Below are 115,343 nucleotides of genomic sequence, written 5' to 3' on the forward strand. Positions count from 1 at the left end.
ACGCCCGGGCCACCTGCCGAGGCCTACAATTATGGGGTACAATGCCGCCTTTTGCGCCCTCACGGGCACCTTTAATGCAGTCAAGGAACCCCTATTACAATGTCCGCAACCATCCGAACCCCCGACGAAATTGCCAAAATGCGGATAGCCGGCCGCATGGCCGCCGAGTGTCTCGAAATGATTGAGCCGCACGTGGTGCCCGGTGTCACCACCGAAGCGCTGGACAAACTGATCCACGATCACATCGTCAACGTGCAAAAGGCCACCCCGGCCTGCCTTGGCTACAAGGGCTTCCCCAAATCTGTGTGCACCTCGGTCAATGAAGTGATCTGCCACGGCATCCCATCAGACAAAAAAGTGCTGAAAAAGGGCGACATCATCAATATTGACGTCACAGTAATCTACGACGGCTACTACGGCGACACCTCCAAAATGTATTTTGTGGGCGACGTGCCCTCCCATGCCCAGCGCCTGGTTCAAATTACCCAGGAATGCCTGTACAAGGCCATCGAGCTTGTAAAACCCGGCTGCCGCCTGGGCGACATTGGCGCCATTATCCAGCAGCACGCTGAGAGCAACTACTACTCGGTTGTGCGCGAATACTGTGGCCACGGCATTGGCGATGTCTTCCACGAAGACCCGCAAATACTGCACTACGGCACGGCTGGCACCGGCATGGAGCTCAAAGAAGGTATGTGCTTCACCATCGAGCCCATGGTGAACGCCGGGAAGCCCGGCACCAAGTTGCTGGGCGATGGCTGGACGGTGATCACCAAAGATCGCCGCCTCTCGGCCCAATGGGAACACACACTGGCAGTCACAAAAGACGGTGTGGAAGTGTTAACTGCGCGCAAGGAAGAGTCGTTCTAAGTGAAAAATACGCCCTACTTTGAGCGCACCCCCTTCTTTTTTGACCAAAGCCACTTTCGGGCCCGCCTGGCAGACGGCGCGCCCATCCCCATCTTTAAAGATGCCCTGCACGCCGCCAAGGTCAACTTTGATCGCCGCTTCCGCGAGGGCGAAGACATTCGCACACTGGTGTATGAGCAGGCCCACTTTGTGGACTTCATTCTGCATTACGCCTGGCACCAGTTTAACTGGCAAGGCGGCGTGTGCCTGGTTGCCGTGGGCGGCTATGGGCGCGGCGAGCTGCACCCGGCCTCAGACGTAGACCTGCTGCTATTGCACGAAGAGCAGGCGCGCGACCCGAATCTGGACGCCATCGAAGGCTTCTTCACCTTCCTGTGGGATATCGGGCTGGAGATCGGCCACAGCGTGCGCACCCTTGAGCAGTGCGTGGAAATCGCAGCCCAAGACATCACCGTGGCCACCAACATTATGGAAAGCCGCACACTCAGCGGCGATGCCGGCCTGCGCGAGGCGCTGATGGCGCGCACAGGGCCCGATAAAATCTGGGCGCCCGATGCGTTTTTTAAAGCCAAGTTCCAAGAGCAACAAGAGCGCCACGCCAAGTACGACAACTCCTCCAACAACCTTGAACCCAATGTAAAAAACGCCCCCGGCGGGCTGCGCGACATCCAGATGATTGGCTGGGTGGCCAAGCGCTTTTTTAACGTGCGCACTATTCGCCAGCTGGAGGGCCGCGGCTTTTTTACCGAGGAAGAGTTCGCCATTTTACTCACCGGCGAAGAGTTTTTGTGGCGCGTGCGCTATGGCCTGCACATGCTGGCCAAGCGCGGCGAAGAGCGGCTGCTGTTCGACCACCAACGCGAACTGGCCACGCTGTTTGGCTACCAAGACACCGCCGAGCGGCTGGCCATCGAGCAGTTTATGCACCGCTACTACCGCATTGTGCAGGCGCTGCAAGAGCTCAACGATGTGCTGCTGCAATTTTTGAGTGAAGCCATTTTACAAAGCGGCCAGCAACAAAATGTCGAGCCCATCAATGCGCGCTTTCAATTGCGCAACGGTTTTATTGAGGCGGCCTACACCAAAGTATTTGAGGAAGACCCAAGCGCGCTGCTGGAAATTTTTGTGCTCATGGGCCGCGACAAACGCATTCTCGGCGTGCGCGCATCCACCATCCGGCTGATCCGCGAGTGCCGCCACCTGGTAGACGAAGCCTTTCGCGCAGACCCAGACAACGCCGCGCTGTTCATGGAGCTGATGCGCTCGCCCTACAGCCTGGTGCGCCAACTGAAACGCATGAAGCGCTACGGCATTTTGGGCCGCTACCTGCCGGAGTTCGACAAAATCACAGGCCAAATGCAGCACGACCTCTTCCACATCTACACCGTAGATGAGCACACGCTGCTGGTCATGAAAAACATGCGCCGCTTCCGCCTGCCCCAGGCGCAGGAAAAGTTCCCGGTGGCGCACCACATCATGAAGCGGCTTGCCAAGCCCGAGCTGCTTTACATTGCCGGCCTCTACCACGACATCGCCAAGGGCCGCGGTGGCGATCACTCGATGTTAGGCAAAGTGGATGCCGAGGCCTTTTGCGAGCGCCACGGCCTAAGCGGGCGCGAAACGCGCCTGGTAAGTTGGCTTGTGGAGATGCACCTGTTGATGTCTGCTGTGTCTCAAAAGCAAGACATTTCAGACCCGGATGTCATCCATAAATTTGCGCTGCTTGTGGGCGACCAGTTGCGCCTTGATTACCTCTATTTGCTCACCGTGGCCGACATTAACGGCACCAACCCCGACCTTTGGAACACCTGGCGTGCAAGCCTGATGCGCCAGCTGTACCTGGAAACCAAGCGCGCGCTAAGGCGCGGGCTTGAAAACCCCATCGACCGCCAGGAAATGATTGTAGAAACCCAACAGGCGGCCATTAGAAAACTGGAAGACAAAAACTTTTCAGAGCCACAGGTGCGCGCACTCTGGGGCGACATGGGGGAAGATTATTTTCTGCGCGAAACGCATCTGGATATCGCCTGGCACACAGAGGCCATCGCCTGCCACAGCAGCGACGAACCGCTGGTACTGATTCGCCAAAGCCGCTTTAACGGCATGGAGGGCGCCACCCAGATTTTCGTGCGCACCAAAGACCGCGACAACGTGTTTGCCGCCGCCGCCAACGCGCTTTCGGGCTTGCATCTGGATATTCAGGACGCCCGCATTTACAGCTCAACCGACGGCTACACCATCGATACCTTCTTTGTGCTCGACGAAAACGGCGAGCCCACCCACCACGACAGGTTCGATACCATTCGCCGCGCACTGCACGACGAACTGGCGCTGGTAGACGAATACCCGGATATTATTCAGCGCCGCACGCCACGGGTGCTGAAGCATTTCGCCATGCCCTCACGCACCATGATCAGCAATGATCTACTGGCCGGCACCACGGTGCTGGAGGTCATCAGCCCCGATCGCCCGGGCCTGCTCGCCGCCATTGGGCGGGTATTTTTGGATTACGGCATTCAACTGCAAAACGCCAAAATTGCCACCCTGGGCGAGCGGGTTGAAGATATTTTCTTCATTACCGATCGCGATGGCCAACCACTGTCCGACCCAGCGCTGTGCGAAGCATTGCAAACGGGCATTTGCAAAGCGCTGGACGACATAGTAGGCCAGCAAAGCTAAGCGCACAGATAAAAACACACGCAAAGAGTCACACATGAACCCCGATTTACAACAGCTGCAGGCCTACCCCTTTGAGCGGTTGGCCCGCTTAAAGCAGGGCCTTACACCGCCCGATATCGCGCACATTGCCCTGAGCATTGGCGAGCCCAAGCACCTGCCACCGGCCTTTGCGCTAAAGGCACTCACCGACAACCTGGCGCGCCTGGGCAACTACCCCGCCACCAAGGGGCTGCCCGAATTGCGCCAGGCCATCGCCCGGTGGCTGACCTGCCGTTTTCAATTAAGCAATGTGGATGCTGAAACCCAGGTACTGCCGGTAAACGGTACGCGCGAGGCGCTCTTTGCTTTTGTGCAAGCCGTGATAGATCGCACCCGCGATGCGCTGGTAGTGAGCCCCAATCCCTTCTACCAAATTTACGAGGGCGCAGCGTTTCTGGCCGGTGCCGGCATTCACTTTTTAAATTGCGACAGCAACAATCAATACCTGCCCGATTACGACGCCGTACCGGCGGATGTATGGCGCAAGTGCCAGGTGCTGTTTGTGTGCAGCCCCGGCAACCCGACTGGCGCTGTCACCTCTATTGCCACCTTTAAAAAATTGATTGCGCTGGCCGACCAATACGATTTTGTTATCGCCAGCGACGAGTGCTATTCAGAGCTGTATTTCGATGCGCCTCCACCGGGCCTGCTGCAAGCCTGTGAAGCCATGGGCCGCACAGACTTCCGCCGCTGTGTGGTTTTTCACTCGCTGTCAAAGCGTTCGAATTTACCGGGGCTGCGCTCGGGGTTTGTGGCCGGTGATGCCGAAATTCTGAAACCGTTTTTGCTGTATCGCACCTACCATGGCTGCGCCATGCCGGTGCCCAACCAGCTGGCCTCCATTGCCGCCTGGCAAGATGAACAGCACGTGGCAGACAACCGGGCCCGCTACCGCGAAAAATTCGATGCAGTGCTGAGCGAGCTTGCCGGCTGCCTGGATGTTTCGCTGCCTGAGGCGAGCTTTTATTTGTGGCCGAAAGTTGAAGGCGAAGATACCCGCTTCGCCCGCGACCTGTTTGCCAGCCAACACGTTACGGTGTTACCGGGCAGCTTCATCGCCCGCGATACCGCCACCGGCAACCCGGGCGCCAGCCATGTGCGCATCGCCCTGGTTGCAGAGCTAGACCAATGCCTGGCCGCCGCGCGCCGCATTAAAACCTTTGTACAGGCAGGCAGTTAATGGCCGCCCCAACAGCTGCCCCCAAAAAAGCTGAACGGGTTGCAAAGGTACTGGATGAACTGGAGCGCCTCTACCCCACCACGCCCGTGCCACTGGATCACAAAGATCCTTACACTTTATTGGTGGCGGTGCTGCTTTCGGCCCAGTGCACAGACGAGCGCGTCAATCAGGTAACGCCGGGCCTCTGGGCCCTGGCAGACAACCCCTTCGACATGATGCACGTACCAGTTGAAGACATAAAAGCCGTGGTGCGCCCGTGCGGGCTTGCACCGCGCAAGTCGCAAGCCATTTCAGATTTATCGCGCATTCTGGTTGAAAAATACCATGGCGAAGTACCGCAAGATTTGGCACTGCTCGAAGAGCTACCGGGCGTTGGCCACAAAACCGCAAGCGTTGTGGTAAGCCAGGCCTTTGGGATTCCGGCCTTTCCGGTAGATACCCACATTCATCGCCTGGCCCAGCGCTGGGGCCTCACCTCGGGCAAGAATGTGGTGCAAACAGAAAAAGACCTGAAGCGCCTGTTCCCCGAAGAAAAGTGGAATAAATTGCACTTGCAGATCATTTTTTACGGCCGCGAATACTGCACGGCGCGCGGCTGCGATGGCACCGTTTGCCCGCTGTGCCGCTGGTGCTACCCCAACCGCAAGCGGGCTAAAAAAACACTGAAGGCCTAGCTTACAAATCGCGCGCCTCAAACGGGTTGCGGCGCGCAACGCCCGCTGCAGCTGTGGGTGCTTCCTGTACTTGCGGCGCCAGCGCCAGTTGGGATGGGTCGAAGTCTTTTTGCAAAAAAGACGGCGTTTGGCGGCGTGCCGGTTCGCCTTGCAGTTGCAGGCAGCCGCACTGTTCCATACGGCACTCGCCACCAAGTGATTTGATAAGTTCAACCAGCGCCCGCGCACGGGCTTCTGGCAGGCCGTCTTTCAGCACAACCAAGCGGCCGGTGAAATAGTGGCGCAACCTGTTAAGGCTTCGGATTTTGAACTGGCGCGCGAATGCCTTGGCCAGCGCATTGCGGCTCACACCCTCGCAGCCCTGCCCCCAAAACACCACTTTGTAGCGCAGGCCCTGGCCGGTTGAGGCGCCTTTGTGCGATAAAGAAACAGCAACCTGTTGCTTAAGTGTTGAATCAGTGCGGTTTAAATTGTGCATGGGCTGTGTCACGTCCTGTGTTACCTCTTGAGAATAGCTGCCACCTCTATGACCGGAAGAACTTGTACGCTGGTTACAATTTTAAGTAAAGAAATACCCGCGCTTTAGAACAAAGCTGTTTAAGGGGCTTTTACGCGGTTATTTGATTGGTTATTAAAGCCCGTAAATTATTCAGCCCCATCACTTGCTACCACATCACAAGCGCCCTGATCGGCCCCAATCCGCAGCCGGGCACCCTATGGCCAGGCCTTTGGCCATGCAGGATTGGGGCATCTCTGGTATCCTTGCGGCCCTTTATGAATCCACAACCCGTGTTAATTGCGATGAATACCCTCTACGGCATTAAAAATTGCGACACCGTAAAAAAAGCCCGCAAGTGGCTGGACGACCAAGGTATTAGCTACCAATTTCACGATTTCCGCGCAGACGGCCTCACCGAGACACAGGCACAAAGCTGGTTTGAGGAGCTGGGCTGCGCGCTGATCAACAAGCGCAGCACCACCTGGAAGCAACTGACTGCCGACCAGCAGGCACAGGCCCCGACCAATCCGGCGCCTTTGTTGGTGGAATTCCCCACATTGATCAAACGCCCGCTACTGGACACCGGCAGCAAGCGGCACCTGGGCTTTAAGGCCGACCACTACCAGGCCTTGTTCAACACCTGATTACCAGAAACACATAACTAGAAACACACAACACATTTACCAAGAACTCAACTCGGGATACCACATGTCTCTTTACGCACTTGGATTGGGTGTAGGCACCCACAATGCAAATGGCCAATGGCTGGAAGTTTTCTACCCGGCGCCCAGGCTCAACCCCTCGCCCGCGCTGGTAGAGGCCGTTAATAGCCTGTTCAGCACCCCCGGCAGCCACGCCATGAGCCAACAGCAAGCTGCAACCCTTGCCGATACACTGGCAACTGCCGATGCAGAACTGGCTCAGGCGCTGCAAACCCTCAGCCAATCAAACCAGTCACTGGTTGCCGTTTTGCTGAGTGAAGACGCAGCACCGGCCGATGTGCCAGCAGCCTATTTAAAGCTGCATTTGTTATCGCACCGATTGGTAAAACCCCACGGCACCAAGCTCGATGGCATGTTTGGCGTGCTGCCCAATGTGGCCTGGACCAACGAAGGCGCCATAGATCTGGCCGAGCTGCCCGCACGCCAGCTCAAGGCGCGCACCCAGGGCCGCGTGATTGACGTAGCCTGCGTAGACAAATTCCCGAAAATGACCAACTACGTAGTGCCCAAAGGTGTGCGCATTGCCCACACCGCGCGGGTGCGCCTGGGCGCCTACCTGGGCGAAGGCACCACCATCATGCACGAGGGTTTTGTGAACTTTAATGCCGGCACCGAAGGCCCGGGCATGATTGAGGGGCGCATTTCAGCAGGCGTTTACGTGGGCGCAGGTTCAGACCTTGGCGGCGGCTGTTCCACCATGGGCACCCTGTCTGGTGGCGGCAATATTGTGATTTCTGTGGGCGACAACTGCCTGTTGGGCGCCAACGCCGGCATTGGCATTCCACTGGGTGATCGCTGCATTGTAGAGGCCGGCCTCTACATTACCGCAGGCACCAAAGTGCGTTTACTGGACGATCAGGGCGAGCTGGTACAGGAAACCAAGGCCCGCGATCTGGCAGGCCAGAGCGATTTGCTGTTTCGCCGCAACTCGCTTACCGGCGCCATTGAATGCAAAACCAATAAAACCGCAATTGCCCTTAACGAGGCGCTGCACGCCAACAACTAAGGCCCGCGCGGTGAAAAATTCCCTGCGCCACTTGCTAGAGGCTCGCTGATCGGTCAGGCCATCCTTTCTTCCTTGCCGGGTTGCGCCATGATTGCGTCATTTGCGTGTCAATCCAGGGCTTGCCAGACGAAAGGTTGGCAAGCCCTGGCCACAGGCTCTGCTGGAATCTACTGCCGGGGTACGCCGTAAATGCGTCTATGCAGGCGCGGCGGCGTAGGCGCCGGCCACGAGCCCGATAGCAAAAGCAAATAGCAGGTACTCCCCAGCCACCTCGCAAGATTGAAATCTTGCGCGTTAAAATAAATCTGCTGTGCCGGCATTCGCCGCACAACCAAACTACGTCACAAGGATCGCCCATGAGCTCTCCCACAATCCAACTGGCCTGCGACTTGATTGCCCGCCCCTCTGTCACGCCTCGCGATGAGGGCTGCCAGGAGATGATGATCGCGCGCCTTGAAGCCATTGGCTTTCACGTTGAGCGCTTGCGTTTCGGTGAGGTAGATAACTTCTGGGCCGAGCGCGGTAGCGGCGGCACGCTGCTGGCCTTTGCCGGCCACACAGATGTGGTACCCACAGGCCCCGAGAGCCAGTGGCGCTTCCCTCCCTTCGAGCCCACATTGCACGAAGGCATGCTCTATGGCCGCGGCGCTGCCGACATGAAAGGCAGCCTGGCCGCCATGGTTACCGCCTGCGAAGATTTCGTAGCAAAGCACCCCAGTCACCCGGGGCGCATCGGCTTTCTGATTACCAGTGATGAAGAAGGCCCGGCGGTAGATGGCACGGTAAAAGTGGTGGAATGGCTGCAGGCCAACAACAAAAAGATCGACTGCTGCCTTGTGGGTGAGCCATCATCCACCCACAAGGTGGGCGATGTCATTAAAAATGGCCGGCGCGGCTCGCTGGGCGCCAAGCTCACCGTAAAAGGCATTCAAGGCCACGTGGCCTACCCGCACCTGGCCGATAACCCCATTCATGCCATGGCCCCGGCGCTTACTGAACTGGCAGCCGAAATGTGGGATGGCGGCAACGAATTCTTCCCCGCCACCAGCTTTCAGGTGTCTAATATCAACGGCGGCACCGGTGCCACCAACGTGATTCCCGGTGAAGTGGAAATCGTGTTTAACTTCCGCTTCTCTACGGAAGTCACCGAAGATATTTTGCGCACCCGCACCGAAGCCATTTTGAAAAAACACGGTTTGAATTACGCGGTAGAGTGGAACCTTTCAGGCCAGCCCTTTCTCACAAGCCAGGGCGAACTGGTGGATGCCATTGTGGGCGCCATTGAAGATGTGGAGGGCCGGAAAACCGAGCTTTCAACCGCCGGCGGCACCAGCGATGGCCGCTTCATTGCGCCTACGGGTTCGCAAGTAGTGGAGTTGGGGCCGGTGAACGCCACCATCCACAAAGTGGACGAGTGCGTCAGTGCGGCAGATCTCGACAAACTGCACTGCATCTACCTGCGCACCCTCGAGCGCTTGCTGCTCGGTTAATTCACCGCAAAACTCAGGAGGCCCAGTGGCAAAACTCACACATTTAAACGCCCAAGGCGAAGCACATATGGTGGATGTTGGCGCCAAGGCCAACAGCCAGCGTGAAGCGCGCGCCGAGGCCTATGTTTGCATGGCAGCGGCCACCCTCGCCCTCATTACCGGGGGCGGCCACAAAAAAGGCGACGTGCTGGCAGTGGCCCGCATCGCCGGTATTCAAGCCGCCAAAAAGTGCGCCGATCTCATTCCCCTGTGCCACCCGCTTATGCTCACCCACATTAAAGTGGCACTCACCCCCGAGCCCGAGCGCTCGCGCGTGCGCATTGAAAGCTGCTGCAAACTGGTGGGGCAAACAGGTGTGGAAATGGAAGCCCTCACGGCGGCCTCGGTGGCGGCACTGACGCTCTACGACATGTGCAAAGCGGTGGATAAAAACATGGTGATAACCGGCGCGCGGGTGCTGGAAAAAAGCGGCGGCAAAAGCGGCCACTATGTGGCAGACACAGAGGCCCACCATGATTGAAGTTAAATTTTTCGCAAGCCTGCGTGATCAATTGGGCACAGACGCCCTCAGCCTTGAGGCGCACAAGATCACCACCGCAGCCGAGGTGCGCGCGCAGCTCATCGCAAACCACCCCCACTGGCAAACACCGCTGAGTGCCGAAAATCTGCTGGTTGCCATCAACCAAACCATGGGCAATTTCTCGACATCTGTGCACGATGGCGACGAGGTGGCCTTCTTCCCCCCGGTAACTGGCGGATGAAAATACAGGTAAAGGTTCAAACCGAAGATTTCGACATTGCCGCGCTCTACCGGCAACTGCAGCAAGACTGCCCGGCGGTGGGCGCCATTGTCACCTTCACGGGCCTTGTGCGCGAGATAAACCTCAACAGCCAAGTGGGCGGATTGTTTTTAGAGCACTACCCGGGCATGACCGAGAAAACCCTGCACGCCATTGCCGAAGATGCTGGCAAGCGTTGGGCGTTGGCGCAGGTGATTATTGTGCACCGGGTAGGCCAGCTGCACCCGGCAGATCAAATTGTGTATGTGGGCGTGAATTCGGCGCACCGGGGCGACGCCTTTGCAGCCTGCGATTTCATTATGGATTTTCTGAAAACCCGCGCCCCCTTCTGGAAGCGTGAAACCACCCCCGAAGGTGAGCGCTGGGTAGACGCGCGCGCCTCAGATCAAGCCGCTGCCAAGCGCTGGCACACAGGCGACTAGCCAGCGCCACTACTTGAGCTTGAAGGCACCCAGCAACACGCACACGGCACCGACTATCATGCCGGCCCAGGCTTCAATGGGCGTATCGCCACTGAGCGCCCGGGTGATTTGCGAACTGGCGGCATCGTACACATCGTAACCCCACGCAGCCAGGGCCACACCCACCACCACCAACACAATACCTATCACTTTATTATTCATTTTCAATCCCGTTTCTAACCCATTGGATCGCAATACACGCAATTTCTCACAGCTCATGGATTTAACCATAGGGCGACAGTGATTGGCAGGCGCAATGTGCCAAACTGCCGCTCCCACTCTGTGCATGTAGAGAAGGCATAGTGTATGGCGTGCAAAAGTTCAGGCCAAATCCGTTTCGCCCCCCGGGCTTTGGCCGCGAACTGAGTGAACACAACCGATTCACGGGCGACTGAGTGACATGGCGCAGTTAACGCGCGAACAACACCGCGCCAACTCGCCAGCCATGGCACCTGTTGGCATACCGCCCACCCATGGGCATAAAAAAAGCCCGGCGGGTTAGCGCCGGGCTTGAAATCCCATACAAATTGCAAGGGAGAGTCACAGGAGGAAAAACATATAACGAGTGATCTTAACGCATCCCTCAGTGCTAATCTGACCTATCGGCCAAGATTGCAATTTATGCTTTTAAAAAGCGCTCTTCGGCAATTTTATTTGCCACAACACCGGTTGGCGTATGTGTTTGTGCCGCACGGTCAAAGATCTGCACAAGGGTATCGCCAATGGATTCCACGTGGGCCTTCAACGCCTCGGCACTGCCGCCGGTGCGCTGGTAATACACATCAATAATGCCGCCGGCATTAATTACATAGTCGGGCGCGTAGAGAATTTCCCGGCTCTGCAACATCTCGCCGTGGTGCTCTTCTGCCAGCTGATTGTTGGCGGCACCGGCAATCACCTTGGCCTTCAGCCGGCCGATGGTTTCATCGTTGATGATTGCGCCCAGTGCACAGGGGGCAAATACATCCACAGGCTGATCAAAAATGGCGTCGCCTTCCACCACTTGCGCACCCAGTTCGCGGGCCGCGCGGGCGGTGTTATCAGGGAAGATGTCTGATACAACCAATTGCGCGCCCGCCTCATGCAGGTACTTGGCCAGGCGAAAGCCCACATTGCCCACACCTTGAATAGCTACCTTCAGGCCTTGCAAATCCGAGCAGCCAAGGCGGTACTGGGCCGCCGCCTTCAGGCCCACAAAGGTACCGTAGGCCGTGGTGGGGCTTGGGTCGCCACCGTGTTCAGAGCCTTCAACCACGCCGCCTGCGTAGGCTGTGCGCTCGCCGATTTTTTTCATGTCGGCAACGCTTGTACCCGAATCTTCCGCGGTGATGTAACGGCCGCCCAGGCTTTCAACAAAATCGCCCATGGCATGCAGCAAAGCATCGGTTTTCTGGGTGCGGTGGTTGCCAATAATCACCGCTTTGCCACCGCCCAATTTCAAATTGGCCATGGCAGATTTATAGGTCATGCCGCGCGACAGGCGCAGCACATCGCGCAGGGCTTCTTCATCGCTGGCATAGGGCCACATGCGGCAGCCGCCCAGCGCAGGGCCAAGGTTGGTGTTGTGAATGGCGATAATCGCCTTCAAGCCGGATTTAGCATCGTGGTAAAAAGCGACATGCTCGTGGCCATCAAAGGCCGAATTGGAAAATACCGACATAACTGCAACCTTGTTTATTCTGCGCGCCGGGTAGGCGCTGGCTAATACTGTTTGGCCTTGTGGGCAGCCAAATTCTAGCGCTGTCAGAAAAAATTAAGGTTGCAAAGAGGGCCGCAAGCGCCCTCTTGCACAGCATAAGTCACCACTTAATATCCAATAATTAGCAAAACTCGCCAATGACTAAAGATTCACAAGCAGTTCTGTAAATTTCCACCTCATTTAAGCCGCGGGCCGCACCGGGGCTTAACTGTATTTCACACCCGGCAGTACGCACAGCATTTCATAGAGCAGGTTGGCACCCACCACCGAGGTGTTTTTGGTGGTATCAAACGGTGGCGATACCTCCACCAGATCGCAGCCGATGACATCGAGCCCCTTACAACCGCGCACAATTTCAAGGCCCTGGTGTACGGTGAGCCCACCCACTTCGGCGGTGCCGGTGCCGGGCGCGTAGGCCGGGTCCAGGCCGTCGATGTCGAAGCTGATGTATACAGGCCCGCCACTCACCTTCTCGCGCACTTCGGCCATCAGCGGGGCGAGGGATTTGTACCAGCACTCTTCTGCCTGCACCACCCGAAAGCCCTGATCGCGCGACCACTGATACTCATCGGGCGAATAGCCGGTACCGCGCAGGCCAATTTGCACCACGCGATTGCCATCTAGCAGGCCCTCTTCCATGGCGCGGCGAAAGGGGGTGCCGTGGGCAATGCGCTCGCCAAACATGTGGTCGTTCACATCTGCATGGGCATCAACGTGCACCACGCCAATGGGGCCGTATTTCTTTTTCAGGGCCCGCAAAATGGGCAGCACAATGGTGTGATCGCCGCCAATAGACACAGGCGTAATGCCCGCAGCCACTACCTGATCGTAGTGGGCCTCAATAATTTCAACGCTCTTTTGCAAGTTGAAGGTATTGATGGGCACATCGCCAATGTCGGCAATAGAGAGGCTGTTAAAGGGGTCGGCACCGGTAGATACATTAAACGGGCGCAGCATGCGCGATTCATCGCGAATTTCCCGCGGCCCGAAGCGGGCGCCGGGGCGGTTGGAGGCGCCGATATCTAGCGGTACGCCAATAATGCCCACATCCAGTGGGTCTGCCACGGTTTTGGCTGGCAGGCGCATAAAGGTGGCCGGGCCGCCAAAGCGCGGCATCTCATTACCGCCCAAGGGTTGGTGCAATTCTTTCTTAGCGTCGCTCATAGGTGCCTCCGGTACTGGCCGGCAAAGGCTGCCGGCACTTTAAAAGTACAGTATGGCTGAATACGGGCCACACTTGGCTGCAGGCGCACCGACACTTAGTTCGAGCGCGTCAAACAGAGGCCGCTAGAACCCCAGCGCCCGGGCTAACTCCGCCAGGATGGCGGCCTGATCTTTGCCATCGCACTCCACGGTGATATCGGCATACTGGCGGTACAATCGGTTGCGCTCTTCAAACACATCGTTAAACGACTGATCCGGCCGGCGTGCAATGCCCCGCGAGGCATAGTTGTGAATGCGGCGCTGCAGCTCATCAAGCGACACACTCAAAAACACCACCGGGCCATAGCCCTTGAGGTGCTGCATGCCGGCATCGCCATAAACGGCACTGCCGCCGGTGGCAATCACATGGTTTTTCAGGTCGGTTTCCAGAATCACCTCTTCTTCTATGCGGCGCAGATTGAGGTAGTCGCTGGCATCCATAATTTCCTGCAGGGTTTGGCCCTCGCGCACCTGAATCAACACATCGGTATCCACAAAATCTTTCGCCAGCTCTTTGGCCAGCATAACGCCGATGGTGCTTTTGCCCGCGCCGGGCATGCCGATGAGCGTAACGCTCTGTGATTTGTTCATTGTGACTTCCAGTGCATATCATTTTTGTGGCGGCATTAAACCGCAGCTGCCGGGCTGTCACAAGTTGGGCCAACTCAGGTAAGATTGCGCCAACCTTTAGCTTGTTAGGTCTACCTTTTGTGAAGCAACCTCTCGATCAAGATCCGCGCCTGCTGCGTCTGTTTATGGCGGTAGCCGAATGTGGCGGGCTGAGCGCTGCCGAGCAGCGGCTGGGGCTGTCGCGCTCTACCATCAGCACCCACCTCTCCGAGCTTGAAAGCCGACTGGGGTTCCGGCTGTGCCAGCGCGGCCGCGGCGGCTTTGCACTCACCCCCGAGGGCGAGGCTACCTACCAGGCCGCCAAGCACTGGATGGCCGCCGGCGAAGCCTTCCAGCAGCAGGTACTTGAGCTGCAACACCGCCAGCTGCAGGGCGAGCTGATCATTGCCATCAGCGACGACAGCCTCAACCACCCCAATTTCAGCTTTTCTGAAGTAGTGCAGCGCTTTCGGGCGCAGGCACCCGGTGCCCACCTGCGCGTCAGCTCGCTCAACCCCTCAGCCATTGCCGAGGCCATAGGTGCAGGCCAGGCGCACATCGGCTTGGCGCCACAGTCATCGCTCACCGAGCGGTTTTACAGCAAAGTGCTCTACCAGGAACAAAGCTTTCTGTATTGCGCCGCAAGCCACCCACTGTTTGATGCCCGCACTCACAACCGGCAGGCACTGCTCCAGCAGGATTTTGTAGGCGCAGGTTACAGCTGGCATGCGGCGCTGACCGAGCGCGAGGCACCCTTTAACACCTGCGCCATTGCCCCCGAACTTGAGGCGCGCCTGGCACTGATATTATCGGGCACCTACTTGGGCTTTTTGCCCGAGCATGTGGCCGCGCCCTGGGTTGCCAAAGGCAGCCTCACAGCCCTGCTTCCTGATGAGCTGCACTACACCACCAAGATGGCAGCCCACTGCCAAAGCCAGCAGCGCAGCAACAAACTCTTGCACCTGCTGTTTGCCCTTTTAAACGATGTTCACTATGTCAATGCAAAGAAAAATTAACGATATCGACCTGAAGCTGTTGCGGATTTTCCAGACGGTGGCCGACTGCGGCGGCTTCAGCGCCGCCGAGTCGCAGCTCAACATTGCCCGCTCTACCATTTCCACCCACATGGCAGATCTGGAAAGCCGCCTGGGCCTCACCCTTTGCCAGCGCGGGCGCGCGGGCTTTGCCCTCACCGAAGAAGGCAAAACCGTTTACGATGCGGTGCTCTCGCTGTTTGGCGCGCTCGACCAGTTCCGCCAACAGGTTAACGGCCTGCACGACCTGGTGACCGGCGAGCTGAACATCATCTGCTCTGATGCCATAGTGTCAGACCCGCGTTTCAAGCTCACTGAAACCCTGGCGCGCTTTTGCGAGCAGGCGCCGGAGGTGGTGATCAACATCTCCACTAACAGCCTGCCGGAAATGGAGCAGGCGCTCATTGATGGCCGCGCCGATATCTGCTTTGCGCCGCGCCACCGGGATTTGTCATCCCTTAAATACACGCCGCTCTACAGCGAAGACTACTTCCTCTACTGCCATCGCAAACACCCGCTTTTTGGTGCAGACGAAGCCCGCATCACCAATGAGCGGCTGGCCGCCTGCCCGTTCATTCACCCGGGCATCCAGACTGTAGGCCAGGCCTCTATCGCCATGGAAGGGCTTAAACGCAGCGCCAACGCCTATATTTACGAGGTGCGCATGGCGCTAATCGCCACCGGCCGTTATATCGGCTTCTTCCCCAGCCATTACGTGCAACCCTGGCTCAGCCGGGGCGAGATGCGCGCGCTGCGCCCGGCCGATCGCCACTACGCCGTAGACATAGCCGCTCTCACCCGCCGCGCCGGCAATCAGGATAAGGTGCTCAGCCTGTTTCAACGCCAGCTGGCCCATACCTACGGCCACTAACAGGCGACACCTGCAAAGCAGGCTTAACTGATTAGATGAACAAAAGAAAGCCAAGGCGAACCCCGGCTATAAAAGATACCTGCCAAACTGCAGGCCAATGAGGAATAGTGGGCGGTTAGGTGGGTAGCAAACCGTAAACGCTGAGCCCTATACCTGCGCGGGCCCGCGCTTTGTGCCTGGCGGGCTAGCGCGCAGCCACTACCGGCCGCGCCGGCGCACTGCCAAGGGCCTGTACCAGCTTGCCTACGCCTGCATCGGCCACAAGCTTGGCATAGGCCTTGCCCAAATCCCGGGAGGCACCCAGGGCCGCCTTTTCATGCAATTGCTCAAGAAAGTCTGGATCAGACATCTTCAGGGTCACATCAAAATCACGTTTGATGATCACAATGCACTCACGCGCGTGACGAATTGCAAGCGGATGTAACATCCAAGACTTATCGGCCATTTCCTACCTCAACCAAAGTAATACGAGTTACATTCAGACTAGTAGACACTCTTACCCCTTAGCAAAGCGATTTACCCCTTCGGAACCAAATGTTCCGAAAAGGGTGAACCAGTAACCAAAAGGGGTATTAAAAGTGCCACTATTGGCCGCAAAGCCCCCAAAGAATCTGGGGTTTTGGCCGTAGTTACCTACAGCTTGGGGCCCCACAGGCAGTTTTTTCACAAAAAATAGCCATCATGGGTAGAAAATTCGTTCTATTTAGCGCTCAATAGCGCCCGCGAACGGTTAAACCCCATGAATCGTTAAAAAATTCCTGAAAATCCACTAATAAACTGCCGCGAAATTCTGTAGACTATCGCGCAATTTTCGCCCTGGCTTATCGAGTATCGTAATGACAGACTTAGCTAAATATAGAAACATTGGTATTTTCGCGCACGTTGATGCCGGCAAGACCACTACCACTGAACGTATCCTGAAGCTCACCGGCAAGATCCACAAAACCGGTGAAGTACACGATGGTGCAGCCACCACCGACTTCATGGAACAGGAGCAAGAGCGCGGTATTACCATTCAGTCCGCTGCGACCACCTGTTTCTGGAACGATCACCGCTTCAACATCATCGATACCCCCGGACACGTTGACTTCACCGTTGAAGTGTACCGCTCGCTGAAAGTACTGGACGGCGGTATTGGCGTATTCTGTGGTTCAGGCGGTGTTGAGCCCCAGTCTGAAACCAACTGGCGCTACGCTAACGAATCTGAAGTTGCCCGCGTAATCTTCGTAAACAAGCTCGACCGCATGGGTGCCGACTTCTACCGCGTTGTGGGCCAGGTTAAGAAAGTACTGGGTGCACGTCCGCTGGTGATGGTGCTGCCTATCGGTATCGAAGACGAATTCAAAGGCGTTGTAGACCTGCTGAGCCGCAAGGCTTACATCTGGGATGACTCAGGCCTGCCAGAAAACTACACCGTTGAAGACGTGCCTGCCGACATGGCAGACGACGTTGAAACCTACCGTCAGGAGCTGATCGAGACTGCCCTTGAGCAAGACGACGACCTGCTGATGGCTTACATGGAAGGCGAAGAGCCCTCTGTTGACGACATCAAGCGTTGCATCCGTCAGGGCACCATCAAGCTGGACTGGTTCCCCACCTACTGTGGTTCTGCGTTCAAGAACAAAGGTATTCAGCTGGTATTGGACGCCGTTGTTGACTTCCTGCCAGACCCAACAGAGGCCACCAAGCAGCCACTGACTGACGAAGAAGGCAACGAGACTGGCGAATTCGCCACCGTGTCTATTGAAGAGCCGCTGAAAGCACTGGCGTTCAAGATCATGGACGACCGTTTCGGCGCCCTGACCTTTATCCGCATCTACTCCGGCGTGATGAAAAAAGGCGACACCATCCTGAACTCCGCCACCGGCAAAACCGAGCGTATCGGCCGTATGGTTGAGATGCACGCCAACGACCGTAACGAAATCGAATCGGCACAAGCCGGTGACATTCTGGCCGTTGTGGGCATGAAGAACGTGCAAACCGGTCACACCCTGTGTGATCCAAAGCACCCTTGCACCCTGGAAGCCATGGTGTTCCCAGACCCTGTAATCTCTATCGCCGTTGCGCCTAAAGACAAGGCCGGCATGGAGAAAATGGGCATCGCCATCGGTAAAATGGTTGCCGAAGATCCATCTTTCCGCGTAGAAACCGACGAAGATTCCGGTGAAACCATCCTGAAAGGTATGGGCGAACTGCACCTGGATATTAAAGTAGACATTCTGAAGCGTACCTACGGCATCGAGCTGGTAGTTGGTAAGCCACAGGTTGCCTACCGCGAAACCATCACGCGCGAAATCGACGACAGCTACACCCACAAGAAGCAGTCTGGTGGTTCTGGCCAGTACGGTAAAATCGATTACCGCATCCGCCCCGGCGAAGCCAACACCGGCTTCAAGTTCACCTCCTCTGTTGTGGGCGGTAACGTACCGAAGGAATTCTTCCCGGCTATCGAAAAGGGCTTCAAGTCTATGATGGGCACTGGCCCGTTGGCGGGCTTCCCGGTACTGGACGTTGAAGTTGAGCTGTACGACGGTGGCTTCCACGCCGTTGACTCCTCGGCTATCGCGTTTGAAATCGCCGCCAAAGGCGCTTTCCGTCAGTCTATGCCTAAAGCTGCACCACAGCTGCTGGAACCCATCATGAAGGTTGACGTGTTCACGCCCGATGATCACGTAGGTGATGTAATTGGCGACCTGAACCGTCGTCGCGGCATGATCAAAGACCAAGAGAAAGGCGTTACCGGTGTACGCGTTAAGGCAGATGTTCCGCTTTCAGAAATGTTCGGTTACATCGGCAACCTGCGCACCATGACCTCTGGTCGCGGCCAGTTCTCAATGGAATTCTCTCACTACTCAGCCTGCCCACAGAACGTGGCCGATGAAGTGATTGCCATTGAAAAGGCGAAGAAAGAGAAGAAGTAATTAACTGCTTCTAAGCAAAAGCCGGTGATGAAGATCACCGGCTTTTTTTTGCCTATAAAATCGGGGTCAGATAAGTATTTCCGTTTGAGCCTAGTTAACGTTTAACCCGCACGACCTGGAAATGCTTATTTGACCCCAAATTGCGGGCAAAAAAATACCCAGCCAAGCTGGGTATTTTTCATTGCAAGACCCTAGGCCTCGGGCAACTCTGCGCTGTGGTAGACGTTTTGCACATCGTCTAAATCGTTTAGCATGTCTAACAGCTTTTCAAACATTTCTACATCGTCGCCTTCAACGGGCGTGGTATCACGGGGCAGGAACTGGATTTCATCCAAGTCAAAATCCACCCCGTCAAATGCATCCTGCAAGGCGGTTTTGGCTTTAAAGTAATCTGTGTGGGGCGCGATCACGGTGACTTTATCGCCGTCGCTTTCGATGTCGATCACATCCACATCGGCTTCCATCAGCGCTTCGAGCACCGCCTCTTCATCACCCTTGAACACGAAAATGGCACCGTGATCAAACATGTGGCTCACGGCACCCTGGGTGCCCAGCTTGGATTTGGTTTTGTTAAAGCATTGGCGCACGTCGCCAAAGGTGCGGTTGGGGTTATCGGTTAAGCACTCAACAATCACCATGGCATTGCCCGGCCCAAAACCCTCATAGCGCGCAGGCGAGAAATCTTCACCGGCACCGCCCTTGGCCTTTTGCAGCGCCTTTTCAATAACGTGCGCAGGCACCTGGTCTTTCTTGGCCTTGTCTATGAGGTTGCGCAGGCTCAGGTTGCTCTCGGGCTCGTGGCCGCCGGCCTTTGCACACACGTAGAGCTCGCGGCCGTATTTGCTGTACACCTTAGATTTGGCATCGGCGGTTTTCGCCATGGATTCTTTACGGTTTTGATACGCTCTACCCATCAGATCGTCCTAGCATACTGTCAAAAAGCCGATTCTACCGCGCCCGCCGCCGCCGGCCAAGCCACAGGCCTATACATACTGGCCCGCGCAATAGCCACTGGCCCAGGCCCATTGAAAGTTGTAGCCGCCAAGCCAGCCGGTGACATCCAATACCTCGCCAATAAAATACAGGCCGGGTACTTTTTTTGCCTCAAAGGTTTTGGAAGAAACCTCCTGCGTATCTACGCCACCCATGGTGACTTCGGCGGTGCGGTAGCCTTCGGTGCCAGAGGGCACAATGCACCAGGCATTAAAGTGCGCACCCAATGCACCAAGCTCTGCATCACTTGCCTCGGCCAGAGGTTTATCAAACCCGTGACGAGCAAGCCAGGCCTGCACAAAGCGCTTGGGCATCCATTGCGACAAAAGGGTTTTTACTTCCTGGCGGCAGCCCTTGGTGCGCTGGTCTATCAGTGCGGCTTTAATGTCGTGCTCTGGGCAAAAATTTATTGTGAGCGTTTCACCCGGGCGCCAGTAATTTGAAATTTGGAGCATCGCCGGGCCACTTAGGCCACGATGGGTAAACAACAAGGCTTCACGAAACTGCTGGCCGCCTGCGCTTGCAATCACCTCAAGCGATACACCCGATAAATCAGCCACCAGCGGCGCCCATTGATCGGTGATGGTAAAAGGCACAAGCGAGGCCCATCGCGGCACGCAGGCAATACCAAATTGGCCTGCCACCTCGTAGCCAAAGCCCGTGGCCCCAAGCGTGGGAATAGACAAGCCGCCGGTGGCAATCACAAGCGACTGGCATTGCCACTCGCCGTGTGACGTTTGCAATGTAAAACCTGCCTCCGTGCGCGCAATGTTGGTTACGCTTACCTTGGCGTGCACGCTCACGCCGGCCCACTCACATTCGGTGAGCAGCAGCTGCAAAATATCCATGGATTTGTTGTCACAAAACAGCTGGCCTTTGGTTTTTTCGTGATAGGCCACACCGTGGCGCTCTACCAGCTCGATAAAATCTTGCGGCCGGAAGCGCGACAATGCCGATTTACAAAAATGCGGATTGCCCGATAAATAATTGGCAGGCTCTACGGTGAAGTTGGTGAAATTGCACCGGCCACCACCAGACATGAGAATTTTCTTGCCCACCTTGTTGGCGTGATCGAGCACCGCCACCGAGCGCCCGCGATAGCCGGCGGTGGCCGCGCACATCAGGCCCGCAGCCCCCCCGCCTATAACAATGCAATCTACTTTCATCGCGCACTTTCACCTGGGAAAAGCCGCACATTATGGCACAAGCTGAATGCCGGCACTCAGGCCACCTTGCCTGCCGGCACCACAAAGCCCTCCTCTGTGAGCTGCCCACGGCAACCCAGGGGCAAGAGGCCAGCGCCCGCCTCGGGCAGTGGGCGCCCGGCGGAGACTGCCGGCAAACCCAGCCCCAGGTACAGGTCGCCCTCTTGATTAAAGCCCGCCACCACCGCACCTTGGTCATCCAGCACCGCCACAGAAAGCCCCGGCAAGGGCATGCCCACCGAACTGCGATCACAGCCGCGCTGGATGCGCCAATAGGTGGTATCCAGCGCATCCGGCACATTGAGCGTTGCTACCGGCACCCAGGGCGCTCCGCCCAAGCCCAAATACACAGGCTGATTGAACCGGCTTTCAAATGCTTCGGCCTGCGCCATGGCCTCGCCCGTGTGTTCGCCCAACACCATGCGCAGGCTCGCAAGCATCAGCGGCTCTATGGTGTCATCACAGGCCATGGCCGCCAGCACACTGGGCGATAACACCATCAGGCTCACATTGCGGCGCGCCACCTGCTTGGCAATGGTAAGGCTGGCATCGGCCGCGTAGTGGTGCACAACGGGCAGGCCTTCCAGTAGCGGCATGATGGTGCAGCACATCAATTCAAAGGCATTCTGACGGCTTACAAAACCACCCACCACATCACTGGCGCTGGTATTTAATACATCGCTCAATTGGCGGCTGTTGAGCTGCAACTGGCGATGGGTAATGGGCTGGGTACCGGCTGCAAGTTGCAGGGCCGGCGCATCCAGCTCAAGGGGTTTACCGTACCAGCGCGCCAGCAGCGATGCCGGCAGCCAAGTAGCAAACCGGGTAAGCGGCGCGCCGGCAGTTGTATTGGGAATAACAAGTTGCCGGACGGCCCCGCTGCCTGCACCACTGGCGGCGTCAAGTGCTGGCGCGCGCGCGGGGCTTTCGCTCACAAGTGCTGTGGCGCCCTCGGGGCTAAGCTGCACCACCGCACCCGCAAGCCAGGCGCCCATGTGCGCCAAAATAAACGCTTTGCCCGGCCCCGTGGCCACGTAAACGGGGCGGCCATGCAAGCCTTGGCCTTTTAGAAACTTTGCCAGCTGCAGTGCCCCGGCAAGCAGCGCCCGGTAGCTGACAACCTCGCCGCGCTCGCCTAACACGGCCGCCGCCGCACCTTGGCGCTGCGCACTCTGAATAAGAGCAACTGCAGTGGATTTGTAGGCATCACTGTGGGCCTGCCAGGCGTGGGCCGCCAATTCAAACACTTTAAGCTTGAGGGTTTTGGCATCGGTATTGATGGGCAATGGTGCCCCGAAGGCCACAATTAAATCGCGGCGGCGCCCTTCGGGTGCGCGGGTTTCCCGCAGCCGCTCGCTTGAGCGGGAAAATTTACTGCCCCACAAACCGTGCAAATAAAAGGGCACAATCACACCCTCCTGCAAACCCTGCGTTGCACGCTGGTAGCCCGTGTGGAATTTACCCAGCTGGCCGTTGCGGCTGATGGCCCCCTCGGGGAACAAACACACCACTTCGCCCGCCTGCAAATGGGTGTGCACCTCAGCCAGGGCCTCCTCGCTGTGGCCTTTGGCAATGGGAATCACGCCAAATAATTTCACGAAGGGGCGAATAAAGGGGTTGTGGTAAATTTGCTTTTGCATCACAAAGCGCACGGGGCGCGGGCAGGCGATTTGCACCAGCGCCCAGTCTATCCAGCTGATGTGATTGCCCAGCAACAGCACTGCGCCCTCGGCCGGCAGGTTTTTAAAATCCACCACGTTGATGCGGTAGCGGCCCTTAAACAGAAAACTTACCAACAAACGCACAAAGGCGTGAGGTAATTTAAACAGCGTGTAACCTGCCCCCAGCAACGCCACCACACCCATGGCACCCAGCAGCCAACCGGCGCTGTAATTGAGGGTGGCCACCCACACAGTGAGCCCCAAAAAAGACAACATGGTGATGTTTTGCACCCAGTTGTTACCGGCCAATACCGTACCCAATTGTTTGGGCAATGCGTGAAATTGAATCAGCGCATTCAAGGGAACAATGAACAATCCACCCGCAGCGCCAATGGTCAAAAAACACAGCGCCAGTGCAAAGGGCGACGTAAGCCCCGGCATTAAAAACAATGCAACCGTCAAACCGAGTGCACCTACGGGAATCAACCCCGTTTCAATGTAATTGCGCGATAAACGCCCCGCCAGAATCGAGCCCAGTACTATACCGATGCCCGTGCAGGCGAGAATGCCCTGAATCACCAAGGTATTGGTTTCGCCCAGGGTATCTTTGGCAAAGGCGGGAAAGGCCGCCACCACCACTTGGGCGATGGCCCAGAAAGTGGCCAGGCCCACAATAGAGAGCCAAATAGCCGGGCGGCGCTGCAAAATCCCGAGGTTGCGGCGCAAATACTGCAGTTGCACATAGCGGGAAAACTCAAAGTGTTTGTCTGGCCGCCCCTGGCCTTTCGGGCTCAGGCGGTAGGCCAATACAAGCTCCACAATGGCCAGCGCCACCAGCAGCCAGCCGAGGGGGGCTAAGGTTGCAACAATGGTGTGACTTTCAACGGCCTGGGTATCCAGCAACAGCCACTCAAACAGGGCAGAAAACACAAAGGTGCCCAGTAAAATCCCAAGAATACTCACCGCATTTACCACCCCGTTGGCGCGCGCCAAGGGCTCGTTACCCACAAGCTCTTTGATGTAGCCATATTTTGCCGGGCTGTATATGGCACTTTGAATTGCCAGCAACAAGGTCAAACCGAACGCACCCCAAAACCAGCCCTGGTAGTAGCAAAAGGTGATCAACAAGGTGGCGCCCACCACGGCCCAGGCTCCCGCCCGCATAACCTGATGCTTGGGAAAGCGGTCTGACAAAAAGCCCGCGGGTGAAAACAGCAGGATAAACGGCAATAAAATCAGCGCGTTTACCACCGCGGTGAGCACCACCTGCTCGTTGCCGTCATAGGTTTTAAACACCGTGTTCTGAATAATGATTTTGTGGCCCAAATCCACAAAGGCGTTCAAGAACACCACGCTGAGGTAGGGGATAAATCCTTTAAAGCCTGTCAGTTTCTGCATACCCTGTTTCCTTATTGAACCCTTGGTCTACGCCCCTTTGCGTATTGGCGATTTGGCGCACGCGGCCTGCAAAGCAAGTGGCCGCAAAATAGCTCAAAAGTAGCTTAAATTGCCACCCTTTATTGAAATGTACTACTTAACACAACCAAAGGTATCACCATATAATCCTTTACACTTACCACAGCAGCTGCCGCGGCCTGCCCGATGCAACGTCAGCTGGCGCCCTACGCCCTGATTTTGGAGCCCTACCATGGCACAGGTTAACGCCATCATCGAAACATTAAAGCGCCGGTTAAAGGCGCACGGCTTGCGCTACGCGGATATCGCAGGCCCGCTGGGGCTTTCCGAGGCGAGCATCAAGCGATTGTTTCGCACCCAGGCCTTCGACCTGCCACAACTGCAAATTATTTGCCGCTGCATGGGTATGGAAATTTCTGATCTGATTCAGGCAATGCAGCATGCGCACCCGGGCGTTAGCCAACTGAGCCTCGAGCAAGAACAGCAAATCGCCAAAGACACCGCCACCCTTTTGATAACCGTGTGCGTGCTCAACCGCTGGTCGCTGGAAGACATCCGGCAGTTTTACCAATTTTCAGAGCAGGATATCATTCGCAAGCTGGCGCTGTTAGATCGGCTAAATATTATTGAATGCCTGCCAGGCAATCGGATTAAACTCAAAGTGGCTGCCAACTTTCACTGGCGCCCCGATGGCCCCATTGCACAGTTTTTCAGGCGCACCATCGAGCGTGAGCTGTTCAACGCAGACTTTAGCGCCACCGGCAATCACCTCGCCATTTTAAACGGTATGTTGTCTGAAGAATCTGGCCAACTTTTGCAGCGTAAACTCGCGCAGCTAGCCCGGGACTTCAATCAACTTAACGATGCCGATGCAAAACTGCCCCTAGACCAACGCCAAGGCACCACCCTGGTGCTGGCCATGCGCGATTGGCAATACCAGGCCTTCAAGCCCTATGTGCGTAAATAGCGCAGGCATGTAAATTCCTCCAGCGTTTTGCGCCACAGCCTGTCACGGGTGGATAGAACGCCTGCGATTATAAAAAGCCCAGCAAAAAAAGGCCGCATGAACACATGCGGCCAGGGCAGGCAGTGAATGCGCGCAAGAAGGTACCTTTAGCAGGTTTTTTAGCAGGTTTTTTTGCAGGCTTATTTGCCAAACTCTTTTTCCGAACGCCTTTTCCAAAAGCTGCGCTCTCAAAGCCCAGCTTTAAGTGTGGGCAATGTTCACCTATGGCGTGCCCTGAATAGTCAAGGTCACGCCCGAGGCTGCAGTGTAACCACGTACGTCAATATGCCAGGTGCCTGCCGCCGGCGCATTGAAGGTGCAGCTTTCATTGTTGCCGTTTTTATAGGGCCGGCAATCGTATTGGCTGGTGGTAGATTCAGCGCCCTGGCGCACATATAAATCCGCATCACCGGAGCCGCCGCTCATGGTGACCACAAGCTTGCTATAACCGGCCGCTAAACTTTGGGTATAGCGCGCCCACTGCCCGCGGCTTAAATTAATATTACTGTGGGTCTCATTAATGGGTTCATTAGTGTTGCCACCCTCTGTGTATTGCCCAACCAAACTGACACCACTGAAACTGCTGTAGGCTTTCACACGCAGGTGGTATGTGCCGCCACTTTGAGTAGCCGTGCAGGTTTCGTTGTTGCCATTTTTGTAAGGGCGGCAATCGTACACTGTGTCTGTGGGCGCGGCGCCAAACCGTACATAAAGGTCGGCATCACCGCTGCCACCACTGATGGCAAAGCTGATATTAGTGGCCCCGGCCGGCACCGCCATGGTAAAGGTAAGATCGCTACCCTGATTGGCACCCAATCCTGTTTTGGCCACACCATTTTCCAACGTATTTCCGGGCGGTGGTGGTGGCGTGCTGCCATCGCCACCTTTGGCCAACTCTGCCACATAAGCCGCCGCCAGGCGTGCAAATTTTATGGAGTGACCAGCATCGAAGGTGTTGTCGTAGGCGGTGTGGATGTTGCTGTTGTAGTCAGCCATGTTCGATTCAAAAGGCATGGATGCCGCGTAGCCCTGCGCATGCCAGGAGGCGTGATCCGAGCAACCGTAACCGCACTGGTCAAAGCCATAGGTAAGGCCTGGTAGATAGGCATCTATCAAGTTACCCATAAACTGGTTTTGCGCACTGTTGGTGTAATCGGTCATGAACACTATGTCGCGATTACCCGTGCCCTTGTAACCGCTCATATCAAACTGTGCCACACCCACCACATTCACGTTCTGGGCTTTGTGCGCCTCGGCAATATCTTTCGAACCGCGCAGGCCCACTTCCTCGGCGGCATAACCCATAATTTTCACAGTGCGCGCGGGTTTAAACCCACTGGCAACCATGGCTCTTAAGGTTTCAGTGGCCACCGCAATGCCCGAGGCATTGTCATCGGCACCGGGGGCGCGCCCACCGCTGGGGTTGCCGCCGTTAATGGAATCCAAGTGGCCGCCAATCACCACCACCTCATCTGGATAGGTGCTACCGGTAATGGTGGCAACAACGGAATCTTGCAACCAGGAATGATCATACAGCTCAACACTGATGTCGCCTCGGGAGCTGGCAATGCTCGCCCACTGATTGCGAATCCAGTTTGCGGCATCGGCGCCGGTTTGCTGGGTGTAATACCGATTGTGATAGGCGCTCAGGCTATTTACTGTGGCCACCAGGTTGGCCGATGACATCTCATCAAGCAGCATCGCAACGCCTGCAGGATTATCAATACTGTAGCTAACCGCCAAGGCAGCCACAGGTGGTGCACTTGATGCCAGCGCAAACTGTTGCGCGGCTTCTTGCGATTCATGAAAAACGAAACCGCCGCAACGGTGAAATTCATCGTGCATAAACTGGCTTAGCAAATCAATTTGATCTGCCGGTATGGTGGCAAGGCTTATGCCCGCATTGCCCAGTGTTTTCACCGGGCGCAAATCCACACCGCGAAAACGCTGTATTGAGGCGCGCTCTACGGCATCTGAGCCGATGGAAATCCACACCCGCTCGGGCGCCGCCCACGTACTCAGTGATGTGCATAGGCTAACAGCCGCCAATAAACTGATGCGTATAAAGTTTGACATTCCAATCATGGGAGTACCCCGTCTTTCGACATAGTATTTGCAAAAATAAAAACCCCGCGAACAGCCATCGCGTAACGCTTTGAGGGAGTAGTCACCACTGAATAGTTGCCAATTGCAAACATTGGCTACCAAGCAGCTAGCTGCCTGACGCACAGTGGGCCCGAAAAAAGAGGAGCCGAAGCTCCTCAATCCCTTGAACAGTTACCGGGGTAACACCTGTGGTGAAAACTATTGAGGCGTTGCGGTGTAGCGCAATGTCACGCCCGATGACGCCGAGTAGCCGCGAATACCTATGTGCCAGGTGGTGCTGGCAGGGCCAGTAAAACTGCACGACTCATTGTTGCCCCACTTATAGGGCCGGCAATCGAAAGCGCTGCTAGTGGGCTGCGCACCCTGACGCACATAGAGGTCTGCATCGCCGGACCCGCCGCTGATCGCCACGTTCAGGTTTGCATAATCGCCATTGAGCGTCACGGTGTAATACTTCCAGGCACCTCTGGCCACGGAAATATTGGCAACCGTTTCATCAATGGGCTCTGCGCCCGAGCCCGGCTCGTCATAGCTGCCGGTGAGGCTGACACCCGAGAAACTGCTGTAGGCTTTAACGCGCACATAATAGGTGCCGCCCGTGGCCGAGCCAGTGCAGGTTTCGTTGTTGCCTGAAGCATAGGGCCGGCAGTCGTAGGTGCTGTCTGTGGGTTCTGCACCGAACCGGGTGTAGAGATCGGCATCGCCTGTACCACCGCTCATTTCAAAACGGATATTGGTGGCACCGGCGGGCACTTGCAGGGTGTAAATCACATCATCACCGGTGGCGGCCGCCAGCCCCGTTACCGGCACACCATTGGCAAGTTCACCCGGCGGTGGTGGTGGCGGCGGTGGTGTGCCACCGCAATCGGGGTTGCTGACAGACGACGAAATACCCACGGCCACAAGGGATGCATTTACATCATCCACGTTGAAACCCAGGTCGCAGGCTGCATCCAACACGCCGTTGCCGGCCACATTCCAGTTGGTGTTTGCCGTCCAGTATTGTTGGTTGGCGCGGGCATACACCTTGAAGGCTTTTTCTGTATCCCAACCGGCGGTATTTGCCAGCAAGTAGAACGCCTTGTTGTACACGCCTGAGCTGTAGTGCACATCCATGCCCGAGGAATAATCAGATTGATGCCCAATAGACTTCCCGTCTTTGGTTGGGTCATCCATGTAGCGCAGCGCACCATTGCCCTTGAAAATTTGTGCGCCTACCATCCAGTCGTTGGCGCCGTGCATATAAAACTCGGCCGCCTCTCCAGACATATCGGAAAAGGCCTCGTTCAAGCCGCCGGATTTTCCGGAATACACCAGGCCCGAATTCTGCTCGGTAAAACCGTGGCTTACTTCGTGGGCCGATACATCCAAACTCACCAGCGGGTAAAAGGTATTGGCGCCATCGCCAAAGGTCATGGCGCTGCCATTCCAGAAGGCATTTTCATAATTGTTTGAGTAATGCACGCGCATTTGCAACTGGAATGTGAGTGGTGGCGCACCCACATAGTTGTTGAACATGTCGAACACTACATTGCCGAAAAAGTGGGCATCGTTCAGCGGCGAATAGGCCCCGTTTATGGTTTTAACGGTATTTTCCGGGCAGGTAAAACTGAAGGCCGCACTTCCGGAAGTGCCGTGATTCAGATTCACCGTTTTCACATTGGCATTTTGCATGGTGCAGGTATTGCCAGATTGCGCCACATTAAGTGGGCCGAAGTCTGTGCCGTAATAATACTGCCCGGTTTTCTGATTGCCACCGGGGCCCGTGGCATCGGCGGTTTGCAGGTTTTCACGCTCCAGCAGCACCTCGCCTGTGAGCGCATCCACAATTACATAGGGGCGCGATGGTGCATCGCCATACTGCACGTAAGACACCTCATACACCAGGCGCGCACGGCCTGATTGATCTTGCCAAATGCCTAAGCGCGAAGTCTCGTTTTCATACACCACTGCAGTGCGGCCGGCCGCAATACTCGCACCGTTCATGGTATGGGCCTTGGCCTTTTGTATGGCGATGTCTGGCTTGATGCGGGCCTGGGTCGCCATAACATCGGCGGCAATGCCGCTCAACATGGCACCATGGGCGGTGCGCAAGGCGCCGCTGGCCGCGCGGCTGATGATGACATCGTCACCAATCACCGGCAGGCCTTTATACATCTGCGTGTAACGGGTAGTTACCGAACCATCGGCATTGGTGTAGCTGCGCCTGGCCTGTAAATTTTCCTGTGCGCTTAAGCCCAGCATTTGTGGCGTGGCTGCCTGCTGCATTAATGCAGGCCCTGCGGCCAGATTGTTAAGGATATCCGGCCGTTCCTGTAGGAACACCCGCTCGGCGGCCTGTGCCGACATACAGCCAGCAATGCCCAACGCCAAAGCGGTTAATTTCACGTTATTGTTGTGTGTCATCTCGTTATTTCCTTGTTGAATAAAAGCCTGGAGAACAGCGCGCTCTCCGCGGTCCTTACGCGACAACAAGGCAACCCACCAAGATGCGAATAACACCCTGAATTAGCTCGTATAAAGGTATGAGGCTGCCTACATGCAGGAAAATTCAGGCTAGCCCAGAAGTAAATTTCACTTAGATGAACAGGGCAAAATCGGCATCCAACCTAGACTCTGGCCGTTAAAAAAAATCTTCGAAATATATTTAGAAGATTTTTAAACAATGCTGCTACAACAAAACGTACGCGTGTTCCAGTGCTTGCGCGCCACAGAAATCACTTGCGCGCCAACAGCGCGCAGGCCTCACAATCACAGTTACACGGCCGCCCACTCGGGCCTATACCTTGGTAGTGATTGGGTATCAGTGGCACCATGCTTTACACTGAGGGCGGCAAAGCCCGAAGGTCAGCCAAGGGTTGTAGACATGCCATGTCTTTTGCGCCAAATCAGCCAAAGCGGCACAATGTGAGCCGCGGGTGAGCCAGCTGCAAATAACCCGGCGCCCGCCTTGAAAAAGCGCTCTGCCAGCGATCCACAGCCCGGCGCTGTGCAATCAGTTAGCCCTTGCCAGTTTCAACAGGATTTCACTAAATGGCCAAGCAATTACCTGCCGGTGGCGGTTTTAAAAAAGTGCTTTATACCCTCGCCACGGCCAAGCGCATCGGCCTTAAGGCCTCGGCCAAAGCCCTCACCAGCCACAATGCCTGCAAAGCCTGCGGCTTGGGCATGGGCGGCCAACGGGGCGGCATGACCAACGAGCTGGGCGAATTTCCAGCGGTGTGCAACAAAAGTGTGCAAGCGCAATCCACCGATAACCAGGCGCCTATCCCGCAAGAAATTTTCGACCACCCGCTCACAGACCTACAGGCCCTAACCGGTAGAGAAATCGAGCACCTGGGGCGGCTGAATACACCTCTTTACAAAGCCGCCGGCGACACGCATTTCAGTTGCATCAGCTGGAATAAAGCGCTGGGGATTGCAGGCCAAAAGTTAAAAGCCGCCAAGGCTTCGCGCACTTTTTTTTACGCATCGGGCCGATCCTCTAACGAGGCGGGTTACCTGCTGCAATTGTTGGCGCGCGCCAAGGGCACCAACAATGTGAACAACTGCTCTTACTTTTGCCATCAGGCCACAGGCGTTGCCCTAACCAATACCCTAGGCACCGGTACCGCCACGGTACAGCTAGAGGATTTACACAAAGCCGATACGGTATTTTTAATTGGCGCCAATCCCGCCTCCAATCACCCGCGACTGGTGCATGCCTTGAAAGCCTGCCGCGATCGTGGCGGCGAAGTGATTGTGATTAACCCCGTAAAAGAGCCGGGGCTTGTGCGCTTTGCGCTGCCCAAAAATGCACGCTCGCTCATCATCGGCGGCCATGAAATTGCCTCAATGTACGTTCAACCCAAGGTGGGAAGCGATGCCACCCTGTTTGCTGCTATTGCAAAATGCATCTTGCAAAACCAGCGAGAAGATCGGGCCTTCATCCAGCAATTTTGCGAAGGCTTTGATGGGTTCCAGCAAGCTATAGACGCACTCACCTGGCCAGAAATCGAGGCCGAAACCGGCCTGCTTCAGGCAGACATCCTAGCGCTGGCCGAGCGCTACGCACGCGCGCGCGCCGCCATCTTTTGCTGGGGCATGGGGCTTACCCACCACACCCACGGCGTTACCACCCTTGAGGCGTTAGTTAGCCTGGCGTTATTGTGCGGCCATGTGGGCAAGCCCGGTGCCGGGCTGTTACCTTTGCGCGGGCACAGCAATGTGCAAGGCATGGGCACTGTGGGTGTTAAGCCCATGCTAACGGCAGAGCTGGTAGCGCGCATGGCCGACACACTGGGAGTAGATGCACCCACAAGCCCCGGCAAGGACACCATGGCATGCCTGAGAGCCGCCCACGCAGGTGAGGTAGATTTTGCGCTCATGTTAGGTGGCAATTTGCTGGAAGCCGCACCCGATACCGAATGGACAAAAACCGCTCTCGAACGCATTGGCTGCAAAGTGTACCTCACCACCACGCTCAACCGGGGCCACGTGCACAGCGCGAGTAAAAGCGAATGTTTGATTTTGCCCGTGGCCGCGCGCGATGAAGAGTGGCAGGCCACCACGCAGGAATCGATGTTCAGCTATGTGCGCTTGAGCGACGGCGGTATTCACAGGCTCGACAACGTGCATTCAGAGGTCGCCATTTTATCGGAGCTTGGCCAAGCCGCGCTGGCGGAACACGAGGCGTTGTTTACCGAACTTGCCTCCCATTCAGCCATTCGCAACGCCATGGCAAAATGTGTAGATCAACTAGCGCCTTTGGCCACCATTGATGAAACCAAGCAGGAATTTCACATTCCCGGGCGGCACCTCACCCGGCCAACTTTTTACACCCCCACGGGCAAAGCACAATTTCGGCCACTGCACAGGCCAACAGCGTCAACCAGCCAGGCTTTCCCCTTGCAGCTCATCAGCGGGCGCAGCGAAGGCCAGTTCAACACCATAGTGTATGAAGAAGTAGACACCTACCGGGGCGTTAACAATCGCTATACAGTGCTCATGCACCCGGAAGATATGGCAAGCCTTTCACTCACCGCTGGCGATAAAGTTGAACTTCAATCGGCAACGGGATCACTTACAGGCTTTGAAGTCCAGCCCTTTGATATACAGCGTGGTGCCCTGCTCGGTTACTACCCCGAAACCAACCCCTTAATAGGCCAAGCGCTAGACCCACACAGCCACACCCCTGCCTACAAATCCACACCAGTGCGGGTGCAAAAGTACACGGGGAGTTAATTTATAGGCGGCCCGCAATATCTGGCAGTAAAGTTCAGCAGTAATCAGACGCCGCTGGCAGAAATTGCCCCCGGCAAGTTCGCTCACCTGCCGGGGGCTTTGGGGTTTAAATTGAAGGTTGTGGTTTATCAGGCAATACGCAAATGACGCGCCACCGGCAGTGAACGAATGCGTGGCCCGCCGGCTGCAGCTATGGCGTTGGTAACGCTGGGCGCCACCGGTGGCACGCCTGGCTCGCCCACACCACCATGTTTCTCGGCACTTTCAATGAGCGTGACCACAATGTTGGGCGACTGCCCAATACGGCAGAGCGGGTAGTCATCAAAGTTAGATTGCTCAACACGCCCGTTTTTAAAACTTATCTCACCCATTAGCGCAAGCGACAAACCAAAGATTACCGCGCCCTCCATTTGTGCGTGTACGCGATCTGGGTTAACAATCTGGCCGCAATCCAGTGCAATGTGCACATCGGTTACGCGCACGGAATCGCCTTCCAGTTTTACTTTGCTGGCTACTGCCACGTAACTTAAAAAGCTGTGGTGTACAGCCACGCCCCAGCCTTCACCTGCACCGGTTTTGGCGGGCCACTTGGCCGAGGCTTTCACACGGGCCAGTACATTTTTCATGCGGGCAATGCTGTAGGGGTAATCGGCGTTAAAGCCTGCGGCAAAACCTTCTTCGCGGGTATCTACCGTGCGATCTGCACCGAGCGCTTGCAGCTGATACTCGAGCGGGTCGCGCTTGACCAGGTGTGCCACTTCATCAATAAAACTGTTTACCGAAAAGGCGTGATTGATGTTGTACACAGAACGCAACCAGCCAATGCGGGTGTGCGCGGGTGTAGGGTGCACTTGGGCCAACTGGTGCGGCACCTCGTAGGGCATGTTGGCAAAGCCCTGCCCCACTTCAAAATCTTGCAGCAGTGCTTGCTCTGGCTGAAAGGTAGACATAATAGTGGGCGAGGCCACGGCGGCCTTGAGTGCCACCAGTTTGCCCGCGCCATCAACGCCGCCACTGAAGTGCTGCACACTAAAGGCATGGTAATAGCCGTGGCGCACGGCGTCTTCACGGCTCCAAATCACCTTTACCGGCCGCCCGCAGGCTTTGGCAAGGTAGGCGGCCTCGGCGGCAAAATCCGGTTTCGATTTGCGCCCGAAGGCACTGCCCAGCAGGGTGACGTGCACCTTCACCTGTTCTGGCGCCACGCCCACAGCCCCGGCCACTACCTGCTGGGTGCGCTGCGGTGCCTGCACGCAGGCCCACACTTCGCAGCCGTTTTCTGTCATGCGCGCAGCCGCCGCCGGTGGCTCCATGGTGGCGTGCTCCAGATGCGGCACGCTGTAGACTGCCTGAATCCTTTGTGCAGATTCAGCGAGCGCTTTTTTTACATCACCGCGCACGCGCACCTGCTTGGGCTCACCGGGTAATGCTTCCCCAAGGGCCGTTAATTCTGCGTTGGAATTAAATTGCTGGTGGGGGCTGGGCTGCCATTCAATCACGAGCTTTTTGCGGGCCTGCTGCGCAGCCCAGGTGTTGGTAGCCAACACGGCAACACCTGCCAAAGGGTGAAACATGGGCGGCTCCTGGCCACCTTCAAGCCGAATAATGTCTACCACGCCCGGCACTTTGCGGGCGGCTTTATCATCTACAGATTTGAGCGTGCCACCCAGGTAGGGGCAGCGCTCGATGCTGGCATGCACCATGTCTGGCAATTGCACATCTACGCCGTACTCGGTGGTGCCGCGCACTATGTCATCCAGATCTACCATCGGCACGCCCTTGCCGATGTATTTATAGTTAGACGGATCTTTAAACTGCAGGGTTTTCGGGCCGGGCGCAGGCAGTTTGGCGGCGGCAGCGGCCAGCTCGCCAAAGGGCAGGCTGCGGCCACTGGCACGGTGATGCACTTGGTGGTTTTCTGCGGTGCAACTTTCAACGGGCACCTGCCAGTGATTGGCCCCCGCCTGGCACAACATGGCCTTTGCGGCCGCGCCCATTTCGCGCATTATCTGATAAAAGCCCACCACCGAGCGCGAGCCATCGGTGTTTTGGTTGCCGTACTGTTTATCGCCCAGGGCCTGCACGATTTTAACTTTGCTCCAGTCGGCCTCCATTTCATCGGCAATAATTTGCGGCAAACTGGTGCGAATACCCTGCCCCATTTCCGAGCGGTGCGCCACCAACGTGACGGTGCCATCGGTATCCAAATGCACAAATACATTGAGCGACAACTGCCCACCCTGTTGGCCCGTCCAGGCGGCGTTGGCGGGCAAACTTGCCTGCAGCGCCAGGCCCGTGGCCGCAAGGCCCGTGAGCTTTAAAAATGCCCGGCGATTAACAACCTGTAGGTTTGACATTACTTTGCCTCCTTGGCCGGTTGGTATTGTACCGCCGCACTTTGAATGGCCGATTCAATGCGCGGGTAGGTACCGCACCGGCAAATATTGCCCGACATCGCCGACTGAATTTGCGCGCGGCTGGGGCTCGCATTGCGTGCCAACAGCGCCGCAGCACTCATAATCTGGCCAGCCTGGCAGTAGCCACACTGGGGTACCTTGTGCGCCTTCCAGGCCTGCTGTAACGGGTGGTCACCAGCGGCAGACAAACCTTCAATGGTGGTGATTTCCGCACCCACCGCGGCAGACACCGGCAAGCTGCACGAGCGCACGGCCGAGCCATTAAGGTGCACGGTGCAGGCGCCGCACAGGCCCTTGCCGCAACCGTATTTGGTGCCGGTGAGCTGCAACAAATCGCGCAACACCCATAACAAGGGCATGTTCGGGTCGGCATCCACTTCGCGCTTGGTGCCGTTAATCGATAGCTTTTGCACTGGCTCTCTCCCTGTTTTCAAAGGCAATAAAATCCGCGGGCGTATCAATATCTATCGCCGCCTGCGGCATGGAAACTGTGGCTACCTCAGCGCCCATCAGCAGCGCCTTGGCACCGCTGCTACCGGCAAGGCCTGCCAAGGCAGGAAAGTAGCACCGGGGGAAATAGGCGGGCACGCCGCGGGTATTTTGGTAAGCGGCGCACACAGCCACAGGACTGCCTGCGCCACTGTGCGCATTCCCCGTGCGCACAAGCCCGGTGAGGCACTCACGGGTAACACCCAGTTGATCACCCAACACAATCACTACCGCAGTGGTTTCAGCGGGCAGCGCGCCCACCCCCCGGGCAATGGAAGCCCCCAGGCCCTCGGCCCAGGCATCGTTCACCACAATGTTACAGCCCGCTGGCACCAGGGGTGCCAGCCGCACAGCGTCGGCCCCCAGTACAACGAATACCTGGCCCGGCGTCACCTCTGCGGCCCGCTCGGCCATGTGGGTGAGCATCGCCCGGCCACGCCAAGGTTGCGCCTGCTTGGGCTCTGCACCAAAGCGCCGGCTGGCACCGGCGGCCAGCACCAGGGTTGCGCAGCTCATTGCACACGCCCAAGTTGGCTGAGTGCCGCCCCTTGAGCTGCGGTATGTGTTGCCCTGTTGGCCGCCACTTGCGATTGGCCATAAAGCGCCTTGTGACAGGCCGCCAGTGCCGAGAGCGCCACAGCCTCCGGCAGATCACCGCCCAGTGGCTCACCCATGGGGCCATCAATGGCGACCGGCAAGCGCCGGGGTTCCAGATTGAATTCCGCCAATAGCCGCGCTTTGCGATGGGCAGGCCCCAGCAGGCCGATATAGCGCACCGTTGAGTCGTAAAGGGCTGTGAGTGCGCCCGCATCCAGGGTGAGGTTGTGGGTCATCACCAGCGCGGCATCAGCCTCGGCAACGCAGGCCTTCACCTCGGCATCGTGGGCCTGTGCTTGCAACCAGCGCGCGCTGGGAAAATCTTCAGGCCGGGCCAAGCCCTGCCGGTGATCTACCAATGTAATTTGCCAGCCAAGGCCTGCCGCAAGCTGCACCACAGGCACCACATCAACGCCTGCGCCAAACACCACCAGCCGCACCTGCGGCGCAACCGGCACCCACAGGTGCAGCCCCTGCACAAAGGCTTCACGGGCGCCATCTAGCGGGGGCTCGGTGTGTAATTGCGCCTGTGCATCCGGCTCAGGCGCCAAGGGCAAAGTAAGCCAAGCTGCGCGGCCGCTTGCCAGTTGCTGGTAAAGAGTGGCCAGCTGCAACCATTGATTGGCAGCATTCAGGGGCAATAAACGGATCTGTACCCGGCCACCACAGCCCAGGCCGTACTGCCAGGCATCGTCTGCGGTTTCGGTGGCATCAAAGGTGATATCGCGCGGGCGCCCAAAGGCCAATACCCGTTTGGCCTCGTTCAAGAGCGCCCGCTCAAGGCAGCCGCCACTCAAGAGCCCCAGGCACTGGCCCAGCTCACTGATGAGCATCATCGCGCCCGGCTTGCGGTAGCTTGAGCCCTCGGTATGGGTAACCACGCCCAACACCCAGCGCTGGCTTTCGCGCTTGGGGTACCAGGCCGCCAACACGGCTTCTATATGATTATTCATTGTTATTGCGCAAAATTTGACGGTTCCAGCTTACTTGAAAATATTCACGCGCTTTGGCAGCCCGGCGTATTTTGGGTTCGCTTTAGCGCTGCTCGTCATCTCTTGTTTGGCGCCGTATCTTGTTTGGCACCTTACGGCCCGTGATCACCCTACGGCGGTTAATGCTCGCCTGGATCACCCGCCTCCATCGGTGGCAAAGGGCGCGGGCTGAGCCGACCTTGATCATAGTGAATGCCGTATTCGGCCAACACCGATTGCAGCACACCGCTGGCCGCAAGTTTTGCCACGCCCGCGTTAATGGCCACAAGCTTCTCCTGGGCCCCAATGGCGGATTTTGCCACCCCCACATACATGGCCTGCAGTGCCACGGGGCTGGGGGCTTGCACTATGTCGTGATCGGCCAGCCGGTACTGGCGCTCTATCATGGCGCGCACCACAAACTCTTCCCCCACAATAGCATCTACCCGCCCGGCCATAAGCATGCGCACCTGTTGCTCGTAGCTCGTTACCTCAACGCGCACCAATTGGGCAAAACTATCAAAGTCATCGCTTACCCGCGCACCGCGCATTACCGCAACCTTAAGCCCGGCCAGGTCTTGTATGCGCTCAAAGTGAACCGGGTGCGCACGGCGATAAAACAGCGCCGTGGCCGATACCCCTAGCGGGTCTGAAAAGAGCAAATAAGCCTCGCGTGCGGGGCTCTTATACAGCGGCGCAATAGCCTCTACCTTGCCCTGTTGGGCCGACGACAAAGCCCGCCGAAAAGGCATGAACTGAATGTGCGGTGCATAGCCGTGCTCGATGAGAGCCAGCGCCAATACTCTGGGTACCCAGCCCTGCTCGGGCAGCAATTGGCCGGCGTGGGGCGCAAGCTCTGCCGCAGCTATACGAATCTCGCTGGCCGGAGCCAATGGGCGATTGGGCAACACCGGGTTTTCACCAAGCGCGGGCGGGGCCATGAGCCCGAAAGCTGCCAGCAGGATCAGCAGGTAGCTTTTGGGCGCAATAGTGCTTGTGGGCGCAAAGATGCTTGAAAAAAGCAAAACAGGCAGCTTTTTGCCGCCAGGGGATCCGGGTTGGCTCAGGTGAAACGAGAGGCAATCAGCAACCTTCGGCATCAAGATCGGCGTTAATCAGCCCCAGTGTGCGGGCCTTCGCCACGGCCTGGGTGCGGTTTTTAACGTCCAGTTCTTTCAAAACAGCCGCCACATGCACCTTTACCGTACTGGGCGACATATCCAGCGCGCGGGCGATCTCCTTGTTAGCCAGGCCACGCCCCATTTCAACCAACACTTCCTGCTGGCGATCGGTGAGCTTTACCGAAGTCACCGGCCGCTCGGCCACGGCTTCCACCATGGGCTTGGGCACGGCGGCTGGCTTGTTGGCCACCATCAACGGCGGCACATACACACCGCCCGAGAGCACAAGCTTGATGGCACTCAGCATCACTTTGGCCGAGGAAGATTTGGTGATAAACCCGCTGGCACCGGCCTGCAGGGCCCGCATCACCAGGGCAGGATCTTCTTCGGCAGAGAGCAATATCACCGGTAATTCCGGGAATTCCGCCTTGATATCGGCCAGTATCGACATGCCGTCCTGATCGGGCAGGTGGTAATCGAGCAGCACTATGTCGAACTCAACCGCCTGCTGCTGCAGTTGCTCCATTGCCGCAGCACCGCTGCCCACCTCCCTCACCTGCGCGTTGGGCTCAAGCTGGTGCAACAGCACACTTAAGCCATCACGGAATAACGCATGGTCATCGATGATTAAAATATCCACTCATACCCCCGAAAACGCCGCGCCACATGCGCCGGCCAATACTTACTGTTACTACTATAGATCAACTGGTATTGATCAACCCTTATAGTTCAACCCCTGCACGCCACTGTATCGGGCTTTCGCCGGGCTTACCCCGTTCAAATGGCCTAGGCCATCAACTAGCCTATCTGGCCAATACCTTAACACCCCCGGCAAACCTAAACTGGTCGCATCTTAAATTTACTCATCGAGCGATTACGGCCATGACTGCACAACTTGTTACCAAACCACGCAGCGTTAACCATATTTCCGCTGTCGCCCAGCCTGCTAACCACTACCAGCTGCGCATCACCGCGCTGGAAGAAAGCAACGCCAGCCTGCGTGAGAAAAACGACCAGCTCAACGAGCAGGTTACACTGTCACGTTATTTCAACGCAGAGAAAGATGCCAACATTGAGCGCTTGGAAAATAATCTCAAGCAGCGCCAGCAAGCCTACACCCTACTGCGCGATGAGAAAAACAAATTGCAGACTACCCTGGGCGACATGAAGCTTGCAGTCATTCGCATGCGCCACAATCAGCAAACTGAAATTCGCGCGCGTGAAGCACAAGAAGCTGCCATCGAAAAATTGCAGGCGCTCATTGACGAGCTAATTGCAGAAAATCACCGCCTGCACCGCACCCGTCGTGCACTGGAAGCCGTGCAGCAGGTGTTTGCTGATGCGTTGTTCAGCGCCTGCGAGCTGGTGCAGAAAGTTAAAGCCGAGTGGAACAACCGCGAAGCACGCGCCGCACAAGAGCGCCGCATTGCACGCGGCTAACACCTGCACCCGCTTTTAGCGGCAAACACCTCAATTTCTGTAACGCCCCTATTGCGGGCGTTTTTTTATTTTTGTTCAGGCCTAGGCCAAGGCTTGGTTTTGACGCCAAGGCTTAGGCCATCGTGCCAATACCGGGCAGCTCACACAGGCCCTATAGTGGCCCCACTGAATTTTTTGTTTCTACTTTCACACAATTTAGGTACGGCAATGATCAATCAACTGATGATGAAAACCGCATGCGCTTTAGTGCTGTCTACCACGCTTGCTGCCTGTGGTGGCGGCTCTGGTGGTGGATCCACTGTAGAGGCCACAATCACGCCCGACGGCAATGGCGGCGCATCTGTAGATGTAACCATCACGCCTGACAACAACACCGGCAGCGGTACCGATTCTGGCAGCTCTGAAACAACCGGCAACAGCACCACTGAAAATACCGGCGGTACTGAAACTTCCGGCAATGCAGGCACAGGCAGCACCGATTCTAACAACGCAGGCTCCGGCACTACCGATTCTGGTAATACCGGCTCTGGCAACATGGGCTCTGGCAATATGGGTTCCGGTAGCACTGGCAGCACAGGCTCTGGCAGTGTTGATTCAGGTAGTACTGGCTCAGGTGACATGAGTTCAGGTGGCAGCGACACCGGTAACACCGGTTCAGACAACACCGAAAGCGGCGCAAGCACAAACACTGAAACAGAAACAGACAATTCCGACACCACGGAAAACAACACAGACGAAACTACCGAAAACACGCCGGATGAAAACGCCAGCCAATACCCCGCGTGGAGTGCGAGCAGCACCTACAACAAAGGTGACCGCGTGGCTTATGAAGGCCAGGTGTATGAAGCCAAGTGGTGGTCACAAAATGACGTGCCCAGCAGCAACACCGGTGCCGGCAAACCCTGGGAGCTGATTGGCGACGACCAAGGCAGCACCAGTACCGAAGACGACACAACCGAAAACGAAACCACCGAAGACAACACAGAAGAAAACACCGATGCCTCAAACACCGACGGTGGCAACGGCGACGCCAATATTGATCAAACCACCGATGGCAACGGCACAACCGGCAACGGTGTGCGCCCACAAGGCCAGGTAGTGGGCACCTACTTTGTTGAATGGGGCATTTACGGGCGCAACTATCACGTAATGGACATGCCCGCTGAAAAGCTCACCCACATTTTGTACGGCTTCATTCCGATTTGCGGCCCTAACGATTCACTGCAGCAGGCCAACCCCTCGGGTTACAGTGCGCTGGTAAGCCAGTGCAACGGCAAACAGGATTACGAAGTTACCATTCACGACAAGTTCGCGGCCCTGGAAAAATCCTACCCCGGCGACAACTGGGACGACCCGATTCGCGGCAACTTCGGCCAGCTGATCAAGCTCAAGCAGCAGCACCCGCACCTGAAAGTATTGCCTTCTGTAGGCGGCTGGACACTGTCAGATCCCTTCTTTCACCTGGCAACCGACGCCACCAAACGTGCGGTATTTGTAAACTCGGTAGCCGACTTTCTGCGCACCTACACCTTGTTTGACGGTGTGGATATCGATTGGGAATTTCCGGGCGGACGCGGCGCCAACGCCAACCTTGGCTCGCAGGCAGATTTTGAAGCCTACGCCGATTTAATGCGCGACTTGCGCGCCATGCTGGATGATCTTGAAGTAGAACTGGGCAAAGAACTGGAGCTTACCTCTGCCATTGGTACAAGCCCTGCAATGGTAGCAGCCGCCAACTATGGCCGCGCACACCAGTACATGGATTACATTTTCGCCATGACCTACGACTACCACGGTGCATGGAGCGGTGTATTGGGCCACCAGACGGCGCTGAACGACTACCACTACAACACCAACGACGGTTTCTACGCAGCCTCTGTATTGGATAGCCTGCTCATGCAAAACGTACCGGCGTCAAAAATTGTACTCGGTGCCGCCATGTACGGCCGCGGCTGGACCAACATCACCGGCGCACAACCCGAGTGGCCCTTCGGTGGCCAGGGCAATGCACCTGTAAAAGGCAGCTGGGAAGATGGCGTAGTTGACTACAAAGACATAGTGCAAAACTACCTGGGCGGCAGCCAAGGCACAGGCATCAACGGTTTTACCTACTACTACGATGCCGATGCCGAAGCGCCTTACCTGTGGAACTACAGCACCGGCACCTTGATCACCTACGACAACCCGCGCTCGGTAAAAGCCAAAGCGGCGTTTGTTAAAAACAATGGCCTGGGCGGATTGTTTTCCTGGGAAATCGATGGCGACAACGGCGACATTGTTGATGCCATGATTGAAGGCTTGGCCGAGTAACACTTTCCTCTGTTTAGCGTAGCGTAATCGCGCTTTCCCTTTGCGGCGCCCCTGGGCGCCGCTTTTTTTTGCCTCACTTTTCGCGCCCTGTTGGCACCCTCACAAGGCTTAGGCCATGCGGGCAATACCGCAGGCGTTGCCCGCCCGATACAGTGTGTACATCACTATTTAAGGGCTTTGCGTGGAACGCAGCCAACACATCAAACGCAACCCGCTCGTGCACAACAAGGTGTTGGCACCCAAAGCGAACAGCAGGTAAACAACATGCTTTCTTTGCCATTGAAAGCCGCACTTACAGCGGGCCTGATCAGCGCCTTGCTGTGCAGTTACGGATGGTGTGACAACATCGCCACAAAAACCGAACAGCACCTGCTGGCAGAAATTCTGACCCAAGCCCAACAGCTGCTCGGCACAGCCATGCCCCGCATAAACGCCAATGAGCCACCCGCCGAACTCTGGGCGGCAACAGCGCAATCACAGCCAACGGCAGCAAAATGCCTGCTACTGGGTTGCAGCCTGCGCCACCGGCGCACCCACATCCTTTTGGGCCCGGGGCCATTGCAGGCAGCAGACGAGCGCCTGCCGCTTTCCGAGCGCTCCGGTAAGAATGAAGCCAACTACGAGCACAATCAGGCGCGCACCCTGCTCAAGTGGCAACTGAACTTTTAACCACCCTGCGCGCCCCCAAGCAATGGCCTAGGCCATTAGCTAGCCTATCTGGCCAATGGTGCGCCAGCCCCAACCCGATAAACTGGCACCATCTGAAAACAAACGAGAGGTGTTACCCGATGAAAGCGCACGTGCACAATACCTTGCTAAACAGCCTTGCCCCGCACATGAAGCCCGCTGCACTCAAGCTTGGCGCACATAACCCTGCGCTGGACACCCGGGTACACGAAACGCTTACCGGCATGCGTCAGCGCATGGCCAACCTGGAACAAACCCTCGGCGAGACGGCCTCACAAAAACACGAGCTGGAAACAGAGCTGATGTCGATCAAGGGCCAGTTCAGCCAGCAACACCTCATCAGCAAAAACCTGCAAGTGGCGCTCACCAAAGCCCAGGCCCAAATAGCAGACCTGGAAGCCACGCTCGCGGTGTACCGCCGCAAAGCCATGCACGATGAAAAAGAAATTGAATTGCTGAAAACCCAAATTTTTGCCTAACACCCGCTGGCTGCCGGCCATTTCTGCCCGCAGCCAGCACCACACCAAACAGTACCCGCTACACAATCTTCTCGTCACCACTTGCCGTTTAGCCAACCTTGGCGCAAGCAAACACAACCTTGGGTTTGTTGCGCACACAGGCTAAGGCCGGGTTCTAGGCCAAACCTGCGCACCCCATCGCCCACCTGGCACCCGCCCGGCTCGCCCACGCCCAGGCTTTGCTGTGCTAACCTCAAGGGGCTGACTTTGCATAATCATTGCAAGCAACCCTTTCATTCACCTGCCAGACAACGCCATGTTTGAACGTTGGTTTTCTTCGCTCGCGGTGCGGGCAAAAATCCTGGCAACGGTTATTGCCACTATGGTGCTGGCAGTTACCTTGTCGGGTGCAGCGTTTATTGCCTACGATTTACAGCAGCAAAAGTCTGCGCTCCTGGATAACTTCGCCGCCATTGCCCAGGTAACCGCCCAGCGCAGCAGTGCTGCGGTAGCCTTTATGGATGCCAAACGTGCGCGTGAGAACCTGGCCGCTTATGCGCTGGTGCGCGGAGCCACAGCCGCTTGCCTGTTTTCCCACGCGCGCAATCGCCCCTTGGCCAGCTGGCCTGAAGAGCCATTAGTACAACCCCACTACTGTGCCACCGAACCCTCGAACGCAGGCCAGGTGCAATACGTGAGCGATGAGTTTGTGCTGGCTGTGCCCGTAACCGCCATGGGTAACCAGGTAGGTGTGTTAACGGTGTATGGAAGCTTTGCGCCACTTTACGCCCGCAGCCGGCAATTGGCGATGAGCTTGTTGCTCATCAGTGCTGCAGCAAGCCTTGTGGCTTACGTGGCAACCCTGCCGCTGCAACAGCGCATCTACCAACCCATAGTGCATTTGGGTGAGGTGGCACGCCACGTAGGCCAGCACAACGATTTTACAGTGCGCGCCACCAAGGCTGCCCCCGATGAACTGGGCGATACCGTAGATGCCTTCAACGCCATGCTAAACAGCCTGGCCGACGATAAAAAAGCGCTTGAAAAAATGGCCTACTTCGACGCCTTAACCGGCCTGCCAAACCGGCGCAAATTTATTGAAGAGCTGGCCCGCACCATTGCCCATTCACGGATTCACAAAACCCTGTTCGGGCTCATTTTTATTGATCTCGATAACTTCAAATGGGTAAACGACAACCTGGGCCACGACCGCGGCGATGAACTTTTAAAAGAGTTTTCCAGACGCGTGGCCGGCACCGTGCGCGAAGACGACAGCGTTTGCCGCTTAGGGGGCGATGAGTTCACGGTGATATTAAGAGAGCTAAAAGACGACGCCGAAGGGGGGCGGGTATGTGAGCGCATATTAACCGCGCTGGCCCCACCCATGCAGCTGGGCCAACATCAACACACGGCCGGGGCAAGCCTTGGCCTTGCGGTGTCAGACGGCTACAAGGAAAACGTAGACAGCATCATAAAAAAAGCGGATTTGGCCGTATACGACGCAAAATCCGCTGGCAAGAATACCTTCAGGCTGTATCACCCGGGCCTGCAATAGGCGCACGCTCGCGCCCTTGGCAAGGTAGTGGCGCCTGCTTAAAACCTGGGTTAATTCGGCAGATTCAAATTCACAACCGGCGCGCGCGGGCGCGAGCTTGCCGCCAGTTTATCGGTAATGGCGCGCGCTATATCGGCCACCTCAAAAATCGAACGGTCTAGCAGGGCTGCACGATCCAGCAGGCAAATAGGCACGCACAGGCAACCGCTGGTAACCAGCATTAAATCGCGATTGCGCAACACCGGTAGCTGGCCGTCCCAGGCATCAATACAACGCGCCAGTGGCACACGTTTGGCCCTGCCACTGAACTGCACCACCAAACCGTAGTGGCTATCCCAACAGAGTGTGGCCCGGGTAGGTAAAATGGCCGAGGGCGGAATGTTTGTGAGCTGGTCGTAGTTGGCTTCGGCGGTGGGCACCGCGCCATAGCGGTCTTCCCAGCCCTCATGGGCCTCAATATTGAAGCTGCAAAACACCTGTTTGAAGGCCTCTGCATACACGCAAAAGCGCCCGGCAATACCCGACAAAAACCTACCTACGTCCGGGTCTAGGGCGGCAGACGAAGCAGAAGATGCAGGCAGTGGCTGTATGGCAAACATGGTCGCTGGCTCCAAAAATTAGACACAAATCACAGTAACAGCTGCGCGAAATTGCTAACCGCGCGTGAATCAGAGCAACACCCTAAAGGGCCAACCCCCGGGTTTACAAGGGATTAGCCCAACTGGCCTAGGCCATTACAGATTGTCTAATCCGTCACAAAACTGGCTTACACTGCCCCCTTAAGTCGATAAAACCCGTAGATATTGCTCAATAAAGGGCGCTAGCTGCCCATAACCTTACAACGTGAAACGGAATCTCACGGCCTCTCGGCCCTATAAATGTTGCCTATACTGGAAGACTCGGCCTCGTATAACTTCGGAGTAACAGGTTGCCTTTGCCTTCTATCAGCCTAGAAATGCGCCTTAAGATGTTCAGGCAGCTGTGGGCCTACCCATTCGCTATTTTGCTCAGCCTCCCGATCAGCGCCCAAGCCCAAACCAACATAGACCCGGTGGCAGAGCAGCGCACCATGGTGGTTAAGCGGCTGGTGATCAGTAGCAGCACCGGCAATTTTGCGCAGAAATACAACACCAGTGAGCTCTTGGCCGAAGCCAACCGCCTGCGCAGCCAATACCCGGAGGAGATGACGTTCACCCAGCTCTCGCTCATCGCCGATCAGCTCACCCGCGCGCTGCGCGACCAAGGCTACAAGTTTCACTATGTGTTTTTACCCCGCCAGACCTCGCGCTCGGGGGTTGTGCGTCTGAACCTGGTGGAGATCAGCCTGGATGACGTGACCCTGCTGGGCGAACCGGGTGTAGACGCCACCAGCATCAGCAGCCTGTTCAAGCGCCTGCTCAACCGGCCGCTGTACCAGCCAGAGGTAGACCGCATACTGCGCAATCTTAATCGCCAGCCGGAAGTGTCGCTATTTGGCTACTACTCGCGCGGTAAAAGCCCTAACAGCATACGGCTTAACCTGCGCGCCACAGCCCAGGGCCACCACCGGGTTTCCTCAAGTCTGGACAACTACGGCAGCGAATCCTCCGGCCACTACCGCTTTACCAATTACTACACTTGGCTGAGCCCGCTCGGCAACTTCGACAGGCTGGACGTGGGCCTGATGGCTGCCACCGGCGGCGCCAACAACGCCTTCGGCTACCTCGCCTACCAGCACCCCATCACCGGCCCGCAAAACGGCCTGGCAGTGAGCGTTACCAATAACCAATTTGACGTGGGCCAGGAGTTTGAATCTCTGGAGCTTTCCGGCGACACCCTAATTGCCGGCGCGCGGTTTTTTCAACGCTGGTCTATCAGCGATACCCACACCCATACCCTTTCACTGGGCTGGCAAGACAAAAGCGTTGACTACAGCAACGTGTTTAACGACGACAGCCTGGTGAACGATGAAACCGCGCAAGTGGCCAGTGCCGGCTGGCAATGGGCAATCAATGCAGGCGCCTGGGCGCAATCAACAGGCATCAATGGATTTCAGGGCCAGCACCAGCTCACGGGCGCTTTAGAGTTTGAGCAAACCTTCACCTATTGGGCCTTCTACGCCAACAGCCGCTGGCAACTGGCCACGCAAACATTAAGCGCAGACTTCCACATCCAGCAGGCAGACACACTGCTACCCAGCTTTGAAAAACTTGCACTCACCGGCATCAGCGGCGCGCGCGGCTTTTACGCCGGCCAGTTCTCGGCTGATCGCGGCGCGCGCGCGCACCTCAACTGGCAAACGCCCCTGCGCTGGCAAATAGCAGATTTCACCAGCGCCATTGCCCTGTTTGCCGATGCAGGCCTTGGTGAACAGCTTGGGCCTGAAGGCGACGTACTGGAAGAAATGCAACTGGTGTCGGCGGGCATTGAGATACAGGCACAATTTAAAGGCCTGAGCGCAAGCCTGCAGTGGAGCGGCGTAAATCAAACGACCTACAGCTCCCCAATAAACCCGAGTGCCGAGCGCGAATTGCGTGAAATTCCCGTCACTTTTGAATTGAATTACCGTTGGTAAGCCATGCACACAACGAAGACGTTTAAACCGAAATTATTGGCGCTACTGGTAGGCCAGGCCATTGCCATTGATGCCGCCCACGCACTGCCCACCACACCCGATGTGGTTCACGGCGATGTAAGCCTGAGCCAGCAAAACAGCACCTTGAATATTCACCAAACAAGCCAACGTGCGGTACTGGAATACGAGGCATTTTCTATTGGTGCAGGCGAGCAGGTTATTTTTCATCAACCCGGTAGCAACGCCCTTACCCTGAATAAAGTCACAGGCCCCGATGCCTCGGTTATTGCAGGCCAGCTGCAAGCCAACGGCCAGGTGTTTTTAGTCAACCCCCAGGGGGTATTCTTTTCACCCGGCGCACAGGTGGATGTTGCAGGTTTGGTGGTAACCACATTAGACATAGCCGCAGATGATTTTATGCAAGGCGATTTCAGTTTAATGACGCCAGGGCCCGGCCACATTGAAAACCAGGGCAGTATTTCAGCCGACCACATTCTGGCTTTTATTTCACCCACCATTCACAACAGCGGTTCACTGAACGCGAAACAACTACACCTCACCACCGCGAGCGAGGTAATTATTCAACCGCAAGGTGAGCGAACCGGGCTCTTGGTTGCGCAAAATGCCTTGCAATCGAGCGATGGCCACATCCTAAACAGCGGCCAAATTTCCGGCCAGTGGGTAAATATCAACGCCCAGGCCGTAAACGAGCTACACAACCAACTGGTGGAAAATCACGGGCTGATTAAAGCCGCAAGCCTTGACGATTTAACCGGTGGCGAGATTCACATTGAAACCAGTGGCGACCTCATTAACGAAGGCACCCTGGATGCAAGCGGCACAACCGGCGGCAGCATTGCAGTTGCGGCCGATCGCGCCTACAGCAGTGGCCAGATGCTGGCCGATGGCGAAACAGCCGGTGGCGAAATTACAGTCACCACAGAGGCGATGTCGATTCTGGATGCAGGCAGCCTCCAATCTGCCAATGCTGCAAACCAAGGCGATGGCGGGCGAATTATTAATTTCAGCGCGGGCTTTGCCCACTTCAGCCCCCAGGCCAATATTTCCGCCACGGGCGGCAACCTTGGCGGCAATGGCGGATTTGTAGAAGTTTCCGGCATCCAGTATGTAGAGGCCCTGGGGCGTGTTTCAACACTCGCCCCACAGGGCATGGCTGGCACCTATTTGATTGACCCAACCGACATCACCATTTCTGCCGCCGCAGACAGCAACGGCTCGTTTACCGGCGGCGGGCCCTTTAACTGGTCACCCACGGCGGGCACGTCCAATATTAATGTGGGCACGTTAAAAACAAACTTGATGACTAACAATGTGACCATTGATACCGCGTCAGCCTTTGGCGGCACAGGCGATATCTTTTTTAACGATTCACTGGATATAAACGGCATTGGCACTAAGAGCCTGACACTCCAGGCCGATGGCAGCATCAGCTTTGCAGCCGGCGTTCAAATTCTAGATAGCGTGGCAGGTGGCGATAACCTGAGCATTGCGGCCACCGCTGGCGGCAACTTCACCATGAATGCCACAAGCTCCCTCGACTTAGGTGCAGGCACCTTTGGTGCAACGCTCGGGGGTGCTGCACAAATCAGTGCCATAAAAACCACAAGTAGCAGCGCCACGGCCATTGGCATTACTGCTGGCAGCTCAATTACCAATTCAGCGGTGGCCGTTAACTTCGATACACCCGGCACCTTGCGGCTGCAAGCGCCCACGGGCATAGGGCCAATCACCACCCGCGTAGGCGGGCTGAATTTATCGTCTACCGCCGGTGGCGCCACGCTCACCAACCAAATGGCCGTAAGCCTTGCAGATGTAAACCTTGCCGGTGCGTTTTCACTCACCAACACCGGCAACATCACAGTGGCAGGTTTCACCAGTGCCACTAATGTCACGCTTTCAAGCACCGGCAACCTGGTGCTGCCCAACGCAGGCCTGGGTATCAGTGGTAATTTCGATATTACCGCCAACGATATTTCAGACAGCGATAGAAGCGTGATTCTAAGTGGCAACAATCTCACGCTGAACACAGGTGTGAGCGGTGGCGACCTTACCATTAACGGCGATTTTGCCGCAGTAGACATTACCCAGTCAGGCGCCAACACCCTTACCTATTCAGATGCAGACAGTTTTACCATCACAGATTTTGCCATCACCGGCGGCGGTGGCCTTGGGTTACTGGGTGCCAACGATGTCACCCTCGCAAGCGATGTTGATCTGGATGGCAACAACGGTGGCACCCTCACGCTGGGTTCAAGCGGTGGCAATTTATTGGTAAATGCCAACATAGTCGATTCAAATACCGGCACTACAGATAACGTAAATGTCACCCTCAGTGCCGCCAACGACATCACCATGCAAGACGGCACCCAAGTGAGCGTGGGTGTTGCAAATATCAACCTCAATGCCGGCAACAACATTACCGTATCCAGCCTGCAATCCACCCAAACCACTGGCACAGCCATTGCGCTTAATGCCGGCAACCAAATTATTGACGGGGGCGATACCGATGCAGACATTCGAGCTCTCGGCAGCCGCTATTCACTTACGGCAGTAAACGGTATTGGCGTGGGCAACGCCATAGAAACACGGGGCACGGCCAGTGATTTAACCAATACCGGCAGCGGCAATATTGAGGTGCACAATTTTTCCGGCACCCTGGTGCTGCGCACGTTAAATAATGTGGGCGATAGTCTTTTATCCTCTGTGGCAAACATCACCGTGCAATCGGGAGCGGTTACCACCACCCAAGGGCTTTCACTCACAGCCGCAGGCGACATCACCTTGCCAGACGCAGCCCTTACCAACATTGGCGGCACCTTTACCCTGAGCGCGCAAGACATTACCGACAGCGATCGCACGGTAAATTTTGATGCCGCACCGCTCAATATCACCACGGCAACCGCAGCCGGTGACTCAGTGTTTAATACCACAGGCACACAACTTACCCTGAATAACACCAACACTAATTTGGTTACGGTAAACAAAACCAATGCCGGCAATTTGGAAATTGTGAACAGCAATGTGGGCGCTGGCAGCCTCAGCCTCGCTCTTGCCGATGGCGATTTGCAGGTTAACAACACCGGCCTGCAAACCACAGGCGCGCTTGGCATTTCTGCCAACCACCTGTTTGATGTACCCAACGATGGCGCGGTAAACCTGCAGGCCAACAGCCTTGCGCTCAATTTGTTGCAAACAGGCGCGCCGCTGCAAATAGATCTGGTGGCACCCACACTCACCCTCACCGGCACCGCCGCCACAGATCTCACCTTCCAGCGCGCAAGCGGCAATTTAACGGTTAACGCCATCAACTGGGCGGGCAACCTTGCGCTCAATGTAACCGGCGGCAACCTGGTGCTGGATGACGCAGGGCTGACCAGCGCAGGCACCCTCGCACTCAACGCCAATGATATTTTCGATAGCAATCGCGATATCATTCTCAATGCCAACGCGCTGGATGTTACCAGCGCACTTGCCGGCGGCAACCTCACCGCCAACACCACCATTAACAGCCTTGCGGCGAACCTTAACAGTGCAAACAGCTTCACCCTCAGCAATACCGGCAACCTGCAACTTAATGCAAGCAGCCAAAGTGGTGCGGGCGCACACAACATCACCACCAGCGGTGATTTAACACTGGCAAATAATTGGGATTACAACGGCAGCAGCGGCGCGCTGACCTTGGGGGCATCCAATGTGGCACTGAACGCCGACATCAGCGATTCAGACAACACAGTGACAGATAGCATTAACACCACGGTGAACGCCACCAATGCCATCACCATGCAAGACGGCGCGCAGATAAATGTGAACAACGCCGATATTGTATTAAACGCAGGCACAGACATCAGCCTGGCCAGCGTGCAATCAAGTAAAGCCACCGGCACACCCATCAGCCTTACAGCCGGTGGCCAAATACTTGATGCAGGCGACACCCATACAGACATCATCGCAACCAATGGCAATGCCTCACTCAGCGCGGCTACGGGCATAGGCGTGGCAAACCCGCTGGATATTCAGGCGGCAAGCCTTAACCTCACCAACACTACAAGCGGCGATGTGGCGATAGATAATAGCGCAGCCAGCTGGGTCTTAAATGCACTAAACAATGCCGGCAATACCACACTCACTGCAGGCGGCAACCTCACCGTTGCATCGGCTGCGGTGGCTGCCACCCAGGACCTTACGCTCTCAGCCATTGGCAATATCACCTTGCCAGATACCGCGCTCACCAACATTGGCGGCACCTTTACCCTGAGCGCGCAAGACATTATCGACAGCGATCGCGCGGTAAATTTTGATACCGCCCCGCTCAACATCACCACGGCAACGGCAGCCGGTGACTCGGTGTTTAATACCACAGGCACACAACTTACCCTGAACAACACCAACACCAATCTGGTTACTGTAAACAAAACCAATGCCGGCAATCTGCAAATTTTAGGCATTGATGTGGGAAGCGGAGATTTCAGTGTAAATCTTGCAGATGGCAGCTTGCAAACAACCAACTTTTCGCCGGGCTTGCAAACCGGTGGTGCGCTTAGTATTTCCGCAAATCATATTTTCGATGTGCCAAATGACGGCATTGTCACGCTAAGTGCAGCCAGCGTAAATTTAAACCTGCTGCAAACCAGCAGCCCATTGCAGGTAAACCTGTTCTCGAACCAGCTCACCCTCACCGGCCCCGCCGCCACAGACCTCACCGTCCAGCGCGCCAGCGGCAATTTGACGGTTAACGCCATCAACTGGGCGGGCAATCTTGCGCTAGATGTAACGGGCGGCAACCTCGTGCTTGATGACGCAGGGCTTACCAGCGCAGGCACCCTCGCACTCAACGCCAATGATATTTTCGATAGCAATCGCGATATCATTCTCAATGCCAACGCGCTGGATGTTACCAGCGCACTTGCCGGCGGCAACCTCACCGCCAACACCACCATTAACAGCCTTGCGGCGAACCTTAACAGTGCAAACAGCTTCACCCTCAGCAATACCGGCAACCTGCAAGTTGATGCAAGCAGCCAAAGTGGTGCGGGCGCACACAACATCACCACCAGCGGTGATTTAACACTGGCAAATAATTGGGATTACAACGGCAGCAGCGGCGCGCTGACCTTGGGGGCATCCAATGTGGCACTGAACGCCGACATCAGCGATTCAGACAACACAGTGACAGATAGCATTAACACCACGGTGAACGCCACCAATGCCATCACCATGCAAGACGGCGCGCAGATAAATGTGAACAACGCCGATATTGTATTAAACGCAGGCACAGACATCAGCCTGGCCAGCGTGCAATCAAGTAAAGCCACCGGCACACCCATCAGCCTTACAGCCGGTGGCCAAATACTAGATGCAGGCGACACCCATACAGACATCATCGCAACCAATGGCAATGCCTCACTCAGCGCGGCTACGGGCATAGGCGTGGCAAACCCGCTGGATATTCAGGCGGCAAGCCTTAACCTCACCAACACTACAAGCGGCGATGTGGCGATAGATAATAGCGCAGCCAGCTGGGTATTAAATGCACTAAACAATGCCGGCAATACCACACTCACTGCAGGCGGCAACCTCACCGTTGCATCGGCTGCGGTGGCTGCCACCCAGGACCTTACGCTCTCAGCCATTGGCAATATCACCTTGCCAGATACCGCGCTCACCAACATTGGCGGCACCTTTACCCTGAGCGCGCAAGACATTACCGATAGCGATCGCGCGGTAAATTTTGATACCGCACCGCTCAACATCACCACGGCAACGGCAGCCGGTGACTCGGTGTTTAATACCATAGGCACACAACTTACCCTGAACAACACCAACACCAATTTGGTTACGGTAAACAAAACCAATGCCGGCAATTTAGAAATTTTAGGTAACAACCTGGGCAACGGTGACTTCAGTGTGAATCTTTCTGATGGCAGCTTACAAATACCCAATTTTGCGCTGGGCCTGCAAACCACTGGCGCGCTTGGCATTTCTGCCAACCACATTTTTGATGTACCCAACGACGGGATTCTTACACTTAATGCAGCAAGCCTCGATTTAAATCTACTGCAAACTAATAGCCCGCTACAGATCAATTTAAACTCAAATCAGCTAAACCTCACCGGGCCTTCGGCAACAGCGCTCACCTTCCAGCGCGCCAGCGGCGATCTTGCCTTAAACGCCATCAACTGGGCGGGCAATTTAACTTTCAGCCTTGGCAACGGAAACCTGGTGCTGAATGATGCGGGGCTTACCAGCGCGGGCACTCTCTCACTCAATGCCAACGATATGTTCGACGCCGATCGCTCCGTAATACTTGCAGCAAACACTATCAGCCTTAACAGCAATCTTGCTGCAGGTGATCTCTCGCTCAACACCACCGCGGCAAACCTCGAACTTTTGCTTGCCGCCACCAACGCGCTTACAGTAAGCAACTCAGGCAACCTGCAACTTAACGCCAGCCAGCACACGGGCAGCGGTGCCACCAACATTACCACCACGGGCGATTTAACACTGGCGGGCAATTGGGATTACAACGCAGGCAGCGGTGACTTAACACTCAATGGCAACAACCTGTTGATTAACGCCGCGGTGATTGATAGCAACCTTGCCAGCACCGATGCCAGCAATTTAACACTTACGGCCCTCGGCAATATCACCCAGGCAGACGGCAGCCAGTTACTGGCGGGTACGGGGCTTATAAACCTGAATGCCGGCAACAACATACAGCTTGCCCACGCGCACAGTGATGCATTGGCTGCAAACGCGATTACTCTGGTAGCCGGTGGCAGCCTTAGCGATGCAGGCGACACCCACACAGACCTCAGTAGCCCGGGCGGCGCTGCGATTACCGTGGGCAATCACATCGGCAGTGGTAACGCGCTGGAAAGCCAACTTGAGGGCGTGCAATTTACCCAAACCGGCACGGGCAATGTGGCGCTCAATAACACAGGCGATTTAACCTTGGCCCCCAGCACTTTCACCGGCGACCTATCCCTTGGTGCCCAAACGCTAACGCTGCCCGACGCCGGCATCGCGCTACCTGGCCGATTGACCTTAAATCTTGCAGACCTACAAGACTCAGACCGCAGCCTCACCTTAATGGCCCAGGCTTTGGCGCTTGATATCACAGCAGCTACAGGCAATTTGGAAATAAACAGCAACGCCACCCAGGCAGATCTAACCCAAAACCTTCACGACCTGGTGTTTAACAGCCAACCGGCAAGCGCACTGCGGCTGGAAGATATAACCGGCGATGGCAATGCCCTGCAAATTCTCGATGGCAATTTTACCCTGAACCTGAGCCAGGGCGATCTCACACTGGCCGATGCCCTGCTAACCCAGGATCTCACCGACGACAACCTGCGCAGCGGAAAAATGTTAATAAACATTCAAAGCGGCAACCTCACCATTGCCGATGGTGCAAGCCTGCGCGCCATCAACACCCTTGATAGCAACACCAACGGCGGCTTGATTAACGACGACCAAACCGCCCTGCTGATTCGCCAGCTAGACACCACCGATACCGCCTACAACTGGCAGCTGGGTGATAACACATCCAACCTGCCGATCCTGATTGAAACCCAAGGCGGTGATCTGGTGTTTGATGTGTATAACGATGCACTGCTGGCCAACAATGCCCGCACACTCACGCTTAACGACAACGTACAGCTGCGCGCCTACAACCAGCTAACAGATCCGAACGATGGCACCTTTACCAATCGCACGGCAAACTTAAACAATGCATTGGTTGCGGCCAAAACCAGCCGCCGCATCACATTGCTAACCGAAGCTCCGGCAACCCCAACGCCGCCGCCTTCTCCGCCGCCATCACCTCCGCCGTCACCCACGCCCACACCGTCACCCAGCCCGCAACCGGCCGTTGACCTTGAGAGCGTCACCAACGATTCATCAAACGCGGCGCAAACCGAAGCGCTGCCACCGGCAACAGATAGCAACAGCACCACCTCTGTTGGGCAACTGCTGCAGCGGGCAGAAGGCGACTGCAATCAACCCAACCTGCAAGGCAACAGCCAGGCGCGCTGTAAAAATCAGGCCGCCATCAGCCGGTTTTTAAGCAGCCTGTTAATCGGTGGCCAATTGCCCACGCCCACACAACCCGGAAACAAACCATGAGCAACCACTTGCGCCCCCTGTTTATTGCCCTGGCATTTTTGATGCTCGCCACAACACCCAAGGTACACGCCCAGGCAGACGAGCAAGAGCTTGCGCAACTGCAGGTAAAAGCGTTGTTTTTATACAACTTTGCCAACTTCGTAGAATGGCCTGCAGATGCTTTCGCCGGGCCAGAATCGCCCATCCGCATGTGCCTATTTGGCGATATTCCCTTCGGAATATTTCTCGATGGCGTTAACGGCACCCCCATTGCAGATCGCACCCTGGCAGTGGTGCGCACCCAAGATAAAGCCGATATCGCCGAAGGCTGCCAGATATTATTTGTGGGCAATGACCAGCGCGCGCGGCTACCGGATTTCTGGAAAGACGTACAGTTTCTATTTGTACTGAGCGTGGGCGAGCAGGCAGGCTTTGCCGACAAAGGCGGTATCATCAGTATTTTCAGAACCAAAGATCAATACGAGTTTGATGTAAACATCAGCAACGCCATGGCTGCCGGCCTGTTTTTGAGTAGCGATCTCTTAAGCCTTGCCCGCGAAATTCACGAGAACACCCAAAGCCAATAATGCGAGCCATAAAGCGATTTATAAATCGGCTATCACTAAGGCAAAAGCTCTTTGCGATTGTCACCTCAAGCCTGCTGCTTACGATGATTTTTTCGTCGCTGGCGTTTGTTTACTATGATCGCTATCAAACCGAGCGCCTGATTGCCAATAATATTTCGCTGCTGGCCAACCTTACCGGCCAGCGCAGTTCAGCAGCCCTGGCATTTGGCGATAAAAAAGCACTGCAAAACAACTTGATGGCATTGGAAACACTGCCGGGGTTTATTAGCGCCTGTATTTATGATCGTGGGCACACCATTTATAGCGCGCGCCTCTCAAACAAATCGGCTTTTGCTTTTTGCCCTGCGTTAAATAACAACATGACACAACCCGGATACCGGCAGCTGCACCCCACCTTTTTGGATGTCACCGCGCCCATTCAGCGCAACAAAATTGACTACGGGCATATTCTCATTCGCTACAGCCTGGCAGAGGCCGAGCAACGCACCCGGGTGTTTGCCGGTGCTGCGCTGCTGATTTCTTTAATTTCAATTTCCTTCAGCCTGATCTTCTCGAACCGGCTGCAGCGGATGTTTGTGGCCCCAATATTCGATTTGAACTGGACCGCCGAGCGGGTAACCCACACCCAGGATTACGGCATCAGGGCCGAGCAACACTCGAATGACGAGGTTGGAAACCTCGTGCGCTCGTTTAACGGCATGCTGGATCTCATACAGGATAAACACATCAGCCTTACCGAAGTGGTATCCGAACTTGAAAAAACTTCGGAAGATTTAAAACACTACGCAAACGCCGCCGAGCAAAAAGGCGAGGAATTCCAGCAAATGCTCGCCGGTGCCAGCCACGATTTACGCCAACCCCTGCAGGCCATGGCAATTTTTGTGGATGCCCTTAAATCAACCGCCACGCAAGATCAGGCACCACTGGTGAAAAAGCTGGACCTTGCCATCGATAACATGAGCCAACTGTTTTCAAGCCTGCTTGATTACTCGCGCCTGCAAAGCAAACAAAGCCAGAACATCGAAAAATCCACCGTCAATCTCAAAGACCTGATCAACCGCGTATCGCACGAATTTGAAGCCATTGCCAACAATAAGAATTTGTCTATGCGGTTTAGGCTAGACAACCTGGCGGTGTTAAGCCACGAGGTCACCATAGAGCGCATTTTGCGCAACCTGCTGAGCAATGCCATCCGTTACACCAATGAAGGTGGCGTGCTCATTGCCTGCAGAAAGCGCGGCGAATTCATCAGCATTGATGTTTACGACACCGGCATTGGCATTCGGCCAGAATCCATGGAAAGTATTTTTCAAAGTTACTCGCAAGACAATAATCGCACGGAAGCCCACAAACAGGGCGTGGGGCTCGGGCTTGCCATTGTATTGCGGCTGATCAAGCTGCTGGGGTTCGACCTGGAGGTAAAATCCCGCGTGGGGCGTGGTTCGCTGTTTCGCATTCGCATCCCCGTGGCAGTTGCGCCACAAGCAACAGCTGCGCCCGACCCTGTGCTTAGCCTGCCACCAGACATCGCCCTAACCCAGCAACAGGTACTGGCCGGCCACAAGGTGTGCCTGCTTGAAGACGACCCCGCTATACAGCAGCAACTTTGCAGCCTGCTTGAAAACTGGGGCGCAGAGGTAGTGGCTTTTGGCTCACTCGATGAGTTGCGCCGGCAATTGCCTGCATTAAAGGCCGCCCCGCCCCAGCTTATTCTTACCGACTACCAGCTCGACGATGTAGACACCGGGCTGGACGCTGTAGACCTCATCAGGCTCACCTGTAACAGCACCCTGCCTGCGCTGTTCGTAACCGGCATTGAAGATACCGCCGAACTCGAATTACTGCGCGCCCAAGGCTACAGCGTGCTGAAAAAGCCCGTTAAACCCGCCAAACTGCGCGCCATGCTGAGCTTTATGATCACCCACGAAAGCGACCTGTAATCCGCCCCAGGCCACTTCCAACCCCGCCCTGCCCCTTCGCCCATGCCGTTCTGGCCCCGCAAGCCACCTGCTTGCACGAGATTTACGCACCCATAACGCACCATAAAAGCTCAATATAAATCACTAAAGATCAACAGTTGATCATTAGCAAGCATATCTTTACTATTAGGCGAGTGGAATTAGTCATATTAGATCAGATTTGACCATACAAATAATAATCGTCTGCATCTCTTTGACCATCAGCTACCCCCAAGGACAGGGACCGAGCGCAAGGCGGCAGGCAGCTTTCAGCCGCTGACTATTAAACCAATAAGAAACTCGAGCAACCTATGAAGAAATCGATTCTCGCATGCAGCATTGCCCTGCTGTGCGCCCAGACTGCGGTGGCTGCCAATACCTGGCAATCACTCAACCCGGGCGCCGGTGGTCAAATTCAAGACGTAGTGGCCGACCCCAACCAGGTAGACGTTGTCTATTTGGCTTCCGATATGGAGGGCGTGTACAAAAGTACCGACAACGGCGAAAACTGGCAGCCAACCGGCCAATTAAGCCACAACCGTGTGTATGCCGTGGCCGTGAAACCCGGCAACTCCGACCACCTGTTTGTGGGCACCCTGTTTGGCTTGCACACATCCACAGACGGTGGCGCAACCTATGATCTGATCGACAACACCAAGAACATCTCTTTTGGGTCGGTTGCTTTCAAGCCAGACAACGCCAATGTAATTATCGCAGGCCCCGGCTGGCGCGATGACCAGGATTTCATTGACAACTTCGGTGAAACCGCCAACGGCGAGGGCCGGGTGTTTGTATCCACAGACGGCGGCGCCAACTGGTCGGCCGTTACCTTCGATTCAGCCACCAACACCGATCGCAACATCTACAACATCACCTTCGACCCGGCCAACCCCAGCACCGTGTACCTGGGCTCAAACAAAGGCCTCTACAAAAGTACCGATGCAGGCCAAACCTGGGCCAAGGTGGAAAGCCCCACTAACCGCCCACGCAGCAAAGGCGTCACCCTGAGCCCCGATGGCAAGGTGCTCTACTCGGTATTTGCAGCCAACGACAACAACAACCGCGACTGGGTGCTCTACGCAACTCCTGCCGATAACATTAACTGGCAAGCGGTAGCGGCTGGCCTCAATTCCGGCAAGCGTTTCTGGTACCCGGAAATAGACCCGCGCTCCACTGCCACCGAGCACAAAGTCTTGCTGGGCACCGTTGGGGATCGCGAAGGCCTGTACGAAGGTACCTTTAACTGGAGCGGCGCCTCACTTTCAAGTTACAGCTGGTCGAAAATTTTTGGCGACTACAGCAATGGCAACTACGACATCGGCTGGGATTACGCGAGCCCGCCGAACGCCCGTTTCGCACACTACACCCCAACCACCGGCGGCTGGGATCGCGGCGTCTGGTCTACCAGCAACCAGGCCATGTTCTACGCCGATCACAACAGTGGCGACAACAGCTACAGCTGGGCCAACAAATACAGTAACCCCAACAACAGCATTACCGTTAACTGGTGGGGCGTAGATTGGCCTACCTACTCAGGTAAAGGCACCGAAAGTACCTACACCTACGACGTTGCCATACACGGCGACTACGTGATTCAGGGCCAGGCAGACAACGGCCTGGTAGAAAGCTGGGATGGCGGTTTTTCCTGGTCGAACATGCAGCACCGCCTGCCGGGCCTGAACCTCTCAGACGTGCAGGCGGTTGACATTGCCGATGCCTGGGGCACGCCCACGGTGGTAGCACAGGCAACCAGCGGTTACGGTGGCGGCGCCCACAACGGCCGCCTGTACGCCAAGAAACTCACCACCGCGTCACCCACCGATGTGTGGGTAGAACTGGCCGGTGGCCCGGCCGGTAAAGCCGGTGTACCCAAAGGCGTTTTGCGCGATGTTGCCGTCTCGCCGGCCAACCCCGCCAAAGTGTTTATGTTTTCTTCCAACTATGGCCTGTACATGCTGGAAGACATCGGCCGCGCGCTCGACTATCACCAGCAAGGTGAAGTACTCGATGCCAAGTTGATCTACCAAAGCGGTGGCAACGATACCGCCCGCAGTGCGCGCACCATTGCGCCCCACCCCACCGATGAAAACGTGGTGTTTTTCTCATCCACCGGTGGCGTACAAGGCGTATGGCGCGGCGAAGCACTAGAGGATGGCAGCTGGAGCTTTGAACAGGTATTGAACACCAGCGGCTGGGACGCTGAAGTACACGCCTGGGAGCACAACGGTACTGTGTACCTCATGAACTTTGCCAAAGGCGGCGGGCCAGACTTCAACGACGGCAACAACTGGCATGCGTTGCTCTCAACCGATGAAGGCCAAACCTGGACCAAAGTCTTCAATCCCGACATCGCCAAAACCGTGCGCCCCACCAGCAATGTTGCCTGGTGGGATGAAGTGAGCGACCGCTTTAACTTCTCGGCCAAAGGTGGCTCGGCGGCCTACGCCGACAAACTGGTTGTGGGTTACTACGATCACGCGCTGCAGCTCGGTTACGGCGTGTTCATGGGCACCATTCAGGGCGACGGCAGCGTCACCTGGGAAGACATCACAGCAGATCTGCACTTCAAAGGCCTCACCGGCACACGCTTTGTGGCCGAAGACGGTGTGATGAACCTCTACTCGGCCACGCCGGGCGCCGGTTTGTGGAAGCGCACAGTGGCGGGCGTGCAATTGCCCGAAACACCTGCAATGGCACCGGCGGGCGCCGACACCTTAAGTGCCTCGCTTAATGCCGATGACAACACCATCACATTAACCTGGGCCGACAACGCCAATAACGAACAAGGCTACCGCATAGAGCGCAGCAACGGCGGCGCCTTTAAAGTGGTAGGCCAGGTAGGCATGAACGATACCGACTACCTGGATTTCGACCTTGCAAGCAACACTGAATACACCTACCGCGTTGTGGCATTTAACGCAGCCGGTGTGGCCACAGCCTCAAACGAAGTAACCATTACTTCCGGCGAAGCCGATGGCGGCTCCGATGCCTGTGTAGCGGTAAACCTGCTGTCTAATGGCGATTTCGAAACAGGCGACATCTCCGGCGGCTGGAACCTCTACGCCAACACGGGCAAGGGTGCTGCGGCAACGGCCAATGTGGGCGCAGCTGCAGGCTTTAGTTCATCGAATGTAGCGCACATTGCCATTAGCGCACCTACCCATGAAAACGACGTGCAGTTTAAAAACACCGTCAACGGCCTTGATCAGGGCAAAACCTATGCACTGAAATTTACGGGCGCCTCAGAGGCCGTAAAAACCATCAAGGTGAAAATGCACTTGCCGGTAAGCCCGTGGACAAACGTGAAAGGGGAAGATGTCATTACCCTCACGCCAACCCCTCAGGACTTTACCCTGCTCTATACCCCGGCTGAGCAATTCGGCAATTTGAACCTAGGCTTCTTTCTGGGTACAGATGCATCCGACGTATGGCTAGACGATGTCAGCCTGATGCAGAAATGCGATCAGGGAATAACCCTGGCCGAGCCGAAAAACGTCACTGCCACACCCACCAGCCACAACAGCATTCAAGTGTCTTGGGATGCAGTGGCCGATGCAGAAACCTACGCCGTGCAATACCGTGAAAGCGGCGGCAGCTGGGTAGACGGCCCCACCATGGTTGCTAGCACCAGCACTACCCTCACAGGCCTCAATGCAGAAGCAAGCTACGAGGTACAAGTACGCGCACAAAATGGTGAGGTGCAGTCGGCTTACAGCACACCGGCAAGCGCAACCACCCCTGCCACCGGCGATAACGATGGCGATGGCGGCGACAACGGTGGCGGCACTGGTGGCGACAACGGCGGCGGCACTGGTGGCGATAACGGCGGCGGCAATTCCGGTTCAGGCCAAGCCTGTGACGTGCCCAACATGCTGACCAATGGCGACTTTGAAACCGGCGACACCAGCGGTTGGGACCTCTACGCAAACAGCAACAATGGCGCATCTGCCGATGCCAACATTGTCACTGACGCAGCCTTCGGTTCTGCCAACGCACTGCATGTACAAATTAATGCCACCACCACCGAAAACGACATCCAGCTGAAAAATACCTTCGGCACTTTGACACAGGGTGAAACCTACATTCTCACCTTCAAAGCCAAGGCAGCGGGTACCAAATCCTTCCCGGTGAAAATTCACCAGATCATGAGCCCTTGGGCCAATGTGAATGAAGGCGACACCATCAACCTCACCGACACCGTGCAGGAATTCAGCGTGCTCTACACGCCGGAATCTGACTTGGGTGCGCTAAATCTCGGCTTTTTCTTGGGCGGCGATGCAACCGACATCTACATCGATGACGTAAGCCTCAAAAGCTACTGTGAAAATGCCGTTGTACTTGCCAGCCCGAAAAACGTGCAAACCTCAGCCACTAGCCACACTGCACTGGCGGTTAGCTGGGATGCCGTAGACGGCGCCGAAAGCTACGATGTGCAATACCGCGAAGCTGGCGGCAGCTGGATGGCAGGCCCGGTGATGGTAACCACTACCACGGCTGCCATTGAAAACCTGACGGCTGAAACCACCTATGAAGTTCAGGTGCGTGCAAACGCAGGTGATGCAAGCTCCGACTACAGTGCACCACTCAGCGCTACCACTCCGGCGGCAAGCGGTGATGATGGCGACGACAACGGCGGTGACACAGGTGGCGACAACGGTGGCAACACTGGCGGCGACACCGGTTCAGGCCAGGCCTGTGACGTGCCTAATATGCTCACCAACGGTGACTTTGAAACCAGCGACACCAACGGTTGGGATTTGTACGTCAACAACAATGCCGCAGCTGTGGCTACCGGCACAGTGGTTGCTGAAACAGGCTTTGATTCCATCAACACCCTGTTGGTAGACATCAACACCTCCTTCGTTGAAAACGACATTCAGCTGAAAAACACCTTTGGCACTTTAACCCAGGGCGAAACCTACATCCTGACGTTCAACGCCAAGGCCACAGCCGAGAAAACCATCAAGGTGAAAATTCACCAAACCACAAGCCCTTGGGCAAATGTGAAAGAGGAAGATGCCATCACCCTCACCACGTCAGTGCAGGAGTACAGCGTGCTGTACACACCGGAATCTGATTTGGGGACGTTGAACCTGGGCTTCTTTCTGGGTGCAGACACCACCAACGTGTACATCGACGACGTAAGCCTGAAAACTTACTGCGCAGATGAACCCGTCGAACCGGTTGAGCTGGCAGTGCCTGCCAATGTGATGGCGCAAGCCGTTGATCACAGCTCGGCAACCGTCAGTTGGGACGCCGTGGCCGATGCCACCCACTATGCCCTGCAACAAAAATCCGGCAGCGATGCCTGGGTAGATGTTTCAACCAATATTGAAGCCACAAGCTTCACCGTAGCAGAGCTAATGGCAGAAACCAGCTACGAGTTCCAGGTAAAAGCCATCAACGCTGAAACGGAATCAGCCTTCAGTGCGCCCGCCAGCGTTACATTGCCGGCAGCACCCGCTGACGACAGTGATGACGACACAGACGGTGACACGGATGACGACACAACCGATGGCGGTGACGACAACACCGATGATCAAGGCGCAGACGAAAAAGACGACGAAAAACCCACCTTCGGTTGCTCCGTTGGCTCGGGCTCGGCGCTGGACCCTACCCTGCTGCTGATGCTGCTGATTGCCGGTGCGAACATCACGCGCCGCCGCATGAAGCGCAACAACTAACCCATTAAGGCCCGCCCGGGGTGTGCCATAGCACCCCGGCAATCCCTAAGCTTAGCCGGCATTGCCGGCTTTTTTTTGTGCAAAAAAAAGGGGGGCTTGCCCCCCCCAAAATAATTAAATGCCAAAGGCATGCGCCGTTAGAAATCGGCCATATCCGGCACACCAGCGGCTTGCTTTTTGTCGTCGGCTTTGTCTGCCACCATCACCTCGGTGGTTAACATCAGCCCGGCAATAGAGGCCGCGTTTTGCAGTGCCGTGCGCGTCACCTTGGCAGGGTCGATAATGCCCATTTCCAGCATGTCGCCGTAGGCTTCGGTTTGCGCGTTGTAGCCGTAGGTTTCATCGCTTGAGGCGCGCACCTTTTCCAACACCACAGAGGGCTCTACACCGGCATTGCGCACAATTTGCCGGAAGGGTTCTTCCATGGCACGCAACGCGATTTTAATACCCACTTTCTGGTCATCGTTGGCCGCTTTTAGCTCGGCTTTACGTACGGCGTCGGCCGCGCGCACCAGGCTAATGCCACCGCCGGGCACAATGCCTTCTTCAACGGCGGCGCGGGTGGCGTGCAGGGCATCGTCAACGAGATCTTTCTTCTCTTTCATTTCCACTTCCGTGGCAGCCCCCACTTTTATCACCGCCACACCGCCGGACAACTTGGCAATACGCTCTTGCAGCTTTTCCTTGTCGTAATCGGAAGTGGTGGCTTCGATTTCCGCGCGAATATGCGATACGCGCGCATCAATGGCTGCCTTGTCGCCGGCGCCATCCACTAAGGTGGTGCTGTCTTTGTTGATCACCACACGCTTGGCGCTACCCAGTTGCGAGAGTTCCACTTTTTCAAGCGCAAGCCCCACCTCTTCAGAGATCACAGTGGCGCCAGTGAGAATGGCAATATCTTGCAGCATGGCCTTGCGGCGATCACCAAAGCCCGGTGCTTTTACTGCGGCCACTTTTAAAATACCGCGCAGGTTGTTCACCACCAGTGTGGCCAGCGCTTCGCCTTCTACATCTTCGGCAATCAGAAGCAGCGGGCGGCCGGCTTTTGCCACGGCTTCCAGCACCGGCAGCAGGTCGCGAATGTTGCTGACTTTTTTATCACACAGCAGCAGGTAGGGGTTTTCCAGCTCCACCTGCATTTTGTCCTGGTTGGTAATGAAATAAGGCGAGAGGTAGCCGCGGTCGAACTGCATGCCCTCTACCACGTCTAACTCGTTCTCAAGGGATTTGCCCTCTTCCACGGTGATCACGCCATCGCGGCCCACCTTATCCATGGCCTGTGCCAAAATGTTGCCGATATCTTCATTCCAGTTGGCAGATACCGTACCCACCTGGCCGATGGATTTACTGTCGTTACAGGGCTTGGCTAAAGGTTTCAGGGATTCAATGGCCGCCTTCACGGCTGCATCAATACCGCGCTTTAAATCCATGGGGTTCATGCCTGCGGCAATGGCCTTATGGCCTTCACGCACCAGGGCCTGCGCCAATACGGTGGCCGTGGTGGTGCCATCGCCTGCAACATCGGCAGTTTTTGAAGCCACCTCTTTCACCATTTGCGCGCCCATGTTCTCAAATTTATCTTTGAGGGTGATTTCCTTGGCAACCGACACGCCGTCTTTGGTAACCCTGGGGGCGCCAAAGCTTTTCTCCAGCACCACATTGCGCCCCTTCGGCCCAAGGGTTGCCTTTACGGCATCGGCCAGAATATTCACACCCGCCAACATGCGCTCGCGGGCATCTTTGGAAAAGCGAATGTCTTTTGCACTCATGCGGCTTTCTCCTGTGCAACATCTTCTTCAATAATGGCGAGAATGTCTGACTCTTTCAGTACCACCAATGGCTCGCCATCCACTTTAATTTCAGAGCCTGCATACTGGCCAAACAACACGCGGTCGCCCACTTTTACTGCCAGTTCACGCAGCCCGCCGTTGTCTTGCAGGGCACCCTGCCCCACGGCCAACACTTCGCCCTGGGTGGGTTTTTCAGCAGACTTTTCAGGAATCACAATACCGCCGGCAGAGGTGGTTTCCGCCGCCAGGCGCTTGACGACCACGCGGTCGTACAGGGGTTTGAAATGCATAGGAATTCCTCCCACAAAAATACAAAAAAATGCATACATGAAAGGATGGTGTCGGAAGTGTGTCCTCTACCTCCAAGGCGCAAAATAGGCGCGCACAATGGAATTTCAAGGGTGTTACGGAAAGAATAAATAATATTTTTTAGTTATAAAAAAACTGAAATTTATGCTCTTGCAAATGGATTTACTCTCTAACTATAGTTATTAGCAAGCCCTGCTTTTAGCCATGTTTTAGCGGGTTTGAACCGCCGGGAGAATCGCCTATGCACCAAGCAACCTTTCACAGAACCTTGGCAGACTACTTCAGAGACAGGCTGCACCATTTGGCGGGTGAGGCCCCCGCCCGCCCCCAAACCGATACGCTCTGGTATTTGGGCAGTATGATGGCGCGCCTGGGTGATAGCCGCGAGCTGTTCAGCTATGAAGACGGCCAGCTGGATATACGGCCACTGGCACTGCTCTACCAGGATGCCCGCGATACCCAGGCCCACTGGGAGCGCTGCCAACTGCTGCGGCAACTGGGCGATCTCGCCATGTTTTTGGGTGCGCTGTTTCCCGCAAGTTTTAGCCGCCGGGGTATTGGAAAGGATTACGTGATTGGTATGGGCACCAGTGCCTACGACTACCTGGCAGATCACGCCAGCAGTAACCGCCATATTTTTTCTGAGCTGGCCAGCAGGTTTGCCAAATTACTGGAACTGGTGGCCAAGGCCTGCAATCGTGAAGCCGGGCTTTCTGCCGAAGACTTGCTGATTATTTACGATCGTTATCGCACAACCGGCGACCCGCAGCTGGCGCGCCAACTGCGGGCTCTGGGCCTTGCCCTGCCCGCTACAGAACAACTGCAATAGCTTGGGCGAAGGGTTTAACGGCAACACATGCACCTAGCCGCGAAAATCGGCAATGGCATCGGCCAATAGCGACAATGCCGGCGTTAATGCCAGCGCGATGTTGGCCGGGCTGCCGAATTGCTCGCGCGCCTGCTGCTGGGGTGCAAGCTCCAGTAAAAAGCCCCCGCCACTGGATTCACCGGCAATCAAGAGCGTGAGATTATCCTGTACCCGCAATTGGGTTTCATAACCCGGGCGCAGGCGAAAGCCGTCGTTCGCCAACTGCTCGAGCAGACGATCTTGATGCAGCAACCGCTCCGTTAACGCCAGGGTTGCCTCACTGGTGGCGCGGCCATCCACAATAATTTGCGCACCGCCAACGTAGCTGGCCTCTTCAAGGGTTGCCGTAGGCGGCAGGCGGTCGGCATCAAAGTGCAGCGCCACAATGGTACTGCCCGCGTTTACAGCGGCCGTTAGCAAGGCATCGTAAGAGGTGTAGGCGGTATCGAACTGGGCTTTGTCTTCAATCTTGCCCGACACCAGGCGCGCCTCTACCTTTGCAATATGCACCACCAAATTGCGCGCGCGCAATTGTTCGGCGAACACTTCAGCGGCAGGGTCTATGTAATCGCGCTCGCGCCCTTCGGCGCCGGCGGAAGATTCACCATAGTGATCGGGCAGGGTGTGGTCTGTGGCAATCACCACATCCACATTGGCCATAGAGGGCAAAGGAGCCAACGCCAAGGGATCGGGGGTATCGGGCGTATCCGCTGTGCCACCGCCCCCGCCCTTGCAAGCGCTCAAACCTGCAGCCAGCATTACGCCTAAAACCAGCATGGCCAACTTGCGCCCCCGGGTGCGTGCAAACTGTGTGGGTAAACATCCAAAGTTCATACAAACATTCTCCTCGTGGCCGCAGTACGCGGCCATATTCTGTGTGGTAATAGTGGTTAGAAACTACGGCTTGGCGTGCGATACTTTGGGCTCTGCCCCATCCAAAGGCACCCATTGGCCACCCAGCACGGCGGCCGCGTTACGGCCTTCGCGGGTGAGCAAAAAGAACGCCGGTGTGCGCCTTGCGGGCCGCGCTGTCACATATTCAGGCGCGCTGCTAAGGCGCAATACCGGCAGTGACGTTGCAATCTCCAGCTGTTCAGCCTCGCCTAAAAAGTGTGAATAACCCTCGGCCAACAAGCGCAGGTAGCGGGCATCAGTTAGGGTAAGTGTTGTGCCAGCCTTTAACGGGTAGGGTTTGCTTGCGGCATAGGTAAGCCCGCTGGCATCTATAACCTGATAGCCGCCAAAGGGTTTCAAATCACCCACCTCGCCCACAAAGCCTGCGCCCGGGTTATAGATTGATTGCTGCACACCTATGTCTACGCGGTAGGCGTGCTTACCTGCCACCTGCACATCGCGCAGCAGCACATCAAATAATGCGTTGTCTTCGTTTTCAGGAATCGCCCAATAGCGTGCCACCGGCACACTTTGGTAGCTGCCATCGACAATGGCATCCAGTGCCGCCTGCAGCATAAGCACGTTGGCCGCGCGCGCAGTTTGACGGTTAGGATCTTGATAGTTGCCGCCCGATTCAATCAACACGGTGGCAATGTTCATGGCGGAAAAGGTATCGCCAAAGGCGCGCACGGCATAGGTGTCGTCGTAGCGGCCCACCTGTTGTTGCAAATTTTCTGGCAGCGCTTGCAACATGGTGGCAATAAGTTGCATGGCCTTGTCGCGGCTGGGCGATGCAGATTTTGCCTCATCAAAGGCGGGGGCCAATACCGAAATAGTGGCCGGGCGCCCGGCCACGCCGAGCCTGCGATCCTGATCGTGCAGGTTAAAACCGATGTGCGGCTTAAACATTTTTGCCTGCGCCATCAGCAAGCGGCCTTCCGGGGTTTGCAGCGCGCGGGCATCGCGGTTGATATCAATGCTCTGGGCGTTATGGCGGCGAAATTCTTCTGCGCCATCGGGGTTTAACATGGGGATAATGCGCAGGCTGATTTTCTCGCTAATCTCGGCCCAGCGCTCGGCGTGCTCGGGCGCCAGGAGTTGCGCTAGCAAGTCCATCACCGCGGCTGTGGCTGTGGGTTCGTCACCGTGCATTTGGGTCCACATCATTACGCGCGTGGGGCCTGAGCCCAACTGCAGCGCACTGATGCTACGCCCTTCAAAAGACTCACCTATTTGCGCTACCTTCACGCGCGGGTCTTTTGCGAAGTGCGAAAGCCAAGGCGCGATATCGGTATGGGTAATTTGCCAATGGTTTAAATCGGGCAAAGGTTCAGCAGCATTTACCGCCTGCCCCCAACATGGCGCGCCCAACAGGCCACACAACACTAACGCTAGCGCTCGCTTCATAAATTCCCCCGCTCAAAAGTTCAGGGGCACAAGGTGCCAGATTACGCCAGAAGTACAAGCCGCAACCTATCGGTACAACCGATATCAGGCTCTAACGGCCGACCAACACGCGGCTGGATGCACGGGGCTCGTCTATGCTTACCACACCTCTAAACACACCACCCGAAACGAAGATCAGCCCGTGCCCAGTATTCCCGGTTACCAATTTAAAAACTTGCTTGGCGGTGGCGGCTCAGCGCAAGTGTGGTTGGCGCAGCAACAATCACTAGACAGGCCTGTGGCCATCAAAGTACTTGCTAACTCGCTTGTTAACGACGTAAATTGCCAACAGCTGTTCGCCCATGAATCGCGCCTGATTGCCCGGCTGAATCACCCCAATATTGTGCAGGTAATCGAGCAGGGCCAAACCGAGGCAGGCGAGCCGTTTTTTGTAATGCCCTATGTAAAAAGCATCACCCTAACAGCAATACTGGCGCGCGCCGATGTGGCGCTTACCCGCAGGCTGGACATTCTGATTCAACTCGCAGCAGCACTGGCCTACGCCCACCGCAACGGCGTAATTCACCGCGACATCAAGCCCGCCAACGTACTGGTAGATTACGAGGGCCATGTACGCCTAGTGGATTTCGGGATTGCCGGTTTTTTTGCGCTTGAAGATGATCTGGTAGCCGGCACCCAGGCCTATATGGCACCGGAGCAACACCAAGGCATTTCACACACCAGCATACAAAGTGATTTGTTCAGCTTCGGCATGCTCATGCACGAGTTACTCTACGGCCTAAGGCCGGATGCAGAGCTTGCCAGCCAAAAAATTGAAGCCCTGCACATGCACCAGCCACGCTTGCGTGGGCTCTACCCGCTCATCACACAATGCCTGGCGCCAAACCCGACCCTAAGGCCTGGCTCTGCGCTGGTAATACGCGAGCAGCTCTTATTGGCCGCTGCCGGCCAACACCTTGGGGGCAATCGCTGGGGGCTTGAAACAGAGCGCGACCAGTTACCGGCCAACTACACCCTCCTTGATGTGCTGAAAGAAAACCCCGTGAGCTCGACCTATTTGGTGAACGACCCAAACAAAGGGCGCCTGCTGGTCATTAAAAAACAACCCGCCAACCAACAAGATCGCGCGGCCCGCAGTGCCGCCAAGCTCACCCAAATCAAACACCCGCACATTGCGCGGCTGTTTGGCACCGGCAAAAACCAGCGAACGTTTATCAGCGTTACCGAATACCTGCCCGCCGGCAGCCTTGAAGATCGCCTGGCGCAGGCACTTGCGCCCGCCCAATGGCAAAGCCTTGCCCACCAGATTTTCAGTGCCCTGGCCTGCGCGCACAGCTACGGCTTAGTGCACGGCAACTTGCGCCCGGGCAACATCATGTTTGCCAGCGACGATCACCTGAAGCTCTGTGACTTCGGCTTCGCGCCCCACCGCGATGGCCCAAGCCCCTACCAACCCAATGAACCGGCATCGCCCAGCGCCGACTTATACAGCGCGGCTGCGGTACTGTTTGAAGCACTCACAGGTCACTTGCCAAAGGGTGGATTGCTAAGAATTAAAGATCGCTGGCGGGTACGCCACTATCCGCTACTGGGGCCGCTGCTACTTTCGCTGCTCCATAAAAAGCCCGCCAAACGGCCCGCCAGCGCAAGCCAGGTGGTTGACCAACTAAGCCTTGGCGCGGATCAACAAGCTACAGTGATCTCTGACTGAATGGCTAAGAACCGGGCGAGCGGGCACATGGCAAGTGTGGATCGGGGCTCGCCACATCGGCCAATGTCCCGCCGGCAAACCCCTGGCGGCTCGGCGGTCAGCGATGCGGCGCGTCAGCGCTATGGTCATCGTTGGCACCCACGCCAGGCGGGGACGGCCACACCAGTCCGCCAGCAATGGCTGCCAGCAGCATGAGCTGGCTGCTCGCCAATAACAGAAAAATACCGATGGGGTGACCCGGTACCCCTTGTGCCAACAAATACGCCAGATAGGCCGTGGCCACACCGTTGACCAACAGCGCACCGCGACGCGCGAATGAACGGCGGCACCACAAGCCCGGAATGCACAAGGCATTCAACAGGCCCATCGCGGCGAGCACCAGGCCCGGTAACAACAACCCCAGCAGGCGACCACCGTCGGCGCCTGCCATGGGCCACACGGCGCGCAGATGCCCCCAGGCACCGGCAAAAAAGAACAGCGCGAGTAACAGCCCGCCAACGGCGGCGAGCCGGTACAAATCATTGACGGCCGGCGTGGCGCCTTGTTTCACACCCTGCTCAACCTCGTCAGTAACCGACATCGCGCTCTCCGATGGTGACCAGACCGCACTCGTAAGCAAACACCACCGCCTGGGCGCGATCGCGCAGGCCGAGTTTTGACAGCAGGCTGGACACGTGGGTTTTTACCGTGGCGGCGCCAATCTGCAACACCTCGGCAATTTCGGCGTTGCTCTTACCCTCCGCCAGTGCAGTGAGCACCTCCTGTTCGCGGCCCGTGAGCCGTTCAAGGCGCTCAGCCAACGTGTTGTTGATGCCACTCGGCTGGCTGAACTGCTGAATCAACCGCTGGGTGATGCCCGGCGCCAACATGGCGCCGCCGTCGGCGACGGTGCGCACGGCCTGAACCAGGCTTTCGGGCGGGATATCTTTGAGCACAAATCCACTGGCACCGGCGCGCAGCGCCCGGTAGACGTATTCGTCCGGATCAAAGGTGGTGAGGATAATAACCCGGCAGCTGCCGCTGGCGTGGGCCAGGATCTTTTCCGTGGCTTCGAGCCCATCCATCGCCGGCATGCGGATATCCATGAGAATCACGTCCGGCTGATAACGGCGCGCCGCCTCCAGCGCCTCGAGCCCGTTGGCCGCTTCGGCTACCACCTCGATATCCGGCTCGTGTCCCAGTACCAGCGCGAATCCGCGCCGTACCAGCGCCTGGTCATCCACCACCATCACCCTAAGCATCCTGATCTCCGTGTAGCCGGGGCAGGCGGGCGCAGACTTCGAAACCACCCTGGCGCGCGGCGCCGGCAGAAAAATCGCCGCCCAACAATGAAACCCGCTCGCGCATACCCGCGAGGCCGTGACCGGGGTTGGCGGCCGGCAGCGGGCCCCGGCCGCTGTCGCGCACCGTCACGCCGACGGCCGTTGCGTCCCCGGTAATGTCTACCGCGACCTGCACACCCGGGCCGGCGTGCTTGATCACGTTGGTGAGCGCCTCCTGCACCAGCCGATAAACCGTCAGATCGAGCCGCGCCGGCAAAACCGCAAGATCGCCACGGGTGTGCAGCGTCACCGCAGGTCCCACCGCATTAACCTGGGCGATCAGCGCCGGCAAATCCCGCACGCCCGGCTGGGGTGCGAGCGCAAGCCGCTGCCGCTCGGGCCGCAATACATTTAACAGCTGGCGCATCTCCGCCAGGGCCCGGCGGCCGGCCTGCTCCACCGCCGCCATGGCCTCGGTGGCCGCCTCGGGATCTGTGCGCGCAACGGTTCTGGCAGCGCCGGCCTGCACGGTCATGAGGCTGAGTTGGTGCGCCACCACGTCGTGCATTTCGCGCGCAATGCGCGAGCGCTCTGCCGCCACCGCGCGCTCCGCCTCGGCGTGTTGTTCGCGCTCCAGGTGGCGCGCCCGCTCTTCCAACAAACGCAGGTACTCGGCGCGAAAGCGCAGGCGTCGCCCCAGATACCAAACGCCCACCACCATCACCACGGTCATGGTGCCGCCTGCGGTCAGCGGGTTGAGCAGCGCGCGATCGAGCAATACGAACATCACCGACGCCGCCACGCCCAACAGGCTGGCATTTTTCTGCGCTTCATAGCGACCGAGGCTGTAGAGCGAAAACGCCATGGCCACCAGGCCCTTTACCGGCGTGGCGAAATACACCAGCACCGACGCCGCCATCACCACCGCATGCACCTGCCACGGGTGACTGCGACGCCACAAGAGTGCGAGGCTCGACAGAAACGCCAATTGCGCCGCCGCCAACCCTGCAAAGCCATTGAGCGACAAGGTTTCACCGTCACCGACAGACCAGAGCGCTGCGGTCAAAAGCCCGGCCAACAGAGCAATGAGCACATCGGCGAGCTGCGGCCAGCGCACAAGCGGCCCGCGCAAGGGCTGCCACACAGCGCGCAAACCGGCTGCGGGCGGCGCACCGACCGGTACGGCATTAACGCCGGCACTGGCCGTGGAATGGGAGCGGGAAGAGTCCGTCATGCAGGCATGCTAAACCAGACACCGCACAGTGTCATGCCACCCGGGGTGGAGCATGCACCTTGCCATCTCCTCCTTTTGGCGGAGGCCCGTGTCCGGCCTCTGGCCGATGTGCGCAAACCACCGAGCGCGCACCATAGGCGGCACTGATGCCTACGCAAACCAGGAATAACCCAATGACTGATATCACCCTGCAAAGCCCCGCGCAGCCGCGCCTCCAGATCGACCGGTTGCTGCCCATGGCCGTTACCGGCTGGTTCTCTCTCGCCGCCCTCGGGCATTTTATTTTCTGTGCCTACATCCTGATGGTGTTCTTTCCGCCCGTTGCCGAGCATGGCATGGAAGGCCTGAAAGGCATGCACCTGCCCTCGGGCTTTAAAGAAGGCGATTTCCTCGGCAACCTGGCCGCCATCAGCCACGTGCTGCTCGCGTTTATCATTATTGGCGGCGGGCCCGTGCAACTGATGCCCGCCGTGCGCCGCAATTTCCCGCGCTTTCACCGGACGCTGGGCCGCGCCTACCTGCTGGCGGCGGTGCTGTCGGCCCTCGCCGGTTTATACATGACCTGGACCCGCAGCCCCATTGGCGACGCGTTATCGAAAATCGGCATCAGCGGCGATGCCATTCTCATTCTGGTGTGTGCTTACATGACGGTGAAACACGCCATGGCGAGACGCCTTGCAGAACACCGACGCTGGGCTATGCGCCTGTTTCTGGTGGCCAGTGCAGTGTGGTTCTTCCGCGTGGGGCTGATGGGCTGGATCATGCTCACCGGCGGTGCCGGCATCGATTTCGAAAGCTTTACCGGGCCCTTTCTCTACTTCCTGGGCTTTGCGCAATACCTGCTGCCACTGGCCATGCTCGAATGGTATTTCTACTGCCAGCGCGGCGTCCACGCCCGCGTGAAAACCGCGTTCGTTGCGACCTTGAGTGTGCTGACGGTGTATATGGCGGTGGGTATTGTGGTGGCCACCGCGGGTATGTGGTTGCCGCGCATGGTTTGAGCACCGCCCCCAGATTGAACTGGCTTTTGGGGGCGCTGGCCGCGCAAGCCCCGACACTATCGTGAACGGGATTGCGTGGGCTACCACAAACTGGCCAGCAACCCTGCCACGAGCCAGATAACGGCCAACTACACCCTGCGTGAATTACTGAAAGAAAACCCCGTGAGCTCGACCTATTTGGTGAACGACCCAAACAAAAGCGCCTGCTGCTCATTAAAAAACAACCCGCCAACCAACAAGATCGCGGCCCGCAGTGCCGCCAAGCTCACCCAAATCAAACACCCGCACAGCAAGCCAGGTGGTTGACCCACTAAGCCTTGGCGCGGATCAACAAGCTACAGTGATCTCTGGCTAACCTACCGGGGATTCAGGCCTAATTATAGAAGCTGGGCACTCTGCCACCGCACAGTTAAGAATGCAGGCAATAGGCAAGCACAAACAATTGGCATGAACAACTGGCATGAACAAAGAACCTATGTTGCGCAGGGCGTTGCGCAGAAATATAAAATAATAAAGAGCTGAAATCGTTGGCCTAAACCCACAAGGCGCGGGGCAAATTACCCGCACCTTTTGCCTATTGTGCTGCACGCCCAACAACCACGGGAAAAGGCCTTACAAACCTAATCTAACTCAGCTTCCTGGCCGGATTGCTCAGTTAACGCCGCGCTCAGCCGCAGCTTACTTTGGGCGCATTTTGCGCGAAAATGGGAGCGACAGCGACCGCGCAAAAGGTGCACAAAGTAAACTGTCGGCTGCAGTGCCTTGTTACGTGCTTGACTCAACTACAGAGCTCGCTACTTCCAAGGCCTCGGAAAAACCATCTGTACAAGAGCTAAAGGAATACAGAGTGAGTATGGGGCCACCTACCCAGAATCTTCGGATATACCAAATTCCAGTTTCACCATTAGCGCCCTCATAAGCACCAACTCTGCACACCCAATAGATACTATTGAATTTTCCAGACGAATGAAATTTCGTTGTATCGGGGTCATCAATAAAGCCATTTTTGAATGAAGCGATAAAATCTTCACCACTCTCATACGGCCAGCTATCTTTGGAGATTAACTCTCCTATTTTTACATTATCTTTGTAAATCACACTACCCTGCACGACCCAACTTTCAGGTAACGTGACCGAAATTTCATCGGCAGCGCTTGCTGAAACAAAAAATATCAAAACATATGCGAGTATCGATTTCATGGTAATGACACGTAACGCCGCGGTCACCGGCTTGTCCGGTGCAACGCCTTGTTAGGCCCTCGATTTGCTCTCTTATATTTTTCTTGATACATGCGTCGTTGCTTTGTAATTTCGTACAGCACTATTCCAGTTGTTGTACCTAGATTTAGACTTTCAATCATTCCAAACATAGGTATGGATACACAAAACGCACTTCTTTCAACAGCAAGGTCGCTAATGCCTCTCGACTCATTACCAAACCATACGGCTAGTTTTGGGTGAGTATAATCAGCTTCATGTAATACAAAATTTTCCTTACCTTTAATATGAGGAGAAGTTACGACAGACGTGTATCTATTTTTCTCTAAGTGCTCCAAGCATAGCTCTGTACTGTCGAATCTTTTAACAAAACTCCATTTGATTGCAGACACGGAGGTCTTAGATAGAGATTTTCTATCTCTCATATCCTCCCAATCATCGGGCAGCGCATTCCTTGGATCTACGATGTAGGTTTTTTCTACCCCAAGAGCGTTAACGTTCCGGATGACAGTGCCAATATTCTTTATATCCATAGGATATTCGAGAACTGCAATTAGATTCTTGCAGCGATAAGGTTTAATCTCATCGGCCCTTTTTCGAATATCCGTTCTCTGATCGTTCATAGCATAATATTTCTATATTGGCCTAACGCCCGGTTTAGGGGCGGCCGCAGCGCTAGCGTAGGCCGTCCCAGCCGCGTTTTTTGCGGCGACCCTAGAACCGCTTGTTATGCGCGACCTAGTTACGCACTGCCCTTTGTTAATATTGACTTACCTGTGGCCCACTACTTTTGAGCTAACATTGCCACCACCTAGCAGAGCAAGACAAGCCCTTAGTAAACCTGAGAATGTACCACTGAATTTTCTAAGGCGCTCTTTGACGCCAACCCTTTCTTGACTACGAGGTTACCAGCGATGGGCGCTACTCACCAATCTTTGTTCCATCTGTACTTCTTGGATCCTCCCCACTTCGATGCCTTGTTGATCATGACTACGAAGTAAGTTGTGTGCCATCATTCTCAGGATTTCGCTTTTCCGCATAACGCCCGGTTTAGGGGCGGCCGGAGCGTCAGCGTAGGCCGTCCCAGCCGCGTTTTTTGCGGCGACCCTAGAACCGCTTGTTATGCGCGACCTAGTTACGCACCGCCCTTTTTTTATTTAGCCCAACTTACAGGCCAATAATTCTTAAATTAACACTGCCATTGCCTGGCAGCGCAAGAAAAGCCCCTAACAAAGGTGGCCTTACAACAATATCTTTTAAAAAGAGTTCTCTTTGACGCCGAACTTATCTTGGCTACGAAGTTACCAGCGATGAACTCCCTTAACCAATTCTTTATCCGCACTTCTTGGAGCCACCCCACTTCGACGCCTTTTTGTTCATGACTACGAAGGAATTTGTGCGCCACCACTCTTAGGATTTCGCTTTTCCGCATAACGCCCCGAGCAGCCGGCCAGAACCGTAGCGAAGCGAAGGTTATGGATCGGCTGGCTTGGCTTGTTATATTTAGTTTTTACACCTGTAGGCCTTGCCGATACCAGTAGTATTTGTTGTTCCCATAGATCCATATGCGCTGCTGTTTTTTAGATCTTGAACATGTACAACATTTGCACCAAGCCTGTAGGCTTCATTACGAAGTTCATTCCTAGCTCCAACAACAAGGTTTTCATTTGATGTAACGTCCCCTGTAAACCAATTGCCTTGTGAGCCAACCACCTCACCAAGAAACTCACACTTTGATCTATCAGGAGCCTCATTTACCAGCTCGACCCTATCCGCACCCGGAATAGTTTTGCTAGCGGAACAACCGCATAGAATCAAAGCGAATATAGAAACTGCTGGTGTAAGTGTAACTAACTTCATTTTTTTCTCCGATTTTTGGTTTGAAATATAACGCCGGTGGCAAGGGCGAGCGAAAGCGAGTCCCGCGGCGATAGCCGCGAATTGGCCACCCTTGTTATGCATTAACAAGACTCCGCCCTATATATTTTTTGATCATTTAAATTCACACCAAATGAACAGCTATACTTATTTTCTGGTGTGACGCTGCACTCTAAATTACCCTGATACTTAGTGAGCGTACCATCATCCCAGCACTCATTATGTGTTGATTCTGTTGTGATTTTTTTATACAGCCTTTCTGCAGCTTCACCGTCTAAGAAAATGTTGAACCCATCTACGCTGGGATTATCATTTTTATCAATAGGATCACCCCAAATGTAATATTGGCCTTCCATTTTGCTCGGATACTCCCCCGCAGAGAAAGTGAGCATCGGAAACAATAGCAGGATTATAAATAGTCTCTTCATATTGCATAACGCTGAGTGCAGCGGCAGTTTGTGGAGTGGTGTTTTGTGCTAGTGTAGCGACCTGCACAAAAGAAGCCACGGAACAAACTGTCCGACTGGCACGATTTGTTATGAGTGTTAAACGACAACATTACAGGCCTCGCATTTACCCGTGCCGAATTTAACATTGGGGTCTAGTTTCGTAGCGCAGTTGGGGCAATGGATTAATTCACCATCATCCGTGTCGGAGAACCACCAATAATACGACGGGTAATAGACAGACAGTCTTTTTGCAACAGACATACCTTCGACATTCACCTGACTATTTTTATTTATGAGCTTTTCTTTTGCATACTCTTCATATTCTCCGGAATTTAACCATAAGTTGTATAGTGACTGGAATATTCCATACCAACTCGCAATGTCATCAACTAATTTTAAATCTAATTTTAAAATTTCCGGATCTATTTCATTTTTGCAGCTAAAACAGTGAATTGGGTTATCTGTCAATATATCCACAAGTACAATAGATGTGATTTCTTTGCAATCACATTTCTCTATCTCTGTCCAAGGTCTAAGTTTATCGTAGCTGCTCATATGAACTCATAACGCCCAGCGCAGGCGCAGCCAGCGCGGAGCGCATTTTGTGTTAATGTTTGAGCGCCAGCGAGTAACACAAAAGGTGCGTAGCGTTGGCTGTCGCTCTGCCGCTGTTTGTTATGTTTTACCGGTTCAGGGCTGCCAGTGGCACACTGATGTCCACTGCCCTGGAGTCACTTAAAAATTTTCTATTCGTAGTAATCACCCAGCCGTTTTGGTGTTTGTTTGATACACCATATTCTCTTGCAACTTCCACCGGAAACTCCAATGCCTTTTTAATTGCTCCATTCTCGGTGAATAAGACAACAACCAAAAAGTCAAAATCCCAAGAGCGAATAACGTTGAGTTGTGTAGTAAGTGTTTTCTTAATCTTTCTAGACTTTACTTGGTAAAGAACACCATTCTCGCTCTGTATATCTGCGCTACTACCAGAAATTTCTAGGAGCCGCCCACCATAGTGTTTATGAGCAAGGAATTCAGCGTACTCACCTACGATGTTACTTGTACGACCGAGAGCATCCGCTAGCTTGTTGGAGTATTCATTAAATTTTTTCCACAAATGGATAACATCATCCACTACGCCATCTCCGAAACATAACGCCCGGTTTAGGGGCGGCCGCAGCGCCAGCGTAGGCCGTCCCAGCCGCGTATTTTGCGGCGACCCTAGAACCGCTTGTTATGCGCGACCTAGTTACGCACCGCCCTTTGTTAATATTGACTTACCTTTGACCCACTACTTATGAGCTAACATTACCACTACCTAGCAGAGCAAGAAAATACACCTAGAAAATGTGAGCATACAACGCTATTTTCTTAGGCTGATCTTTGGTGCCTACATTTTCTTGACTACGAAGTTACCTACAACGGGCCAGCCTAATCAATTCTATTTTCAGCCTTACTTCTTCGAGCCACTTCACTTTGACTCCGCGCTGATCATGACTACGAAGTAATTTGTGCACCATCATATTCAGGATTTCGCTTTTCCGCATAACGCCCGGTTTAGGGGCGGCTGCAGCGCCAGCGTAGGCCGTCCCAGCCGCGTTTTTTGCGGCGATCCTAGAACCGCTTGTTATGCGCGACCTAGTTACGCACCGCCCTTTGTTAATATTAATTTACATTTGGCCCACTATTTTTGTACCAACATTGCCACTACCTAGCAGAGCAAGAAAATACACTTAGAAAATGTGAGCATACAACAATATTTTCTTAGGCTGATCTTTGGTACCAAGACATTCTTGACTACGAAGTTACCAACAATGGGCTAGCCCAATCAATTCTATTTGCATCCTTACTACTTTGAGCCACTTCACTTTGACACCGCGCTGATCATGACTACGAAGTGATTTGTGCGCCATCATTCTCAGGATTTTGCTTTTCCGCATAACGCCCGGTTTAGGGGCGGCCGGAGCGTCAGCGTAGGCCGTCCCAGCCGCGTTTTTTGCGGCGACCCTAGAACCGCTTGTTATGCTCGACCTAGCTACGCACCGCCCTTTGTTAATATTAATTTACTTTTGGCCCACTATTTTTATACCAACATTGCCACTACCTAGCAGAGCAAGAAAATACACTTAGAAAATGTGAGCATACAACACTATTTTCTTAGGCTGATCTTTGGTACCAAGATTTTCTTGACTACGAAGTTACCAACAATGGGCTAGCATAATCAATTCTATTTGCATTCTTACTACTTTGAGCCACTTCACTTTGACACCGCGCTGATCATGACTACGAAGTAATTTGTTCGCCATCATTCTCAGTGTTTCGCTTTTCCGCATAACGCCCGCAACAGCCGGGAGCGTAGCGAGTCGGATGCTTGCGTTTGTTATGCATTTACTAAAATTCACACTGCCTTAAATCATAATTGTATCTACCGCCTTGATCCAAACATCGATCAATAGGCAACTCAAAAACTGCGATATAAATCAAAAACAATCCATTAATAATTGCAATTAAACCGCAAGCAAATGCGGGCCACCCACGAATGTAACTTGTAGGTTTACTAAAGGGATACATTGACCGTGCTATTTTACGCTTGTAGCACCACCAAATGCCCACACCAATCATAATAAGAGCAAGAAAAATCACTAAAACTACTTCTTAGGTTTTTAAGTATTGATGCATAACGCCCGCAACAGCCGGGAGCGTAGCGAGTCGGATGGTTGCGATTGTTATAGGGCATTTAGCTTTTTGGCTGCACAAATATGGCAACACCTTTTAGCCTTGTGTAGGTATCCCCCCTGCTTACACCCACAGCATTGCCTGTGGCGTACGCGCTACTTCCATTTACGGTAGCGGTTGCTGAGCCATAGCTAGTAACGACCACGGGCCTATCTCGCTCTTTGATTTCGGTGAGGATAACACCATTTGCGCCCACTTTTGCAGCTTCCTCCTTTAGGCGCTCCAATGCTGCGTTCATAAGGTCACTGTCACTTTTGAAGTCGTGGCCTGCACTCGAGTTTACAAGCGCTATCTCTTCAAAATTTTCTGGCGCGGAACGATAAATTTTTACAGACTCTTTAGATAGAGCGTTTCTAGACTCACCTAAGACAATTGCATTTCCATCCATGATGATGCAGCCACTGACCAAAACGGTCATCAATACCAATACTATTGCGCTCGATATTTTCATTTATTCTCCGATCTTAGAATCCCTATAACGCCCGCATTTGGGGCGGCGAAGCGACAGCGTAGCCGTCCCGCCGCGCTTTTCAGCGGCGAACAAGATGCGCTTGTTAGTGTTTTTAGAACCCGCCTCTGGTGCGAGACTTATACACTCTAGGTGCCGTGTAATTGGGGCCTTTATACGGCGCTTTACACTGCTGGCAATGCCAGTGATCTCTTTCGCCACCTTGCAATCTGACCAATGTATCATCGGCGTCCTTACATCTTTGACAGAACGGACCATCTCGACGCTCGTCATTGACAAGCCAATATGACGGTTTCTCATAGACAAGCTCACCCGAAATTTTGGTTTTATTTTCTAGCTCGTGAATGCGTGCCTTGAGTTCATTATTCTCAACCTGCAACTCAAGTGCGGCTTCTCTTAGCGCCATTATTTGCTCTTGAGCCTCAAGCGTCGAACCCTTTTTTAGCAGCTCAACTATATCTTTGTATCTCGGAAGCATATTGATCCCTAAATTACACTAACGCCCGGTTTAGGGGCGGCCGGAGCGTCAGCGTAGGCCGTCCCAGCCGCGTTTTTTGCGGCGACCCTAGAACCGCTTGTTATGCGCGACCTAGTTACACACCGCCCTTCGCTTATTTTGCCCAATTTACAGGCACATTATTCTTGAACCAACACCGCCAATACCTGGCAGCGCAAGAAAAGCCCCTAATAATGTTGACCTTACAACAATATTTTTAAAGAGTTCTCTTTGACTCCAAACTTATCTTGAATACGAAGTTAACAACAATGGGCTAGCCCAATCAATTAAATTTGCAACCTTACTTCTTTGATCTGCTTCACTTTAATGCCGCGCTGATCATGACTACGAAGTAATTTGCGCGCCATCATTCTCGGGATTTCGCTTTTCCGCATAACGCCCGGTTTAGGGGCGGCCGGAGCGTCAGCGTAGGCCGTCCCAGCCGCGTTTTTTTTGCGGCGACCCTAGAACCGCTTGTTATGCGCGACCTAGTTACGCACCGCCCTTTGTTTATTTAGCCCAACTTACAGGCCAATTATTCTTAAATTAACACTGCCATTGCCTGGCAGCGCTAGAAAAACCCCTTAATAAGACGGAGTTTACAACAATGTTTGTTTCAAGGAGTTCTCTTTGACGCCAAACTTTTCTTGACTACGAAGTTACCAGCGATGGACGCCACTAATCAATCTTGATTTTATCCGTACTACTTGGAGGCACCCTACTTTGATGTCCTGCCGATCATCGCTACGAAGTGCTTGTTGCGCAACCAAACTCAGGATTTCGCTTTTCCGCATAACGCCCGGTTTAGGGGCGGCCGCAGCGCCAGCGTAGGCCGTCCCAGCCGCGTAGTTTGCGGCGACCCTAGAACCGCTTGTTATGCGCGACCTAGTTACGCACCGCCCTTTGTTAATATTGACTTACCTTTGACCCACTACTTATGAGCTAACATTACCACTACCTAGCAGAGCAAGAAAATACACCTAGAAAATGTGAGCATACAACACTATTTTCTTAGGCTGATCTTTGGTGCCTACATTTTCTTGACTACGAAGTTACCTACAACGGGCCAGCCTAATCAATTCTATTTTCAGCCTTACTTCTTCGAGCCACTTCACTTTGACTCCGCACTTATCATGACTACGAAGTAATTTGTGCACCATCATATTCAGGATTTCGCTTTTCCGCATAACAGCTTATTCAATGGCGAGTCTAAATCTAGGCCGGCCTTCCATATCTGGACATGCCTATGTCTAGATATAGGCACCCCCACGTGTTTGAGCAAATAATGCCACAAGTTTTCAGATATGTGTCTAAATCTAGCAAGTCATATGTCTATATTTGGCCAACTGATGTCTAGATCTGTCTTGGCGCTCACGGCAATATCTGTGGTGGCCATATTTAGACATATAGCTGACGCAAGCCAGCCACATATAGACACATACCCACTTTGGCGAGCTCAGCATCGGTATGGCTTTAGCTAAACTGACCGATACTCACCCAATGGCAACAGGCAGCGCATGCCACCACTGGGGCTCTAAGAACCACTCGCTTATACAGGCGCAACAGCCGGGAATCAGTTTTATCCACCCACAAAAAAGGGCGCCGAAGCGCCCTTTTTGATCATCATACCCAAACCATCACAACAACAGTTTGCGAATATCACCAATAAACGAGGTGAGGAAGGTAAAGAACCGCCCTGCGTCGGCGCCGTTAATGGCGCGGTGATCGTAGGAGAGGCTCAGTGGCAGCATGTTGCGCGGTTCGAAGTCTTTGCCGTTCCACACGGGTTTTATCTGCGCGCGGGAAACGCCAAGAATTGCTACTTCGGGCGTGTTCACAATGGGGGTAAACCCATTGCCGCCCATGGCGCCCAGTGACGAAATGGTAAAGCAGCCGCCCTGCATGTCTGCGGGCATCAGCTTGCCATCGCGCGCCTTCTTGGCAAGTGCTGTGGCTTCTTCGGCCAGGTCATACAGGCCTTTTTTGTCTACATCGCGAATTACGGGCACCATCAGGCCATTGGGGGTATCTACCGCCATGCCAATGTGTACGTAATCTTTCTGTACGATGTGCTCGCCATCGTGATGCATAGAGACATTAAAGCTTGGCTCTGCACGCAATGCCGCCGCTACGGCTTTCAGCAAGAAAGGCACGGGCGTGAGTTTTACGCCGCGCTTTTCGGCTTCAAGCTTCATGGATTTGCGGAAGTCTTCAAGCTCGGTGATGTCCGCATCGTCCCACTGGGTGACGTGGGGCACGTTCAGCCAGCTGCGCTGCATGTTGGTGGCAGTGATCTTTTTGATCTTACTCATCTTGACCATTGCAACCGGGCCAAACTTGGCAAAATCAACCGCAGGTACTTGCGGAATACCACTGCCGGAACCTGCAGACATCTTGCCTGTTTGCACGTCGTTGATAATGGTTTTGACGTAGGTGCGAATATCGTCTTTGGTGAGGCGGTTGCGTGGGCCACTGCCTTTGATTTTAGACATATCCACACCCAGCTGGCGTGCCAGTTTACGCACGGCGGGGCCCGCGTAAACGCTGTCGCCAAAGCCTTCTACAGCGGCTACTTCTGCATCGGCTTTTTGCGCAGTGGCAGATTGCTGGGCAGGTGCAGATGCCGCTGCTGTTTGTGCAGCAGCCGGCGCAGCAGACGCGCCTGATGCCGCCGCGGGCGCGGCAGCGCCTTCGGCTTCGATAACGCCAATCACATCGCCGGCAGAAACTTTATCACCCTCTTTAACAGAGAGGCTTTTGATCTTGCCAGCAAACGCGCTGGGAATTTCCATGGATGCTTTATCGGTTTCCAGCACGATGAGCGAATCGCCTTCGCCTATGGTATCGCCGGCGCTCACGCACACTTCAATAACATCCACACCTTCTGCGCCACCGATATCCGGCACCACCAGATTTTGCTCCCCTGCAGGCTGGGCTGCTTGCGGTGCTTGTGCGGCTGGTTCAGCTGCAGGCGTGGGCTCTGCCTGCGAAGGTTCCGGTTTGGCTACGGCGTCTGCACCGGGCGCGTTAACCGCCATCACACAGATGGCCGTACCCTGAGATACTTTGTCACCCTCTTTAACAGATAGGCTCACAATTTTGCCGGCCTGCGGCGCAGGCACTTCCATTGAGGCCTTATCTGTTTCAAGCACAATCAGTGAATCGCCTTCGTTCACGTCATCGCCAACTGCCACACACACTTCAATAACATCTACATCTTCAGCGCCGCCAATGTCTGGCACTTCAACGCTTTGCTCTGCACTTGCAGGGGTTTTGGCCGGGCTTGCCGCCTGTGCCTGGGGTTCCTGCTTCTTGGGCGCCTCGGGCGCGGGCGCAGTTTCTGCTTTTGCGGGTGCGTCTTCAGCGCTGGTTTCAACCTCTACCAGCACAGTGCCTTCAGAGACTTTGTCGCCTTCGCTCACGGAAATTTTGGTGATCTTGCCTGCCAATGTGGCGGGCACTTCCATTGAGGCTTTGTCGGTTTCCAATACCACGAGCGACTGCTCAAGCTCGATGGTATCGCCAACGGCAACACACACCTCAATCACTTCTACATCTTCGGAGCCGCCAATGTCGGGCACCGCGATCGTTTCAATAGCCAAGGTCTACTCCTTGAATAATCCTGTCAGTCAACCCGCCAATGCGCGCTTACACGCTCATTGGGTCGGGTTTCTCGGAATCAATACCAAATTGCTTCAGCGCTTTGCTTACCACATCCGCTTTAATGGCACCCTGGTCTGCCAGCGCCTTGAGCGCGGCCACAACCACAAAGTGGCGATCCACTTCAAAGAAGCGGCGCAACTTGCTACGGGTATCAGAGCGGCCAAAGCCTTCGGTGCCCAGCACTACGTAATCACCCGGTACAAACGCGCGCAGTTGCTCGGCGTAGGTTTTCAGGTAATCGGTGGCTGCAATCACCGGGCCTTCCTGTTTTTCAAGGCACTCGGTCACATAGGCTTTGCGGGGCTTTTTGGCTTCGGGGTTCAGCATGTTCCAACGCGAAACACGCTGGCCATCACGGGTTAGCTCGTTGATGGAAGTGAGGCTCCAGATGTCGGATTCCACGCCGAAATCGTCGCGCAGAATCTCTGCGGCCGCTTCCACTTCGCGCAAAATTGTACCGGCACCCATCAGCTGAACGCGCTGGCCGCCCTTCTTGGTTTTCTTGCCTTCTTTGAGCTTGTACATCCCCTTGATGATGCCTTCTTCGGCACCTACGGGCATATCGGGATGCACGTAGTTTTCATTCATGGTGGTGATGTAATAGAAGCAATTTTCCTTATCGTGATACATGCGCTTCATGCCATCGTGCATGATCACCGCCAGCTCGTAGCTGTAGGTTGGATCGTAGGTTTTGCAGTTTGGAATGGTGTTGGCCAATACGTGGCTGTGGCCATCCTGGTGTTGCAAACCTTCACCGTTAAGCGTGGTACGGCCAGCGGTGGCGCCAATCAGGAAGCCGCGGGCCTGGCTATCGCCGGCAGCCCAGGCCAAATCGCCAATGCGCTGGAAGCCAAACATGGAGTAGTAGATGTAGCAAGGAATCAGCGGGCAGTGGCTGTTGCTGTAGGCAGTGGCCGCAGCCAGCCATGCAGCCATGGCACCGGCCTCGTTAATACCCTCTTCCAGAATCTGGCCTTTTTTATCTTCTTTGTAGTACATGATCTGGTCGTGATCATGGGGCACATACTGCTGCCCTTCAGAAGAGTAAATGCCCAGCTGGCGGAACATGCCTTCCATACCGAAGGTGCGCGCTTCATCGGGCACAATGGGTACTACGCGCTCGCCGATGTTTTTATCTTTCACCAGGGTAGAGATAAAACGCACCCACGCCATGGTGGTAGAAATTTCACGCTCGCCGGTGCCCTTAAGCTGCGCCTTGAAGGTTTCCAGCGGTGGAATTTCCAGTGCGTCGAAATCTGATTGGCGTGCAGGCAAATAGCCACCCAGTGATTTACGCCGGCTATGCATGTACTGCATTTCCGGGCTATCGGGTGCCGGGCGGTAGTAAGGCACGGTTTTCAGTTCGTCATCGGAGATGGGAATACCAAAACGATCGCGGAAACCCTTGAGCGATTCGATATCCAGCTTCTTCACCGAGTGGGTAATGTTCGCAGCCTCACCAGCCGCGCCCAAGCCGTAACCTTTAACTGTTTGCGCCAAAATAACCGTGGGCTGACCCTTGTGCGCCACAGCTTCTGCATAGGCTGCGTACACTTTGTAGGGGTCGTGGCCGCCGCGGTTGAGCTTCATGATGTCGTCGTCAGACAAATCTTTCACAAGCTCTAACAGCTCCGGGTATTTACCGAAGAAATGCTTACGGGTGTAGGCACCGCCGTTGGCTTTGTAGTTTTGCAGCTCGCCGTCGCACACTTCATCCATGCGCTTTTGCAAGAGGCCGGTGGTGTCTTTTTCAAGCAGGGCATCCCAATGGCGGCCCCACACGACTTTAATAACGTTCCAACCTGCACCGCGGAAAATACCTTCCAGCTCTTGCATGATTTTGCCGTTGCCGCGCACCGGGCCATCCAGGCGCTGCAGGTTACAGTTAATCACGAAGATGAGGTTTTCCAGGCCTTCGCGGCCGGCCAAACCAATAGCACCTAAAGATTCCGGCTCGTCACACTCGCCGTCGCCCAAGAACGCCCACACCTTGCGATCGCCACGCGCCGCCAAACCGCGCGCCGACATGTAGCGCATCACGTGCGCCTGGTAAATTGCCTGCAGTGGGCCCAGGCCCATAGACACGGTGGGGAACTGCCAGTAATCGGGCATCAGCCAGGGGTGCGGGTAGGAAGAAAGGCCAGCGCCGTCTACTTCGCGGCGGAAGTTATCAAGCTGGTCTTCGCTTAAGCGGCCCTCAAGGAACGAGCGCGCGTACATACCCGGTGCGCTGTGGCCCTGGTAGTAAATCAAATCGCCCAGTTCTTCGCCGTCGTTGCCGCGGAAGAAATAGTTAAAGCCCACGTCGTACAAGGTGGCCGCAGAGCTGAAGCTTGAAATGTGCCCGCCCAGGCCTTCGTCGTTATCGTTGGCGCGCATCACCATGGCGAGCGCATTCCAGCGAATCAACGAGCGAATGCGGCGTTCCATAAACAGGTCGCCCGGCATGCGCTTTTCTTTCTTGGGGGGAATGGTATTGCGGTAGGGAGTGGTAATTGCCTGGGGCAGCTCAACGCCGGCCATGGTGGCCCGATCGAACATCTGCTTCAGCAAAAAGGCCGCCCGGCCATCGCCGCCGTAACGGATTACCGCGTGTAGAGCATCGAGCCACTCGCGCGTTTCGAGGGCATCAATATCCTCTGTCATTCAACTCTCCTTTCACCCGGTCTTGCCGGTTGTAGTCAACGTGTGAAATAAACAATCGAAAGAGTATAGAAGTGACGCAATGATCGCTCAAAAATAAACAATTGAGCAGTGATCACGTCTTCTACGGTCATTCTTGTAGTTTTTTTACAGAATCAAATGCGGTAGCTATGCCATTCATTTGATAATTGGCCGCCATAATACTGACAAATACGGCATTTGGCGAGGTTTGCGGCGGATATGCCGAAAATAATTACCAAAATGCCCTAGAACCAAAATTGGTTTCATCTGTAATATTTCTACAGAATGGCCCCGCTGGATATATCACCATGCGTTATAGGCCGCGCCCTTTTAGAACTAAGGCACTAAATAATAAGGCCCCTCGGCCTTAAATGCGTGCACATCACGCACGCGGGTAACAAGTTCAGGCTCGGGAATGAGCTGCTCTGTACCCAACAGCAGGCGCCTTTGCGGATCGAACACTTGGTAGGCGAAGGTGCGCAAGGTTACCGCGTTCACCTCGGCAAGCGCCTTCAGCATGCGCTCGCGCCGGGCAAAATCCACTTTACCGCCGGGGCCTGCGGCGGCAATGTCGTCCCAGTAGCGGCTGGCTTGTTCAGCCAAATTGCGGGGTTTTTGTTGCAGCTCGGCCATTACCGCTGCGCGCTGGGCCGGTAGATCATCGGCCAGCCAGCCCGGCAGGCTATCAATAAATTTATCGAAGGCAACCCGCAGGCTGGGCGCGTCTGCCACGGGCGATTGCGCCACCAATACCAGGCCCGGGTAGTCGGCCACGGGCATCTGGCCTGCAAATACCACATAGCCCAGCTGCTGCTCGGTGCGCAGGCTGTTAAAAAACGGGCTGCGAATACTTTGCGCCAACACCAATAAATGTGCGCGCGCGCGATCGCTGTCATCGGGGGCTTGCTGGTACATCACCAGCGCGTGGTCGTCGTGCTGAACGTCTACCTGGCGGCTATAGCCGCCCCATGTGGGCGTTAGCAGCTTAAGTTTGCCGGTGAGGTTTTGCGGCGCCCCGCGCACCAGCTGCTGGCCTACCAGGGTGGCCAACTGGCGCGCCTCGGCGGGCAGCAGATTGCCGTAGGCCAGCATGTCTACTTGGCTGCCGTACACAAAACTGCGGCTGAACCGTTTTAAGTCCGCAAGGCCCGTATTGCCCATGGCCTCTACCAGTTCTTCGCTGGTCCAGGCGGGCTGGTACAGGGTGGGCACCAGCTGGCGAATCAATTGAATGTAAGGCGGCTGTTTATCGCCATTGGCCGTGCGGCGCATTATTTCTGCGCGAATATTGGCAAACCGGGCAGGCTCTAGCCGCGGGCTAACCAGGGCCTCTAGAATTTCTGTGAGCAACAGGCCCTGGCGATCGTTGTAGCCTGCCACGGTGATATCAAAACCACGGGCGGTGGCGCGAATATCAAACCCAAGGCCTGCCAAAAATGCCGGGTAGCTGTATTCGTTTAATTCATCCAGCACCATGGCCGCGTATAAGTCTGCCTGCACCCGGCCCGCCAGGCCATTGGCCACCGCCGGTGAACGCAGCTGCACGCGGATCACACTGCGCGGCAGGCCGAAGGTTTCATCTTGCTTGAACCACAAGCGCAGTGAGCGCTCATCTATCATGCGCGCCGGGTGTTTGCCTTTGTCGGCCACGGCGCGCACTTGCAAGCGCGTGGGAATAAAAGGATTGGGCGCCGGCAGCTTCAATTGCGAGAGGGATTCTTTAGGCAGGGGCTTTAAAGGCTTAACCTTTGTTATGCGGTAGGGCGTCTGGTACAGGGGCGCGCGTTGGGTAAACTCGCCGCCAGCATCGCTTACAAGGGTTAATACATTTTCAGGTGTTAAATATTTTAAATAGAGCGCCAGCAGCCCGGCATCAAACTCCTGATAAAGGTAAGGCGCGCGCAGCACTTCTTCTGCGGGGTAGCGGTGCATGGCATTGGCAAGGGTCTGCACAAGGCTTGTGGGGTTGCGCACGTCTTGAAAGCGGAAATTAATTTGTGCAAGTTGCTTTAACTCCTCAAAGCGCCAGGGCGCCATGCCCTGCTTGCGAATCAGGTCGATGGCGGCAAATACCCAACGCTTAACCGCATTGCGCTTTCCGCGCCCCTTTTCCGTAAGCGCCACAGAAATTACAAACGAGCTGCCGTGAGGGCCCATGTCGCTTTCACCGGCCCACAGGGCTTCGGCCAAGCCTTCGCGCTTTAACGCAGATAACAAGCTGTCGCGCCCTTCATGGCCCAGCATGTTGGCCAGCTGGGTGAGAGGCTTTTCACGAAAGTAAGTACCACTGGCAGGCACCGGGAAGATCATGCGCAACTCGCGCAATTGTTTGATGGGCTTATACACCACCTCTTTGGGTAGCTGATCAGGTAGAAACAGCGGTGCATCGCTAATTAACACCGGCCGATCACTGTTGGCTACGCCCGCAAACTGCTTTACCACCTGCGCTTGCAGTGCATCGAGCGATTCGCGCCCCAGCACCACCAGCGCCATGCGATTGGCAGAATACTGCTGCGCGTAAAAATCCAGCAGCGCCGCGCGCACTGTCTCGCCCGGGCGATCTGCCAAGGTATTTAAGTTACCCACTGAAAAGCGCGAGGCCGGGTGCTCGGGGTTGGTAACCTGGGTGAGCACGGCATTGGCGCGCCGCCCGTCGTCGCGAATGCGGGCCAGGTATTCGGCATTTACTGCTTCGCGCTCGCGGCTAACATAGGCCTCCAGAAACAGGGGCGATTTAAAAAACTCCGCAAAGCGATCCAGTGCTTCGGGCAAAAACTCGGGCCTTACATCAAAAAAATAGTTGGTGTGGTCGAGCGCTGTGTAGGCGTTGTGGCTGCCGCCACTTTTACTGATAAAGGCCTGGTAGCTGTCTGGCTCTGGGTATTTTTCGGTACCCAAAAACAGCATGTGTTCCAGAAAGTGCGCAAGCCCCTCGCGGCCCTCGGGATCTGCGGCACTGCCCACGGCCACTTGCAGCGCTGCTGCCGCCTGTTCGGTTTGAGGATCTGAAATAAGCAGCACGCGCAGGGCATTGGGCAGAGTAATGTAGCGGTAATCGCGTGGGTCGTTCGGGCTTTTTATGGGCGTTTGCGGGTTCAGGCTGGCCGCCACCGGCACATCGGCTGCGTTAGCTGCAACCTGCAAGCCCAACAGTGCGCTTAAAAACACACACACCACACCGCGCGCGCGCGCAGATACGCGAAACGAGCTGGCCAAAAACCATGCCTTTAGTGTGTAAAGGCACTGCAGCCGGAGAGAGAAGCTCAAATGCATATCCTTAAAAAAGTACACTTACACGTTGGTTGCAATGGCATCGCCCGCGGTTTTGGAGGGCCAGGCATTGAGCACGGCTTTGATCAAGGTGGCCAGCGGTATGGCAAAAAATACGCCCCAAAAACCCCAGAAACCACCAAACACCAACACCGCCAGAATAATGGCCACCGGGTGTAAATTTACCGCCTCGGAAAACAGCACCGGCACCAGTACGTTGCCATCGAGGGCTTGAATCACGCCATAGGTGACCACCAGCCAATAGAATTCCGGCCCCAGGCCCCACTGCCATAACCCCACCATTAGCACAGGCAAGGTCACAACGGCTGCGCCTATATAAGGCACCAGCACCGAAAGGCCCACGGCAATGGCCAACAGCAATGAATAGCGCAAGCCCAGAAAGGCAAAGGCGATGAAAGACACCACGCCCACAATCAAAATTTCGAGTGCCTTGCCGCGAATGTAGTTGGCAATCTGATCGTTCATCTCAAGCCACACGCGCCGCATGATCGGCCGGCGGCGCGGCAAGAAAGCCGCCACCCAACCTAAAATGAGGCGGTGATCCTTTAAGAAGAAGAACACCAGAATTGGCACCAGCACCAGGTAAATCAGCGCGGCCACGAGCATCGGCACGCTGGCGACAGAATAAGTAACAAGGCTTTGGCCCACCTCGCCCAACTCCAGGTTGGCAAATTGGGTGAGCTTTTCTACGTGGGCTTGTGATACAAACTCCGGGTATTTACTGGGCAATTGCACCAGCTGGGCCTTGGCATCGCTGGCCATGCGCGGCAGTTCTTCAAGCAGATTACCCAGCTGACGCCAGAGAATGGGCATTACCACCAATACCAGTGAAGTTATAAAGCCCAGCAGCAACAGGAAGGCGAGCCACACGGATGCGCCCTCAGGCAGGCCCCAACGCCGCATGCGGGTTACCACGCCCTGCAGCAAGAACGCCAAGATGATGGCGGCAATCATGGGTGCCAGTATGTTGCCCATGGTTACCACCACAAGCAGGCCCACGGCCAGTAAAATCAGCAGCAGTATGGCTTCTTCATCAAAGAAGTAGCGTTGGGTCCAACTGCGAAAAATATTCAGCATTGACGGTGTATTCCCGAGCAATTTGCGTGATTGGGGAGCGAATCCTAGCGCTTTTGGAGCCAATAAGAAAATAGTGCGTTGGCTGCACGAACTTGAAGCAGTTTATGGCCACTGATTGAACAAAATGCCGGAATATCGCGCTCGGCGCCCGGATCTGTGGCACGCACCTCAAGAATCTGCCCGCTTTCGAGGCGATTGAGGCCCTGTTTTGCCTTTAACAGGGGCATGGGGCAGGCCAAGCCTGAGGCATCGATAACCAGATCGGGCGTGGGTTCTGCCGTGTTATTGGCGTCTGCGTGGGGCTGGCTTTGGGAATTCATGAGTGCATCATCTCGCTCTTGCAGTGGTTGCTCTGTTAAACCGGGTAAATAAAAGGAACCAGCAGGCAGCGCCTGCATCTAAAGTGAATATTGCCTTGGGTCTGCAGGCACAAGCATCAATGCAGCCACCCTTGGTGGCCGCTGGAGACTGCCCGCAGAACCAGATAAAGTGCTGCACATATTCATTGGGAGAGCATTGCGTGCCCACACCTGAGAACACCCACCCGCTATTTACCCGCCCCGCGCAGTGGCTGGCCGCCCTGGCCCTTGGCCTGTGCCTTACTGGCCCCGGCCACGCACAAGACAACGAAGTGAAGCTGCCGGCGCTGGGCGATGCCACCAGCGGCATTGTATCACCGCAGCAAGAGCGTGCACTGGGTGAATCCTGGGCGCGGGCGTTTCGGGCCCAGGTGCCCACCTCGCACGACCCGCTGATGGTGGAATACCTGGAAAACCTGCTTGCTCACCTGGCCGATTACAGCCAGCTCAAAGATAAGCGCCTGCAGCTGCTGCTGGTGAAAAACCCCACCATGAACGCCTTTGCCGTACCCGGTGGCGTAGTGGGCGTGCACACCGGGCTGTTTACTACCGCCAACACCGAAAACCAGATGGCCTCGGTATTGGCCCACGAACTGGGGCATTTATCCCAGCGCCACTTTGCCCGCGGCGTGGAAGCCCAGAAAAACGCCAGCATTCCCACCACCGCTGCCATGCTGGCAAGCCTGGTGCTGATGGCCACCGCCGGCGGCGATGCCGGCATGGCCGCCATGATGGCCACCCAAGCCGCCGCGGTAGACAACCAGCTGCGCTTTTCCCGCCAGAATGAACAAGAGGCCGACCGCGTAGGCATGGACACCATGGTGGCCGCCGGGCTAGACCCATACGCGGTACCCGAAATGTTCGAGGCCATGCAAAGAGGCACCCGCTACTCGCGCAGGCCGCCGGAATTTTTGCTCACCCACCCGGTGACAGAATCGCGTATTGCCGACTCCATGAACCGCGCCTCGCGCTACCCCCGTAAGGATTATGCCGATAACCTGCGCTTTCACTTGATGCGCACGCGGGTACTGCTCATGCAGGAAGACAGCCCGCAATCGGCCATTAAACGCTTCACCAGTGAAATAGAAGGCGACAGCCTGCACAAGGATGCCAGCCGCTACGGGCTGGCCCTGGCCTACCTGAAAACCGGCCAGGCCGATCGCGCACAACAGGCGCTGCAGCCGCTGCTGGAGAAGTCTCCCAAGCAGCTGGAATACCAACTTGCCCAGGCGGAAATCTACTCAAGCCTGCGCACCTATGAACCCGCCGTGGCGCTGCTGCAAAGGCTCCTGAAAGAACACCCCGCCAGCCACCCGGTGAACATGGCCTATGCCGACACCCTGATGAAAGCGGGCTTTTACGTACAAAGTGAGCAGGTACTTGAACGCCACTCACGCCGTCGCAAGGAAGACCCCTACGTGTGGTACCAGCTTGCCGAGGTGTATGGGCTGGCAGGCAATATTCTGGGCGTGCACGAGGCGCGCGCTGAATACTTCATTCTCAACGGAATATACGATGCCGCCATGGTGCAGTTGCGCAATGCCTTGAAGCTTGCCGAGAGCAACTACCACCTTACCGCCATCTTGCAAGAACGGGTGCGCGATGTGCGCGAGATGCAGGCCAGGGCCGATTTACGCTAGCGCGTGTCATAAAGCGGTAATAAACGCACGGCACACTGGCCCTGTATCTCCTCGCTACGCGGCTCTGATTCCTCGCAGAGGGCCTGTTTCTAGACAGTAAACAGCGTATTTTGGCCTCCCTAATGGGGGGCCTTTTCTTTTGGGATTCCCCTTGGCGGCTGCGTCTTTTACACTCCGCATTCAAATAAGACAGTTCACTTACCTGCAAACAATAACGAGAGACTATGTTTCCTATCACAAATGATGCCGTAGAGCTGGGCCTGTTGGCCGCAATTCTGGGTGGCGTATTTTATACCTCGCAAAGTAATCACCCTTGGGCGCGCGGCTTTTACCGCTATATTCCGGCCCTGCTGCTGTGTTACTTCCTGCCCTCGCTGCTCACCACCTTTGGGGTAATCGATAAACAATCGCAGCTGTATTATGTGGCCAGCCGCTACCTGCTGCCGGCAAGCCTTGTGTTGCTCACTATCAGTATCGATTTCAAAGGCATCATTAATCTGGGCCCGAAGGCGCTGATTTTGTTTTTTACCGGCACCCTCGGCATTGTGATTGGCGGGCCACTGGCGCTGCTGTTTATGTCTTGGGCAATGCCCGATGTGCTGGGTGCCAACCTCGATCAGGTGTGGCGCGGCATGACCACCATCGCCGGCTCCTGGATTGGCGGCAGCGCCAACCAAACGGCCATGAAGGAAATTTTTGGGGCCTCCGATCAGATCTTCTCGGCCATGGTGGCCGTTGATGTAATTGTGGCCAATGTGTGGATGGCCATCTTGCTGGTGATGGCCGGGCGCAGCGCCAACATCGATAAATCCATCGGTGCCGATACCTCGGCCATTACCGAATTGCGTGCACGGGTAGAAAAGCGCGAAGCGGAAATTTCACGCCTGCCCACCCTGCCGGATTTGATGATGATTTTCGCCGTGGGTTTTATCATCACAGGCATAGCGCACTTTGCCGCCGATAACATTGCCCCCTGGTTTGCCACCCACTACCCCGAAACCGCGCGCTTTAGCTTAACCAGCCACTTCTTCTGGCTGATAGTGATTGCCACTACCTTAGGTATGCTGCTGTCTACCACGCGAGTGAAGCATCTGGAGGGCGCGGGCGCGTCGAAGGTAGGCTCGGTATTTATTTACATTCTGGTGGCCACCATCGGCACCCACATGGACATCATGGCCATTTTTGATAACCCCGGTTACTTCCTGTTGGGCGGTATCTGGATGCTGGTGCACGCCATATTGATGCTCGGCATGTGCCGCATATTGAAAGCGCCGGTGTTCTACATGGCCGTGGGTTCACAGGCCAACGTGGGCGGTGCGGCCTCGGCGCCCATTGTGGCCGCGGCCTTCCACCCGTCACTGGCACCGGTGGGCGTGTTGCTGGCGGTACTGGGTTACGCAGTGGGCACTTACGCGGCCTGGTTCTGCGGCCAAATTCTGCGCATGGTTGCCGGTTAATCACAGCGCGCAACCCTTTGAAAAAACGCCTGCAGCTTTGGCTGCAGGCGTTTTTTTTGGCCCGCAATAATTGGATAGCTTTTGCCCGCACGAAGTGCGCGGCTCCCCATCGCAAAGCACTAAAGCAATTCACGAAAGATAAACAAGAAAGGAGTTCAAGAAAGAAGAGCAAGAAAGATAAATTGGAAAACACAGGCAATGTAAAAGCGCCAGTTAAATGGCCGCCTCGGCAAAACACAGATTATCTAACCCGTGGCGAGCGGGCCCGGCAAGGGCTGATCTTGCCCCACTCAATAAGCACTTAATTTGGCTTAAAGCCCAGCTCCTGGTTTTGCCAAACAATGGCCTCAGGATCATTACTCAGGCTGTAGAGGTTTACCCAACCCTCGCGCACCACTTGTGCAGGTTCGCTAAACAAACGCTGGAATGTGTCTTCATGCTCCAGGCCTTCTACACCGGTCATACCTACCCACTGGTTGCGGCCACTGCGCTTGGCAGCGCACAGGCACAAGTCGGCAATATCCACTACCTGTGTCCAGTTGTAGTGGCCCGGGCGATCTGTGTAAAAAGGAAAACAGGCAAAACCGATAGAAAGCGTAAGCTGCACTTGCTGATTGCCCTCAAGCCTAAAGTGCATGCCTTCAACCAGGGTGCGCAACCGCTCGGCCAGCAGTGCAGCGTTCTCACGCTGGCTAAAGCGCGCCACCACCAAAAACTCTTCGCCACCCCAGCGCACCTGGTAGTCTGTTTCGCGAAATATTTGCGAGAGCACCGGCCGCATCTGGCTTAACACCTGATCGCCACAGGCATGGCCATAGTGATCGTTTACCGATTTAAAATTATCGAGATCCAGCAGGAAAAACACCAAATCCGATTGCACCGGCAGTGGCGCACGCTGCTGCAGCCAATTGAGGTAGTCGCGCATACTTTTGGCGCAATCTTGTTCAATGTGCGCCAGCAAAAAGCGCCGGTTGGCCATACCGGTAAGCGGGTCTGACTGGGCGACCTGTGCCAGCTGGTCTTGCGCGGCAATGAGTTCAAGCTCTTTAACCCCAAGCGCATCCGCTTTGGCCTTAAGCTCGGCTTTCAAGCGCCCATTGGCGCGGCGCAACTGATAACGCCCGAGTACCACGGCCATAAAACACACCAACAACAGTGCACCGCCAACCCACATGGTGCGTTCAAGCTCGGCGCGCGCGGTTTGCGCCTGCTGCAGGTTTTTATCACGCGATAACAACTGCAACTGCTGCTCGCGCTGCATAAATTCCACACTGGCGCGCACCTTGGCCAAGGAGGCAGTGCGCACCCGTGTCAGGCTTTCAGCCTGAATACGGTTGTGTGCTTTAAGCGTGGCTAGCGCCTCTGCCAGCTGGCCGGTGGCTTCAAATACATCGGCTTTTACAAGGTACAACCCCAGCCGGGTTTCAGTATCGAGTAATTCAGGCACAGCCAGGCTTTCCTGAATAACCTCCGCCGCGCGCGCAGGCTCGCCATTTTTTAACAAAATGCGCGCGTAATATAAATCCAGCCGCCCCTGCAGCTCGGGTGCGGAATCCATAGGCATTTCAGAACGGGCCTGACGAATAAACGCAAGGGCAGATGCCTGATTGCCCGCGCGGTATTCCAGTTTGGCGAGGTTGATTAGCACGTGCGACACATTTTCGGCGGCACCCAATTCGCGAAACAGCGCCAGCGCCCGCAAGCCGTTTTCGCGCGCCTGCTCAAATTTATCCAGCGCACATTGGATGTCGGCCAACTTGTATAGACCATAGGCCTGATTACTGCGATTACTGCGATTACTGAGGCTGCGATCAATCTCAACGCTTTCAATCAAGTAGGCCTCGGCCGAGGTGAAATCTGCCAGCTCGCGGTAAATTTCACCGATGTTGTACAGTGAATCTGCCACCCCCGGCAGCCGGTTGAGTGCGCGGCGAATTTCCAGCGCCTGCAAGTGCGCGGCCAGCGCCTCCTCCAAATCGCCCGTGCGTTCCAAAATCACGCCAATGGCATTGAAGGCATCGGCCATGTCGCCGGTGGCGCCTACCTCGCGGAAGAACCCCAGCGCTTTGCGGGCACTGGTGAGCGCCGGGCCATACTGGAACAAAGCGCGCTGGGCGTGGGCGGTGGCAATGAAGGTGAGCCCGCGCTCGCGGGGCAAGGCGGCATCAGCCAGCACCTGCAGCGACTGCTGGTAGTGGCTTAAGGCCTCCGGGTAGCGGGTTTGAATGTGGGCAATGGCGCCCTGCTCGCGCAATGCCACTGCTTGAAAGCGGATGTTGCCCTGTGTGCTCGCTTGGGTGTGCAGCCGCACCGCCAGGGCGCTGGCCTGCTCCAGCTGCGATTGCACCACATAGGCGCGGGTGAGCAATGCCCACAGTTCCAGCTGGTATTGGCCACCGCGCTGCTCGGCCTCGTTGAGCCCCGCCTCCAGTAAGGCCACCACCCGCGCGGGCTGGCTTTGTACCAGTTGGGCCGCCTGCTCAAGATCCACCGGCGCGCCCAGGGGCTCTGCCATCACACACAGGCAGGCACAGCAGAGTAAAAGCTGCAAAAGGCGCTGTGTAACGGGCAATTGGCTTGGCGTGCGTGTCATTTACTGGCGTTGGCTGCGTAAAAAAGAGCCAGATTGTACCAGAGTGCGCCAAGGCGCCGTGAGGGCAAAGGCTGACAAAACCCGGGCCAATTTAATGCTTTTGGCACAAGGCCCGGCAGGCAGGGGCCAACAGGTCAAACGGCTACCTGTTGGCCCAAATGGGCTATTCGCCCTCGGAGATCGCGCGGCTTGCAGGCGCCACGGGAAAGATGCGCTGCTTTAATGCGTACAACTTGAGGCGTACATCACTGCCTGCCACATACAGACACGGAATCATCACCAGGGTAATGACAGTGGCAAACAACACACCAAAAGCCAGCGACACCGCCATGGGAATGACGATTTTTGCCTGCATGCTGGTTTCCAGCAGAATTGGGAATACGCCGATAAAGGTGGTGAGCGAGGTCAGGATAATCGCCCTAAAGCGGCGGCAGCCGGCATCGAGCACCGCTTGCTTGATGTGAATACCCTCCCGGCGTGCGCCGTTGATGTAATCCACCATCACCAGCGAATCGTTCACCACTACCCCGGCCACGGCAATCAGCCCAAACACCGACATGGCGCTCATGTCTAACCCCATGATGATGTGGCCCACCATGGCGCCAATTAAACCAAAGGGAATGACCGACATAATCATAAACGGCTGGGTGTAAGAGCGCAGCGGAATGGCGAGCAAGGCAAACACCACCACCATAGACAGCACAAAGTTACGCAACTGTTTGGCCTGATCGTCCATTTCCTCCTGCACGCGCCCTGAAATGGAGCTTGAAACCGTGGGGTAATTTTCAAGCATGGCGGGCAGGAAGTTGTCGCGAATGTCGGCGGCAATTTTTTGCGGCTCGGCCTGGGTGGCATCCACTGCGGCCCAGATATTAATTGAGCGCTTGCTGTTTTCACGGCGAATTTCGGCCGGCGCATTCACAATATTGAAATCTGCCACCTCAGACAAAGGCACCTCGGCGCCATTGGGTGCGCGAATCACCGTTTCTTCCACCAGCCCAATGGCGTTGCGCTGGTCTTCCGGGTAGCGCACCATCACACGGATTTCTTCGCCATTGCGCAAAATACGCTGGGCTTCAATGCCGTAGAAGCTGTGGCCCACCTGGCGCGCCACATCGGCCAGGGTAAGCCCCATGGAATAGGCCAAGGGCTTGAGCTCCAGCTGCACTTCCTGGGTTTGCTGGCGACGGCTGTCGTTGATATCGCCCACACCCACCAGGGTGCCGAGCTTATCGCGCAAATCCATAATGGCCATTTCCAGCTCTTCCTGGTTGGGGCCCTCTAAACGGAAGCTGATGTCGCCATCGTCGCGGTCATTACCCATGAGGCTGTCGCGAATATTGAGGGTTTTCACACCCGGCAGCGCCGGCATGGCCTCGCGCCACTTGGCCGCCAGTTCAAAGGTATCGATGGGGCGCAGCTCCGGGTCTACCAGCATGGTCATGATCTGCGCGCGCGTGCGCGATTGCAGCTCAACATGCATGCTTTTAATCATGGTTTGGCCATGCTCTGCCTGAATGCCGTCATCTACCGCGCGCATCATTTTCTCGATGGCCAGCGCTGTATCGAGGGTTGCCTGCTCAGACGCGGTAACCTGCATTTCCACGCTGATCTGCGGGAAATCGCTCGGTACCTTGGGCGTGCCTATGAAGCGGATTAACCCGCTGCCAAACAACCCGATGCTTACAATCAATATGCCGAAGAAGGTCGCCAGTACCGCATAGCGATAGTGCAACAGCCTCTCAAGGCGCGGGCGATAGACTTGGGTGACAAAATATTTGAGCCCTGCATCAATGTGCGCGCGCGCCCAGTGGAAAGGATTTTTAGGGTTGTGCGGGCGGTATTTCATGTGCGCCAAATGCGCGGGCAAAATCAATTTGGATTCCACCAATGAAAACAGCAAACACAAAATCACCACACCACCAATGGCGATAGAGAAACCCTTAGAGGGGCCATCGGCCAGCAGCATGGGCGTAAAGGCAGCCACGGTGGTTAACACGCCAAAGGTGGCAGGCATTGCCACTTTTTGTGCCCCGCGAATCACGTTTTCAACACTTTGGCCTTTGTCTTCAATTTCCTGGTAGGCACTTTCACCAATAACAATGGCATCGTCTACCACAATGCCGAGCACCAAAATAAAACCAAACAGGCTGGCCACATTAATGGTAATACCCACCCACTCCACGGGCATAAACATCAAGGCGCCCAAAAAGCTGATGGGCAAACCCAGCATTACCCAGAAGGCCAACCGCACACGCAAAAACATTGCCAGCATGAAAAACACCAGCGCCGCCCCCATGTACATGTTATCGAGCATCATGTTCAGGCGGCCTTGCAGGTAGTAGGTGAAATCTACCCAGGTTTCCAGATGCACGCCTTCAGGCAATTGCTTTTCTTTTTTGGCAACGTAGCGCTTCACCACCTCAGCTACGTTGGTAATGCTTTGATCACGGGTAGCGCCAATAAAGAAGGTGACCGAGTTCATGCCATTGAACTTGGAGTATTGAATACCGTCTTCAAAACCGTCATGTACCGTGGCCACATCGCCCACGCGCACTACGGTGCCGTCTGGCAAATTAATAAGCGGAATCTGCTCGTATTGGTAACCGCGGTACGCCTGGTTTTCTACCCGCAGCGATATATAGCCGTCGGCGGCTTTAATTTGGCCGGCAGACATATTACTGGATTCATTGCGAATCGCCTGGGCAATATCCTGGAAGGTCAGGCGGTATTCGCGCAGTTTGTCTTTGCTGACTTCAATACCAATTTCGTAGCCCAGGCCCGATTGGTATTCACTGATACTAACGGTGGGCAAGGATTGAATTTCTTCGTGAATGCGCTTGCCCAAATCCTTGAGCTGGGTGGGCGATAAATCGCCATACAGCGCCAGGTACATTACCTCTTGCTTGTATTTGAATCGCTCAATGCGCGGGCGCTCAATGCCTGCAGGAAAGCTTGAAATGGAATCCACTTCGCTTTTGACTTCATCCAGCACTTCTTGCGGGTCGTAACCTTTGGCAACCTTGATATACGCCTGCGACATTCCGCGCCTTGAATAGGTAATGACGCGCTCTAACCCCTGCAAGCCCTTGAAAGCCTCTTCCACTTTTAAGGTAATACCCTCTTCCACCTCTTTGGGTGCAGCGCCCGGGTAGTAGATTTGAACCTGTAGCCAGTCGATTTCAATTTCCGGAAACATCTGCTGGCGAATGCTCATTGCCGACAGCAGGCCGCCGAAAATAATGAAGATCATCAGCAAATTGGCCGCTACTGTATTGCGCGCAAACCAGGCGATGATGCCCTTGCGGGTTGGATCATCGCTTGTGGGTGTATCTGGGGTTAAGTCGGTCACGTGTGCAATCCCTGATTTGTCGTTATAGGTATGGTTTAGTCTGACGTGTTGGCAAGCTCTGCCACTGCACCGCCGGCCTCGGCATCACCGCTGCCACCAGCCGCGGTTTTTGTTGCCGGCAACCGCAACGCCATACCTTCAACCGGGTACTGCAGGGCTGAAACAATCAATTGATCCTGATCTTCCACACCGTCTACCACCACCACTTTTACGCCTTGGTCACGCACGGTGGTGACGGGCTTAAATTGCAGCGTATTGTCTTTACTGAGTACCGGCACCTTGCCATCGGTAACGAGGTGGCGGGGAATCAAGGCCGCCTTGGGCAGTGAAATACCTTGAATTTCCGCACGCACATAGCTGCCAAAACGCAGCGGGTGATGGGTTTCCTGATCCAGCGCGCTGTCATCTTCACTGGGCACTGCCAGGCCGTAGGGGTTAAGTACCTGTGCAACCAGATACGCCATGCGGCTTTTGTCGTCTATCACGCCTTCTGTGCGAATAACTTTAGCCACCCACTCGGAGGCTTCGCCCTCAAGCTGGCCCTTGAGCAACACCTCTGTGCCCACGCCCTGGTTTTCAAGAAACTGTAATTGGTTATCGGCCACGGGCAGACGAATTTCCGCCTCGGAAACCGAGAGCACCTGGCCCACCGGCGCGCCGGGGTTCAGGTAGGTGCCCAAGCCAATGTCACGGGCTTCCACCAAGGCATGAAAAGGTGCGCGTATGCGGGTGCGCTCAAGGTTTTTCTCAGCGCGTGCAAGGGCCGCCTCGGCAGCTTTTACCCGCGCCTGCTCCTGAGCCAGTTGCGGCTCGCGCAAGCTTAACGCCGTGGGCTTGCGATTTTTAATGCGGCTCCATTCATCGCGCGCCACAGCCCCTAAGGCTTCTTCTTGCTGCAGGCTTGCGCGCGCTGAAATAAGTGCCGCGCGCGCTTCAAGTACCAGCGCCTGGTAATCGGCATCTTCAATTTGTGCCAGCACTTGGCCCTTTTTTACAAAGCCACCGCGCACAAATTCCGGCGCAATGAATGCCACTGCACCACCCACTTGTGCCACCAGCTGGGTGTTAAATTTGGGTTTAACAAGGCCTTGCGAGGTGACAGATAACTGCAGTGGCTGGAAACTGATGGGTTCTACTTTTACCAAGGGCGCCACCGATTCTGCGGTTTTCTCCTCGGGTGGCTTTTTCATGCTTTTGAGCACCACAAACAGCGCGATGCACACAGCGAAAATCACAAAGGGTAGGTAGACTCGCTTTTCCTTTAGCTTACTTAGCTGCACGGCGGTTTCCTGTTACTAAAATTAAAAAATGAAGTTGACGGTATACTAAAACAACGGGTTTAGAAGTCACTACCCATGGGCATCGAATGCGACAGATGGCCGTATCGGCAAGGCTGGGCGAAGGAACTTGCCTAAAGGTGAGTGATAACGCCTATTTTAGCTGCCTTTTTAGCCACATTTTAGCCACCTTGGCTGCCTGTGCCCGTTTGATACGCTGCGCGCACCCCAAAGGTTTTATTTGTCCGACACAATGGCATCCAGCCGGGCGATACAGGCCACAAATTCGCCCAATAGCGGATTTTGATCGGCGGATTGCGCCGGCACACCCCCAATGTATACCTCGGCCATGGCGGCAATGTGACTGCCGGCAAAAACGCCCAGCGGCGCGGGCTGCCGGCACAGGCTCGCAAGCTTTGGGATGCACACAAATTGCAGCCACTCGGGAAAGCTCAGGGTATCTACACAAAAGGGTTCGCAGCTTTGCAGGGCCTCAGGTGAGGGTGGCTGGGCCGCCCAGATCCCGAGCGCGCCCATCAGCTGTTCAAGCTCGGCCAGCAATTCGGCCAGAGCCGCTTTGCGGGCGTTCACTAGCGGCCGCCCAGCTCGCGCCGAAACGGTGGCAGGGAGTTCAAAATGGCCTTGCCGTAACGGCGGGTGAGCAGGCGGTTATCCAGCAGGGTAATCACGCCGCTGTCTTTTTCGGTGCGCAATAAACGGCCACAGGCCTGCACCAGTTTGAGCGAGGCATCGGGCACGGTAATTTCCATGAAGGGATTGCCGCCGCGCGCTTCTATCCATTCAGATAACGAGGCCTCTACCGGGTCGTCGGGTACGGCAAAAGGAATTTTGGCGATGATGACGTGCTGGCAATAGCCGCCCGGTAAATCCACCCCCTCGGCAAAGCTTGCCAGGCCAAACAGCACGCTGGCCTCGCCGGCATCGATGCGCTGCTTGTGGGTGGTGAGCATTTCCTGCTTGGATTTATCGCCCTGCATGAGAATGCGCTCGCGCCAGGCCAGCGGCAGGCCGTCGTAGACATCCAACATTTGCCGGCGCGAAGCAAACAGCACCAGCGCTGCATTTTGCGCGCCCAGCAAATCTGGCAGCGCATCTATCATGGCGAGGGTGTGGTTCACGCTGTCGCTGGCATCTTGTGCTGCCTTGGGAATGCGCAGCACCGCCTGATTAAAATCAAAGGGGCTTGGCACCACCGCGTAGTGGGCATCATCCGGGGTGCCTGCGCGCATTTTCAGGCGATCGAATTTGCCCAGCGCCGTGAGCGTGGCCGAGGTCACCACCGCGCCGCAGCAGCGCCGCCACAGGCTGTATTCCAAGGTGCGCGCCGCCAGTATGGGGCTTGAGCAAATTTCGTAATCAATGCTGCCGCCAAAATCCACGAGGGTTATCCAGCGCGCCTTGGGCAGCGCGCCTGCTTGCTCGGGCTCGGCGTAGCTGGCCCAGAGTGCCAGGTTGGCCTCGGCGCGCGATTGCCACAGGCCAATTTGCGGGAACCAGGTTTCCAAGTCCACCTTGGGCACATCGCAGTGGCTGGATTCCAGCGCCTCTTCCACTTCGCGGTTCATTTTGCCCAGCAGCTCCGCCAACCGCTCGAAGGTGTGTTTAAGCTCAAGGCTCACGTCGCGCAGTGCCTCGGGCACCAGGCCCTGCTCGAAGCGGTAGCGCGGCGAACGCTCCGGGTCTTCAATGCGCTCGGCAAGCTGGGTGATCATGGGGTAGGCCAGCTCCAGGTTGCGTTTGACTTCGTGCAGCGCCGAGGGCAACTGCTCGGCAAAGCGGTCGATATTGCCCGCACCGCTGATCTCGCCCAGCATTGCCCCCTGCACCTTGTTGGTTTGCTCTACCCACTTCATGGTGCCGATCAAACGCGAGTGCTCGGCGAAGTGGTTGAGGGCTTTATCGGGCAGGTGGTGGCCTTCATCAAAAATGTACAAGGTATCGGCGGGCTCCGGCAAAATGGCGCCGCCGCCAAGGGCGAGGTCTGCCAGCACCAAATCGTGGTTGGCCACAATCACATCAAAACTGCCGAGCGAATCGCGCGATTTAATAAAGCTGCAAGAGGCCACATTCGAGCAGCGCCGGCCGGTGCACTGGCGGTGATCGGTGGTCACCCGCGACCACACCTGCGGCTCGATTTCATCGTGCCATTCGTCTTTATCGCCGGCCCACTTGTTGGCCGCCAGTGCGTCCATCATGGATTGATAAATGGTAAGTGCCTGCTCATCAATTTGCGGGTATTCATCTTCGTACAGGGCTTGGTCGCTGGCGTTGGCGGCGTCTACATCGGTGAGAATGCGATCGAGTTTGGAAAGGCACAGGTAGCGCCCACGGCCCTTGGCCAGGGCAAAATTGAAGTTGAGCCCCGATTGGCGCTTGAGGTCGGGTAGATCCTTGTAAACAATTTGCTCTTGCAGTGCCACAGTCGCCGTAGACACCACCAATTTTTTACCCAGGGCTTTGGCCACGGGAATGGCGGCCAGCAAATAGGCAACGGTTTTACCTGTGCCTGTGCCCGCCTCTACCACGCAGATGTGCTGTTCACCCACGCGCACGCCTTCGTCATCCAGCGCTATGCCGCCCAAGGTGCGGGCGATTTCGGCAATCATTAACTTTTGCCCGTAGCGGGGCTTGAGTTCACGCGCCTCCAAGAATTGGCTGTAGGCGGTTTGAATGGTTTTTTTCAGATCGGCGTTGAGCGCCATTAGCGGTAGGCCCGTTTTCTATTCATACGTTTAAACACGGCGGGCAAAAAGCGCTTCACGGTTGGCGCGAGTGCACTGATGCCCTTGCCGATAACTATTTCATCGCGCCCGCGCGCAATGGCATGCAAAAATGCCCGCGCGCAGGCCTCGGCGCTCAGGCCGTTGGCGATGCCAGGCTCCATTTTACCGAGCGGCTCGCCACTTGCGGTGAGCGAATTGACCGAGATCTGGGTGTGCACCCAGCCAGGGCATGCCACGGTAACCTGCAATTTGCCGTGCATTTCTGCCCGCAGGCTCTCCATAAAACCCATCAGCGCATGTTTGGAGGCGCTGTAGGCCGAGCGCCCCTGTGAGCCCACAAGGCCAGACACGCTCGCCACCGTAGCCACCACGCCATGGCTTGCGGCCACAAGCTTGGGCATCAGCGCCTTGGTCATGGCCACCGAGCCTAAGTAGTTCACTTCCATCACGCGCCTGTCTACGGCAAATGCCGTTTCATCGGCGCGCCCGCGCTGGGAAATGCCGCCATTATTGATGAGGATATCCACCTCACACCCGGCAGCCGCCGCACGCACCTGTTCAAACAGCGCCTCGGGTTGCGCCAAATCCAGCACCAGCACGCGGTGATGCTCTGCATTGGGCAACTGTTCGCGCAGTGCATTGAGTACCGATTCGCGCCGGGCGCACAAGGTTAAATAGGCACCGCGCGCGGCCAGCTCGCGCGCCAGCGCCTCGCCAATACCCGATGATGCGCCGGTAATCCAAACATGTTTGTTACTGAAAAAGTCCGCCATGGGAGCTCCTTGCTGTTTCGCCCATCCCTAGGTCAGGCGCGAGTGGTTAATCCGTGAATACTGGTGCGCGAGTGTAACCCGTGCGCGCCGGGCTGGCACCTAAATGGGCCAGTTACAACGGCTTGGGCTGCCAGTGATCTACACTCTATTTAGATATATAACAGCCAACTAATATTACAACCAACGGCACCTGCCCCATGATCAAACAGGAAAAACGCCAGCTTTTGATATTGGCCATTGTTGCAGTGGCGCTAATCACGCTGGCAAGCCTGCTCACCCTGCTGGCCAACGAGCACCTGAAATCCCGCGAGCGCGACAAAAGCGCCACCAAGCGCGCGCTGGGCGTGGTGACCTCGCGCGCCAAGTTCGATGCCTTTGCCGGTGCCGAGCTTTGCCGCGAGGCCATTCGCAGCCAGGTGCCGGGCAAAATCATTACCCTGCACATGGATTCGCGCTCGGCGCGCTACGATGAATTTGAAAAAACCAACACGCTGCTGTTTGTGGTAGATGCCGTGCCCGAGGGCCAGAATTTCCTCAGCGAGCATGCCTCCACCAAGGCGCTGCACGCCCAGTGCATCACCTCGGCCGAAGACAACCGGCTGGTAAACCTGATAGTGGCACCCGCCGATGGCAGCTAGTGGTCTGCGAGTTTGGCACTCACGGGATTGGCGTAAATACCCAACAGCAAATCGCGCTGTTCATCATTCAGGCCTGCCACGCGGCGCTCAAGCTCGGCTTGCTCGGCCGGGTAATCTTGTGGGTTAAAGGGCGTGTTGTCTTCCCCTACCCCCACCTTGGGCACGCGCCCGGTGAGCATCTGGAAGGCCAGGCAATTGCTGGGGAACAACACATAGTTGCTGAGCACCTGGCGATCGATTTCCTGGGCGACTTCATCGGTGCCGTTAAACTCGCCTTTGATCACTTCGCCAAAGCTTAAGTGAATGCGGCCTTTGTAGCCGTTGATGCCAGCGGCAATGCTGGCTACATCTTCGTGTTCGCCCTTTTGGTAGCTGCCCTCTGTTTTCAGCAGGTACAGCTCGCGGCTCTTGGCCAGATCGCATGGATCCCACTCGTAGGAAATAGACACAGGCACAATGTTCAGCTCGCCAATGTACTCGCCCAATGGCTGGGTTTTGGGTTTGCTCAGGGCAAACATGCCCACCACTGCCGAGTTGGTTTTATCGCGCCCGTCTTTGGCGCGCCCCTCACGCTGGGCCACCCACACGTTGGATTTTTCATCGCACAGGGCGTGGTGAATATACGACGATAAATACTTGGCGGCCTTGAGCTTTTCACGCGGCGCCTTGGCACTGCGGTTTACGATGAAGCTCTTGTTCAGGCGCATCAAATCAGACACATAGGGCTTGGTGAGCAGGTTGTCGCCAATGGCGATTTGCAGTGTCTGGAATTCATTTTGGTAGAGCACATAGTTCACCATGGCCGGGTCCATGGCGATATCTCTGTGATTGCTCACAAACAGGTAGGCCTGGTTGCGCGCAAGGCCCTCAAGGCCACTTGCGGTAACGCCGCGGGCTTTTTCATCAAGCATGGCGCGCAGGTAGCGCGATACCAACTCCTGCAGGCCATCCACACTGTTGATGCCGGCAAGCTGGGATTTAAGCTTCATGGCCACCAGCGGACGCAGGGCCCAGGGCGCCAGTTTATTGAGCGTGGGGAACTTCAATGCCGCCACCGCGGTGTGTAGCTCTGGGTCTTTTACGATGCGGGCCAGTACAGGGGCTACTTCATCGTCGCGGTAGGGGCGGATATCGTCGAAATCGGTCATGGGCAGAGTGTCTTGGGTTCGGGATTAGGCGCGCTTTGGATTATAGTAGGCCCGCCTTTGAGGCTGGCCCTGCGGCCCTCGCCGTCCAGTTGGCGAAAAGCTGGCAAAAATACCGAAAAAGGAACAGAAATGCTACCCAATGCCTGCCCCTGTGGCTCGGCCAATGCCTACGCCCAATGCTGCGCGCCCCTGCACCAGGGGGCGCCTGCCGCCACCCCCGAGGCGCTGATGCGCTCGCGCTTTAGTGCCCACGCCCTGGGGCTTTTGGATTACATACTGGCAAGTTGGGCGAGTGAGGCACGCGCGGCCATAGACACGGGCGCACTCAGCCAGTGGCTGGGCGAGGCGCAGTTTGGCCAATTGCGGGTACTTGGTGCCCAGCAAGACTGGGTAGAGTTTGAATGCTGGTACCTGCAGGCAGGCCAATTACACAGCCTGCACGACCGCTCGTTTTTTATTCAGGAAGACGGCCACTGGCGCTACGCAGCAAGCGACGCGCCACGCCTTAAGGCCACACAAATCGGGCGCAACGACCGCTGCCCCTGTGGCAGCCAGAAGAAGTTCAAACAGTGCTGTGCAGGACGCCTGGCGGATTAGCCAGCCGCGATTTGTGATCCACATGAGGCCGGCCACACCTAGCCGTCCGCACCTCGTCGGTCACAACTAGCCGTCCGCAACTAGCCGTCCGCACCTCGTCGGCCACAACTAGCCGTCCGCAACTAGCCGTCCGCACCTCGTCGGCCACAACTAGCCGCACACCTCTTGTACCGCCTCGGCCAGCGCGCCTATGGCATCTTCAAGCTGCTCGTCACACAGGTAGGGCGCAGGGCCCATGCGTAGCCACTGCTTCCTGAAATCTGTGTGCACACCGCGATCACGCATGGCTTCGCTTAACTGTTGTGCGTGGGGGGAGTTAAACGAAAGGAAGCCGCCCATGTACTCAACGGCGGTAGAAAGCGCAATCTGTTCAGGCGCAAAGCAGGCATCGGTAAAACATTTGGCAAGGTGGGCCAGCTGGTGGTGATGCACTTCATCCAGAAACTCGGGCGTAAGATTGCGGCTGGCAAAGAAATCGAACACATGGGCTGCGCGAAATACCGGCAGCATATCCTGGCTTGAACCCCCAAAGCGCACGGCGCCATCGGCATAGGCCAGGGGTGTTTGGGCGGGGCTGTCTACCACCGGGTCGTACTCGCCAAACCAACCCGTCACCACCGGCCGGAAATCCCGCCCGGGCGGGACATGCATGAACGCAATGCCGCTGCCCATCTGGCAATATTTGGCGCCGCCGCCCACCACAAAGGCCTGCTCCAGGTTGTAGTCGGCCACCGAAAAAGACAGCACGTTAATGGAGTGATAGGCATCCACAAACAGCTCTACCCCTTCGGCTGCACATAGGGGCATGAGGGTGTCTAACTCCAGGCTTTGGTGGCCGGTTTCAAAATTAACTGAAGAGGCGCAAATGGCCGCTGTGCGCCCGTCTATGTGACGCGCCAGCCGCTCCACCAAGGTGCTGGCGGGGTTGGCGGGTTCCAGCACCACCTCTATGCCGGCCTCTGCCAGCCGCGCCAACTGCCGCGCAACCGAAGGGTATTCGGCGTCGCTTGCCACAATTTTCGGGCGCGCTTGCAGGGGCAGCGCCGACAAAAAGCGCACAAACAAATCGTGCACGCTGGTGGCAAGCGCAATGTTGGCAGCTTTTGCCTCTATCAGCCCGGCAAAGCCCGCCCGCACCCGCTCCACCACCGCAAACTCCTCTTCAAAGCGCTCTTCGCCGTAGCGGTTCAGGCAATCCCAGTGTTGGGTATAGGCCAGGGCTGCCACATCGGGAATGGCCTGATGAATGTGACCGGTAAGCATGATGCGCGCGCCCACCGCCGCGTGTTGGTAATCTTGGGCTAGCACATTGGGGGTTTGCATGAGTTGGCTGAGCTCGGGCATTGCCATTCCTTGTAGGGAGTGTTTGTGGGGAGCACCCGGTGAAGAGTCGCTTGAGCCAGTATAGACAAGCGCCTCACACAGGCGCGGCAAGTGCGGTAGAATCCGCAGCCTGATTTTTAGCCCGCCGCAGGAGCCACCATGACCACCAGCCTCGCCGCCTTCTTTGAACACCTGGGTTTGCAGTGGCGCCTGCTCGATTGTGGCACCCGCCTGCAGCCCATCGCGCGCGAGCGCTTTGCCCAAATAGAAGACGCCCAAGTGCCCTACCCGCACCCCTACCTGGGCCAGGCGCACATGGCATTTGTGTTGTGGGCGGCAGACAGGGTGCAATCGCCCAATATCTGGTGGTTTAAGTTGCCCCTTGACGAACAGGGCAAGCTGGCACTGGCCGAGCGCGACGGCCTGTTGGCCCAGCTCACCCAGGCACTGGGCCGGAGCCTGGCCGCGGCCGAAGCGGGCGAGCAGGTAAATGGCCTGCTGGAAGGTAACAGCTATGTGTGGGAGCCCGCCGAAGCCCAGCAGGCGACACTGCATGCACGCCTGACCGCCCAGCTGAAATTACCCCCCAGCCAGTTCTACGCAGAAGCCGCCCAGTACATTCGCCAAGGCCCCTGGGATTACTGGCAGGCACTGGGGCTGCAAGGCCTGGCCGATGTTGTGTGCCGCGCCGGTAAAGACAATCTCGACGGCGCCCTTAACAAGGCCATAGCCGGAGTACCCACCCCGGTTTTTCTGAGTTTGGCGCAGTTGCTGGAGCACCAAGCCATCGACGTTGCAACCTGTGAGGCCATTGCCACACGGCTGCAGGGGGCGTGCACGGAAAACAATGCCGCAGAGATCAACGGCTGCCTGCGGGCACTGGCAGCCAGCGAATCCGGAGGGTTAGTCAAAGCCGCGCTGGCACAGGCGCTGGAAGTTACCCTGGATGCCGAAGCCCTGGTGACACTCGCCACGCGCCACGGCCAACGCCTGAGTAACGAAAAGCTGGCCCTGCCCTACCTCGAACAGGTGGCCGCGCTGGGGCAGACGGCTTTCAGTCGCATTTTGGCCGAGCTGTTGTTTCAGCCAGGGCAGCGGCCCCATTGGCTTGCGGCCTTTCGCAACCCCGAGCGATCAGATCGGCTAGGCGCAGCCATTGGCGGGCTGCTTGGCGGCGTCCATTGAAGATTCCCGGGCGCCGGTGCTTTCTGCAGTAGAGGCAACAGCGGCCCGGCGAGCCCCCGCGTGGTCCAGCAACAACGCCGGCCCGCTGGCCAGAGCCAAAGCCACAATCAACGCAACCACCGCAACCCAAAGCATGGCTTCATAAGCCAAGGCAGACGCCCCGGCATCCCCCGCCATTTGCGCCGTCATCTAGTTACTGCCATAAAGGGTGACATACGCCGTGCCCCAGCCGCTGAAACTCCAGCCATTGGCATTGGCGTCTTGAAAATCTTCGTTAAACAGGGTGTCGGCAGCACTGGGCAGTGCCATAACCGCCCATAAAACACTAGTGCCGAACCACTGGCTGAAACATCGCATGTTCACCTCGCGTTGCGCCCAAGCGCCGTTGTTATAAGTAATACAACACCGGCAGGCTACGCGGCCATGAACTGAAAAATTAGCGCCAGTTGCCCGCTATTCATGGGGCCAGAAAACACTTTCAGGTATACACGCGCAAAGCGGAGATGAGCGCCAGGCGACGCAGGTGGAAAACCTGGCAAAGATTCAACTCACTATAGGCAAGCATAAAAGGCGAAAAATAAATACCGCACTGTGCGCCAATAGCAATATTACTCCCAACTCACCCGATGAAACTGATGGCAAGTGGCGCATTGCTGCAGTGGTTCGGGGGCCTTTTGATTGTGGCAACTCTGGCACTGGCGGCGCTCGGGCAAGAGCACATCGTCTGCCTGCTCTGAGGTTTTGGCGGCGTGGCAATCAGCGCAGGCCAGGCGCCCTTCGTGGCGCTTGTGGGAGAAGCGTGCATTGAGTGTGGGCATGGCCAAACGCCAGCGGGCGGTGGCCTGCTGTAAGGCAGTGGGTTCCAGTGAGGTGAGTTTTACTCTATGGCACTGCTGGCAGGTGTCACCGTTGGTAAGCGCAAGTGCGGCATCAATGGGGGCATCTACTTCGGTTTGAAACTGCAATAACACCGCCGCCAGATTGCCGTGCACCCAGGGCTCGCGTTTGCCTTCGCGATCCAGGCGGTGGCAATCGGCGCAGTGTTCGGTAAAGGTGACGGGCTTAAAACCCGCGCCATTGGGCGTGTGGCAATCGGCACAGGCGAGCGCGGCCTTGCCTTCAACCAGATCAGCGGCCATGTGGTGCTTGTGGTTGAAATTCAAATTGCCCGGTGGCACGCGGGGGTTGAACTCGGGATGTTGGCCATCAAAGTGCTGAAAGGCGTGCAGGTTATGTTGGGTACCGGCAGTGAGTACTGCGCGCACTGTGTCCATATCGTTATGGCATTGGCTACACAGGCGCGCATCGGCATTGATCAAATTACCCGGTTCGTTGTGTTCTTTGTGGCAGGTAACACACAGCGGATGATCTGCGGTTTTTTCACGGGAGAAATGCCGCTCCATGGTGTGGCAAGCAAAACAGGGCTCATTGGGAATGGGGCTTTTATCCGCCACATGGCAATCGGCGCAGGCCACGGAAACGGCGCTGTGGGCTGCATGCAGAGGCCCCGAAGACAACCATTGCTCGAGCGCCAGGCCATGGGTGCGCGCCTGGCTGCCCTGTTCACGATCGTGCGGTGCGGGCAGCTTGGTTGCGAAATCCGGCACCCAAAACGGCAGGCTTAGCAACGCGATCAAAAACACCAGCAGTAAACTGTAAAACGCACCACGGCCCTGCCCGCCCGTGGCATCGGGGCCTTGCATGGCCGCCGGTTGCACACCGTATTCACCTTGCAGGCGAAACTTCAAAATGCCGGTATCGATGCCTGTGTAGGTGAGTGTTTGGGTGGCCGAAAGTGAAAGTACATCGCCCGGGTGTAACTGCGCACGGGTTACGCATTTGCCGTTAACCTCAAGCCCGCTTGGGGCATCAAGGTTTGGATCGCTATCGCCAAAGGCGATGGTGGCCGGTGCCGAAAGGGGTGCACGCACCTGTGCATGGGCGACATCACCTAGCAGCAGGTGATCAGATTCCACCAATAGCTGATAGCTGCGTTGGGCTTCAATTACCTCCAGTAAACAACTGCGGGCCATAAATTATGCGTATCCGAACTCATCCGTTAGGTTGGAACCAGTGCGGGCAATTGCCCTTTGAGAGTCTAGTAGATTAGAACCACCACCACATGCACTACCAATAGCGCGCTAAAAGCCACAGACAACACCAGATGCCAGCGCAACCAATGGCCGAGCACGGCCTCCAGCAAGCGGCTTTTACGAATAGTGGCCAACAGCTGCTGGCGGCGCGCAAGCAGAGGTTGCAGGGCTGCACCGCCGGGCTCGTTAAACAGCAACTGGGCCAGGCGCGTTTGTTGGGGATTGGGCGCCCACACGTAGCCCTGTGGCGAAGGCACCAGCAGGTGCGAGCGATCGCGCCCGCGCGCGCAATCTAAAAAACCGCGGGGCAACCAGGTGTGCAGCAAGGCGCTGTCTAAGGAAATACCGGCCTGATCGGATAACTCCCAGGCGGCGGCTTTGATTTGTTGATCCAGCTCCATTAACGCGCCCAAAAGCGCATCTGTGCCCATGCCGCTGTTGAGCTGGCGCAGCTGGCCTGGGTGTACGGCATACACATAAACCCCAAACAGGCCAGACACACACACCGCGCTTAACAGGCTAAGCAGCACGCCATGCAGGCTCCAGCCCCACTGAAAACCACTGTGTAACAACGAGATTGGAATAATCGCCATGCCCGCCCACAGGTGCATGGAAAGCCAGGCCTGCTGAGAGCCGAGTTTGTCTATCCACCAGCGGCGCTTGGCCCCCAACAGCAACAAAAAAACCGCCAACAGCGCCACCAATGTGCCCAAGCTATAGCCGAGCCAGGTGTCGCCGTTGGGCGGATCTATGGGGTTGTGCCACACGTACAGCAAGGTGCAGCTGATCAGCAGCACCGCCAGCACGCGCGCGTAGCGAAAGCCCTGATACTGCCAAAGTTTGATCATGAAAGTGCAATCACCTCAATCAGTTCTGTGGGGGTTACCCGGCGCGCGGCACCCGTTGGGCAGGCGCTCACACAGGCTGGCCCCTCGGCCCGGCCCGCGCAGCCATCGCACTTGGCAGCCTTGGGTGTGCGGGCGTCGGTGCGGGCACCAAATAAATTCATCCACTTAGGTTTAGCAGCTTTTGGCTCGGGCAGCGTAATGGCGCCATAGGGGCACAGCGCCACACAGTTGCCGCAACCAATGCAGCGATCGGTAATTTGCACTGTGCCATCGGGCGCGCGCACCAGCGCATCGGCCGGGCAATCGCTCATGCAGTGGGCCTGCTCACAATGGCGGCAGCTGGCGGGCAGGTGCACATTGGCAAACACGCTGCCACCCTGGCGATTCACCCGCGATACACCGCCGTGCGTGGCGGCACAGGCGGTTTCACAGTTATCGCAGCCCACGCAGCTGTCTTTATCAATAGCCAGTACATTTTTGGTGTTGCCCAAATTTTCCGCGCGGAAAAACTGCACAACCGCCTGCTTTACCTTGGCCTTTTCTGTGGCGATATCCATTTGCCGTGCACGCACGGGCAAAGTCGGATCGTGCGCGAGCAAGGCTTGCAATAGGCCCCGATCTAAGGCCAACACCAGGCTTTCGGCCTGCAGGTTTTTAACTTTAGGCGCAGGTGCGTTTTCCAGCGCTTCGGTGAGGCCTAAAAAGCTGCCGGCACCAAAAAGTGAAATTTTATCGCCTTTGATTTGTTTTACGGAGCCTGTCACCAAAAACAGGGCGGCATCTGAATGTTGAAAGGCCACAGCCTCGGGCGCCAGGGTGTGCACCTGGGCACGGGCCAGCAAAACCGACAACAGTTTGGCGGGCACCTTGGGTGCCAAGCGCAGGGTCATGAGCCTGCGCAAATAAATATTTAACAAGGCGTGTAAAAACGCGGGCGATTCCTGCCAGGCGGCTACCAGCGATGCGCGACTAAAAGAGATCACCAGACTTTTCTTGGCTGCCCGCACCGTTTGCGTGGCAGGCCCGTGGGAAAGCAGCGAGAATTCACCGGCAATGGCACCGGCCGATAAATCGGCAACGGGCGCATGGGGTTCGCCTACGCGTGCGCCACCTTCAACAATCCAGTGCAGGCTGTTTACGTGCTCGCCCTGGGCCACAATTTTCTGGCCGGCAAACATTTGTCGCACGCTTGCCTTTTCAAGTAGCCGCAAGCGCGCCCTTGGCGTTAATTTTTTAAACAGCGCATCACAACCCAGGCGCTGCTGAATGGTTTCGGCAGTCATCTCGGCGCGGTTGGCTTTAAGCTGTGAGCTGAGCGCACCCAACTGCAACAACGCAGCCGGCTGGCCAGCCAGGTGCTCAATCACTTCATAGCCCTGGTTGATGCCGGGCTTGATGAGTGACTCACCCGACAGCGCGCCAATCACATACAGGCCGGGCACACTGCTTTGGTTGTACTCATCCAATAGCGGGTGCTGTGCGCGCGGGCTTGCAAAATCCAGCTGAAATTTTTCCAGCATGGGGCGCGGCGACAAGGTGCCAATGCGCACTAAAATATGGTCTACCACGCGCTTTTGGGT

At 56.0% G+C, this 115,343-nt stretch carries 83 protein-coding genes (1 of these 83 running past the window's edge); 34 read left to right on the plus strand and 49 right to left on the minus strand.

Annotation, left to right across the window (positions count from 1 at the left end; translation table 11 throughout):
- The first annotated feature begins 99 nt into the window (after positions 1-99).
- Genes map through nth form a run of 4 tightly spaced genes read left to right on the plus strand, consistent with a single transcriptional unit; the run spans position 100 to position 5,442 of the window.
- Positions 100-870 carry a type I methionyl aminopeptidase gene (map, locus tag L1F30_RS11315; RefSeq protein ID WP_253356192.1) on the plus strand — a complete coding sequence of 257 codons (771 nt, stop codon included), beginning with the start codon at positions 100-102 and terminating at the stop codon, positions 868-870.
- Positions 871-3,549 (plus strand): [protein-PII] uridylyltransferase, encoded by a 2,679-nt coding sequence (locus tag L1F30_RS11320; RefSeq protein WP_253356193.1) that lies wholly within the window; start codon positions 871-873, stop codon positions 3,547-3,549.
- Between the two features lie 34 nt (positions 3,550-3,583).
- Positions 3,584-4,768, plus strand: coding sequence for a succinyldiaminopimelate transaminase (gene dapC, locus L1F30_RS11325; RefSeq protein ID WP_253356194.1), 1,185 nt, complete (start codon positions 3,584-3,586; stop codon positions 4,766-4,768).
- Positions 4,768-5,442 carry an endonuclease III gene (gene nth, locus L1F30_RS11330; RefSeq protein WP_253356195.1) on the plus strand — a complete coding sequence of 225 codons (675 nt, stop codon included), beginning with the start codon at positions 4,768-4,770 and terminating at the stop codon, positions 5,440-5,442. The genes dapC and nth overlap by 1 nt, the downstream gene beginning before the upstream one ends.
- A gap of 1 nt (position 5,443) precedes the next feature.
- Here nth and L1F30_RS11335 read toward each other — a convergent pair whose 3' ends face one another.
- Complete coding sequence (locus L1F30_RS11335) at positions 5,444-5,920, minus strand: hypothetical protein (protein WP_253356196.1); 477 nt, start codon at positions 5,918-5,920, stop codon at positions 5,444-5,446.
- A 323-nt stretch (positions 5,921-6,243) separates the two neighbouring features.
- On the opposite strand from L1F30_RS11335, the gene L1F30_RS11340 reads away from it, so the two are divergent.
- The 6 genes from L1F30_RS11340 (at position 6,244) to moaE (ending at position 10,381) form a co-directional block, all read left to right on the plus strand.
- Entirely contained in the window at positions 6,244-6,585 is a 342-nt protein-coding gene (locus tag L1F30_RS11340; protein WP_253361821.1) for an ArsC family reductase, read from the plus strand.
- A gap of 64 nt (positions 6,586-6,649) precedes the next feature.
- Positions 6,650-7,669: a 2,3,4,5-tetrahydropyridine-2,6-dicarboxylate N-succinyltransferase gene (dapD, locus tag L1F30_RS11345; protein ID WP_253356197.1), complete on the plus strand. Its 1,020-nt coding sequence runs from the start codon at positions 6,650-6,652 to the stop codon at positions 7,667-7,669.
- Between the two features lie 356 nt (positions 7,670-8,025).
- A complete protein-coding gene (gene dapE / locus L1F30_RS11350; RefSeq protein WP_253356198.1) occupies positions 8,026-9,159 on the plus strand; it encodes a succinyl-diaminopimelate desuccinylase in 1,134 nt (377 codons plus the stop codon).
- Positions 9,160-9,184: 25 nt separating this feature from the next.
- Positions 9,185-9,679: a cyclic pyranopterin monophosphate synthase MoaC gene (gene moaC / locus L1F30_RS11355; protein ID WP_253356199.1), complete on the plus strand. Its 495-nt coding sequence runs from the start codon at positions 9,185-9,187 to the stop codon at positions 9,677-9,679.
- A complete protein-coding gene (gene moaD, locus L1F30_RS11360; RefSeq protein WP_253356200.1) occupies positions 9,672-9,920 on the plus strand; it encodes a molybdopterin converting factor subunit 1 in 249 nt (82 codons plus the stop codon). The genes moaC and moaD overlap by 8 nt, the downstream gene beginning before the upstream one ends.
- Positions 9,917-10,381: a molybdopterin synthase catalytic subunit MoaE gene (moaE, locus tag L1F30_RS11365; protein WP_253356201.1), complete on the plus strand. Its 465-nt coding sequence runs from the start codon at positions 9,917-9,919 to the stop codon at positions 10,379-10,381. The genes moaD and moaE overlap by 4 nt, the downstream gene beginning before the upstream one ends.
- Before the next feature lie 9 nt (positions 10,382-10,390).
- On the opposite strand, the gene L1F30_RS11370 is transcribed toward moaE, so the two are convergent.
- The 4 genes from L1F30_RS11370 to L1F30_RS11385 all read right to left on the minus strand — a co-directional run bounded on the left by L1F30_RS11370 (position 10,391) and on the right by L1F30_RS11385 (position 13,913).
- On the minus strand, positions 10,391-10,582 hold the full coding sequence (locus L1F30_RS11370) for a DUF3185 family protein (protein WP_253356202.1): 192 nt from the start codon (positions 10,580-10,582) through the stop codon (positions 10,391-10,393).
- A 457-nt stretch (positions 10,583-11,039) separates the two neighbouring features.
- A complete protein-coding gene (locus tag L1F30_RS11375) occupies positions 11,040-12,080 on the minus strand; it encodes a Glu/Leu/Phe/Val dehydrogenase dimerization domain-containing protein (RefSeq protein ID WP_253356203.1) in 1,041 nt (346 codons plus the stop codon).
- A 243-nt stretch (positions 12,081-12,323) separates the two neighbouring features.
- Positions 12,324-13,283 carry an agmatinase gene (gene speB, locus L1F30_RS11380; RefSeq protein ID WP_253356204.1) on the minus strand — a complete coding sequence of 320 codons (960 nt, stop codon included), beginning with the start codon at positions 13,281-13,283 and terminating at the stop codon, positions 12,324-12,326.
- Positions 13,284-13,406: 123 nt separating this feature from the next.
- Positions 13,407-13,913, minus strand: coding sequence for a shikimate kinase (locus tag L1F30_RS11385; protein ID WP_253356205.1), 507 nt, complete (start codon positions 13,911-13,913; stop codon positions 13,407-13,409).
- Between the two features lie 119 nt (positions 13,914-14,032).
- Here L1F30_RS11385 and L1F30_RS11390 point away from each other — a divergent pair, with 119 nt between their 5' ends.
- Both L1F30_RS11390 and L1F30_RS11395 read left to right on the plus strand, forming a co-directional pair.
- A complete protein-coding gene (locus tag L1F30_RS11390) occupies positions 14,033-14,947 on the plus strand; it encodes a LysR family transcriptional regulator (protein WP_253356206.1) in 915 nt (304 codons plus the stop codon).
- Entirely contained in the window at positions 14,925-15,836 is a 912-nt protein-coding gene (locus L1F30_RS11395) for a LysR family transcriptional regulator (protein WP_253356207.1), read from the plus strand. Before L1F30_RS11390 ends, L1F30_RS11395 begins: the two co-directional genes overlap by 23 nt.
- Before the next feature lie 184 nt (positions 15,837-16,020).
- On the opposite strand, the gene L1F30_RS11400 is transcribed toward L1F30_RS11395, so the two are convergent.
- Positions 16,021-16,281 carry a hypothetical protein gene (locus L1F30_RS11400; RefSeq protein WP_253356208.1) on the minus strand — a complete coding sequence of 87 codons (261 nt, stop codon included), beginning with the start codon at positions 16,279-16,281 and terminating at the stop codon, positions 16,021-16,023.
- 391 nt (positions 16,282-16,672) lie between these two features.
- Here L1F30_RS11400 and fusA point away from each other — a divergent pair, with 391 nt between their 5' ends.
- Complete coding sequence (fusA, locus tag L1F30_RS11405) at positions 16,673-18,757, plus strand: elongation factor G (protein WP_253356209.1); 2,085 nt, start codon at positions 16,673-16,675, stop codon at positions 18,755-18,757.
- 191 nt (positions 18,758-18,948) lie between these two features.
- On the opposite strand, the gene L1F30_RS11410 is transcribed toward fusA, so the two are convergent.
- The 3 genes from L1F30_RS11410 to L1F30_RS11420 form a co-directional block, all read right to left on the minus strand.
- Entirely contained in the window at positions 18,949-19,671 is a 723-nt protein-coding gene (locus tag L1F30_RS11410; protein WP_253356210.1) for a YebC/PmpR family DNA-binding transcriptional regulator, read from the minus strand.
- Between the two features lie 69 nt (positions 19,672-19,740).
- Positions 19,741-20,916 carry an NAD(P)/FAD-dependent oxidoreductase gene (locus L1F30_RS11415; RefSeq protein WP_253356211.1) on the minus strand — a complete coding sequence of 392 codons (1,176 nt, stop codon included), beginning with the start codon at positions 20,914-20,916 and terminating at the stop codon, positions 19,741-19,743.
- A gap of 56 nt (positions 20,917-20,972) precedes the next feature.
- On the minus strand, positions 20,973-24,014 hold the full coding sequence (locus tag L1F30_RS11420; RefSeq protein ID WP_253356212.1) for an MFS transporter: 3,042 nt from the start codon (positions 24,012-24,014) through the stop codon (positions 20,973-20,975).
- Positions 24,015-24,264: 250 nt separating this feature from the next.
- Here L1F30_RS11420 and L1F30_RS11425 point away from each other — a divergent pair, with 250 nt between their 5' ends.
- Complete coding sequence (locus tag L1F30_RS11425) at positions 24,265-24,999, plus strand: helix-turn-helix transcriptional regulator (RefSeq protein ID WP_253356213.1); 735 nt, start codon at positions 24,265-24,267, stop codon at positions 24,997-24,999.
- Between the two features lie 261 nt (positions 25,000-25,260).
- Here the strand turns inward: L1F30_RS11425 and L1F30_RS11430 are convergent, their stop codons facing one another.
- Both L1F30_RS11430 and L1F30_RS17580 read right to left on the minus strand, forming a co-directional pair.
- Positions 25,261-27,123 (minus strand): M20/M25/M40 family metallo-hydrolase, encoded by a 1,863-nt coding sequence (locus tag L1F30_RS11430; protein ID WP_253356214.1) that lies wholly within the window; start codon positions 27,121-27,123, stop codon positions 25,261-25,263.
- Between the two features lie 219 nt (positions 27,124-27,342).
- Positions 27,343-29,550 carry a M4 family metallopeptidase gene (locus L1F30_RS17580; RefSeq protein ID WP_305879906.1) on the minus strand — a complete coding sequence of 736 codons (2,208 nt, stop codon included), beginning with the start codon at positions 29,548-29,550 and terminating at the stop codon, positions 27,343-27,345.
- 627 nt (positions 29,551-30,177) lie between these two features.
- Here L1F30_RS17580 and L1F30_RS11445 point away from each other — a divergent pair.
- Positions 30,178-32,367 carry an FdhF/YdeP family oxidoreductase gene (locus tag L1F30_RS11445; RefSeq protein ID WP_253356215.1) on the plus strand — a complete coding sequence of 730 codons (2,190 nt, stop codon included), beginning with the start codon at positions 30,178-30,180 and terminating at the stop codon, positions 32,365-32,367.
- Positions 32,368-32,495: 128 nt separating this feature from the next.
- Here L1F30_RS11445 and L1F30_RS11450 read toward each other — a convergent pair whose 3' ends face one another.
- The 6 genes from L1F30_RS11450 to L1F30_RS11475 form a co-directional block, all read right to left on the minus strand.
- Positions 32,496-34,724, minus strand: a complete 2,229-nt coding sequence (locus L1F30_RS11450; RefSeq protein ID WP_253356216.1) for a molybdopterin cofactor-binding domain-containing protein — start codon at positions 34,722-34,724, stop codon at positions 32,496-32,498.
- The gene (locus L1F30_RS11455) at positions 34,724-35,197 is read right to left on the minus strand and encodes a (2Fe-2S)-binding protein (protein ID WP_305879907.1); all 474 of its coding nucleotides are present in this window, start codon (positions 35,195-35,197) and stop codon (positions 34,724-34,726) included. Before L1F30_RS11455 ends, L1F30_RS11450 begins: the two co-directional genes overlap by 1 nt.
- Positions 35,178-35,789 carry an NTP transferase domain-containing protein gene (locus tag L1F30_RS11460; RefSeq protein WP_253356217.1) on the minus strand — a complete coding sequence of 204 codons (612 nt, stop codon included), beginning with the start codon at positions 35,787-35,789 and terminating at the stop codon, positions 35,178-35,180. Before L1F30_RS11460 ends, L1F30_RS11455 begins: the two co-directional genes overlap by 20 nt.
- Complete coding sequence (locus L1F30_RS11465; RefSeq protein WP_253356218.1) at positions 35,786-36,823, minus strand: XdhC family protein; 1,038 nt, start codon at positions 36,821-36,823, stop codon at positions 35,786-35,788. The genes L1F30_RS11460 and L1F30_RS11465 overlap by 4 nt, the downstream gene beginning before the upstream one ends.
- Positions 36,824-36,981: 158 nt before the next feature.
- Positions 36,982-37,866, minus strand: a complete 885-nt coding sequence (locus L1F30_RS11470; protein ID WP_253356219.1) for an ABC transporter substrate-binding protein — start codon at positions 37,864-37,866, stop codon at positions 36,982-36,984.
- A gap of 58 nt (positions 37,867-37,924) precedes the next feature.
- Positions 37,925-38,602 (minus strand): response regulator transcription factor, encoded by a 678-nt coding sequence (locus tag L1F30_RS11475; RefSeq protein ID WP_253356220.1) that lies wholly within the window; start codon positions 38,600-38,602, stop codon positions 37,925-37,927.
- Between the two features lie 242 nt (positions 38,603-38,844).
- Here L1F30_RS11475 and L1F30_RS11480 point away from each other — a divergent pair, with 242 nt between their 5' ends.
- The 5 genes from L1F30_RS11480 (at position 38,845) to L1F30_RS11500 (ending at position 44,412) form a co-directional block, all read left to right on the plus strand.
- Positions 38,845-39,402 (plus strand): hypothetical protein, encoded by a 558-nt coding sequence (locus L1F30_RS11480; protein WP_253356221.1) that lies wholly within the window; start codon positions 38,845-38,847, stop codon positions 39,400-39,402.
- Positions 39,403-39,609: 207 nt separating this feature from the next.
- Positions 39,610-41,712, plus strand: coding sequence for a glycosyl hydrolase family 18 protein (locus L1F30_RS11485; RefSeq protein WP_253356222.1), 2,103 nt, complete (start codon positions 39,610-39,612; stop codon positions 41,710-41,712).
- Between the two features lie 264 nt (positions 41,713-41,976).
- Entirely contained in the window at positions 41,977-42,381 is a 405-nt protein-coding gene (locus L1F30_RS11490; protein WP_253356223.1) for a hypothetical protein, read from the plus strand.
- Positions 42,382-42,500: 119 nt separating this feature from the next.
- Positions 42,501-42,878, plus strand: coding sequence for a hypothetical protein (locus L1F30_RS11495; RefSeq protein WP_253356224.1), 378 nt, complete (start codon positions 42,501-42,503; stop codon positions 42,876-42,878).
- A gap of 295 nt (positions 42,879-43,173) precedes the next feature.
- A complete protein-coding gene (locus tag L1F30_RS11500) occupies positions 43,174-44,412 on the plus strand; it encodes a sensor domain-containing diguanylate cyclase (RefSeq protein WP_253356225.1) in 1,239 nt (412 codons plus the stop codon).
- Between the two features lie 50 nt (positions 44,413-44,462).
- Here the strand turns inward: L1F30_RS11500 and L1F30_RS11505 are convergent, their stop codons facing one another.
- Positions 44,463-45,011 carry a hypothetical protein gene (locus tag L1F30_RS11505; protein ID WP_253356226.1) on the minus strand — a complete coding sequence of 183 codons (549 nt, stop codon included), beginning with the start codon at positions 45,009-45,011 and terminating at the stop codon, positions 44,463-44,465.
- Positions 45,012-45,379: 368 nt separating this feature from the next.
- On the opposite strand from L1F30_RS11505, the gene L1F30_RS11510 reads away from it, so the two are divergent.
- The 5 genes from L1F30_RS11510 to L1F30_RS11530 all read left to right on the plus strand — a co-directional run bounded on the left by L1F30_RS11510 (position 45,380) and on the right by L1F30_RS11530 (position 63,319).
- Positions 45,380-46,966, plus strand: a complete 1,587-nt coding sequence (locus L1F30_RS11510; RefSeq protein ID WP_253356227.1) for a ShlB/FhaC/HecB family hemolysin secretion/activation protein — start codon at positions 45,380-45,382, stop codon at positions 46,964-46,966.
- Positions 46,967-46,969: 3 nt separating this feature from the next.
- Positions 46,970-55,111, plus strand: a complete 8,142-nt coding sequence (locus L1F30_RS11515; RefSeq protein WP_253356228.1) for a filamentous hemagglutinin N-terminal domain-containing protein — start codon at positions 46,970-46,972, stop codon at positions 55,109-55,111.
- Entirely contained in the window at positions 55,108-55,677 is a 570-nt protein-coding gene (locus L1F30_RS11520) for a YfiR family protein (RefSeq protein ID WP_253356229.1), read from the plus strand. The genes L1F30_RS11515 and L1F30_RS11520 overlap by 4 nt, the downstream gene beginning before the upstream one ends.
- 83 nt (positions 55,678-55,760) lie before the next feature.
- Positions 55,761-57,617, plus strand: coding sequence for an ATP-binding protein (locus L1F30_RS11525; RefSeq protein WP_253356230.1), 1,857 nt, complete (start codon positions 55,761-55,763; stop codon positions 57,615-57,617).
- 329 nt (positions 57,618-57,946) lie between these two features.
- Positions 57,947-63,319 (plus strand): fibronectin type III domain-containing protein, encoded by a 5,373-nt coding sequence (locus tag L1F30_RS11530; RefSeq protein WP_253356231.1) that lies wholly within the window; start codon positions 57,947-57,949, stop codon positions 63,317-63,319.
- A gap of 137 nt (positions 63,320-63,456) precedes the next feature.
- Here the strand turns inward: L1F30_RS11530 and groL are convergent, their stop codons facing one another.
- Complete coding sequence (groL, locus tag L1F30_RS11535) at positions 63,457-65,088, minus strand: chaperonin GroEL (protein WP_253356232.1); 1,632 nt, start codon at positions 65,086-65,088, stop codon at positions 63,457-63,459.
- A complete protein-coding gene (locus L1F30_RS11540; RefSeq protein WP_253356233.1) occupies positions 65,085-65,399 on the minus strand; it encodes a co-chaperone GroES in 315 nt (104 codons plus the stop codon). Before L1F30_RS11540 ends, groL begins: the two co-directional genes overlap by 4 nt.
- Positions 65,400-65,659: 260 nt before the next feature.
- Between L1F30_RS11540 and L1F30_RS11545 the strand changes: the two genes are divergently transcribed.
- A complete protein-coding gene (locus L1F30_RS11545; RefSeq protein ID WP_253356234.1) occupies positions 65,660-66,247 on the plus strand; it encodes a hypothetical protein in 588 nt (195 codons plus the stop codon).
- Positions 66,248-66,280: 33 nt separating this feature from the next.
- On the opposite strand, the gene L1F30_RS11550 is transcribed toward L1F30_RS11545, so the two are convergent.
- Both L1F30_RS11550 and L1F30_RS11555 read right to left on the minus strand, forming a co-directional pair.
- Complete coding sequence (locus tag L1F30_RS11550; protein WP_253356235.1) at positions 66,281-67,120, minus strand: hypothetical protein; 840 nt, start codon at positions 67,118-67,120, stop codon at positions 66,281-66,283.
- 63 nt (positions 67,121-67,183) lie between these two features.
- A complete protein-coding gene (locus tag L1F30_RS11555; protein ID WP_253356236.1) occupies positions 67,184-68,587 on the minus strand; it encodes a M14 family zinc carboxypeptidase in 1,404 nt (467 codons plus the stop codon).
- A gap of 181 nt (positions 68,588-68,768) precedes the next feature.
- Between L1F30_RS11555 and L1F30_RS11560 the strand changes: the two genes are divergently transcribed.
- A complete protein-coding gene (locus L1F30_RS11560) occupies positions 68,769-70,298 on the plus strand; it encodes a protein kinase (protein ID WP_253356237.1) in 1,530 nt (509 codons plus the stop codon).
- Between the two features lie 97 nt (positions 70,299-70,395).
- Here the strand turns inward: L1F30_RS11560 and L1F30_RS11565 are convergent, their stop codons facing one another.
- The 3 genes from L1F30_RS11565 to L1F30_RS11575 are packed head-to-tail and all read right to left on the minus strand — an operon-like array spanning position 70,396 to position 72,794.
- Complete coding sequence (locus tag L1F30_RS11565) at positions 70,396-70,878, minus strand: hypothetical protein (RefSeq protein ID WP_253356238.1); 483 nt, start codon at positions 70,876-70,878, stop codon at positions 70,396-70,398.
- The gene (locus L1F30_RS11570) at positions 70,865-71,539 is read right to left on the minus strand and encodes a response regulator transcription factor (RefSeq protein WP_253356239.1); all 675 of its coding nucleotides are present in this window, start codon (positions 71,537-71,539) and stop codon (positions 70,865-70,867) included. The genes L1F30_RS11565 and L1F30_RS11570 overlap by 14 nt, the downstream gene beginning before the upstream one ends.
- On the minus strand, positions 71,532-72,794 hold the full coding sequence (locus L1F30_RS11575; RefSeq protein WP_253356240.1) for a sensor histidine kinase: 1,263 nt from the start codon (positions 72,792-72,794) through the stop codon (positions 71,532-71,534). Before L1F30_RS11575 ends, L1F30_RS11570 begins: the two co-directional genes overlap by 8 nt.
- Before the next feature lie 173 nt (positions 72,795-72,967).
- Between L1F30_RS11575 and L1F30_RS11580 the strand changes: the two genes are divergently transcribed.
- Positions 72,968-73,795, plus strand: coding sequence for a DUF2306 domain-containing protein (locus tag L1F30_RS11580; RefSeq protein WP_253356241.1), 828 nt, complete (start codon positions 72,968-72,970; stop codon positions 73,793-73,795).
- A 75-nt stretch (positions 73,796-73,870) separates the two neighbouring features.
- Positions 73,871-74,101 (plus strand): hypothetical protein, encoded by a 231-nt coding sequence (locus tag L1F30_RS11585; RefSeq protein ID WP_253356242.1) that lies wholly within the window; start codon positions 73,871-73,873, stop codon positions 74,099-74,101.
- 459 nt (positions 74,102-74,560) lie between these two features.
- On the opposite strand, the gene L1F30_RS11590 is transcribed toward L1F30_RS11585, so the two are convergent.
- The 12 genes from L1F30_RS11590 to L1F30_RS11645 all read right to left on the minus strand — a co-directional run bounded on the left by L1F30_RS11590 (position 74,561) and on the right by L1F30_RS11645 (position 92,056).
- Positions 74,561-74,995, minus strand: a complete 435-nt coding sequence (locus L1F30_RS11590) for a hypothetical protein (RefSeq protein ID WP_253356243.1) — start codon at positions 74,993-74,995, stop codon at positions 74,561-74,563.
- A 23-nt stretch (positions 74,996-75,018) separates the two neighbouring features.
- Complete coding sequence (locus L1F30_RS11595) at positions 75,019-75,636, minus strand: RNA methyltransferase (protein WP_253356244.1); 618 nt, start codon at positions 75,634-75,636, stop codon at positions 75,019-75,021.
- An 880-nt stretch (positions 75,637-76,516) separates the two neighbouring features.
- Positions 76,517-76,873, minus strand: a complete 357-nt coding sequence (locus L1F30_RS11600; RefSeq protein WP_253355659.1) for a DUF4156 domain-containing protein — start codon at positions 76,871-76,873, stop codon at positions 76,517-76,519.
- A 101-nt stretch (positions 76,874-76,974) separates the two neighbouring features.
- Positions 76,975-77,247, minus strand: a complete 273-nt coding sequence (locus tag L1F30_RS11605) for a hypothetical protein (protein WP_253356245.1) — start codon at positions 77,245-77,247, stop codon at positions 76,975-76,977.
- Positions 77,248-77,436: 189 nt separating this feature from the next.
- A complete protein-coding gene (locus L1F30_RS11610) occupies positions 77,437-77,895 on the minus strand; it encodes a DUF2310 family Zn-ribbon-containing protein (protein ID WP_253356246.1) in 459 nt (152 codons plus the stop codon).
- 127 nt (positions 77,896-78,022) lie between these two features.
- Positions 78,023-78,475: a hypothetical protein gene (locus L1F30_RS11615; RefSeq protein WP_253356247.1), complete on the minus strand. Its 453-nt coding sequence runs from the start codon at positions 78,473-78,475 to the stop codon at positions 78,023-78,025.
- Between the two features lie 1,602 nt (positions 78,476-80,077).
- Positions 80,078-80,527, minus strand: coding sequence for a DUF4156 domain-containing protein (locus L1F30_RS11620; RefSeq protein WP_253356248.1), 450 nt, complete (start codon positions 80,525-80,527; stop codon positions 80,078-80,080).
- 2,151 nt (positions 80,528-82,678) lie between these two features.
- Positions 82,679-84,643, minus strand: coding sequence for a dihydrolipoyllysine-residue acetyltransferase (aceF, locus tag L1F30_RS11625; protein WP_253356249.1), 1,965 nt, complete (start codon positions 84,641-84,643; stop codon positions 82,679-82,681).
- A 46-nt stretch (positions 84,644-84,689) separates the two neighbouring features.
- On the minus strand, positions 84,690-87,350 hold the full coding sequence (gene aceE, locus L1F30_RS11630) for a pyruvate dehydrogenase (acetyl-transferring), homodimeric type (protein ID WP_253356250.1): 2,661 nt from the start codon (positions 87,348-87,350) through the stop codon (positions 84,690-84,692).
- A gap of 354 nt (positions 87,351-87,704) precedes the next feature.
- The gene (locus L1F30_RS11635) at positions 87,705-90,635 is read right to left on the minus strand and encodes an insulinase family protein (RefSeq protein WP_253356251.1); all 2,931 of its coding nucleotides are present in this window, start codon (positions 90,633-90,635) and stop codon (positions 87,705-87,707) included.
- A 24-nt stretch (positions 90,636-90,659) separates the two neighbouring features.
- The gene (locus L1F30_RS11640; protein ID WP_253356252.1) at positions 90,660-91,736 is read right to left on the minus strand and encodes an AI-2E family transporter; all 1,077 of its coding nucleotides are present in this window, start codon (positions 91,734-91,736) and stop codon (positions 90,660-90,662) included.
- 44 nt (positions 91,737-91,780) lie between these two features.
- The gene (locus L1F30_RS11645) at positions 91,781-92,056 is read right to left on the minus strand and encodes a sulfurtransferase TusA family protein (RefSeq protein WP_253356253.1); all 276 of its coding nucleotides are present in this window, start codon (positions 92,054-92,056) and stop codon (positions 91,781-91,783) included.
- Between the two features lie 200 nt (positions 92,057-92,256).
- Between L1F30_RS11645 and L1F30_RS11650 the strand changes: the two genes are divergently transcribed.
- On the plus strand, positions 92,257-93,735 hold the full coding sequence (locus L1F30_RS11650; protein ID WP_253356254.1) for a M48 family metalloprotease: 1,479 nt from the start codon (positions 92,257-92,259) through the stop codon (positions 93,733-93,735).
- Positions 93,736-93,959: 224 nt separating this feature from the next.
- Positions 93,960-95,192: a DUF819 domain-containing protein gene (locus L1F30_RS11655; protein ID WP_253356255.1), complete on the plus strand. Its 1,233-nt coding sequence runs from the start codon at positions 93,960-93,962 to the stop codon at positions 95,190-95,192.
- Positions 95,193-95,493: 301 nt separating this feature from the next.
- Here the strand turns inward: L1F30_RS11655 and L1F30_RS11660 are convergent, their stop codons facing one another.
- From L1F30_RS11660 to L1F30_RS11685, 6 genes are all read right to left on the minus strand, one after another.
- Positions 95,494-97,785, minus strand: a complete 2,292-nt coding sequence (locus L1F30_RS11660) for a diguanylate cyclase domain-containing protein (protein ID WP_253356256.1) — start codon at positions 97,783-97,785, stop codon at positions 95,494-95,496.
- A gap of 163 nt (positions 97,786-97,948) precedes the next feature.
- The gene (locus tag L1F30_RS11665; protein WP_253356257.1) at positions 97,949-101,137 is read right to left on the minus strand and encodes an efflux RND transporter permease subunit; all 3,189 of its coding nucleotides are present in this window, start codon (positions 101,135-101,137) and stop codon (positions 97,949-97,951) included.
- Between the two features lie 35 nt (positions 101,138-101,172).
- A complete protein-coding gene (locus tag L1F30_RS11670; RefSeq protein ID WP_253356258.1) occupies positions 101,173-102,417 on the minus strand; it encodes an efflux RND transporter periplasmic adaptor subunit in 1,245 nt (414 codons plus the stop codon).
- Positions 102,418-102,651: 234 nt separating this feature from the next.
- Positions 102,652-103,005, minus strand: a complete 354-nt coding sequence (locus L1F30_RS11675) for a YqcC family protein (RefSeq protein WP_253356259.1) — start codon at positions 103,003-103,005, stop codon at positions 102,652-102,654.
- Positions 103,005-105,137, minus strand: coding sequence for an ATP-dependent DNA helicase DinG (dinG, locus tag L1F30_RS11680; protein ID WP_253356260.1), 2,133 nt, complete (start codon positions 105,135-105,137; stop codon positions 103,005-103,007). Before dinG ends, L1F30_RS11675 begins: the two co-directional genes overlap by 1 nt.
- Complete coding sequence (locus L1F30_RS11685) at positions 105,137-105,931, minus strand: SDR family oxidoreductase (RefSeq protein ID WP_253356261.1); 795 nt, start codon at positions 105,929-105,931, stop codon at positions 105,137-105,139. The genes dinG and L1F30_RS11685 overlap by 1 nt, the downstream gene beginning before the upstream one ends.
- Before the next feature lie 197 nt (positions 105,932-106,128).
- On the opposite strand from L1F30_RS11685, the gene L1F30_RS11690 reads away from it, so the two are divergent.
- On the plus strand, positions 106,129-106,569 hold the full coding sequence (locus tag L1F30_RS11690; RefSeq protein ID WP_253356262.1) for a hypothetical protein: 441 nt from the start codon (positions 106,129-106,131) through the stop codon (positions 106,567-106,569).
- Here L1F30_RS11690 and L1F30_RS11695 read toward each other — a convergent pair.
- The gene (locus L1F30_RS11695) at positions 106,566-107,717 is read right to left on the minus strand and encodes a 1-acyl-sn-glycerol-3-phosphate acyltransferase (RefSeq protein WP_253356263.1); all 1,152 of its coding nucleotides are present in this window, start codon (positions 107,715-107,717) and stop codon (positions 106,566-106,568) included. The genes L1F30_RS11690 and L1F30_RS11695 overlap by 4 nt on opposite strands.
- A gap of 129 nt (positions 107,718-107,846) precedes the next feature.
- Here L1F30_RS11695 and L1F30_RS11700 point away from each other — a divergent pair, with 129 nt between their 5' ends.
- Entirely contained in the window at positions 107,847-108,314 is a 468-nt protein-coding gene (locus L1F30_RS11700) for a YchJ family protein (RefSeq protein ID WP_253356264.1), read from the plus strand.
- A 150-nt stretch (positions 108,315-108,464) separates the two neighbouring features.
- On the opposite strand, the gene L1F30_RS11705 is transcribed toward L1F30_RS11700, so the two are convergent.
- Positions 108,465-109,658 carry a kynureninase gene (locus L1F30_RS11705; RefSeq protein ID WP_253356265.1) on the minus strand — a complete coding sequence of 398 codons (1,194 nt, stop codon included), beginning with the start codon at positions 109,656-109,658 and terminating at the stop codon, positions 108,465-108,467.
- Positions 109,659-109,796: 138 nt separating this feature from the next.
- Between L1F30_RS11705 and L1F30_RS11710 the strand changes: the two genes are divergently transcribed.
- The gene (locus tag L1F30_RS11710) at positions 109,797-110,822 is read left to right on the plus strand and encodes a DUF3549 family protein (protein ID WP_253356266.1); all 1,026 of its coding nucleotides are present in this window, start codon (positions 109,797-109,799) and stop codon (positions 110,820-110,822) included.
- On the opposite strand, the gene L1F30_RS11715 is transcribed toward L1F30_RS11710, so the two are convergent.
- The 4 genes from L1F30_RS11715 to L1F30_RS11730 all read right to left on the minus strand — a co-directional run.
- The gene (locus tag L1F30_RS11715; RefSeq protein WP_253356267.1) at positions 110,781-111,011 is read right to left on the minus strand and encodes a hypothetical protein; all 231 of its coding nucleotides are present in this window, start codon (positions 111,009-111,011) and stop codon (positions 110,781-110,783) included. The genes L1F30_RS11710 and L1F30_RS11715 overlap by 42 nt on opposite strands.
- Before the next feature lie 419 nt (positions 111,012-111,430).
- Positions 111,431-112,855, minus strand: coding sequence for a cytochrome c3 family protein (locus L1F30_RS11720; protein ID WP_253356268.1), 1,425 nt, complete (start codon positions 112,853-112,855; stop codon positions 111,431-111,433).
- Positions 112,856-112,920: 65 nt separating this feature from the next.
- Complete coding sequence (locus tag L1F30_RS11725; protein ID WP_253356269.1) at positions 112,921-113,763, minus strand: hypothetical protein; 843 nt, start codon at positions 113,761-113,763, stop codon at positions 112,921-112,923.
- On the minus strand, positions 113,760-115,343 hold the 3' portion of the coding sequence (locus L1F30_RS11730) for an NAD(P)-binding domain-containing protein (protein ID WP_253356270.1). The gene runs 696 nt beyond the window's last position; only the last 1,584 of its 2,280 coding nucleotides appear in the window; its start codon lies off the right edge, out of view; it ends in the stop codon at positions 113,760-113,762. Before L1F30_RS11730 ends, L1F30_RS11725 begins: the two co-directional genes overlap by 4 nt.

This window comes from Simiduia sp. 21SJ11W-1 (assembly GCF_024138675.1).
Lineage (GTDB): Bacteria > Pseudomonadota > Gammaproteobacteria > Pseudomonadales > Cellvibrionaceae > Simiduia.

Excerpts from the sequence above, each read along its gene's own strand:
- L1F30_RS11420 (WP_253356212.1), bottom strand. The coding sequence starts at position 24,014 with ATGCAGAAACTGACAGGCTTTAAAGGATTTATCCCCTACCTCAGCGTG.
- L1F30_RS11465 (WP_253356218.1), bottom strand. The coding sequence starts at position 36,823 with ATGAATAATCATATAGAAGCCGTGTTGGCGGCCTGGTACCCCAAGCGC.
- L1F30_RS11340 (WP_253361821.1), top strand. The coding sequence starts at position 6,244 with ATGAATACCCTCTACGGCATTAAAAATTGCGACACCGTAAAAAAAGCC.
- L1F30_RS11550 (WP_253356235.1), bottom strand. The coding sequence starts at position 67,120 with ATGAACTTTGGATGTTTACCCACACAGTTTGCACGCACCCGGGGGCGC.
- L1F30_RS11695 (WP_253356263.1), bottom strand. The coding sequence starts at position 107,717 with ATGACCGATTTCGACGATATCCGCCCCTACCGCGACGATGAAGTAGCC.
- L1F30_RS11590 (WP_253356243.1), bottom strand. The coding sequence starts at position 74,995 with ATGAAATCGATACTCGCATATGTTTTGATATTTTTTGTTTCAGCAAGC.
- L1F30_RS11705 (WP_253356265.1), bottom strand. The coding sequence starts at position 109,658 with ATGCCCGAGCTCAGCCAACTCATGCAAACCCCCAATGTGCTAGCCCAA.
- L1F30_RS11505 (WP_253356226.1), bottom strand. The coding sequence starts at position 45,011 with ATGTTTGCCATACAGCCACTGCCTGCATCTTCTGCTTCGTCTGCCGCC.
- L1F30_RS11430 (WP_253356214.1), bottom strand. The coding sequence starts at position 27,123 with ATGATTGGAATGTCAAACTTTATACGCATCAGTTTATTGGCGGCTGTT.
- L1F30_RS11445 (WP_253356215.1), top strand. The coding sequence starts at position 30,178 with ATGGCCAAGCAATTACCTGCCGGTGGCGGTTTTAAAAAAGTGCTTTAT.
- L1F30_RS11410 (WP_253356210.1), bottom strand. The coding sequence starts at position 19,671 with ATGGGTAGAGCGTATCAAAACCGTAAAGAATCCATGGCGAAAACCGCC.
- L1F30_RS11540 (WP_253356233.1), bottom strand. The coding sequence starts at position 65,399 with ATGCATTTCAAACCCCTGTACGACCGCGTGGTCGTCAAGCGCCTGGCG.
- L1F30_RS11655 (WP_253356255.1), top strand. The coding sequence starts at position 93,960 with ATGTTTCCTATCACAAATGATGCCGTAGAGCTGGGCCTGTTGGCCGCA.
- L1F30_RS11570 (WP_253356239.1), bottom strand. The coding sequence starts at position 71,539 with ATGCTTAGGGTGATGGTGGTGGATGACCAGGCGCTGGTACGGCGCGGA.
- L1F30_RS11700 (WP_253356264.1), top strand. The coding sequence starts at position 107,847 with ATGCTACCCAATGCCTGCCCCTGTGGCTCGGCCAATGCCTACGCCCAA.
- dapC (WP_253356194.1), top strand. The coding sequence starts at position 3,584 with ATGAACCCCGATTTACAACAGCTGCAGGCCTACCCCTTTGAGCGGTTG.
- L1F30_RS11520 (WP_253356229.1), top strand. The coding sequence starts at position 55,108 with ATGAGCAACCACTTGCGCCCCCTGTTTATTGCCCTGGCATTTTTGATG.
- dapD (WP_253356197.1), top strand. The coding sequence starts at position 6,650 with ATGTCTCTTTACGCACTTGGATTGGGTGTAGGCACCCACAATGCAAAT.
- L1F30_RS11640 (WP_253356252.1), bottom strand. The coding sequence starts at position 91,736 with ATGCTGAATATTTTTCGCAGTTGGACCCAACGCTACTTCTTTGATGAA.
- fusA (WP_253356209.1), top strand. The coding sequence starts at position 16,673 with ATGACAGACTTAGCTAAATATAGAAACATTGGTATTTTCGCGCACGTT.
- groL (WP_253356232.1), bottom strand. The coding sequence starts at position 65,088 with ATGAGTGCAAAAGACATTCGCTTTTCCAAAGATGCCCGCGAGCGCATG.
- dinG (WP_253356260.1), bottom strand. The coding sequence starts at position 105,137 with ATGGCGCTCAACGCCGATCTGAAAAAAACCATTCAAACCGCCTACAGC.
- dapE (WP_253356198.1), top strand. The coding sequence starts at position 8,026 with ATGAGCTCTCCCACAATCCAACTGGCCTGCGACTTGATTGCCCGCCCC.
- L1F30_RS11690 (WP_253356262.1), top strand. The coding sequence starts at position 106,129 with ATGATCAAACAGGAAAAACGCCAGCTTTTGATATTGGCCATTGTTGCA.
- L1F30_RS11490 (WP_253356223.1), top strand. The coding sequence starts at position 41,977 with ATGCTTTCTTTGCCATTGAAAGCCGCACTTACAGCGGGCCTGATCAGC.
- speB (WP_253356204.1), bottom strand. The coding sequence starts at position 13,283 with ATGAGCGACGCTAAGAAAGAATTGCACCAACCCTTGGGCGGTAATGAG.
- L1F30_RS11335 (WP_253356196.1), bottom strand. The coding sequence starts at position 5,920 with ATGCACAATTTAAACCGCACTGATTCAACACTTAAGCAACAGGTTGCT.
- L1F30_RS11500 (WP_253356225.1), top strand. The coding sequence starts at position 43,174 with ATGTTTGAACGTTGGTTTTCTTCGCTCGCGGTGCGGGCAAAAATCCTG.
- L1F30_RS11510 (WP_253356227.1), top strand. The coding sequence starts at position 45,380 with ATGTTCAGGCAGCTGTGGGCCTACCCATTCGCTATTTTGCTCAGCCTC.
- L1F30_RS17580 (WP_305879906.1), bottom strand. The coding sequence starts at position 29,550 with ATGACACACAACAATAACGTGAAATTAACCGCTTTGGCGTTGGGCATT.
- L1F30_RS11610 (WP_253356246.1), bottom strand. The coding sequence starts at position 77,895 with ATGAGCAGCTACGATAAACTTAGACCTTGGACAGAGATAGAGAAATGT.
- nth (WP_253356195.1), top strand. The coding sequence starts at position 4,768 with ATGGCCGCCCCAACAGCTGCCCCCAAAAAAGCTGAACGGGTTGCAAAG.
- L1F30_RS11515 (WP_253356228.1), top strand. The coding sequence starts at position 46,970 with ATGCACACAACGAAGACGTTTAAACCGAAATTATTGGCGCTACTGGTA.
- L1F30_RS11645 (WP_253356253.1), bottom strand. The coding sequence starts at position 92,056 with ATGAATTCCCAAAGCCAGCCCCACGCAGACGCCAATAACACGGCAGAA.
- L1F30_RS11370 (WP_253356202.1), bottom strand. The coding sequence starts at position 10,582 with ATGAATAATAAAGTGATAGGTATTGTGTTGGTGGTGGTGGGTGTGGCC.
- L1F30_RS11555 (WP_253356236.1), bottom strand. The coding sequence starts at position 68,587 with ATGAAGCGAGCGCTAGCGTTAGTGTTGTGTGGCCTGTTGGGCGCGCCA.
- L1F30_RS11385 (WP_253356205.1), bottom strand. The coding sequence starts at position 13,913 with ATGAACAAATCACAGAGCGTTACGCTCATCGGCATGCCCGGCGCGGGC.
- L1F30_RS11600 (WP_253355659.1), bottom strand. The coding sequence starts at position 76,873 with ATGAAGTTAGTTACACTTACACCAGCAGTTTCTATATTCGCTTTGATT.
- moaE (WP_253356201.1), top strand. The coding sequence starts at position 9,917 with ATGAAAATACAGGTAAAGGTTCAAACCGAAGATTTCGACATTGCCGCG.
- L1F30_RS11530 (WP_253356231.1), top strand. The coding sequence starts at position 57,947 with ATGAAGAAATCGATTCTCGCATGCAGCATTGCCCTGCTGTGCGCCCAG.
- L1F30_RS11545 (WP_253356234.1), top strand. The coding sequence starts at position 65,660 with ATGCACCAAGCAACCTTTCACAGAACCTTGGCAGACTACTTCAGAGAC.
- L1F30_RS11400 (WP_253356208.1), bottom strand. The coding sequence starts at position 16,281 with ATGGCCGATAAGTCTTGGATGTTACATCCGCTTGCAATTCGTCACGCG.
- L1F30_RS11575 (WP_253356240.1), bottom strand. The coding sequence starts at position 72,794 with ATGACGGACTCTTCCCGCTCCCATTCCACGGCCAGTGCCGGCGTTAAT.
- L1F30_RS11660 (WP_253356256.1), bottom strand. The coding sequence starts at position 97,785 with ATGACACGCACGCCAAGCCAATTGCCCGTTACACAGCGCCTTTTGCAG.
- L1F30_RS11605 (WP_253356245.1), bottom strand. The coding sequence starts at position 77,247 with ATGGAAGGCCAATATTACATTTGGGGTGATCCTATTGATAAAAATGAT.
- L1F30_RS11580 (WP_253356241.1), top strand. The coding sequence starts at position 72,968 with ATGACTGATATCACCCTGCAAAGCCCCGCGCAGCCGCGCCTCCAGATC.
- moaD (WP_253356200.1), top strand. The coding sequence starts at position 9,672 with ATGATTGAAGTTAAATTTTTCGCAAGCCTGCGTGATCAATTGGGCACA.
- aceE (WP_253356250.1), bottom strand. The coding sequence starts at position 87,350 with ATGACAGAGGATATTGATGCCCTCGAAACGCGCGAGTGGCTCGATGCT.
- L1F30_RS11480 (WP_253356221.1), top strand. The coding sequence starts at position 38,845 with ATGACTGCACAACTTGTTACCAAACCACGCAGCGTTAACCATATTTCC.
- L1F30_RS11565 (WP_253356238.1), bottom strand. The coding sequence starts at position 70,878 with ATGTCGGTTACTGACGAGGTTGAGCAGGGTGTGAAACAAGGCGCCACG.
- L1F30_RS11395 (WP_253356207.1), top strand. The coding sequence starts at position 14,925 with ATGTCAATGCAAAGAAAAATTAACGATATCGACCTGAAGCTGTTGCGG.
- L1F30_RS11715 (WP_253356267.1), bottom strand. The coding sequence starts at position 111,011 with ATGACGGCGCAAATGGCGGGGGATGCCGGGGCGTCTGCCTTGGCTTAT.
- L1F30_RS11485 (WP_253356222.1), top strand. The coding sequence starts at position 39,610 with ATGATCAATCAACTGATGATGAAAACCGCATGCGCTTTAGTGCTGTCT.
- L1F30_RS11450 (WP_253356216.1), bottom strand. The coding sequence starts at position 34,724 with ATGTCAAACCTACAGGTTGTTAATCGCCGGGCATTTTTAAAGCTCACG.
- L1F30_RS11375 (WP_253356203.1), bottom strand. The coding sequence starts at position 12,080 with ATGTCGGTATTTTCCAATTCGGCCTTTGATGGCCACGAGCATGTCGCT.
- map (WP_253356192.1), top strand. The coding sequence starts at position 100 with ATGTCCGCAACCATCCGAACCCCCGACGAAATTGCCAAAATGCGGATA.
- L1F30_RS11685 (WP_253356261.1), bottom strand. The coding sequence starts at position 105,931 with ATGGCGGACTTTTTCAGTAACAAACATGTTTGGATTACCGGCGCATCA.
- L1F30_RS11525 (WP_253356230.1), top strand. The coding sequence starts at position 55,761 with ATGATTTTTTCGTCGCTGGCGTTTGTTTACTATGATCGCTATCAAACC.
- L1F30_RS11720 (WP_253356268.1), bottom strand. The coding sequence starts at position 112,855 with ATGGCCCGCAGTTGTTTACTGGAGGTAATTGAAGCCCAACGCAGCTAT.
- L1F30_RS11725 (WP_253356269.1), bottom strand. The coding sequence starts at position 113,763 with ATGATCAAACTTTGGCAGTATCAGGGCTTTCGCTACGCGCGCGTGCTG.
- L1F30_RS11495 (WP_253356224.1), top strand. The coding sequence starts at position 42,501 with ATGAAAGCGCACGTGCACAATACCTTGCTAAACAGCCTTGCCCCGCAC.
- L1F30_RS11425 (WP_253356213.1), top strand. The coding sequence starts at position 24,265 with ATGGCACAGGTTAACGCCATCATCGAAACATTAAAGCGCCGGTTAAAG.
- L1F30_RS11460 (WP_253356217.1), bottom strand. The coding sequence starts at position 35,789 with ATGAGCTGCGCAACCCTGGTGCTGGCCGCCGGTGCCAGCCGGCGCTTT.
- L1F30_RS11710 (WP_253356266.1), top strand. The coding sequence starts at position 109,797 with ATGACCACCAGCCTCGCCGCCTTCTTTGAACACCTGGGTTTGCAGTGG.
- L1F30_RS11415 (WP_253356211.1), bottom strand. The coding sequence starts at position 20,916 with ATGAAAGTAGATTGCATTGTTATAGGCGGGGGGGCTGCGGGCCTGATG.
- L1F30_RS11595 (WP_253356244.1), bottom strand. The coding sequence starts at position 75,636 with ATGAACGATCAGAGAACGGATATTCGAAAAAGGGCCGATGAGATTAAA.
- L1F30_RS11620 (WP_253356248.1), bottom strand. The coding sequence starts at position 80,527 with ATGAAAATATCGAGCGCAATAGTATTGGTATTGATGACCGTTTTGGTC.